The organism is Arthrobacter sp. Hb9-2, assembly GCF_059091165.1.
The window spans coordinates 55,260-157,512 of record NZ_JBNHGJ010000004.1; the positions used below are offsets into that span (position 1 = coordinate 55,260).

The 102,253-nt window shown below is 62.3% G+C and carries 85 protein-coding genes, 2 pseudogenes and 2 riboswitches (1 of these 89 running past the window's edge); of the genes and pseudogenes, 46 read left to right on the top strand and 41 right to left on the bottom strand.

Going from position 1 to position 102,253, the window contains the following annotated elements:
* Positions 1-882, top strand: partial view of a tripartite tricarboxylate transporter permease gene (locus AC5RV1_RS04215; RefSeq protein ID WP_493993656.1) — the 3' portion only. It extends 639 nt beyond the left edge of the window; 882 of the gene's 1,521 nt are visible here — the last part of the coding sequence; its start codon lies off the left edge, out of view; it ends in the stop codon at positions 880-882.
* Positions 883-893: 11 nt separating this feature from the next.
* Here AC5RV1_RS04215 and AC5RV1_RS04220 read toward each other — a convergent pair whose 3' ends face one another.
* Positions 894-1,799, bottom strand: coding sequence for a LysR family transcriptional regulator (locus AC5RV1_RS04220; protein ID WP_493993657.1), 906 nt, complete (start codon positions 1,797-1,799; stop codon positions 894-896).
* Positions 1,800-2,017: 218 nt separating this feature from the next.
* Between AC5RV1_RS04220 and AC5RV1_RS04225 the strand changes: the two genes are divergently transcribed.
* On the top strand, positions 2,018-2,365 hold the full coding sequence (locus AC5RV1_RS04225; protein WP_493993658.1) for a hypothetical protein: 348 nt from the start codon (positions 2,018-2,020) through the stop codon (positions 2,363-2,365).
* Between the two features lie 713 nt (positions 2,366-3,078).
* On the opposite strand, the gene AC5RV1_RS04230 is transcribed toward AC5RV1_RS04225, so the two are convergent.
* The 5 genes from AC5RV1_RS04230 to AC5RV1_RS04250 all read right to left on the bottom strand — a co-directional run bounded on the left by AC5RV1_RS04230 (position 3,079) and on the right by AC5RV1_RS04250 (position 8,132).
* Positions 3,079-4,353, bottom strand: a complete 1,275-nt coding sequence (locus AC5RV1_RS04230; protein WP_493993659.1) for an endo-1,4-beta-xylanase — start codon at positions 4,351-4,353, stop codon at positions 3,079-3,081.
* 647 nt (positions 4,354-5,000) lie between these two features.
* Complete coding sequence (locus AC5RV1_RS04235) at positions 5,001-5,657, bottom strand: TetR/AcrR family transcriptional regulator (protein ID WP_493993660.1); 657 nt, start codon at positions 5,655-5,657, stop codon at positions 5,001-5,003.
* 195 nt (positions 5,658-5,852) lie between these two features.
* A complete protein-coding gene (locus AC5RV1_RS04240) occupies positions 5,853-6,299 on the bottom strand; it encodes an aldose epimerase family protein (protein WP_493993661.1) in 447 nt (148 codons plus the stop codon).
* Positions 6,281-6,742 (bottom strand): aldose epimerase family protein, encoded by a 462-nt coding sequence (locus AC5RV1_RS04245; RefSeq protein ID WP_493993662.1) that lies wholly within the window; start codon positions 6,740-6,742, stop codon positions 6,281-6,283. Before AC5RV1_RS04245 ends, AC5RV1_RS04240 begins: the two co-directional genes overlap by 19 nt.
* 217 nt (positions 6,743-6,959) lie before the next feature.
* Positions 6,960-8,132: an endo-1,4-beta-xylanase gene (locus AC5RV1_RS04250; protein ID WP_493993663.1), complete on the bottom strand. Its 1,173-nt coding sequence runs from the start codon at positions 8,130-8,132 to the stop codon at positions 6,960-6,962.
* Positions 8,133-8,331: 199 nt separating this feature from the next.
* Here AC5RV1_RS04250 and AC5RV1_RS04255 point away from each other — a divergent pair, with 199 nt between their 5' ends.
* A complete protein-coding gene (locus AC5RV1_RS04255; protein ID WP_493993664.1) occupies positions 8,332-9,201 on the top strand; it encodes an SDR family NAD(P)-dependent oxidoreductase in 870 nt (289 codons plus the stop codon).
* Between the two features lie 510 nt (positions 9,202-9,711).
* Here the strand turns inward: AC5RV1_RS04255 and AC5RV1_RS04260 are convergent.
* From AC5RV1_RS04260 to AC5RV1_RS04275, 4 genes are all read right to left on the bottom strand, one after another.
* The gene (locus tag AC5RV1_RS04260; RefSeq protein ID WP_493974066.1) at positions 9,712-9,942 is read right to left on the bottom strand and encodes a hypothetical protein; all 231 of its coding nucleotides are present in this window, start codon (positions 9,940-9,942) and stop codon (positions 9,712-9,714) included.
* Between the two features lie 97 nt (positions 9,943-10,039).
* Positions 10,040-11,884 carry a glycoside hydrolase family 3 protein gene (locus tag AC5RV1_RS04265; protein ID WP_493993665.1) on the bottom strand — a complete coding sequence of 615 codons (1,845 nt, stop codon included), beginning with the start codon at positions 11,882-11,884 and terminating at the stop codon, positions 10,040-10,042.
* 66 nt (positions 11,885-11,950) lie between these two features.
* The gene (locus AC5RV1_RS04270) at positions 11,951-12,865 is read right to left on the bottom strand and encodes an aldo/keto reductase (protein WP_493993666.1); all 915 of its coding nucleotides are present in this window, start codon (positions 12,863-12,865) and stop codon (positions 11,951-11,953) included.
* 268 nt (positions 12,866-13,133) lie between these two features.
* Positions 13,134-13,790 carry a TetR/AcrR family transcriptional regulator gene (locus AC5RV1_RS04275; RefSeq protein ID WP_493993667.1) on the bottom strand — a complete coding sequence of 219 codons (657 nt, stop codon included), beginning with the start codon at positions 13,788-13,790 and terminating at the stop codon, positions 13,134-13,136.
* Between the two features lie 159 nt (positions 13,791-13,949).
* Between AC5RV1_RS04275 and AC5RV1_RS04280 the strand changes: the two genes are divergently transcribed.
* The 7 genes from AC5RV1_RS04280 (at position 13,950) to AC5RV1_RS04310 (ending at position 24,840) form a co-directional block, all read left to right on the top strand.
* Positions 13,950-15,281 carry an ABC transporter substrate-binding protein gene (locus tag AC5RV1_RS04280; protein WP_493993668.1) on the top strand — a complete coding sequence of 444 codons (1,332 nt, stop codon included), beginning with the start codon at positions 13,950-13,952 and terminating at the stop codon, positions 15,279-15,281.
* Positions 15,282-15,286: 5 nt separating this feature from the next.
* The gene (locus AC5RV1_RS04285; protein ID WP_493974061.1) at positions 15,287-16,222 is read left to right on the top strand and encodes a carbohydrate ABC transporter permease; all 936 of its coding nucleotides are present in this window, start codon (positions 15,287-15,289) and stop codon (positions 16,220-16,222) included.
* Positions 16,219-17,127, top strand: a complete 909-nt coding sequence (locus AC5RV1_RS04290) for a carbohydrate ABC transporter permease (protein ID WP_493993669.1) — start codon at positions 16,219-16,221, stop codon at positions 17,125-17,127. Before AC5RV1_RS04285 ends, AC5RV1_RS04290 begins: the two co-directional genes overlap by 4 nt.
* Before the next feature lie 207 nt (positions 17,128-17,334).
* Positions 17,335-19,707, top strand: coding sequence for a glycoside hydrolase family 3 N-terminal domain-containing protein (locus AC5RV1_RS04295; RefSeq protein ID WP_493993670.1), 2,373 nt, complete (start codon positions 17,335-17,337; stop codon positions 19,705-19,707).
* A 53-nt stretch (positions 19,708-19,760) separates the two neighbouring features.
* Positions 19,761-21,275, top strand: a complete 1,515-nt coding sequence (locus tag AC5RV1_RS04300) for a GH1 family beta-glucosidase (RefSeq protein ID WP_493993671.1) — start codon at positions 19,761-19,763, stop codon at positions 21,273-21,275.
* Between the two features lie 50 nt (positions 21,276-21,325).
* On the top strand, positions 21,326-23,128 hold the full coding sequence (locus tag AC5RV1_RS04305; RefSeq protein ID WP_493993672.1) for an ABC transporter ATP-binding protein: 1,803 nt from the start codon (positions 21,326-21,328) through the stop codon (positions 23,126-23,128).
* A gap of 110 nt (positions 23,129-23,238) precedes the next feature.
* Positions 23,239-24,840: a DUF5597 domain-containing protein gene (locus AC5RV1_RS04310; protein WP_493993673.1), complete on the top strand. Its 1,602-nt coding sequence runs from the start codon at positions 23,239-23,241 to the stop codon at positions 24,838-24,840.
* A 424-nt stretch (positions 24,841-25,264) separates the two neighbouring features.
* On the opposite strand, the gene AC5RV1_RS04315 is transcribed toward AC5RV1_RS04310, so the two are convergent.
* Both AC5RV1_RS04315 and AC5RV1_RS04320 read right to left on the bottom strand, forming a co-directional pair.
* The gene (locus tag AC5RV1_RS04315; RefSeq protein ID WP_493993674.1) at positions 25,265-25,462 is read right to left on the bottom strand and encodes a hypothetical protein; all 198 of its coding nucleotides are present in this window, start codon (positions 25,460-25,462) and stop codon (positions 25,265-25,267) included.
* Positions 25,463-25,568: 106 nt separating this feature from the next.
* Positions 25,569-25,808: a histidine kinase gene (locus AC5RV1_RS04320; RefSeq protein WP_493993723.1), complete on the bottom strand. Its 240-nt coding sequence runs from the start codon at positions 25,806-25,808 to the stop codon at positions 25,569-25,571.
* On the opposite strand from AC5RV1_RS04320, the gene AC5RV1_RS04325 reads away from it, so the two are divergent.
* Positions 25,776-26,252: a hypothetical protein gene (locus tag AC5RV1_RS04325; RefSeq protein WP_493993724.1), complete on the top strand. Its 477-nt coding sequence runs from the start codon at positions 25,776-25,778 to the stop codon at positions 26,250-26,252. The two genes, AC5RV1_RS04320 and AC5RV1_RS04325, sit on opposite strands and share 33 nt — an antisense overlap.
* 517 nt (positions 26,253-26,769) lie before the next feature.
* Here AC5RV1_RS04325 and galE read toward each other — a convergent pair.
* Both galE and AC5RV1_RS04335 read right to left on the bottom strand, forming a co-directional pair.
* Positions 26,770-27,773: pseudogene (gene galE / locus AC5RV1_RS04330) on the bottom strand (UDP-glucose 4-epimerase GalE).
* Positions 27,774-28,115: 342 nt separating this feature from the next.
* Positions 28,116-28,880: an SDR family NAD(P)-dependent oxidoreductase gene (locus AC5RV1_RS04335; protein ID WP_493993675.1), complete on the bottom strand. Its 765-nt coding sequence runs from the start codon at positions 28,878-28,880 to the stop codon at positions 28,116-28,118.
* A gap of 226 nt (positions 28,881-29,106) precedes the next feature.
* Here AC5RV1_RS04335 and AC5RV1_RS04340 point away from each other — a divergent pair.
* Positions 29,107-29,650: pseudogene (locus AC5RV1_RS04340) on the top strand (TetR/AcrR family transcriptional regulator C-terminal domain-containing protein); the annotation flags it as partial.
* Between the two features lie 328 nt (positions 29,651-29,978).
* Here AC5RV1_RS04340 and AC5RV1_RS04345 read toward each other — a convergent pair.
* From AC5RV1_RS04345 to AC5RV1_RS04365, 5 genes are all read right to left on the bottom strand, one after another.
* Positions 29,979-30,233, bottom strand: coding sequence for a hypothetical protein (locus tag AC5RV1_RS04345; RefSeq protein ID WP_493993676.1), 255 nt, complete (start codon positions 30,231-30,233; stop codon positions 29,979-29,981).
* Between the two features lie 74 nt (positions 30,234-30,307).
* Positions 30,308-30,565, bottom strand: coding sequence for a hypothetical protein (locus AC5RV1_RS04350; RefSeq protein WP_493993677.1), 258 nt, complete (start codon positions 30,563-30,565; stop codon positions 30,308-30,310).
* Between the two features lie 746 nt (positions 30,566-31,311).
* Positions 31,312-32,685 carry a protein kinase domain-containing protein gene (locus AC5RV1_RS04355; RefSeq protein ID WP_493993678.1) on the bottom strand — a complete coding sequence of 458 codons (1,374 nt, stop codon included), beginning with the start codon at positions 32,683-32,685 and terminating at the stop codon, positions 31,312-31,314.
* A gap of 283 nt (positions 32,686-32,968) precedes the next feature.
* On the bottom strand, positions 32,969-33,586 hold the full coding sequence (locus tag AC5RV1_RS04360) for an RBBP9/YdeN family alpha/beta hydrolase (protein ID WP_493993679.1): 618 nt from the start codon (positions 33,584-33,586) through the stop codon (positions 32,969-32,971).
* Between the two features lie 160 nt (positions 33,587-33,746).
* Positions 33,747-34,244, bottom strand: a complete 498-nt coding sequence (locus AC5RV1_RS04365; protein ID WP_493993680.1) for an HAD domain-containing protein — start codon at positions 34,242-34,244, stop codon at positions 33,747-33,749.
* Between the two features lie 433 nt (positions 34,245-34,677).
* Between AC5RV1_RS04365 and AC5RV1_RS04370 the strand changes: the two genes are divergently transcribed.
* The gene (locus tag AC5RV1_RS04370) at positions 34,678-35,910 is read left to right on the top strand and encodes a saccharopine dehydrogenase family protein (protein ID WP_493993681.1); all 1,233 of its coding nucleotides are present in this window, start codon (positions 34,678-34,680) and stop codon (positions 35,908-35,910) included.
* A 62-nt stretch (positions 35,911-35,972) separates the two neighbouring features.
* Here AC5RV1_RS04370 and AC5RV1_RS04375 read toward each other — a convergent pair whose 3' ends face one another.
* The 5 genes from AC5RV1_RS04375 to AC5RV1_RS04395 all read right to left on the bottom strand — a co-directional run bounded on the left by AC5RV1_RS04375 (position 35,973) and on the right by AC5RV1_RS04395 (position 41,186).
* The gene (locus AC5RV1_RS04375; protein ID WP_493947863.1) at positions 35,973-36,797 is read right to left on the bottom strand and encodes an alpha/beta fold hydrolase; all 825 of its coding nucleotides are present in this window, start codon (positions 36,795-36,797) and stop codon (positions 35,973-35,975) included.
* A 497-nt stretch (positions 36,798-37,294) separates the two neighbouring features.
* Positions 37,295-39,589 (bottom strand): catalase/peroxidase HPI, encoded by a 2,295-nt coding sequence (gene katG, locus AC5RV1_RS04380; RefSeq protein WP_493993682.1) that lies wholly within the window; start codon positions 39,587-39,589, stop codon positions 37,295-37,297.
* Positions 39,590-39,755: 166 nt separating this feature from the next.
* Positions 39,756-40,076 (bottom strand): DMT family transporter, encoded by a 321-nt coding sequence (locus tag AC5RV1_RS04385; RefSeq protein ID WP_493947861.1) that lies wholly within the window; start codon positions 40,074-40,076, stop codon positions 39,756-39,758.
* Positions 40,073-40,429, bottom strand: a complete 357-nt coding sequence (locus tag AC5RV1_RS04390; protein WP_493947860.1) for a DMT family transporter — start codon at positions 40,427-40,429, stop codon at positions 40,073-40,075. The genes AC5RV1_RS04385 and AC5RV1_RS04390 overlap by 4 nt, the downstream gene beginning before the upstream one ends.
* Positions 40,430-40,547: 118 nt before the next feature.
* Positions 40,548-41,186, bottom strand: coding sequence for an isochorismatase family protein (locus AC5RV1_RS04395; protein ID WP_493993683.1), 639 nt, complete (start codon positions 41,184-41,186; stop codon positions 40,548-40,550).
* Here AC5RV1_RS04395 and AC5RV1_RS04400 point away from each other — a divergent pair.
* From AC5RV1_RS04400 to AC5RV1_RS04425, 6 genes are all read left to right on the top strand, one after another.
* Positions 41,179-42,270 carry a GlxA family transcriptional regulator gene (locus tag AC5RV1_RS04400; protein ID WP_493993684.1) on the top strand — a complete coding sequence of 364 codons (1,092 nt, stop codon included), beginning with the start codon at positions 41,179-41,181 and terminating at the stop codon, positions 42,268-42,270. The two genes, AC5RV1_RS04395 and AC5RV1_RS04400, sit on opposite strands and share 8 nt — an antisense overlap.
* A 376-nt stretch (positions 42,271-42,646) precedes the next feature.
* On the top strand, positions 42,647-43,753 hold the full coding sequence (locus tag AC5RV1_RS04405; protein ID WP_493993685.1) for an ice-binding family protein: 1,107 nt from the start codon (positions 42,647-42,649) through the stop codon (positions 43,751-43,753).
* Between the two features lie 10 nt (positions 43,754-43,763).
* Positions 43,764-44,576, top strand: a complete 813-nt coding sequence (locus AC5RV1_RS04410) for a class F sortase (protein ID WP_493993686.1) — start codon at positions 43,764-43,766, stop codon at positions 44,574-44,576.
* A 39-nt stretch (positions 44,577-44,615) separates the two neighbouring features.
* A complete protein-coding gene (locus AC5RV1_RS04415; protein ID WP_493993687.1) occupies positions 44,616-45,215 on the top strand; it encodes an LURP-one-related family protein in 600 nt (199 codons plus the stop codon).
* A 174-nt stretch (positions 45,216-45,389) separates the two neighbouring features.
* Positions 45,390-47,123, top strand: a complete 1,734-nt coding sequence (locus AC5RV1_RS04420) for an ABC transporter ATP-binding protein (protein ID WP_493993688.1) — start codon at positions 45,390-45,392, stop codon at positions 47,121-47,123.
* Complete coding sequence (locus AC5RV1_RS04425; RefSeq protein ID WP_493993689.1) at positions 47,120-49,138, top strand: ABC transporter ATP-binding protein; 2,019 nt, start codon at positions 47,120-47,122, stop codon at positions 49,136-49,138. The genes AC5RV1_RS04420 and AC5RV1_RS04425 overlap by 4 nt, the downstream gene beginning before the upstream one ends.
* A 57-nt stretch (positions 49,139-49,195) precedes the next feature.
* On the opposite strand, the gene AC5RV1_RS04430 is transcribed toward AC5RV1_RS04425, so the two are convergent.
* The 4 genes from AC5RV1_RS04430 to AC5RV1_RS04445 all read right to left on the bottom strand — a co-directional run bounded on the left by AC5RV1_RS04430 (position 49,196) and on the right by AC5RV1_RS04445 (position 55,556).
* Positions 49,196-50,137 (bottom strand): RES family NAD+ phosphorylase, encoded by a 942-nt coding sequence (locus AC5RV1_RS04430; protein WP_493993690.1) that lies wholly within the window; start codon positions 50,135-50,137, stop codon positions 49,196-49,198.
* Positions 50,138-50,241: 104 nt separating this feature from the next.
* Entirely contained in the window at positions 50,242-51,228 is a 987-nt protein-coding gene (locus AC5RV1_RS04435) for a sce7725 family protein (RefSeq protein ID WP_493993691.1), read from the bottom strand.
* Entirely contained in the window at positions 51,186-52,100 is a 915-nt protein-coding gene (locus AC5RV1_RS04440) for a sce7726 family protein (protein WP_493993692.1), read from the bottom strand. The genes AC5RV1_RS04435 and AC5RV1_RS04440 overlap by 43 nt, the downstream gene beginning before the upstream one ends.
* Positions 52,101-52,481: 381 nt before the next feature.
* Positions 52,482-55,556: a hypothetical protein gene (locus tag AC5RV1_RS04445; protein ID WP_493993693.1), complete on the bottom strand. Its 3,075-nt coding sequence runs from the start codon at positions 55,554-55,556 to the stop codon at positions 52,482-52,484.
* Between the two features lie 487 nt (positions 55,557-56,043).
* Here AC5RV1_RS04445 and metH point away from each other — a divergent pair, with 487 nt between their 5' ends.
* The 6 genes from metH (at position 56,044) to AC5RV1_RS04475 (ending at position 65,737) form a co-directional block, all read left to right on the top strand.
* Positions 56,044-59,685 carry a methionine synthase gene (metH, locus tag AC5RV1_RS04450; RefSeq protein ID WP_493993694.1) on the top strand — a complete coding sequence of 1,214 codons (3,642 nt, stop codon included), beginning with the start codon at positions 56,044-56,046 and terminating at the stop codon, positions 59,683-59,685.
* A gap of 366 nt (positions 59,686-60,051) precedes the next feature.
* Positions 60,052-61,281, top strand: coding sequence for a phytase (locus AC5RV1_RS04455; protein WP_493993695.1), 1,230 nt, complete (start codon positions 60,052-60,054; stop codon positions 61,279-61,281).
* A gap of 452 nt (positions 61,282-61,733) precedes the next feature.
* Positions 61,734-62,207, top strand: a complete 474-nt coding sequence (locus AC5RV1_RS04460) for a glycoside hydrolase family 25 domain-containing protein (protein ID WP_493993696.1) — start codon at positions 61,734-61,736, stop codon at positions 62,205-62,207.
* An 849-nt stretch (positions 62,208-63,056) separates the two neighbouring features.
* The gene (locus AC5RV1_RS04465; protein ID WP_493993697.1) at positions 63,057-64,184 is read left to right on the top strand and encodes a GTP-binding protein; all 1,128 of its coding nucleotides are present in this window, start codon (positions 63,057-63,059) and stop codon (positions 64,182-64,184) included.
* Positions 64,181-64,303, top strand: a complete 123-nt coding sequence (gene ykgO / locus AC5RV1_RS04470; RefSeq protein WP_011693081.1) for a type B 50S ribosomal protein L36 — start codon at positions 64,181-64,183, stop codon at positions 64,301-64,303. Before AC5RV1_RS04465 ends, ykgO begins: the two co-directional genes overlap by 4 nt.
* Before the next feature lie 357 nt (positions 64,304-64,660).
* On the top strand, positions 64,661-65,737 hold the full coding sequence (locus tag AC5RV1_RS04475; RefSeq protein ID WP_493993698.1) for a TerC family protein: 1,077 nt from the start codon (positions 64,661-64,663) through the stop codon (positions 65,735-65,737).
* Positions 65,738-66,216: 479 nt separating this feature from the next.
* Here AC5RV1_RS04475 and fdhA read toward each other — a convergent pair whose 3' ends face one another.
* The 7 genes from fdhA to AC5RV1_RS04510 all read right to left on the bottom strand — a co-directional run bounded on the left by fdhA (position 66,217) and on the right by AC5RV1_RS04510 (position 77,495).
* Positions 66,217-67,434 (bottom strand): formaldehyde dehydrogenase, glutathione-independent, encoded by a 1,218-nt coding sequence (fdhA, locus tag AC5RV1_RS04480; protein WP_493993699.1) that lies wholly within the window; start codon positions 67,432-67,434, stop codon positions 66,217-66,219.
* Positions 67,435-67,970: 536 nt separating this feature from the next.
* Positions 67,971-69,572, bottom strand: a complete 1,602-nt coding sequence (locus AC5RV1_RS04485) for an APC family permease (RefSeq protein ID WP_493993700.1) — start codon at positions 69,570-69,572, stop codon at positions 67,971-67,973.
* Positions 69,573-69,692: 120 nt separating this feature from the next.
* Positions 69,693-71,246 (bottom strand): aldehyde dehydrogenase family protein, encoded by a 1,554-nt coding sequence (locus AC5RV1_RS04490; protein ID WP_493993701.1) that lies wholly within the window; start codon positions 71,244-71,246, stop codon positions 69,693-69,695.
* A 31-nt stretch (positions 71,247-71,277) separates the two neighbouring features.
* On the bottom strand, positions 71,278-72,990 hold the full coding sequence (gene betA, locus AC5RV1_RS04495; RefSeq protein WP_493947843.1) for a choline dehydrogenase: 1,713 nt from the start codon (positions 72,988-72,990) through the stop codon (positions 71,278-71,280).
* A gap of 422 nt (positions 72,991-73,412) precedes the next feature.
* Positions 73,413-73,997 carry a TetR/AcrR family transcriptional regulator gene (locus AC5RV1_RS04500; protein ID WP_493947842.1) on the bottom strand — a complete coding sequence of 195 codons (585 nt, stop codon included), beginning with the start codon at positions 73,995-73,997 and terminating at the stop codon, positions 73,413-73,415.
* A 55-nt stretch (positions 73,998-74,052) separates the two neighbouring features.
* The gene (locus AC5RV1_RS04505) at positions 74,053-76,932 is read right to left on the bottom strand and encodes an ATP-binding cassette domain-containing protein (protein ID WP_493993702.1); all 2,880 of its coding nucleotides are present in this window, start codon (positions 76,930-76,932) and stop codon (positions 74,053-74,055) included.
* The gene (locus AC5RV1_RS04510; protein WP_493993703.1) at positions 76,929-77,495 is read right to left on the bottom strand and encodes a hypothetical protein; all 567 of its coding nucleotides are present in this window, start codon (positions 77,493-77,495) and stop codon (positions 76,929-76,931) included. Before AC5RV1_RS04510 ends, AC5RV1_RS04505 begins: the two co-directional genes overlap by 4 nt.
* A 170-nt stretch (positions 77,496-77,665) precedes the next feature.
* Here AC5RV1_RS04510 and AC5RV1_RS04515 point away from each other — a divergent pair, with 170 nt between their 5' ends.
* Positions 77,666-79,114, top strand: a complete 1,449-nt coding sequence (locus tag AC5RV1_RS04515; protein WP_493993704.1) for an HNH endonuclease signature motif containing protein — start codon at positions 77,666-77,668, stop codon at positions 79,112-79,114.
* A 77-nt stretch (positions 79,115-79,191) separates the two neighbouring features.
* Here AC5RV1_RS04515 and AC5RV1_RS04520 read toward each other — a convergent pair whose 3' ends face one another.
* On the bottom strand, positions 79,192-79,665 hold the full coding sequence (locus AC5RV1_RS04520) for a GNAT family N-acetyltransferase (protein ID WP_493993705.1): 474 nt from the start codon (positions 79,663-79,665) through the stop codon (positions 79,192-79,194).
* 109 nt (positions 79,666-79,774) lie between these two features.
* On the bottom strand, positions 79,775-80,566 hold the full coding sequence (locus tag AC5RV1_RS04525; RefSeq protein ID WP_493948134.1) for an IclR family transcriptional regulator: 792 nt from the start codon (positions 80,564-80,566) through the stop codon (positions 79,775-79,777).
* A gap of 139 nt (positions 80,567-80,705) precedes the next feature.
* Between AC5RV1_RS04525 and AC5RV1_RS04530 the strand changes: the two genes are divergently transcribed.
* The 11 genes from AC5RV1_RS04530 to AC5RV1_RS04580 all read left to right on the top strand — a co-directional run bounded on the left by AC5RV1_RS04530 (position 80,706) and on the right by AC5RV1_RS04580 (position 90,744).
* Positions 80,706-81,209: a tripartite tricarboxylate transporter TctB family protein gene (locus tag AC5RV1_RS04530; protein WP_493947837.1), complete on the top strand. Its 504-nt coding sequence runs from the start codon at positions 80,706-80,708 to the stop codon at positions 81,207-81,209.
* A 2-nt stretch (positions 81,210-81,211) separates the two neighbouring features.
* A complete protein-coding gene (locus tag AC5RV1_RS04535) occupies positions 81,212-82,714 on the top strand; it encodes a tripartite tricarboxylate transporter permease (protein WP_493993706.1) in 1,503 nt (500 codons plus the stop codon).
* Between the two features lie 57 nt (positions 82,715-82,771).
* Positions 82,772-83,776 carry a tripartite tricarboxylate transporter substrate binding protein gene (locus AC5RV1_RS04540; RefSeq protein WP_493947835.1) on the top strand — a complete coding sequence of 335 codons (1,005 nt, stop codon included), beginning with the start codon at positions 82,772-82,774 and terminating at the stop codon, positions 83,774-83,776.
* 33 nt (positions 83,777-83,809) lie between these two features.
* Positions 83,810-84,439 carry an RraA family protein gene (locus AC5RV1_RS04545; RefSeq protein WP_493947834.1) on the top strand — a complete coding sequence of 210 codons (630 nt, stop codon included), beginning with the start codon at positions 83,810-83,812 and terminating at the stop codon, positions 84,437-84,439.
* Between the two features lie 37 nt (positions 84,440-84,476).
* Complete coding sequence (locus tag AC5RV1_RS04550) at positions 84,477-85,256, top strand: NAD(P)-dependent oxidoreductase (protein WP_493993707.1); 780 nt, start codon at positions 84,477-84,479, stop codon at positions 85,254-85,256.
* A gap of 79 nt (positions 85,257-85,335) precedes the next feature.
* Entirely contained in the window at positions 85,336-86,673 is a 1,338-nt protein-coding gene (locus tag AC5RV1_RS04555; RefSeq protein WP_493947832.1) for a TRAP transporter large permease subunit, read from the top strand.
* Positions 86,674-86,684: 11 nt separating this feature from the next.
* A complete protein-coding gene (locus AC5RV1_RS04560) occupies positions 86,685-86,939 on the top strand; it encodes a hypothetical protein (RefSeq protein ID WP_493993708.1) in 255 nt (84 codons plus the stop codon).
* A complete protein-coding gene (locus tag AC5RV1_RS04565) occupies positions 86,936-87,919 on the top strand; it encodes a cyclase family protein (RefSeq protein ID WP_493993709.1) in 984 nt (327 codons plus the stop codon). The genes AC5RV1_RS04560 and AC5RV1_RS04565 overlap by 4 nt, the downstream gene beginning before the upstream one ends.
* A gap of 196 nt (positions 87,920-88,115) precedes the next feature.
* Positions 88,116-88,562, top strand: coding sequence for an SRPBCC family protein (locus tag AC5RV1_RS04570; protein WP_493993710.1), 447 nt, complete (start codon positions 88,116-88,118; stop codon positions 88,560-88,562).
* 260 nt (positions 88,563-88,822) lie between these two features.
* Positions 88,823-89,683, top strand: coding sequence for a phosphatidylinositol-specific phospholipase C/glycerophosphodiester phosphodiesterase family protein (locus tag AC5RV1_RS04575; protein WP_493993711.1), 861 nt, complete (start codon positions 88,823-88,825; stop codon positions 89,681-89,683).
* A gap of 29 nt (positions 89,684-89,712) precedes the next feature.
* The gene (locus tag AC5RV1_RS04580) at positions 89,713-90,744 is read left to right on the top strand and encodes a hypothetical protein (RefSeq protein ID WP_493993712.1); all 1,032 of its coding nucleotides are present in this window, start codon (positions 89,713-89,715) and stop codon (positions 90,742-90,744) included.
* A 78-nt stretch (positions 90,745-90,822) separates the two neighbouring features.
* Here AC5RV1_RS04580 and AC5RV1_RS04585 read toward each other — a convergent pair whose 3' ends face one another.
* Positions 90,823-91,140: a hypothetical protein gene (locus AC5RV1_RS04585; RefSeq protein WP_493993713.1), complete on the bottom strand. Its 318-nt coding sequence runs from the start codon at positions 91,138-91,140 to the stop codon at positions 90,823-90,825.
* Between the two features lie 260 nt (positions 91,141-91,400).
* Here AC5RV1_RS04585 and AC5RV1_RS04590 point away from each other — a divergent pair, with 260 nt between their 5' ends.
* The 3 genes from AC5RV1_RS04590 (at position 91,401) to AC5RV1_RS04600 (ending at position 93,103) form a co-directional block, all read left to right on the top strand.
* Positions 91,401-92,171, top strand: a complete 771-nt coding sequence (locus tag AC5RV1_RS04590) for a GOLPH3/VPS74 family protein (protein WP_493993714.1) — start codon at positions 91,401-91,403, stop codon at positions 92,169-92,171.
* A gap of 339 nt (positions 92,172-92,510) precedes the next feature.
* Entirely contained in the window at positions 92,511-92,654 is a 144-nt protein-coding gene (locus AC5RV1_RS04595) for a hypothetical protein (RefSeq protein WP_493948151.1), read from the top strand.
* A 104-nt stretch (positions 92,655-92,758) separates the two neighbouring features.
* Positions 92,759-93,103, top strand: coding sequence for a hypothetical protein (locus tag AC5RV1_RS04600; RefSeq protein WP_493993715.1), 345 nt, complete (start codon positions 92,759-92,761; stop codon positions 93,101-93,103).
* 91 nt (positions 93,104-93,194) lie between these two features.
* On the opposite strand, the gene AC5RV1_RS04605 is transcribed toward AC5RV1_RS04600, so the two are convergent.
* Together AC5RV1_RS04605 and AC5RV1_RS04610 are read right to left on the bottom strand one after the other, a co-directional pair.
* Positions 93,195-93,479, bottom strand: a complete 285-nt coding sequence (locus tag AC5RV1_RS04605) for a DUF427 domain-containing protein (RefSeq protein WP_256247098.1) — start codon at positions 93,477-93,479, stop codon at positions 93,195-93,197.
* Positions 93,480-93,617: 138 nt separating this feature from the next.
* Positions 93,618-93,977, bottom strand: a complete 360-nt coding sequence (locus AC5RV1_RS04610; RefSeq protein ID WP_493993716.1) for a VOC family protein — start codon at positions 93,975-93,977, stop codon at positions 93,618-93,620.
* A gap of 79 nt (positions 93,978-94,056) precedes the next feature.
* On the opposite strand from AC5RV1_RS04610, the gene AC5RV1_RS04615 reads away from it, so the two are divergent.
* Positions 94,057-94,377, top strand: coding sequence for a hypothetical protein (locus AC5RV1_RS04615; protein ID WP_493993717.1), 321 nt, complete (start codon positions 94,057-94,059; stop codon positions 94,375-94,377).
* A gap of 7 nt (positions 94,378-94,384) precedes the next feature.
* On the opposite strand, the gene AC5RV1_RS04620 is transcribed toward AC5RV1_RS04615, so the two are convergent.
* Positions 94,385-94,741, bottom strand: coding sequence for a hypothetical protein (locus AC5RV1_RS04620; protein ID WP_493993718.1), 357 nt, complete (start codon positions 94,739-94,741; stop codon positions 94,385-94,387).
* Between the two features lie 149 nt (positions 94,742-94,890).
* Positions 94,891-94,988: riboswitch (glycine riboswitch) on the top strand.
* Position 94,989: 1 nt separating this feature from the next.
* Positions 94,990-95,097: riboswitch (glycine riboswitch) on the top strand.
* 52 nt (positions 95,098-95,149) lie between these two features.
* Between AC5RV1_RS04620 and gcvP the strand changes: the two genes are divergently transcribed.
* The 5 genes from gcvP to AC5RV1_RS04645 form a co-directional block, all read left to right on the top strand.
* Positions 95,150-98,014 carry an aminomethyl-transferring glycine dehydrogenase gene (gene gcvP, locus AC5RV1_RS04625; protein ID WP_493993719.1) on the top strand — a complete coding sequence of 955 codons (2,865 nt, stop codon included), beginning with the start codon at positions 95,150-95,152 and terminating at the stop codon, positions 98,012-98,014.
* A 10-nt stretch (positions 98,015-98,024) separates the two neighbouring features.
* On the top strand, positions 98,025-99,191 hold the full coding sequence (gene gcvT, locus AC5RV1_RS04630) for a glycine cleavage system aminomethyltransferase GcvT (RefSeq protein ID WP_493947819.1): 1,167 nt from the start codon (positions 98,025-98,027) through the stop codon (positions 99,189-99,191).
* Positions 99,192-99,295: 104 nt separating this feature from the next.
* Entirely contained in the window at positions 99,296-99,679 is a 384-nt protein-coding gene (gene gcvH / locus AC5RV1_RS04635) for a glycine cleavage system protein GcvH (protein WP_387547167.1), read from the top strand.
* Between the two features lie 11 nt (positions 99,680-99,690).
* Positions 99,691-101,004 carry a serine hydroxymethyltransferase gene (gene glyA / locus AC5RV1_RS04640; RefSeq protein ID WP_493993720.1) on the top strand — a complete coding sequence of 438 codons (1,314 nt, stop codon included), beginning with the start codon at positions 99,691-99,693 and terminating at the stop codon, positions 101,002-101,004.
* Between the two features lie 83 nt (positions 101,005-101,087).
* Positions 101,088-102,253: L-serine ammonia-lyase (locus AC5RV1_RS04645; RefSeq protein WP_493993721.1), on the top strand; the 1,166-nt coding region annotated here is incomplete at its 3' end.

The following is a 102,253-nucleotide window of genomic DNA, read 5'->3' on the forward strand; positions in this document are numbered from 1 at the left end:
ATTGGCGAAGTCCTATACTCACTCAGGGAACGCGACACCGAAGCCGAGCTCGTCAGCAAAAAGGTCGGCAGAGTCTGGCCCACCCAAAAGGACCTGCGCGACAGCGCCGCACCAATCGCCCGCGGTTCAGTCATCGGAACACTGGTCGGGCTCGTCCCGGGAGGCGGGGGCCTCCTCTCGTCCCTCCTGAGCTACGGAGCCGAACGCCGCTTCGCCAAGAATCCTCAGGAATTCGGCAAGGGAGCCATCCAAGGAGTAGCCGGGCCGGAGACAGCTAACAACGCTTCCTCCACCTCATCCTTCATTCCGCTACTGAGTTTGGGCATCCCCTTCAACGTCACCATATCGCTGCTCTTTAGCGTGCTCCTCATCAACGGCATCACACCAGGACCAAGGTTGGTTACCGAAAACCCGGATCTTTTCTGGGGGGTCATCGCCTCGATGTATCTGGGCAACGTGGTCCTCCTGATTCTCAGCCTTCCCTTGGTGGGGCTGCTGATTCAGATCCTGCGAGTCGATGTGGCCGTGCTGAGTCCGTTCATCATTGTCTTGAGCCTCGTCGGCGTCTACACAATCGATAACAACACGTGGAACATGTGGGTGGCACTCTTCTTCGGCGTCGTCGGCTACTTCATGCGCATCTGGGGCTTCCCCCCAGGTCCGCTGGTCTTGGCCTTCATTCTGGGAGGACTTCTGGAGACCTCACTCCGTCAGTCGCTTCTCCTCGGAGACGACGGATTCCTGGTCTTCCTTCAGCGCCCCGGCTCCCTCGCGCTGATCGCCGTGTCCGTACTGCTGATCGGGGCCTCGACCTTCTCGGCGGTGCGAAAGCGCAGAGTCCAGACCGGGGCAGCAGAAGAGAGCATTCACGTCGGGTCCTAAACCGGCCGGTCCTATTCCTGCGCATCCGCCACGAGTGCCTGGGTGCAAGCACGGGCACTCGTGAGGAAGGCCCGGGTTATCTCCGTTTCATCAGAAGCCGGCCGAAGCAGCTGAAGCGGAATCCGCAGTTCCTCATTGACAGGCCGGAAGACAATATCACTCCGGTCCCGATCAACAAACAAGAGCGGTTGCACGGCCACCCCAACACCAGCCCCCACCAAAGCCAGCTGGGCATGCATATTGTCAGCTTCCGTAATGGTCGCAGGCGAACAGTTACGGCGGGTATACAGACTGATCAGCTCATCGTAAAACTCCGGGTTGCGGTCGCGGGGCGCCATAACGAAGTCCAAACCATTCAGCTGCTCCAGGTCCACACTCGACTGACCTGCAAGTGCGTGGTCCGAGGGAAGAACAGCGAAGAGAGGTTCATGCATCAAAATTTCACTGACAAACCCTGGAAGAGACTCCGCGGTCCGCACAATGGCTATATCAATCCTCGACTCCCGCAAAGCCCGCAGCTGCTGATGTGAAGCCATCGGATGCAGACTGATACGCAAGTCCGGGTACTGCGTATGCACATCGTGAAGTACGTTGGGCACCATGCGGCGCAGTGCCGGATTAACTGCACCCAAACGCAACTGACGCCGTCGGCCGGCCGCCACATGTCTGACATCTCGTGCCAGAGTTTCAGCGTCCCGAAGTAGCAGCCGTGCCCCTCGTGCCAGCGTTTGGCCGGCCTCCGTTAAGCGGCTTTGACGGGTCGTACGCTCGATAAGAGAGGAACCCACAAACCGTTCAAGCCGCTGAATTGTCTGAGTCAACGTTGGCTGCGAGACGTGAAGCCGCGCAGCAGCATGCCTGAAGTTCAGTTCGTCCGCGAGAACTACGAACTGCTCAAGATCACGAAGTACCAGCATCTGACTCCAAAAGTAGGTAACTCCAGCGCCAGTGTTCCGGCGCGAAACCTGCGCCTAATAGCCCTTACATCCGGGACGTTTGCCAACTTGCGAAGTAGGCCTTTGAGCGCACCCAATCTTCCCACGCCAGAGTTGCCACCACCGGAACTCAGACCCACCCCGTCCTGAATATTGTCGGTTTATAGCAGGTCTTCATTGTCTGCCCTACTAAAGGAAACATGTTGTCCAACGACTTGCACCGCCATAAGAAGGTTGTCCGTCTCGGGAGGGATCAGGTCCGTAGCCCGCTCCCGCCCAATCCGTCTCAGCCGAAAAACATGGTCCCGCCTTTGGAGCCAATGCCCGACTGGGCCAAGCTCTTCCGTAACGACGAGATCACCCTCCAGGTCGACGGCAAAGAAGTCACCTCAGGATACGTCGACATGCTGGCATTGGATGGCAGCGTCCTATGGCTGTTCCAAAACGACGGCAAAGGACGCGCAATGTTCCACCACGATGATGGACTGTTCGTCTTTCGCAAAAGAAAGATGCATAAATTTGACCTGCCCAACTTCTACAAGGCCTAGCGCGGACTTTGGGCCGTTGTTCCCGTGTCAGGGGAACTGGATAGGCTCACCGCAAGGTCGACCCGGCCAGCGTCGGCCGCAGATCGCCGCCCCGGACGCTAGGGCATGCTCCGCTTGGCAATCCCCCCGCGAATTCGCAATAGGCCAGGCCGATAGTGGTATTCCGTTCAAGCTGTCTCGGTCGGCAAACCCGTGCTTACTAATCATGCGGCGAAACTGGTGGCAACTCTGATCCGTCCATCGTTGGGGTCAATTCAGGTTATCCACGGCTGGAAGTAGGAGCCGCTGGGGTAGCTCCCTTGTAGCAGTCGCGGTGGAAACCCTATGAGAATTGTCCGCGGCTGTGAGCGGCCGGACCGGACTTCTCGTTCAAACGTAGACTAATTCCGGTTGTACCGAGGGCCAGGCAAGGAGCCGTGAGTCAGCTTGGGGTGTAGTCCAGCTAGCAGTTCGTGCTTCCCTGTTACTGCCGCTTCACCGCTACGGATGGAGTCTGCGAGGTCGCCCACATCGTGCACCTAAGCGAGTTGTGGTGGAACCTGCCTTCCTTGGAGGCGGAACCCGCAGCGATAATCACTGGGCTCCGTCTTTTGGGCTGTCATTTGTTCGATGGCACGCTTTTGGGCGATGGGCACCTCCTCGAGTGGTGAGTGTCTGCCGCGGGGCCCCGCTGATCTCGGGGCCCCGCGGCAGGTTCGCAAGGAGCGGTGAAATTACTTGTTGTCCGGCTTTCCCGGGGCTGTGTCCTTGACCTTGACCTTTGTGGTGGTGGTCTGGGTCACCCCTTCGGAGTTGATGAGTTCGGCACGGTAGGTGTATGTTCCCACCGGTTTCTCGGTGAAGGACGTTTCTACTGACTGCGTCTTCACGTCGACAGCGTTCAGCTGCTGAGCGGCGACAAGAACATCGTTCTCGTACAGGCGGTAGTAGCTGCCCGGTGTTCCATTCGCCAGGTTCATCGTCACGGTGTAGTTGCCGTCGTGAAGCCCATTGCTGGATCCGCTCGTGCTCGACAATTTCCCCTTGCCCGGTGCCCTGTCGTTGTACACGAAGGACTGCAGTGCGTCTCTTACCGCGAAGTAGGCCGGCTTCGGGTTGAACTCTTCATCGAAGATTGTCGGCTTCGCGCCGGGTAGCCAGGTGTAGAGGTGCTTGTCGGTGAAACCCCAGGTGCTGATGTCGGTGATGCCGGCAGCGAGGGCTTCGGCGACAACGTCACCGTAGATCTGCGCCTGCGAGATCGGGTCGTATGTGTGGACGTCCAGTTCGGCGATTGTCACCTCGAGTCCGAGGGCCCTGTAGTCGTTCACAATGTCGGTGATCACGCCGGGGGCCGGACCGACGAATGTTTCGTGCATCTGCAAGGCAACACCGTGGATAGGAACTCCGTCGGCTACCATTCCGGAAACCAGGTCATAGAGCTCCTGCCGCTTCGCGGGGTAGTACTCGACCATGTTCTCGTTGATGAAGAGTTTCGCGGTCGGGTCTGCGGCGTGGGCGATCCTGAAGGCCTCGGCGACATAGTCGGGGCCGAGGCGCTCGTAAAACAGATTGTGCTCGAGCCCTTCCCCCCCGAAGGTCGTGAACATCTCCGTGACGACGTCCCAGCGGTCCATTTTGCCGGTGTAACGCTGCATGGTGGTGTTGAAGTGGTCGACGACCGCCTCTCGGAACTCGGCCGGATCGGTTTTTGCCACGAGGTAGTCAGGGTTGAACGAGCGGGAAATCCCGCTGTGGGCCTTGACCTCCATGTCGTGTTCTTCCGCGAACGCAACCATCCGGTCGAGACCTTCGAAATCAAAGACTCCTTCGCGTGGCTGCACCATGTTCCACTTGAACTCGTTTTCCGGCGACAAGCTGTTGAACTGCTCTGCCAGGACCTGCCCGTACCGGGGGTCCGAGAAGTAGTTCGCCGGCCGGTCGTCAGCCGTGGACTCGGACGCCTTAACCGAGCCGGACCCGAAAAGGATGCCAGCTTGCTCAGCCAACTGGCGGATTGTTGGTTCCGTATCAGGGGAAGCCATAGCTGGCGCGGTGGCCCCAAATGCCAGCGTAAGGGTGACTGCTGATGCGAGTGCGACTTTGCTTATCGCTTTCATAAGTTCCTGTTTCATTCGTAGGTGTGCTTGGTGAGGTGCCACTCCCTGACTTTCATCTTCATCTAGCGGACGTAGCACGACCCGGTCCAGTGATCTGATGTCGAGAGGGGCCGCTGGGAGTCAAGAGCGTGCTCGGCTCCGCAAGATGACGGCTCGAAATACGAAGCATTTACTCATACGCTCATGGACGCTGACCCGGGGGTTGGGGGCAGCGGTGCCAGCCCCGCCGTGGCCGGGTAAGGCGACGACGCCGAGATTTGCTTCGGTGTTCAAAGGGTAGAGCGAAATTGTGACGCATGCAACAATTTCTTTTCCTGTCCGGCTCAGGGGGAAGGAGGGGTGATCGATTCGTTCTACACTTGCCGCACTTTCTGCTGGCCGGACCAGGCAATGCATGCACTGCCAAGTCTGTCGGCTTTGGGGTCCTGGGCCATGCACGGAAACGGGAGGAACTGGAATCGTGGCGCCTCTGGCGGCGTCAGCAGAAGTGACGGCGCCAGGTGGACATAGCAATGTCAGGTGCAGCTTGGGTTGAACTACTCGGTGGCAGACCGGCCCGGGATGCTCTGGGGATTCTGGAATGCTTCCGGAAGGGCCCATTCGAAGAACGCTGTCATGGATTTGGTCATGTCGGCGGTTGGGTCGATTAGCCATTGCAGCTGTATCCCGTCCCAGGTGCCGATGAGCAGTCGGCTGAGAGTGTGTGGGTCGCGGTGCGGGCTGATTCTGCCCACGGCCTGGTCGTGGGCGAAGGCGGCCGCGAGTTCTTTCGCCTTGCGCCGGTACCGGGCCACAAACCAGTCATGCGCAGGATGTGTGGGGGCGGAGGATTCGGCAGCCAGAATGGCAAACAGACGCAACAGTTCAGGTCGCTCAAGGCTCGACTGAACCCGCTCCAGGGTGGCAGGCATGACCCCCCGGTCAGCACAGGCGGCATCAAAGTCGAACTCCTCGTAGCCAGGAGTGGTCCTGTCCGCTCGCTCAAGCACCGCCTCAAGGAGCTCGTACTTGGATCCGAAATGGTGGGCGATGCTGGTAAGGCTCAGGCCAAGTTGCCGTGAGATGTCACGCAACGAGCCACCGTGGTAGCCATGCGTGGCGAACACAGTAGCGGCAACATCGAGGATGTCACTGGCCCGCTGAGCCGACTTTGCATACGGGCCACGCACGCCGGCGTTCTTCTGTTCCCTCATGCTAGAGACCTTACTAAGCGCCACCCTGCGCCTGAACCATCACCTGACCTGCCTGCTCACGAGGATACTTAGTGGAACTTCGGCCCGTGCGTTACAAAGCCCCGCTGCTTTTACACAATCTTTCCCTCCATGATTTTTGAAACCGCGGGTGCCCTGGCTCGGTTTCCAACGACCAGGGCGTGCCTTGAGAAGCGCTCATATCGCCGTCAAGTTCCATTCAAGCTCGTGGGCTTCCCTGCCCTGCAGAACGACCAAGTCGGCGCCTGAATTGAATGCGTCTGGAGCGCAGTCCATTGGCTCTACAGCTAACCCTGCACGAGGTTCTCGGTCGGCAAAATCTGCGGTGCAAATTTGAACCCACTTGATGAAAGGGTTCCAGGACATAAGAACGCCGTGACCGTCTGGAGCTGTTAGTCGAACTTCGCAGAGACCGTTGTTGCCGGCGACGCCAGTAAAGGCGTTATCGATGACAGTGCTTCCGATTTTTCGTCCTGAGCGGAAATCAAAGGGACCTGCGCTGGCTTCGGTGAGCCCCGTGGGCAGCAGACGTTCAGGTGAGACCGTCATGTATTGTTCTGCATCAAGTTGGAGAGTCCAGTCATCCACTTTTCCTTCCCCCGCAACTAAGTAGGGGTGGGGCAAGATCCAAAAGGAGCTGGTGTATCGCCTGTATTGATGGCTCGGATATGGCTGCTTAGGCCAGTTGGTGAGAGGCTATAGCGTGCTTCGACGCTCACCTGAAATGGGTAGCCGGGGTCTGTGCCAAGTTGGAGTGACAGCACCACTTCAGCAGCACTTACGGTTTGCACTTGCCATTCGCGGGCGTAAGCAAGTCCGTGAAGTGCGGTGGAGCGTGCTGGTTCCGTAACGGGAACGTTATAGCGGGTTCCCTCGAATAGGTAGCTGCCGTCGGCCAGTCTGTTGGGCCATGGCACGCAGACAACACCCCGGTAATCAACTGTTTCGCTTCCGGGTGTTTGAGTCAGAATTAAGTGCCTGGACTGGTGAGTTACCGAGCAAAGGGTGGCTCCCAGTGTGTCGACAACTGCGGTGTAATCACCGGCTGTCAGTTCAATTGAGGTCACGACTGATCCTTACCCGGGGCCTCAGCCCTCTTATAAGTAGTGATGAACAGGTTGCTTGGCTTGGTAGCGCCGCAGCACTGAGCGCCCGGAGCGATGATTGCTCCGGACGCTCAATGCGAGTGCCGTTGTCCTATGGGGTGTCAAGCCGCGGTGTGCGTGTAAGTCCGCTCCTGTTAGAAGCAGGACAGAGGGGCTTTATGTCGTTTCGCTGACAGTTCTACTGCGTTGCCGAGTACAGGACCGAGTCAGTGGTGTTTTGTACTGTTCCTACAGGCTGCGCGGGTGGCGTCTTCTTCGCAATGAAGTTACGCAGAGCGTCGCGGAAGGCGAAGTACGCCGGCTTCGGGTTGTAATTCTCGTCAAAGATGCACGGCTTCGCTCCCGGAAGCCAGGTGTAGAGGTGCTTGTCCGTGAAGCCCCAGACACTGATCTCGGTGATCCCGGCGTTGAGCGCCTCCGTGACCACATCGCCGTAAATTTGCGCCTGCGTTACGGGGTCAAGTGTGTGCACGTCCAGTTCCGCGATGGAGACTTCAAGTCCCAAACCGGTGAAGAAGTTGAACATTTCGGTGATGACCCCAGGAGGAGGCCCCTGAATCGTCTGGTGCATCTGCAAGGCGATTCCGTGGACAGGGACACCTTCAGCGACGAGACCCGAGACGAGGTCGTACAGTTCCTGCCGCTTCCCGGGGTTTGTCTCCACCAGGTTTTCGTTGAGGTACAGCTTCGCCTTCGGGTCCGCGCGGTGCGCGATCCTGAATGCTTCTGCGATGTAGTCAGGGCCGAGGGCGTTATAGAAATCGTTTTGCTGAAGGCCACCGCCGTTCGTCATCAGCGCCTCGCTTACGACATCCCATCGGTCCATCTTGCCCTTATAGCGCTTCATGATTGCGTTGAAGTGCTTGACCATAGCGGCACGGAACGCGACCGGATCATTGGTCTTCGCGACAAGGTAATCGGGGTTACAGCAAGACGAGATTAGGCCGTGTCCCTTGACCTCCATGTCGTTTTCTTCGGCGAAGGCGACCAACCGGTCAAGCCCCTCGAACTCAAAGACACCCTCCTGCGGCTGGACGAATCTCCACTTCATGTCGTTTTCGGGGGACAGGCTGTTGAACTGCTCAGCCAGCACCTCCCTGTACTTAGGGTCAGAGAGATAGTTAGAGGGCCGGTCGTCAGCCGTTGACGTCATACCCTTCACAGAACCGGATCCGATGATGAGCCCGGCTTTCGCTGCCTCCTCGCGAAGAGAGCCGATACCCTCCTCCCCGAGATGCACATCCGAGGTTGGGCTCGGTGTTGTGGCGGTTGCGCTTTGGGTAGAGAATGCCGACATTGTCAGTCCAAGACTGACTGCCGCGAGCATGGCTAGTGTTTTTTTCGTCTTCATTCGGGGGAATTCCTTCGAGTAGTTGACTGCCGAAGGCGCTCTCGGCCGCTTAGACGACTGCTCGAAGTACGAGCCAGCTACTGATGCGCTCGATGGCTGCCGACCCGGGGGTGGGGGCAGCGGTGCCATTTCCGTCGTGGTCCCAGGTGGGGCGACGACGCCGAGACTGCTTCGGTACTCAAAAGGTTATCTCGAAATTGTGACGCATGCAACAATTTCGTTCTATCCTTGGGACAGCTTCAAAGCACTAGGAACTCATCTTCAAAAGAAGGAAATGGACATGCAGATTCAAGGCAAGACCTTCGTAGTCACAGGCGGCGGCAATGGTATCGGCCGCCAGGTGGTTCTAGGGCTCCTTCGTCGCGGAGCAAAAATCGCAGCCGTTGACCTGAGCGCTGATGCTCTAGCTGGGACGAAGGCGCTGGCCGCTTCTGATGGCGAACTGAGTACTCACGTAACAAACGTGACGGACCGTCATGCGGTTGCGGCACTACTAGATGACGTGATCAGCGTTCACGGACAGGTCGATGGCCTTATCAACGTGGCGGGTATCATCCACCGCTTCGTGCCGGTGGCTGATCTGACATTCGATGATTTTGAGCGGGTTATGAACGTGAACCTTTGGGGCACGGTGAACATGTGTAAGACTCTCCTGCCTGCTTTGCTGGAGCGGCCGGCGGCAGCAATCGTGAACATCTCCAGCCTCTCCGCGTTGTTGCCTTTTGCAGGCCAGACTTTTTATGGAGCAACAAAGGCAGCAGTCAAGCAGTTCAGTGAGGGCCTTTACCAGGAGCTGAGCGGCACATCTGTTGCCGTTACGACTGTTTTCCCGGGAAACATCAGCACCGACATCAGCGGCAACTCTGGGGTCAAAGCAATTGATCCCAAAGGAAGGAAGGCACCTGCCACCACACCCGAAGCAACTGCCGCCAAAATTATCCAGGGCCTGGAGAAGGGCAGCTTTCGAGTCTTGGTGGGAAAGGACGCCAAGGTGCTGGATGCTGCCTCGCGCATTTCATCCCGCACAGTCACCGATTTTATCGGCCGACAAATGAAGTCTGTTTTGTGATGCCGTCGAGGGCAGCATGGAAGCCGGTCGACGACTGGACTGTGGTCACGGGTCTGAAGGTGGAAGTTTGGGACAGAGACCGCCTCATGGACCAAGGAATCGTGGATGCCGTCACCGCGGACGGCGCGATTCTGTGGTTGAAGCACCACGGCGTCTTGCATAGGAGGGTGGTTGAAAAAGTCGATGACCGGCACATAAGAGTTGTCTTGCCAGCTCACAATGTCCCTCCTCCACCACAGGACGGGAAACCCGGTTTCCAGCCCGTGTCACCAAATGCAATGCCATCAGCGGCCGAGGACAAAGCTGCGGGCAGCCTTTCAGCCGGGCAAATCCCCGTCCCTGACGATTCATGTGGAACGGTGCGAACATTTTTATCCCAGTGATCACGCCCGGACCTGGCTCCGGCGGGATTCGGTTTACGCCGATTTCCCCAGCACGGTTCGGCACGCAACCCGAGAAAGAACCTGCCTGGGACCGTCACAGGGGTGTTCCAAAACTGCTTCTTGGGGGTTACTTACCTGATGCTTCATGGCGCTGGCGGATCAGCCCGAAGGGGACGGCGGGGTGAGCCCGTACGATGTATCTGCCGGCCTCGATCCGCGTCACAAGGATCCCTGTACGGTGTTGGAGCGCGGCCTTCAATACGACTGCTATGGCTTCTTCGAGGGCGATGTCAACCTCTGATGCTTCCTTGACATGCACCTCCAGCATGCCGGGTACTGCCACCTCTGAAATTTTCATGCGGGTGTTCCTTTCGCTGCACCTCACTGCACCGGATTGCGGCCGTTCAAGGCGACGCGAATGGTGCAACGGTGGACGGTGGTTGTAAGAGAAACGCTTACTGAGGCGCCTTGTGTCCGGTCGGATAAAGGCATGCCTCGGCAGCTATGCCGGCGTCCGCAGCGACAGTGCGGACGTCATCCATGGATATTGGTAGGGCGATTGGTAAGCGTCCGACTGGTGTGATTTCGCCGCTGAGCGTCCGCAGTAGTGCACGGTCGGATACCCCGAAGGTAGCGGTGAGTGCTGTTGCGATGGTTGCGATAGGAGTAAGGATTGCGGCGCGGTCCAAAGCGACATCGACGATAAGCGGTAGGCGGGAGGCGATTGCACCCAGTCGATAGATGAGGCCGGGGCGGAACTCGAGCCCTCCCTGGTGAAAGAATGACTCGAGGAAAAGGTCGTCTCGCGCGTCGAATGGTGCGTCGACTCGGATGACTGCAAGGTCTGCTTCATCTGGTGTGGACACGACGGTACCGAACATGCTGGCTACTGCGGGATCGATTCCTTCAATGTAGAGGCGTTGGTTCGGTGCAACTGGAAGGACCGGCTCAGTGCCGCGGAGCTTGTTCTCGAGGACGCAAACGGAGCGTGATTGAGCAAGCTCACCTGCGGCACGGTGTTCCGGACTGCCGACGATGCGGTCGGCTAGATCTTCGTCGACGAAAGGGTTGTCGAAAAGTCCGAGCCGGAACTTCACCAGTAGCAGGCGTCGAGCCGAGGCGTCGATTCGGGATTCCGCGACGAGACCTTCATCGACTAGGCCGCGGAGGATTTCGACGCATTCTTCGCCACCGAACTGGTCCGCTCCTGCTTCAAGAATTTTCAACATTCGACCTCGTGCGTCGAGGTGTTCTACCCCCCACGCCCGGGCGGGTAGGACCTGGTCGCCGATCACGTTGTCGTTAACGAGTTCCCAGTCAGTGACGATGACGCCTTTAAAGCCAAGTTCCTCGCGCAGGAGCTCCTGGAGTATCTGGCGGTTGTAGCCAAAACCTACCTCTTCGACCGGCTGCCCATGTATTTCAAGACCGACCGGCATGCCGTAGTACGGCATGATGGCCGCGGTGTCGTGCTCAATGGCAGTCCTGAACGGGGCAAGGTGGTCTTCGAACCGGCCGGCGGGGTACACCTGTTCGCGACCGTAGGGGAAGTGAGCATCCTCGCCGTCCTTTTGGGGGCCCCCACCAGGGAAGTGTTTGGTCGTGCAGGAAACACTTCCCGGGCCAAGCGTGGCGCCTTGGAAGCCGTCCACATACGCGGCGGTATGGGCTACAACGCGATCCACGCAGGATCCGAAAGTTTGAAGCTGACGTCCCCACCGAGGCTCGGTTGCCAGGTCGATTTGCGGATGAAGCGCCGAACGGATTCCGACCGCAGTGTATTCAGTGCGGGCTATTTCCGCGAAGAGACGGGTAGTTTCCGGCTCATCGATGGCGGCCAGCCCCAACCCTTCTGGCCATTGCGAAAACGGACCTGCCGAAAACCCGACGCCGACATTCTCGGCGAACGCATGGCGGGGGTCGGTAGAGATTGTCACAGGAATTCCGTGCGGCGTTTGGGCAGCGAGTCTCTGCAGGGCGTTGTTCCACTGGGCGGCTTTACGCGCGTCCTCTAGTCCGTGCACGTTGAAATGGTTCATATTCTTGCGTAGAACCACTACCGACGTCGGTGACTTGCTGATGTGGCCAGCTTCCTCAAGCAACGAGCCATCAGGTCCAGATTCAATGACGGTCTGGAACATGAGGCCAATTTTTTCCTCCAGCGAAAGCCGACGGAGAAGGTCCTCCGTGCGCTCTTCGGGTGTTTTCCGTGGGTCCTCAAAGGGGTCCATAATCCCGTTCTTGTTCAGATCACGGTACGGAACCCCGTCAGGTGTGGTTGACAGAACCAGATCGGTCATATGGATTCTCTCCTGGGTAGGCAACCTGAGTTACCAAGGCTTATTGGCGATGCAGCCCCTAGGGGGCTATCGGACGGCCGGGTCCTGGATGGGCGAAGGAGCAGGACCCAACGCCGCGAGTTCGTCCCAAAATTGATCCGGGATGACCTCTTCACGCAGCCGGGCCAACTCGAGGATTCGTTCGGGCGAGGAAACGCCGATCACGGTGGAATCAATTAGCGGGGACCTTAGTGAGAAGGCAAGGGATACAGCGGGCAGTGACACCTGGAGTTCGCGGCAAAGCTCTTCAACTCGTCGAACCCACGACGTGAGGTGCTCACCTGCCGGCTGATACGCGTACCGTGCTCCGGGTTGCGCCCCGGTTGCCAGGATGCCGGCGCCGAAAGGCGCCGCATTGAACACGGTCATGTCGCGGTCTCGTGCTGCTTGGAATAGGGTCTCGGCGCTCTGGTCGATTAGCGTGTACCGGTTGTGACAGAGGACGGCGTCGAATTCTCCAGTCTCGAGATAGGCGGTCATCATGGGTATGGGCCCACCTGCGATGCCAATGGCATCAACGACGCCGGACGCCCGCAGCTCGATCAGTCCCTCGACAGCGCCTCGAGGTCCAAGGGCTTCTGCCATGGTGAGCATGTCAGGATCGTGAAGGTGCAGCAGTGGTATCCGGTCAACCCCGAGTCTGGACATACTTTCCTCAAACGAGGCCAGGACCCTGTCCCGATCGAAGCGGCCGGTGTCTGGGTCAGCATCGACCTTGGTAATCAACCCGGTGGAGCAGCGATTTCCGAGTCGGGCCATTGCTATCCCCAGGACTTCTTCTGACCGTCCCCCGGAATAGTTGTTCGAGGTGTCCACGTACGCATGACCTGCGCTGAGGGCGGTCTCGGCTAAACGCACGGCCTGCGCTTCACTGGCGGAATCGCGGCGGGTGCCCCGACCAAAACTTGAAGTGCCGATTGTCAGAATGGATGGTGCCTTCACGCCCGTGCCATTCTGCTGCCCTTGGTAGGCCGCACGGGGCCTTCCACAGGTTTCCCAACTCTGGCGTGATTCCTTTTGGAGCCGTTCATGTGGGGGATCTCCTCATTGAAATATGTGCAGTCGTCGCGACTGGAGAAGCGACAGCGCCCACCCTACGACGAAATCAGAACAACTGCTACATTTTTCTGGTCAACGGTGTACCTGGGGGCCAGCCGGACCGGGCGCCGGCTAGACGGCATTGAACTCGGAGGCCTGAAAGTTGGCGAGTTCACCTGACTGCGGATGCGCCAGAAACGCCCGGGAGATCCTGGATCGCTTCTGGAAGGGCCCATTCGAAGAACGCTGTCATGGATTTGGTCATGTCGGCGGTTGGGTCGATTAGCCATTGCAGCTGTATTCCGTCCCAGGTGCCGATGAGCAGCCGGCTGAGAGTGTGCGGGTCCCGGTGCGGGCTGATTCGGCCCACGGCCTGGTCGTGGGCGAAGGCGGCCGCGAGTTCTTTCGCCTTGCGCCGGTACCGGGCGACAAACCAGTCATGGGCAGGATGTGTGGGGGCGGAGGATTCGGCAGCCAGAATGGCAAACAGGCGCAACAGTTCAGGTCGCTCGAGGCTTGACTGGACCCGTTCCAGGGTGGCGGACGCGACCCCCCGCTCAGCGCAAGCTGCATCAAAGTCGAACTCTTCATTGCCAGGAGTGGTCCTGTCGGCCCGTTCGAGCACCGCCTCAAGAAGCTCGTACTTGGTCCCGAAATGGTGAACGACGCTGGTAAGGCTCAGGTCCAGTGCACGGGCGATGTCACGCAGCGAGCCGCCATGGTAGCCGTGCGTGGCGAACACAGTAGCGGCAGCATCGAGGATGTCACTGGCCCGCTGAGCCGACTTTGCATACGGACCACGAACGCCGGCGTTCTTCTGTTCACTCATGCTAGAGACCTTACTCAGCTGCCGCGGCGCCTGAACAACGCCTGACCCAATTCAATTGCCTAAACAAAATTGTAGCAACTGTTCCGTTTTCGTGTAATGATGATCACGAACACCCAAGGTGACCCGCAGCCGGGCACCCCATGTCACAAGGAGGTAGACATGCCTATACAGACAGCAACATTCAAGCGGCGTACTTTTGTCGCAGGCACATTCATCGCCGCAACGGCGCTACTGGCGGGGTGCAACGCCGGTGGTGGCGGGAGCCAGGCAGGGGAGACCACTTTGACCGTAATGGTCGGAGCTCAGGATCTTACTCCCGAGCAAGTGGCTGAGTTTGAGCAGAACAACCCCGGCATCAAGATTAACCAGGTTCTGTTCGACGCGACCCGACTGAACACCATGCTTGCTTCGGGTAACCCACCGGACATCGCGGTGGGCGGTGCCGTCGGCAGCGCCAACTTTAACGCACGAGGATTGGCTACGGACCTCACACCGTATCTGGAGAAAAGTGAGACGCTGAAGGAAGACGACCTTCAGCCGGTCAACGACAGCTTCCGCTGGGACGGTACCAAGAGCGGCGAAGGTCCTCTCTACGGCATCGTCAAAGACTGGAGCCAGGACTCGACTCTCTGGTACAACACCGCCCTCTTTGACAAGGCGGGGGTCCCATACCTCAGCGACACAGAGGCAACCAGCTACCACGAGCTCCTGGAGACCGCCAAAAAGCTCACCGTAAAGGAAGGCACCACAACCACCACCTTTGGGCTTGGCGTGGAATGGGACTGGTCCCTTTACGGCCCAATATCGGCAATGGTCATGCAGCAGGGTGAAAACCTCTACAACGAGGACCTGACCAAAATCGACTTCACCTCCGCGGCGGCCAAGCGCGCCTTTCAGTGGTACGTCGACTTCGGGAAGTCCGGGGTAGGACCAACATCCCTGAACCCGCTTCCGGACGGCTCTGATTACTCGACCTTCGCGGCGGAACGCATGGCGATCAGCCAGGACGGCTATTGGTACGGCGGCAACTTCGCAGCACCTGATGCCTTGAAGACAGTTCGGATGGCTCCTTCACCGGTAATGGGAGATACCCGGGTCGCGCCCACCTACTCCGGTCAGGGCTGGTGGATCCCGGAGAAGGCGAAGAACAAGGACGCCGCGTTCAAGCTCATGGAGTACTACATGGCAGGCGCGCCCGCTGAGAAGCGCGCTGCGAGTGGCTGGGGCCTTCCGGGGCTAAAGTCGCTGAGCGAGAAATTGCCCCAGGATCTTCCGCATCAGAAGCAGGCATACACTGTCGCGCAGAACGAACTGCAGTACGCCAAGCCCCTGCCCGATTCGCCCTACATCTCCGGGGACCTGATGCAGAGCACGATCCAGACGTACCTCGAAAAAGCCATCAAGGGTGAACTGAGCGTTGATCAGGCATGCGAAGCGCTCACTGATGAACTGAATAAGGCCCTCGCACAGGGCAAAGAGCAGATCGGCTAAGGAATATGGCACGCAAGTGGTCCCGCTACCCGAAGAAGGCCTTTTACGCCTTCGTCGGGCCCTGGGTAATAGGTTTCGTGCTGCTGACGGCGTTGCCCATGGTGTTCGGGTTGCTTGTGAGCCTCACCAACTTCGACGGCAGTTCTCCCCGCTTCAAATGGGTTGGTCTTAGTAACTACGTCGAGCTGTTCAGCGACGGCGAGGCATGGATGGCGCTCCTTAGGACGTTGCTGTTCACCGCTATCGTTGTACCAATCACCATCGGCGGATCTCTTGGTCTGGCGATGATTATCAACCGGCGGCTGAGGGCGTTGGGACTGTGGAGGACATTGTTCTTCCTGCCCTCAGTCGTACCGGTGGTAGCCATGGCGATCATGTGGAAACTTGTTTTCAACAGGGACTCCGGCATCCTTAACGCTCTTTTGGGTGCCGCAGGAATCCAGCCGATCGCGTGGCTTCTGGACCCGACCGCCTTTTTCGCCCTGATTATCCTTATGCTCTGGGGTCTGGGCGCAGGCATGATCATCATGCTCGCCGCTCTTCAGGGAGTTCCGGCTGAGCTGGAGGAAGCGGCCACCATCGACGGTGCCGGCCGCTGGTCCGTCTTCCGGCACGTGACAGTACCGATGATTTCACCGATCCTTTTCTTTCAGGTGATCACTGGCGTTATCGCCGCATTGCAGGTCTTCATTCAGCCCCTGCTCCTGACAAGCTCGGCGGGGATCTCGAAGGTCAGCGGTGTACCGGACAGCAACACCTTGTACATGGTGCAGGTGTACCAGGAGTTCTTCCTCAGCAACCGTTTCGGCTACGGATCGGCAATGCTATGGGTGTTCTTCCTCATCATCCTCGGTCTGACGTTGCTCTTCCTGCGGTCGAGCCAGTCCTGGGTCTACTACGAAGTCGACACGGAAGCCGAGAAAGAAGGAGCAACCCGATGACTACGACTGAGCGTGAAACGGCCGTGGGGTCGACACCTGCGGTACCTCGAACGCGAACTCCGAAGGCTGAAAAAGCCCGGAAGGATAAGCGGCCACCGGCGGTACTCTACATTTTGATTCTGCTCCTGTCGGTGTTCTTCATCGGCCCGTTCCTGTGGCTGGTACTTGCGGCGTTGAAGACGCCCGCTGAATGGGCTTCGTTTCCGATCCAGGTTCTGCCTGATAAGGCGCAATGGAACAACTTCGTCGACGCCGTCACCCAGATGGACTTCTTCGGCTACACGGTCAACTCTCTGTTCCTCGCCACGACGTATTCGGTTCTGATCACCATATCGAGCGCCACGGTGGGCTTCGGTTTCGCCCGGCTCAGGGCCCCAGGGAAAAAAGCATTGTTCCTGGTTCTGCTCTCGACCATGATGATCCCGCAGATTCTGACGCTGCTGCCCACGTACGTTCTCTTCTCGCAGATCGGGCTGGTAAACACCTACTGGCCCTGGATCCTGTGGGGTCTGGCAGCATCACCGTACATGGTGTTCCTGTTCCGGCAGTTCTTTTCTTCGCTCCCGCGTGAACTGGAGGACGCGGCCATCATGGATGGTGCCGGCTGGTTCAGAATTTTCGTCCAGATCTTCCTTCCCCTCTCCCGCCCGGTCCTGATCACATCATTCCTGTTGTCGTTCACGTGGACATGGGGTGATTACATCGCCCCCGCGCTGTTGCTGGACATTGACCACACGACCCTCTCGGTGGCCATCACCGCCTGGTACCAGGACCCTAACGGAAACACCATTCCCACCGTGCAGGCCGCTGCTGCCGTGCTGTACATCCTGCCTGTGCTGTCCATCTTCTTCTTCGCCCAGCGGTACTTCATCCGTTCCACCGTCTCCTCGGGTGTCAAGGGCTGAAATTCCCTAGCAGCTTTGTCAGCGGCCGGTAGGCGACTCATCTCGGATGCTGTCTGCCGGCCCGGCACCACCATGAACAGTCGCCGAGCGGACGATGCGCTGATCACGATCAGTGTGGAGGCAACGCTGGGTGCACCACGCAACAAAGAACTTTAGGAGCAAAACGTGGAGGAAGCGCGCTCTCGAGCCGTTGATCTGCTTACACAGATGACCATCTCGGAGAAGGTCGCACAGCTGACCTCGCTGGTGCCGACGATGCTGTTTGACGCAGACGGCATTCGTCCCGCGATCGCCGCCGGCAAGCTTGGCGATGGCATCGGATATGTGGAACCTCATATGGGGGGATTCCCCAGGACTGCTGCCGAGGTCGCTCGACTCAACAATGCGGTTCAACGGTATCTGGTGGAGAACACCCGCTTGGGTATTCCTGCCATCATGCACGTGGAGGCCTTGAACGGTGTGAACGCACCCACGTTCACCTCCTTCCCCACAGCCATCGGCCTGGCAGCGACCTGGGATCCAGAAGCAGTCAGTGAGATGGCTGCGCTGACCCGCCGGCAGATGCGTGCTGTCGGTCTCCACCATGCGCTGTCTCCGGTGCTTGACGTTGCAAGAGATGCAAGGTGGGGGCGGGTACATGAGACATACGGTGAGGATCCCTACCTCGTGAGCGCTTTTGGGGTTTCGTTCGTCCGGAACCTGCGGGGAGCGTCGTTGCGGGACGGTGTGATCGCCACCGGCAAGCATTTCCTTGGGTACGCCATGAGTGAGGCAGGGTTGAACATGGCGTCTGTGAACCTGGGCGAGCGTGAGCTCCGGGAGGTCTATGCCCGTCCGTTCGCTGCCGCCATTAGTCTCGCCGGCCTGGATTCAGTCATGAATTCCCTGTCCGATTGGGATGGGGTACCCGCAGCGGCTGATCCTCGGATCTTCCGGCACCTGCTGCGGGACGAATTAGGCTTTGAAGGAACCGTGGTCTCCGACTGGGGGTCGATTGAGAACCTGGTCATCCATCACCGGGCCGCGAGCAACGCACGCGAAGCCGCAGTGCTTGGGCTGCGCGCGGGCATCGACGTTGAGTTACCGGCTCCGTTCGGCTACGGCGAGGCCCTTGTCTCTGCCGTTCATGATGGCGAGATCAGTGAGGCGCTCATCGATGAGGCGGTATTACGGGTCCTTACTCACAAGTTCGAGCTCGGGCTGTTCGAGAACCCCTATGTGGCTGCTGATCCGATCACAGTGACGTCACTTGCCAAGGAAGGCAGCGAACTTTCGTCGCGGCTCGCGCACGAGTCAATCACTTTGTTGAAGAACGACGGCGCCCTGCCCCTCGGGGACGCGCCCCGCATCGCGATCATCGGTCCTCACGCTAATGCGCCAGGTGCAGCATTCGCTCCTTATACGTTCCCCGCTTTCATTGCCCTGACTCGCGCTCTGCGCAGTGGCATGGCGAGCTCCATGGTCGGAGTGGATGAGACGACCTTCCAGCCGGACGTGGCATACGTGGAAAGCGAGATCGGCGATCTCCTGGCAATGGGCGAGGATGAGTACGCACAAACCCAGTACGGCGCAGTGCCACTTAGCGACGCCCTGAAAGCCGCGTTGCCGAACGCGACGATAGTGGTTTCTGAAGGCTGTGACGTTGACGGCGGCACCGAGAAAATCCCCGCCGCGCTGGAAGCGGCGCGCGGCGCGGACGTCATTGTCCTCGCTCTCGGCGGGCTGGCCCGGTGGTTCTTCTCCGAACGTACCGAAGGTGAAGGCGCAGACGCCTCCGATGTGCGGCTTCCGGCATCACAACGCGCACTCGTTGATGCGGTCGCCACCCTGGACATCCCGCTTGTGGGCGTACTCTTCTCGGGCCGGCCTGTCGCACTAGGTGATATCGAACCTAAGCTGAACGCGCTCGTACTCGGCTACTTCGGTTCCGAATACGGGACCCGCGCTGTCGCGGATGTTCTCACCGGCGCCAGCGAGCCGCAAGGGCGCCTCCCGTACACCATTCCACGATCCAACGGTCAGGTACCCATCCATGCAGGCCAGCGGTTCGGCAGCGGCTACCGGCGCCGCGAAGGCGACGACCACGGCGGATACGTTGATGAGTCCGCATCGCCGCTGTATCCGTTTGGACACGGTCTTACCTACACCCAGTTCACCTACTCGGCGCTGGAGCTCAGCACGCCATCCGTCGCCACGGACGGCGAGGTCGAGGTAACGGTGACGGTGACCAACACCGGCGGACGCACCGGCACTGAAGTGGTTCAACTCTACGTCGAAGACGACGCTCTCGGTGTCTCACGACCTGCGCTGCAACTTGCCGGCTTCCAGCGAATCACGCTTGAGCCCGGCCAGGAGGCAACTGTGGTTTTCACGCTACAGCTTGCGCTCCTGGCCTACCTGTCGCTCGAGGGCAGGTGGATCGTGGAGCCGGGCCCGATGTCGATCTCAGTCGGTTCATCTTCGGACCAACGTCCACTGAGCACGCTCCTGGACGTCACAGGCGGGACAGCGGACGTGACGGACAGCAGGGCATACCTGACTGATGCAACGTCACTGATACCCACCGCAGATTTGTCATAAACCAGCCGCTGCAGCGGACACAACGCCGTCAAACCGACGCGAAAGGACTGGCCATGTACAACGGTCTCCTCGATGCTGGACACATCGATCTACCACCTTCATTCATCCTCGGTGCCGCGACCGCCGCCTACCAAATTGAAGGTGGCGTAAACGAAGGGGGGCGTGGCCCCTCTATCTGGGATACCTTCAGCCACACGCCGGGAAAGACCGAGGGGGGCGCCACCGGAGACGTCGCCGCCGATCACTATCACCGTGTCGAGGAGGATCTCGGGCTGATGGACGCCCTCAACCTTGATGCCTACCGCTTTTCGATCTCGTGGTCCCGCGTGATGCCGACCGGTGAGGGCGAGGTGAACGCCGAAGGCCTGGGCTTCTATTCACGCTTGGTAGACAATCTGCTGGCGCGCGGTATCCAGCCAATCGTGACCCTCAACCACTGGGACCTGCCTCAGGCACTGGAGGACAAGTACGGCGGATGGCGTGGACGCGATACTGCTTTCGCCTTCGAAAAGTACGCAGAGGTCATGGGCGAGGCGCTCGGTGACCGCGTCTTCATCTGGTCGACCCATAACGAGCCCTGGAATAACTCCTTCTCCGGATACGGCAGCGGAGCTTTCGCGCCTGGTGGAACAAGCCACGAGGATGCGCTCATCGCGGCGCATCACCTCAACCTTTCCCATGGGCTTGCCGTCAAAGCCCTCCGGCGGACCATAACCCGAATCGACGCCCATATCTCGGTGGCACTCAACATCTTCCGTGTCAACGCTGAAACCCCCGAAGACGCAGAAGCTGCTCGCCTGTTCGACGCCGTGGCCAACCGTGTATTCACCGGGCCAATGCTCAACGGCGAATACCCCGCCGACCTTCTCGCCGACACCCGAAAATTTACGGACTGGAGCTTCGTCCAGCCCGGAGATTTGGAAATCAGCCACCAACCTATCGACCTCCTGGGCGTGAACTACTACGAAGTCATGCATGTGCGCTTGAACCCCATGTATGACCCCGCAACCGAAAAGGACGGCGGCACCGCATTCCCGGGTTCGGAAAGAATCGAATTCGTCCGACGCGGCGATCTTGAGCGGACCGGCATGGACTGGGGGATCGAACCCCAAGGCCTGGAAGACCACCTCGTCGCCCTTTCCGCTGAATATCCCAAGTTGCCGATCATGGTGATGGAAAATGGAGCGGCGTTTCCTGATGACGTTGTCTCGCTACATGGCAGCCAAGCTGTCATTGACCTTGCCCGCACACGCTTCCTCATCGAACACCTCACGGCGACGGACCGCGCCCGCCAGCGCGGAGCCAACGTTGTGGGATACCTGGTTTGGTCGCTCTTGGACAACTTCGAATGGGCCGCCGGATACGGACCCCGGTTCGGGATTATCCATGTCGACTATGACACCCTCGAGCGGACCCCGAAACTCAGCTTCCACTGGTTCGCTAAACTCTGCGCATCAAAAACCATCCCAACCCTGCGCGAGACGTCAGCCGACAGTCAGCACAATCAAAACCAGGTGCCGGCTCTGCAGTCTAGGGAATCACTCATAACCGGCGCGAGTTTGGACTAAGGCGGCGTGACCTACCACGGCGGCAACCCACATTCCCGAAAAGTAGCCCGGTGACGTTCAACAGGCGGTCACACGCCTCATCCAGCAGACCGAGCACCCAAGACGCTGCACAGTCTTCCATAACGGTCGACGCTCCCTTGACGGGACTGGCACGGGAACTCAAACCAGCGCGGCTCAAGCTGTCGCTTGCAGCCGTCGCCTACCTCGTGAAAGACAGCCCGGTATGGGTGCTGCCCGTGATCACATCGGCCGTAATCGACACGGTGATCGCAGGGGGCCCCGCCAAGGATCTCGTACTACTGGGCCTCATCGCAGTGGCATTGGTCGCTTTGAACTACCCCGCCAGCCAGACGTTCGTTCGGTTGGTCAGCGCTACCGTCCGCGACCTCGGCGTCTCCCTGCGGAACCAGCTGGCGCACCGGCTCCAGGCTCTGTCCATCGGATTCCATACAAGGTCCAGCTCTTCCGTCATGCAAACCAAGGTCGTGCGCGACGTCGAGAACGTCGAACTGATGCTTCAACAGGGCGCCAACCCACTACTCTCAGGTCTCGGCGTAATCTTGGGGGCAATAACAGTCCTCGCCCTCCAGGTGCCAGCCTTCCTGCTGTTGTTCGCGTTTGTCGTGCCGCTATCCGCCGTGCTCGTTCGCGGAGTGCGCAGCCGCTCAGACCAGAGGAATGAACTATTCCGCCGGGACATCGAAAGGTTCTCCTCGCAAGTAGGGGAGATGGCAACACTGCTGCCAATAACCCGGGCACATGGCCTCGAAAGGGTCGCCACCCGACGGGTTCTCACCACAGCAAAGGCAGTGCGTGATTCGGGGTTCAGCCTTGACGTCCTAAACGGCCGATTCAGCGCGCTTGCCTGGGGTTGGTTTCAAATGCTGTCCATAGCCTGCCTGATCGGTGCGGCACTGCTCTCCGTCAGCGGCATCCTACCGATCACCCCAGGACAAGTAGTACTGCTCAGTACCTACTTCATGATGCTCATCAATTCAGTCGTTAACCTCCTCAACCTCGCCCCCCTACTCACAAAAGGGCGCGAGTCACTCCGGTCAATCGCCGAGGTGCTCCAGGACCCCGACATCGAGCGAAGCAGCGGCAAGCACCAGGTACGTCATGTAGAGGGGCGCCTAACATTCGAACAGGTCGACTTCCGTTACCCGGAAGGAGAAGACCTCGCGATCAAAGGCCTCGACTTAGACATCAAGCCCGGAGAGACAATCGCTTTCGTTGGGAAGTCTGGATCCGGCAAATCTACGGTGCTGAACCTGACCCTCGGCTTTCTCCGACCAACCGGCGGGCGTCTCCTGCTGGATGGCACCGACATGGAAACACTCGACCTGCGCACCGTGCGTCGCCATATCTCCGTGGTTCCCCAGGAGTCCGTGCTGTTCTCCGGATCAATCAGAGACAACATCGCCTACGGGCTTGAACACGTCGATGACACATCAATCCGGCAAGCGCTTCAGGACGCGAACGCCCTGGACTTCGTTCAAGCGCTTCCGGACGGACTCGACACCTTGCTGGGACAACGTGGAGCCCGGCTATCGGGCGGACAGCGACAGCGAATTTCCATCGCGCGTGCCCTCATCAGGGATCCGCGGATTCTCCTGCTCGACGAAGCAACTAGCGCTCTCGACGGCGAGTCGGAGCGACTCGTCCAGAACGCGCTTGCTAACTTGCGACACGGACGGACCACGTTGATTGTTGCCCACCGACTCTCAACCATTCGCTCCGCGGACCGAATAGTTGTTCTCGACGGCGGCCGCATAGTCGAAACGGGGACTCACGAGGACCTTCTCGCAGCCCATGGCGCCTACGCGAAACTTCACTTCCTTCAAGTGAAGTGAAGGGGCAGCATATCGGGGTCTTTAATCGCACCTGCTCAGCGCGACGCGGGTAGACATCATCATCCCGGCGCCGCATCGGGTTTTACGCCCATCTAGACTAGGAGACAGAAATGATTGACAGCACTGCAACGACTGGCTGGAGCGGACCATATATGTCGGTCGATGGTGCCCCGTTTCCCATCGTGGGGGCCGAAGTCCATAACTCGAGCTCCAGCACGGTCGATGCTATCAATGAATCATTTACAACGGTTCAGCGGCTGGGCGCCAATACCGTTCTTGCACCGGTAGCCTGGGACCTCTTCGAACCTGAGGAAGGCGTTTTCGACTTCGTGCTGATCGACGCCATGATCAATACCGCGTCGGCCCTCGGAATGCGGCTGATTCCGCTGTGGTTCGGTTCTTGGAAAAATGCCGTGTCAACCTACGTACCTCGTTGGGTCAAGACGAACCTTGATCGATTCCCCCGGGCCGTCATAAGCAACGGACGTAGGGTCGAGCATCTTTCGGCTTTCGGGCTCGAATCCTGCCAAGCCGACGCACGCGCTTTCGCCCAGCTGATGCGTCATATCGCGGCAGTGGACACCAATAACGTTGTCCTGGCAGTGCAGGTAGAGAACGAAATCGGACTCCTGGGAGACACACGCGACCGAGGACAGCTTGCAGAAGCAGCCTTTGCTTCAGCCGTTCCCGCAAAGGTGGTGGAGGCTGTCGCCAGCGACCCGTCAATGCCGCTGCATCAAGAATGGCTGGATCACGGATCCTGCCGGAGCGGAACGTGGTCAGAGGTGTTCCCCGAGGGTGACCGCCGTGACGAAGCCTTCATGGCCGCCGCATTCGCGGCGTACGTTGGAAAGGTTGCAGCAGCCGGCGCCGCCGAGCACGATATACCGCTTTTCGTGAACGCATGGTTAGATGCCGACAGTGTCCTCGACGGCCCCATAGCCGTGGCGGGCGGAAAGCGGCCGGGGGACTATCCCAGCGGTGGTCCTGTCATGCCGGTGGCAGCCATCTGGGAAAGCCTTGCACCCCAACTGCACTTCCTTGCTGTTGACATGTACGTTGATGAAAGCGAGGAAGTCTTTGAGGCGTACCGGAGCCGCCGAGGTCGTCTTTTTATCCCGGAGTTGCGCGCGGACACCATAGGCATCGCCCAGATGTTCTCCGCCCTAGGAACACACCGGGCGCTCGGAGTCTCCCTGTTTGGGGTAGACAGCCTCGACCCCTCCGATCCGGACAACCTTCAGCTTGTGGACGCATATCACCTGCTCAAAGCTGCCGCACTCCTCATCCGTGAGAACCCCAAGGCCGCCGTCGAAGCATTCGTGCTCTCCGCGGCTCAGCCCGGAGCCCAGCTGCAACTCAGCAACGCCACAATCATGATCCATTCCAAAGATGAGTTGGGCACTGTCACCCCTGTTTACCCCGCGTACGGTATCGCCATTGAAGACGGGGATGGGCTCTTTATAATTGGGCGAGGTTTTTGGATCACCCTGGCCGCAAGTGAGCCCGAACAAGTCTCCTTCGCATCTGCCACCCAATACCGTCTCGACAACGGAAAACTGCGGCCGCTGCGGCACCTTAATGGCGACGAGACAGGCGGCGGAACGCTGATTTCCTTCCCGTTCGCCGGGGCGCCGTTGCTTCCGGGACGTGTCATCCCGACCCGGATACCGGACGCAGGTATCACCCGGGTTTCCGTCTACAAATATTGACCGACAGCCGGGTGTCCCCTCCGGTGAAGACCAGGCCCGCTTTGCGGATTCGGACGTCTCCGGGACCGACCGAAAACCACGGTGACATAATCCCATTCGATCTGATTTCATCACTTTTGGAGGGCACGTTGCCTTACTCCCGCCCCTTGCATTTGGACATCAGCGTCAGCGACGCCAGAACCAGAGACGCAGCCTTGAATAGGGCCGTTCAAGGACTGATACCTGAGGCGCTCAGGAGAAGAACGGGTATTTCCGTCACCAGGCACAGCGAAACGGCGTACCAGGTGGCGGTCGACCAATCTGTGCCGTGCGGAGAAATCTACGAACGCCGCAGCTAGCGGCCCATGCTTAGGTTTTTGCCTGTCTAGTCAGTGGCCTACGACGTGCAGGCTAGCCTCCAACTGCCGGGCCAAGGACGAATTGGTCAGGCGACCTTGAAATACTCAGTTGTCCGCCTGCTGCGGTCACACGTTCCTCCATACCCAATCAGACCAAACCCTCGTTCGTCTGCGTTTCTTTCGCGTTTCCCGGCTGCCGCGGGTTTGTTGACCAGCCGCACCGTGATCCTGTCCGGGCCGGCCTTCACATCGAGGACGGCCTTGCCGTCATCATGCTTGGGCATTGGTGAGTCCCTCTTGCAGGACGCGATACAGTGCAAGATCAATCGCTGCCGGCATCGCTGGCGGAAGCTCCGGAAATGCGCCACCGGCGTGCTGAAGTTCCAGGTTTCAGCGAACGAAATGAGTTATAGAGCGAGTCCAGCTGCCGGCTGTCCGGGACGGGGGAACGGTCCCGGACACAGTGTCGGTGGTCCGCAGGACCTTTAGGATCGCCTGCAGTTCCCGCAGGGCTTCACCGCTGGCGCTGCGAATGCGCTGCAGAGACTGCAGTGAACTGGGTTGGTTCCCGGGCAGGTTGGCTTCAGCGGAGCCGGCATGAACGTTGATGGCTGCGATGTGATGAGCCATGACATCGTGCAGTTCGCGCGCGATGCGAAGACGTTCCTCGACCAGCTCGCGCTCCACGATGGCACGCCGGGTCGCGGCGGCACGCCGTGCCTGGCCCTCCAGGGCCTGAACGTAGCCACGCTGGGAATGAACGGCCGATCCGACACCTCCTGCGGCAGCCGTCCACGCAACAAGGGCCAAGGACATCGGATCCACCACTGGAATCTGCAACCACACGCCGGAATTGAGCAAAAGGACCACTGCGACAAGAACCGTCACAACACTCGCCTGGTTCCGCGGCTTGATGATGGCGAACGACAAAAGACAAATCTGAAGCATGCACCAGGCCAGGAGGTGCTGGCCCGTAAACAACGGGTAGACGAAAACCAGGACCGCAGACAGGCTCAGCGCGGACAGGGGGAATCGCCGCCGGGCGCCGGCAATAGCCACAGCTACGCCAAGTAGGGCTACTTCCCCCGATTTCAGCGGAGCCCGCTGCAGCACCTCGGTGGCACGACAAGAAGGATTACGATATCCAGGGCAAGTTGCCACACGTCCCACGGGAAGCGAGGCCGGACCGCCGGTCCTTCCTTCTTAGATGACACTAACGGCGGCACTCAGAGTCCTTCTCATCAGGGGCCGGCAGGGATCCGCATGGTAGAAGTGTCCGGGCCGCCACTACTTCTGGAGACCGTAGTGGACATTTATTCTACTAGCGCGCGGTTATCGCACGAATGCGGGGCCTGGTGCCCGGCGGAGCGCCTGGTGTACACAGCCGGGGATGCCGGAAAGTGGATAAGCCGCGGTTCGATGCACCGCGCGGTGAGTACCGCACCAACGCGATCGAGCATGCCCCGCATGTAGAGAGAATCATGACAGCGGGGCCGTAAGCGTGGGTGCCCTACTTCTTGTCCTACCAGTACTGAGCTCTAGCCGCCGGCACACGGCTACCTCGGCGACCGATTTTGCACGCGGTTCTCGATCAGTAGCCAGCCGGGTTATTTTTCTGCCAGCGCCAGTGGTCCTTGCACATTTGGTCAACGGTTTTGGTGGCGGACCAGCTCAGATCGCCCAGTGCGGACGTGGCGTCGGCCCAAAAGGCGGGCAAGTCGCCCGCGCGGCGGCCGGTGATTTAATAGGGGATGGGCTTGCCAACGGCCTTCTCGAAAGAATGCAGGACCTCGAGGACCGTACCCTTCGCCGGAGCCGAGGTTCCAGCGGAACACGCCGGTGCGGTCCGCGATGTAGTTCAGGGCAGCGACGTGCCCTTCCGCGAGATCCACCACGTGGATGTAGTCGCGCAGGCAGGTGCCGTCCGGGGTGTCGTAGTCACCGCCGAAGACCATCAGCTTCTCGCGCCGGCCCACGGCCACCTGCGCCATGAACGGCACCAGGTTGTTCGGGATGCCCTGCGGGTCCTCGCCAATCCGGCCTGAGGGGTGTGCACCCACCGGGTTAAAGTAGCGGAGCAGTGCTATGTGCCAGCGGGAGTCAGCCGAGCCGAGGTCGGAGAGGACGTCCTCAATCTGTTCCTTGGTGCGCCCGTAGGGGTTGTTGGCGCCGATCTCCATCTTCTCCACGTAGGGAATGGGGTTGTGCTCCCCGTAGACCGTAGCGGAGGAGCTGAAGACGACGGACCGGACGTCATGCCTGTCCATGACGCGGATCAGATTCAAGGTGCCTACCAGGTTGTTGTAGTAGTACTTCAGGGGCTCCTGCACTGATTCCCCCACGGCCTTGAGGCCGGCGAAGTGAATGACGGCGTCGATACCTGCGCCGGCAAACACCTGCTCAACGGCGGCCTCGTCCACCAGGTCCACCTCATGGAACTCCGCGGCTTTGCCGCTCAGCTCGGCCACGCGGCGCAGCGATTCCTCGCTGGAGGTCACGAGGTTGTCGATGACGACCACGTCATGGCCGGCTTCCTGCCGAAAGAACAGCGTGGGAACCGATGTACCCGGCGCCGCCCGTTACCAAAATTTTCAAGAAGTTCCTGCCTCGATCGGCACCAGTACCAGAAGATCACATTATCTAACAAAATAGATCAAGGATTCGTATTGTTGCCCCGAAAGTTGTAGCGCTTCAGGCAACTCTTCGCGCAGCAGGTCTTGGGTCCTCATCAGTTATGACCTGGCGGCCGACATCACGCCCACATGGGAGTAGCCACGACAAATCCCCGAACTTCGACAACCGAAGCCAAATGACCTGTTGGGGCACTCCCCCTGCCCGATTCAAGCGCCGATAATGGATATTCCGTCAAGCTGTTCTCACTGTCGTCGTGTCTAAGCCCAGTGAGTGAACTGGTCAGGGCGAGGGGTCTTATGGCTCTTAGTGCTCCTGCTCCCTGGATGCGTTGGCAAAGGACTTGTCCTCTTGCTTCATGTAGTAGTCGACGCCGGTGTATCCGCCGTCGACCACAATTGATGCCCCGTTTATGAAGGCAGCTTCGGAGCTTAGGAGGAAGGCGACGATCTTTGAGATGTCTTCAGGACGTCCGTTGCGTCCCAGGGGAGTGAGGGCCGCCGCTTCGTAAGACTCGGACAGAATTCCGGAATCCACCCAGCCCGGGGTAACAGCGTTGACCCTTACACCGCGGGCTCCGAGCACGTTGGCCAGGCTTCGGGTCACCGACAGCAGTGCCGCTTTGCTGGCTGAGTAGGCGATGCTTCGGAAGGAGCCGACGTGCGCGTCTGTGCTGGCAATGTTTACGATGCTGCCGCCGGAGGACATGCTGGAGCCGATTGCTTGGGCAAGGAAGAGCGGGGCAGTGACGTTGACTTGTAACGTCCTGTCCCAGGAATCGAGAGTCATGTCCTCCAAGGGCTGTTTCTCAAGGATCCCGGCGTTATTGACCAAGGCATTGAAGGTGAATTCTTCCCGGATCTGATGCGCGAATTCAATTGTTCTCGCCCTGTCGGCAAGATCAATCCGGCGTATGTGGACCCCGTGTGTGCGCGCCAACTCCTGCGCTTCATCGAGGGCGGTGTTGTAGGTAGCAACAACAGTCCAGCCTTTCCTTGCCTGCGTCTCCGCAATGGCCCTGCCAATTCCTCGCGCGCCTCCGGTCACGAGCACGGTATGTTCGCCTGCCATTGATGCCTCCGTCGAACCCTTGTGAAGGTATAGACATAGATTGGGCCTGCTGGACGGCAAAATACCAGCCCCATTTTCTGCGCGCTACCGCTGAATCGCCCTGGTGGACTCGGCCAGCTTCTTGCTACGTCCTTAGTGACCGGGCTACTGAGTGTGTTTGGGTTCCGGTCTTGCCCGAGCGCCCACGGCGTCCATCTTCAGGGTCGGGCCGTTGTCAGCTTTCGGTGTGCTTGAACTGGGCGCGGCAGGAAATGTGGAAAATGGTGCCTGTCGCCTCAAACCGGGCCAGGAACTGCACCGGGACCCCATGAGCCTGTACCGCTACGCGGCCAAACGGGCAGCCCTGCTGGACGGCGTTGCCGAAATGGTCTTCGACGAACTGGCCATCTTTCCGGACGACCCGGACTGGCAGGCCCAACTGCGCAAGATCGCCCATGAACTCCGGCTCCTGGCCCTGTGGCACCCCAACGTGGTGCCACTACTGGTCACCCGGCCTCTTTCGACACCTTTAGGAATGCGTCCCTTGGGGACGCTGCGGCCACCGGAGCAGATCCTGGCGCTGCTGATAGGGGCCGGCTTCACCCCCACCAATGCCCTCACGTCTACCGCGCGTACTACGGATTCCTCTACGGCCACACCCTGAACGAACTGCAGGAGTACATCGCGGACCCCGACGAAAACGAAGCCATCCTGCGGCTGGGCCTGCACCGCCTGCCAGCAAAAACTTCCCGCACCTGCGGAGGCTGGGTCCGGTCCTCACGGAATATGATCGTTCCTGAAACAGGGCGGCACCAGGTTCAGGGTGTCCCCGCAATGCCTGTCCCCGCCGGTCCAGTGTGTGTGGGTCCCGCCTCGCCTCAAGTACGCTGGCGCATGGTCAATCTTTCGTGCTTCAGCCGTACCGAAAGTTGGCCCGTCGAACTTTGGCGGCCTTCCCCAAGTGGTCGGGCTTGTGCCCATCTCGCAACTCCGTCAAGGCCGACGGCGGCGGGGGAGGGTTGCGGGGGCAAACTTCCTTTATTGGGAGGAGCAGATCCTGACAGATCAGGAAGCGATAAGGCGGGGGTGTACCTGTACTTCCGCTGGTGGTGGAAGTAGTCAGACGGTTGCCGGATAGCTGGCCAGGATGTAGTCGGTGGCTGCCGGTCCTGTCATGCGCCGTTGGTTTTGGCCCGGGTTGACCCCGCAGCGTCTCATGGCGGAACGGAAGGCGATGTCCTCGACAGGGGAGATGTCGTTCAACAGGCACCAGCTTATGTACAGGCCATAGAAGCAATCCCCTTCCATGGCGCGATAAGTGGTATCGGCGACTGTCGCCTCGAGAAGGAACCGGTCAAAATGCGTGATCTCCATCGAGGTCTCATTTCGTGAGGACGCTGCGACAAAAATATCTGTAGCCGGCCGTCGCGCGGTTCCCTCAGCAGATGTCATTCGGAGCGGCGATCGGAATAGGTGAGGGAGTCGGTGGCATCGAGGACTTCGAGCGATGTCATGCGTGCCGCATTCGCGACGTCTTTGATGCGGGCTCCGTGCGTTATGGCGCTTGCCACCGCTGCCTGAAGTTCGGGCGCGGAATGTTCGTGTTCGAAGTCTGGCGAGAAGTTAAGCGCAGCTGCTTCTTCGACCGCCCGAAGCGGATCAGTAGCCAGGTCGTGCGCTGATGTCGGCAGGGAAGTATCTGGCATGCCTGGGTGGTTTCGTTGCATCAGGGCCCCTCTGGGAGTCGCACTCATATGGAGCGCTGCCGGGGTCCGGGGCAACATACGTAATCTTAGGGGCAACGGCAGTGTCTGAAAAGGCCGCGGTGGGAAGTGCTGTCTGACCGCCCAGCGGCCCAAGGTGGTCTAAAGGCGAAGAGTCTGTTCGATGACTTGGGTAGCCGTGCCATTCAAAGTTTGGTTGTTTGACCGGGCAAAACTCTGTAATCGCTGGAACGCCTCGTCCATGTGTCATGGCGCGCAAGGCGCCCCCTGCCGGCAGCGGTGCGCAGCGCTACACATGAAACGGACGCTGAAGGGTTCCGTCACCCCCTCTGGTCGCCCTGGATAGAGCCGATAATTTATCTTCCGCAATCCGCATGTTCTTGCAGGCGCTTCACGCGAGTGGGGCCGCCACGCACCCTAAGGTTCCCTGATGGTCCGAGTAGCGGAACCCCGGCCAAGAGCGGTAGGCCGGAGTTCCGTGTCCAAAACGTACAGCCCCACCGTTGCAGTTCGCTAGGGATGCCACCGACAACACAAGCAGGCCAACGAAACTAGGGGCAGCAAGGGGGCGTTGTCGGCCCTTCCAGTAGGCCAAACCGGAGAGCCACTAATGTACCTTCGGTCAAGCTGCGGCCGAGGCTGCTACTGCACAACAAAGGTGCCAGCGGGGGAGCTACGTTCAGGAGCTCGCCAGGCGGAGGTTCGAAGTCGACTAAGTCAGCTGCCTATTAGTGCAGGTTGAGGCTTCGTCTGGTCTGCAGCCGGAGTTCCAGGTCGTTCATGACAATAGCTGCCAGGTTTTCGAGCGTCTGGGTGTCTTCACTGCTGAATTCTCTTGGCTTCTGGTCCAGTACGCAGAGGGTGCCGAGGTTGTAGCCATCAGGCGTGCGGAGCGGCACGCCAGCATAAAATCGCATGCCCGATTCCCCCGCGACCAGAGGGTTAGCCAAGGTGCGTGGATCGGTGGCAGCGCTTTCTATAACCCATGCATGATCCTGGAGGATTGCTGAGGCACAGAGTCCGGGATCTCGGCCGATCTGCTCAACGTCGGTGCCGTACCGCGCCTTGAACCAGATACGGTCGTGGTCAACGATGCTGACGATGGCGACCGGGACCGAAAACAAACGCGCGGCGACGGCTACAACCTTGTCAAAGGTCCCATCGGGGAGGGTGTCCAGGATTCGGTACCGGTGAACGGCCCTCATCCTGGCCTCTTCGTTCTCTACAGATTCCAAGGATCCCGTACGGCGCCTGCCTGAACTGCTAGCGATTTCTTGTCGTAATGCCAATGACACTTCCAAGGCCGCCGGGCGGGCGGCAGGATCGCGGGCAAGCATAAAGGTCAGCAGTCTGACCCACTTGGGTGCGATGTCTGCCGGGATCTGGGGATCGCGCAGCAACCGTGCCAGCGCTGACTGGATAGGTGCGCCCGGGTAAGTCACCTTCCCGGTCAGTCCTTCCAACAGCACGAGGCCAAGTGCATAGACATCGCCGGCCGCGCCTGAGGGTTCACCGGCCGCCTGTTCCGGACTGAGGTAATGGGGAGTGCCGGACGAATCCCCTTCGAAGGTTTCGTGACCTTCTCCCAGCAGCAGGGCGACACCAAAGTCGCTGAGCTTTGCTCGGTTTCGGCTCTCGCCGCCGGTGCCTTCGACGAGCAGAACATTCGCGGGTTTGACGTCCCGGTGCACGATGCCGTGGTGGTGGATGTAAGCCAAGCCATCAGCCAGATCATGCCCGATGCTAGCCATCCGTGCGGCCGACATCGGACCGGCAGCACCCCTGCTCCGGAGGTCAGGGCCCCGAACGAGTTCCATCACTAGGTAGCTGCGCGGATCCTGCGGGTCACTTAGATCTGCACCGGCGTCGAGAAGGGTCACAAGCGCCGGGTGGCTCATCCCAGCCAGGATGCGCACCTCGGCTTCCTGCCGGCGGACCTGCTCCAAGTCACCGTGGTGCCGGCGGAACACTTTCACCGCAACGTCCCGTCGAAGTAACTCATCAACGGCACGGTAGACGCTTGACTGCGCTCCCACACCAATCAATTCGTCGATCCGGTACCGGCCGCTGAGCAGGTACCCGCTCTGTATCGTACCTGCCATCATCATCCTTACGTCCTGGATTCATCACCGGGCGTGCAGACGTCCTCGGCTCTCCGCCTCAGCGGTCCGCGGGAGACCGACCATGGCCGGTAGGGACTGATAAAGCAGCTTGGGCTACATCGTAAACGAGTTCCGCCACCCTTGGCAGACCATCCATCTGTACCCTACAAGGGCACGCCAGAAGAACAAACCGTTGGGCCGCTTGAGGATGATCTCAGATCCGCCGCCTCAACGCCCCATCATGACCACAAGTGCGGTTTAGGGGCTTCTTTACCGGAAGCCCCTATTTGGACCGAATCAGGTCAAGCAGAGCCGGCAGCTTTGTAACGCCATCCTCTGCCATGAAGTGTCTTGCTCCCGGGTAGACCTGCAGACGTGCCCTTAGACGTCGGGCCAGGTCATCGGATGCTTCCGGCGGCACGAAAGGATCCGTGTCGGAGCGAAGTACTGTTCGTTCCCGAATGCTCGTTGCCACCCGCTCAACGGCAACGTCAGTTGCGAGGAAACCATTGAGTTCCGGCAAGGCTTCCAGTGGTTCAGTGAACCCGGCGACCAAGACGAGACCACCCAGCTCCCAGGGTTCCGGCTGTGTCTCGAGTACCCGTAGGACGGTGACCACGCCGAGGGAATGTGCTACAACCACTGTTGTCGCATCCGGCACTCCTAGTGCCGTGCTGACTGCGTTCTCCCAAGCTGCTTTGCCAGGATCGTCCGGGTCGGGGAGTGGAACGACTGTGACTCCTATGCCCTCAGCTTCAAGGGCGCTTTGAAGCCAAGGGAACCAGTTTGCATCCGGAGACGATTGATATCCGTGAACGATGACGACGCGCTGGACGGGTCGAACCGGGACATTATTGGCTGGGGCCTTCATAGGCAAAGACTCTAGAGGTTCAGCTGGCATCCCAGTTATCCGCGGGCGAGTACCGCCACCGTACGCCCGCGTCGCGTAAGGCCCCGGGCCTTAAATTGCGCTGTTTTTCATTCGGACGCTGACGGTACACGCCCTTACCCCTCAGGCCGTGACCGTACTGCGCTTGGCGGGTGGCCGAATGCATCTGCTGTCAGGGCGCATGGTCCCGGTCCTCGTCGTTAATGAAAACCTGCACCGCCACGACGTGGGCTTCTGTCAGGCCCTCCTCAGGGTTAGGCTTCTCCAGCAGGACGGGTTGGTGGTGCTGGTGAGCCCAGTCGTGCACGTCAGCCTCCAGTGCATCGTCGATCCACACAATGGCGTCCCAGTCAGCGCCGCCTTCGGCCTCCATCTTGTTCAACCACCTGGATACTGACCCCAGCTTTGGCGTCTGCTGGTCCTCATCGTCCGGCTCCGGCATGATCTCCACGCGCAGCGGTTTCACCTCAAGCTGCAGCTGCGCTTCGAGGCTGTCCACAAGATCCTCATTTGACGTCGATACCCACGCGAGCCTCCCTTTGGTGGCGAGCCGACGCACCAGGGCAACCTTTAAATCCGAGAGCTGCACATTCTTCCCATCAGACTCGTCACCCGGCTGAAGCTTGGGGTTGAGCACGCCGTTGATGTCGAGGAGGATGATCGGCTTCATGACCGAGACCATAGCCGCTCCGCAGACAGGAGGGTAGTCTTTTACGTTCTACTTTGCCCGCTCTCTGGGGCGGATGCCGCCACTACGGGGTTTTACGCCGGTCACTCACCTAACCATTTAATCGCTGATAACGGATCTTTCGTAAAGCTAGGCTGTATATTCCTGCAAAGGAGCGCCCGGCCATTAGGAACGCCACCAACCACAGCACGACCACTGATGCCGTCGGACCCCGCTCCAAACGATTCCCTGATCTGGAGCGGTAGAAACGACAGAGGCTGCACCATCCAGCTTGCCCGCTTGTCGCTGTCGCACAGGCATTGGTTGCATCTATGGAATCACCCATACCCGATGTACGGCGATTACGGATATTCCGTCAGCCTGCCTCGGCAAGGAGCCGTGTCAGCTTGGAGGTGCCGCTGTGAAAGGCTGCAGTATGGACAACTCATCTCGGGAACATGACCTCGTTCTCTACGGAGCGACGGGTTTCGTTGGTCGACTGATCGCCAGCTACGTCGCGGAGCATGCACCGGCCGGTATGCGAGTCGGACTCGCGGGCCGGTCCAGGTCCCGACTCGAGGCGGTTCGGTCGCAGTTGCCGGTCGAGGCGCACGGATGGGCCCTCATCGAAGCCGACACGGAGGACGCGGACTCGATCGCCGCCATGGCCGCGAACACACGCGTGCTCTTTACAACCGTCGGTCCATACGCGAAACATGGACTCCCCGTCGTCGAGGCCTGCGCGTGGGCCGGTACCCACTACGCCGACCTCACGGGTGAGGTGTCCTTCATCCGGGAGGCAATCGATCGCTACGACGCTTTGGCCAGGACGAGCGGGGCCAGGATCGTGCACTCCTGCGGCTACGACTCTGTGCCGTCCGACCTCGCCGTTCTGCTGCTTCATCAGGCGGCAGAAGCCGACGGCGCTGGCGGTTTGGTCGAGGTCCAACTCGTTGCTACGGCCAAGGCTGGCATCAGCGGAGGCACGCTCGAATCGATGCGCGGGCAGCTCGACGCGATGCGATCAAGCACCGCCCTGAGGGCATTAGCCGCGGACCCCTACGCTCTGAGCCCTGACCGCACACGGGAGCCGACGACACAACAGCCTCCTGACGCCGGTCCTGTGCGCCGTTCCGATGACGGCACCTGGACCGCGCCATTCATCATGGCCCCGGTCAACACTCGGATAGTGCGCCGCAGCAACGCATTGCAGGGCTGGGCCTACGGCCGCTCCCTTCAGTACGGCGAGGTGATGGGGGTTGCCCGCGGACCGGCAGGAGCGGTTATCGCCAGGGCAACGGCGCTCGGAATACGGGCATTCACTGGCGCTATGGCGTTCCCGCCGACCCGGCGGGTGCTCGACCGCTGTCTTCCGGCACCAGGTACGGGTCCGAGCACCAGCACGCAGCGCGCAGGCTGGTTCCACTCCCAGGTCACCGCCCACACCGAGGCCGGGCACCGATACCAGGCGATTGCTGCTGGCCACGGTGATCCCGGCTATGCCGCCACTGCCGTGATGGCAGGCGAGACTGCACTCGCTCTTGCCCTCGACGGCGACCGGCTGCCGACCGCGAAAGGGTCGCTGACACCGGCCACTGCACTCGGCAACGTGCTCATACAGCGACTCCGCGCCGCCGGCCACACTTACCACGTAACCAAACTCGCCTGAACCCAGGTCCTGCAGGTCAGCTGATAGAGGGGCAATCAGTGACTGGACCTAGCTAACGAGCGTCACGAGCGGGTGTCGAGGTAGTGCAAAATCGCCCGGGCCGTTTCCTCCGGAGCGCTGACGTGGGGGCAGTGCCCGGTGGCCTGAAGCTGCACCAGGGTGCTGTGTTCCAGATTCTTGTGCAGGTAGGCGCCCACTTCCGGCGGGGCAAGCCGGTCGTTGGAGCACTGCAGTATCAGGCAGTTGGTGCGCACCTTTTTCAGTTCAGGGCGGGTGTCGGAAAAGAAGGTTACCCCGGCGAAGTGCCGTGCGATGGACGGGGTTGTCCGGCAGAAGCTGACACGCAGGTCCTCCGCTAATTCCGGCTCCTGCGGGTTGCCCATAACCAAGGGCGCCACGGCCGCGGCCCACGCGAAATAGTTGCTGTCCAGAGATGCCAGCAGGCCCTCGATGTCTTCCCGCGAAAACCCACCCACGTAGCCGTCGTACGGGTCATCTGTATGACGGGGTGAAGGAGCAAGCAGGACCAGTTGGGAGAAACGGTCGGGGTCCTGCACCGCGGCGATCACGGCGATCATCGTGCTGACACTGTGGCCCACCAGGATGACGTCCTCAAGTTCAAGGGCGGCGCAAATCTCCAGCAGGTCCGACGCATAGCCATCCAGGGACCCGTACTTCTCCCAGTCATAGGCGCTGATGTCGGAGTGGCCTGCACCAACATGATCAAAAAGCACCAGCCGATAATCATCAACGAAATAAGGCAGCAGCTTCCGCCACATAGCCTGATCGCAGCCAAAACCGTGGGCAAACATCATTACAGGCCCATCACCCCGGCCTGTTATGGTGACATTGTTCCGGCGGATTACCGCAGCAGCTGCTTCGATCACGTTCTCACTTACCCTCGCGTAGGGTGTTGTCCTCCCCAGACTATCCACGGGAGATAGTGAATCCTAGAATCCTCCCGCTATCGCCTTCAAGGTGACGTCGATTCCGCCCACGCCTGCCGAAGCTTCCGGCAACCTGATTAGGCTCGGACAAGCTGACCGTGGTGGATTATGGATCCAATCTGAATCACCACCTCATCCACCACCTGTGGTGATGTTGTGTCACCACGCATCCGTAGCTTTGGAAGTATCCCCGGCACCCAGGCCAGGGCAAACCAGAATAACGGAGCCCGAGATAGCCATCACCCGGTCCAAACTCAGCGGAGCTGCAGGCACTGTCGCCACAGCCACCGGACTCAGCCAATGCCGCCTAGTGCCCAACTCTTGGCTCAGAAGGAAACACAATTCCTACAGGACACTGACGGAAACGGCCAGCCGGAGGACAAGGTGTGCGGGTCCGGGCCGGCCGCGGCTGCAGCCGGCCCGGAACCATCAATCAATCAGCGCAGGTCGAAGCGGTCCAGCTCCATCACCTTCACCCAGGCCGCCACGAAGTCGTTCACGAACTTCTCCCTGCCGTCGTCGCTCGCGTAGACCTCGGCGATCGCCCGGAGCTGCGAGTTGGAGCCGAACACCAGGTCCACCGGCGTGGCTGTCCACTTCAGTTCGCCGGTGGCGACGTCGCTGATTTCGTAAACGTTCTCCTCCGCCTCCGACGCCTTCCACTTGGTGCCCGGTGAGAGCAGGTTGGAGAAGAAGTCGTTCGTCAGGACCTGGGGCCTGTCCGTGAAGACCCCATGGCTGGAACCGCCCAGGTTGGTGCCGAGGGCGCGCATGCCACCGACGAGCGCCGTCATCTCCGGGGCGGAGAGGTCCAGCAGATACGCCTTGTCCAGCAGGAGGGTCTCCGGCTGGAGCTTCTCGCCGGGGCGCACGTAGTTACGGAACCCGTCCGCCCGCGGCTTCAGGTACTGGAACTGCTCGACGTCGGTCTGCTCCTGGGCGGCGTCGGTGCGGCCTGGCCGGAACGGCACAGTGACGGCGAAACCTGCGTCCCGCGCAGCCTTTTCCACCGCGGCGCAGCCGCCGAGGACGATCAGGTCCGCCAGCGAGACCTTCTTGCCCCCGGCCTGGGCTGCGTTGAATTGCTGCTGGACCGTCTCAAGCGCCTGCAACGCCGTCGAAAGCTGCTCCGGCTCGTTGACCTCCCACCCGCGCTGGGGCTCCAGCCGGATCCGTGCCCCGTTAGCGCCGCCGCGCCGGTCGGTCTTGCGGAAGGTGGACGCCGCGGCCCATGCCGTAGTGGCGAGCTGAGAGACGGACAGGCCCGAGTCCAGCAGCCGGGCCTTGAGCGAGGCGATGTCCTGCTCATCGATCAGCTCGTGGTCCACTGCCGGCACCGGGTCCTGCCAGAGCTGGGCCTCCGGGACCCACGGCCCGAGCATGTGCGGGCCAACAGGGCCCATGTCGCGGTGCAGCAGCTTGTACCAGGCCTTGGCGAAGGCGAGCGCGAACTCGTCTGGGTTCTGCAGGAAGCGCCGGCCAATTTCCTCGTAGACCGGGTCGAAGCGCAGCGACAGGTCCGTGGTCAGCATGGTGGGGCGGTGCTTCTTGTTGGGGTCGTGGGCGTCCGGTATGATCTCCGGCGCATCCTTGGCAACCCACTGGTGGGCGCCGGCAGGGCTCTTGACCAGCTCCCACTCGTATTCGAACAGGATTTCCAGGAAGCGGTTGCTCCACTGCGTGGGCCGGTCGGTCCAGGTGACTTCCAAACCGGACGTGATCGTGTCCGCCCCCTTCCCGCTGCCGTAGGTGCTGAGCCAGCCCAGGCCCTGCGTCTCGAGGTTTGCGCCCTCCGGCTCGGGACCTACGTGCGCGTCGGCGTCACCGGCGCCGTGGGTCTTGCCGAACGTGTGCCCGCCGGCGATCAGCGCGAAGGTTTCTTCGTCGTTCATCGCCATCCGCTTAAACGTCTCGCGGATGAAAGCTGCCGCCAGTTTGGGATCCGGGTTGCCCATCGGCCCCTCGGGATTGACGTAGATCAGGCCCATCTCCGTGGAGCCGACCTCCTCCGACATCTGCCCCTCGCCGATGTACCGTTCGTCGCCGAGCCAGGTGTCCTCCGGTCCCCAGAAAATCTCCTCGGGCTCCCACACGTCCTCACGGCCGAAGGCGAAGCCGAACGTCTTGAATCCCATGGACTCGAGGGAGACGTTGCCGGCCAGGACCAGCAGGTCCGCCCACGAGAGCTTCTGGCCGTATTTCTGCTTCACCGGCCACAGCAGCCGCCGGGCCTTGTCCAGGTTGGCGTTGTCCGGCCAGCTGTTCAGCGGCGCGAACCGCTGGCTGCCGTCACCTGCACCGCCGCGGCCGTCGTGGACGCGGTAGGTGCCGGCGGCATGCCAGCTCAACCGGATCATCAGGCCGCCGTAGTGGCCAAAGTCCGCCGGCCACCAGTCCTGGGAGGTGGTGAGGACCTGGATGATGTCCTGCTTGAGCGCCTCGACGTCGAGCTTCTGGAACTCTTCGCGGTAGCTGAAGCCAGTGCCGAGCGGGTTGCCCTTGGGGTTATGGCTGTGGAGCACCGAGAGGTCCAGCTGGTTGGGCCACCAATCGGCGACGGTCCGCGGCCGGTGCCCCTTGGGCTGCGGCGAATCGATGGCCGGGTTTTCACTCTCGCTGCCGTGCGAGGTGACGCTGCCATGCGCCACCGGGCATCCGCCTTCAACCTTGCTGTCCAGGCCTTGGGCACTTCCGGGGGTGGGGATCGGGGGGTGTTCCGGGCGATCGGTCATGTGCTTCCTTCCATATGGCCGAGGCCGTGGAGCGGACTCGGGCGGCCGGTTCAACCTTCCCATTTGAACATGGACGGCGTGTAGGTGGGAGAACCCGTCCGCCATGAGAGAAATGACGGTCTTGCCGTTGCACTTTATGTAATTTCCAGCTCCCGTCACGGGGCCGCTAGTGCGCTGCGCCGAGCTCGATGAGAAGGACACCGCCGATAATGAGCGCCAGCCCGAGCATCATGATGGGCGTGATCGCCTCCTTAAAGAAGACCCGGCTGGCAAGGGCCGTCAGTGCGACGCCGGCCGCGGCCCAGATGCCGTAGGCAACTCCGAGGCTCATTCCCTGGTCCAAAGTCAGGGTGAGGAGCGTGAACGCCAGGAAGTACCCGACGCCGACAGGTATGTACCAGCGCCGCTTACCGGTGGATGCGACGCGCAGGAACAGGGTGGCCGTTACCTCGGTGAGGATTGCCGCCGACAGCAACAGCCACATCATGAGCGTGCCATTTCTTTTGCCGGTTCTTTTGCAGGCTCTTCATGCGATCCGAGTTCCACGCAGAGCACGCCGGCGATGACCATGGCGACGCCGATCATCATCACCGGCGTCAGCGCTTCACCAAAGATGAGGGCAGCCAGCAGCACCGTGAGCGTCACTCCCAGTGCAGCCCAGATGCCGTAGGCGACGCCGAGTCCCAGGCCTTTGCGGAGGACCGCCGCGAGGAAAGCAAAGGAAGCGGAATAACCGAGAACAACCACGATGAAGAAGGCAGGATTATCCAACGCCGCTTTCAAGGAGAGGGACGCCGTCACCTCACTCAGAATCGCGCCGGCGAGGAGAATCCACTTCATGAAATTAGTCCTTGAGATTTCGTTGGGGCTTGGTCCCCGTGTGTGCAACGGCGCGAATGCTTCCAGTGTTCCCGGGCATCCCACCGGTCAAGGCAGGCGGGACGCCCGGGACGGTTGGTTAAGCCTTGGGGAGCAGCTCCAGCCCCGCGACAGCTGAGCTGCCGAGGTCACTCCTGGTGAGGGCCTGCCGTGCGGCCAGGGCATCGGTCCAGGTATCAGTATCGGCCACCGCTGCCCAGTTCGAGTTCAGCAGCGCGAGCAGTGTCGTGTGCACGGTCTTCGCGTCGGCGGAACCGGCATCGTTGGCGAGGTTGATGGCGCCGGTGGCGTCTGAGAGGACCTCGGTGGTGAAGCCAAGGAACTCTGCCTCCACGGCGGAGGCGAGCACGCAGTTGTTGGTCATGTAGCCCACCAAGGTGACCGTATCGACGTCGTGCTTCCGGAGCCAATCGGAAAGTTCAGTACCGGCGTAAACGGAGCCGTACCGCTTGACGAGCGACTTCCACTCACCGGTTTTGCGACGTTCAATCTCGGGGTGCAGCTCGAAAGTGGGTGTGCTGGGTGCAAAGACAGGTGCGCCTTCGCCCGCGGAGTGCTGGATGACGGCAATCGGAATGCCGGCGGCGGTGGCGGCGTCAACTGCCTTCGCGATGGTGGGCAGGGATTCCTGGTGCGGCGGGTACTGGATTTCGAGGGGGCCGCTGAAGTACTGCTGCTGCACGTCGATGAGGATGAGGGCGCGGCGGGGGGTGCTCATATTCTTGGTTCTCCCTGATGGTTGCTGGGCTGCCTTTTGCTACTTTCCAGTCTTCCCGCTGCCGGTGGTCACCAACAGTGGCACGAAGGCAGATGTACGATGGATTCAGGCCAATGTAGCGGAAGGGGCCACAATGAGGATCGCGGTCTATGCATTCGATGGGGCGACGATGTTTCACTTGGCCGTCCCGCAAATGGTTTTTGATGAAGTGGCCCGTCAAGGCCTTGCCGGGTGGAAGACCTTTCTTTTCTCTGATCAGGAAGGCGAGGTTACAACCGCTGAGGGCTATCGGCTGGGGGAGGTGAAAGGGCCCGGGGCAGCGGAAGAGGCCGACGTCGTGGTGGTGCCTTCATGGTTCGACGACGGGCGTGTCCTGAGCGATTCGCTGCGGCAGGTGCTTCAAGGGGCACATGGGCGGGCGGTGCCGATTCTAGGGTTGTGCCTTGGTGCGATTCCCGTTGCAGATGCGGGGTTGCTAGCAGGGCGTCGGGCAGTTACGCATTGGCAGGCCTTTGATTCCCTTGCCGGACGGCACCCGGATATCGCCCTTGATCAGTCGGTGCTCTACATCGACCACGGCGATGTCCTGACCTCCGCCGGCACGGCCTCTGCATTGGATGCCTGCCTGCACCTTGTGCGTACGAAGCTTGGAGCGGAGGCCGCGAACCAAGTGGCACGCAGCCTTGTCATCGCTCCACACCGGGAGGGTGGACAGGCGCAATATATTGAGCGTCCTGTTCCTTCCCGCTCCACCGACGATCCAATCTCGCGCCTGCTCGAATGGGCCCTGGGCCGCCTGGGTGAACCACTGACCATTGACCTGCTTGCCGCGCAGGCACACCTAAGCCGACGCACCTTTGTCCGCGCGTTCCGGGCAGCAACGGGGACGACGCCGGCCGCCTGGATCCGCGCCCGCCGCCTTGACGCAGCCCGGCGGCTACTCGAAACCACAGACCTGTCGATCGACCAGATCTCTGCCGACTGCGGATTCGGCAACGCCGTCACCCTCCGGCAGAACTTTGCAGCGGCTTTTTCCACAACGCCGACGGAGTACAGGCGCCATTTTGACGCCCGGACTGGCTGACGCCCCGGCGTGTCCCTGCGCTCGCTGTGGTCTTACCAGTACGGCTCACCGGATAAGCCCTAATTTTTTTGGGCAGTTGATGACGCTCCCGTCGGGGCCCGCCACAGCTCTCAGGGCCTTTGACCAGCCAAGATACGAACTGGAGCCCGGGAGGGCAACTACGGCAGCCGGGCGCGGCCTCGTTGCGGCTGTCGGAAGTCCTAGGTGCGCCACCATTTCAGGCGTACAGTCCGCAGTATCGCACCCTCACAACTTGTCAGGCAGTGCTTTGGGCGTTTGCCCGCTGGGGGAAGGAACTGCCATGCAACACAAGTCTGCGCAACAACAGGGGTCACGTCAGCACAGATCGGGAGCGTCACGCCGTCGAAAAGCAGCAATGGCAGGGGGTGCCGCAGGCGCAGTTCTCCTGGCCGTGGCCTTCGTGGCGCAGCAGTCGCCGGCGTTCGCTGCCACTGCGGTAGGTCTGGGCACTGCCACCTCCTACTCGGTCCTTGCCGGCTCCGCTGTGACCAACACCGGCCCGTCCACGCTCCAAGGTGACCTGGGCGTCAGTCCAGGGACTGCCATCACAGGATTTCCGCCCGGCATTGCTGTAGGAGCCAAACACGCAGCAGATGCGGTGGCACTGCAGGCACAGGCAGATGTGACCACTGCCTACAACGCCGCGGCGGGACAACAGTCAACCACCAGCGTTTCCGGGGACCTGGTAGGACTGACTCTCACAGAGGGTGTGTACAGGTCCACCAGTTCGCTGGCCCTCGGCGGTCAGCTCACGCTGAACGGTCAGGGCAATCCCAACGCCGTATTTGTCTTCCAGGTTGCTTCGACACTGATCACCTCTTCCGCCAGCAGCATCATCCTGACCAATGGCGCCTTGGCCTGCAATGTGTTTTGGCAGGTAGGCAGTTCAGCCACCCTGGGGACGGCATCAAGCTTCAAAGGGACCATTCTTGCGCTCACCTCCATAACAGCGGAGATCAACGCGAGGGTGGAAGGGCGGTTACTTGCCCGCAACGGGCAGGTATCACTGGATACGAACGTGATCACCAGCCCCGGCTGTGCGCCAACGTCGACAACGCCGCCGCCCACCACGGACACCCCGACGGCGACAGTCACCCCGACGGCGTCAGCCACAGATACAGCGACGTCGACGGAAACAACCTCGGCAAGCGCCACGGCGACCGGGACCGCAACCGGCTCCCCCACAGCGACGCCGACCTCAACAACCACGGACGGCCCGACGGCGACTGCCACCACAGACGCACCGGGAGCCAACGTCACTGAATCTTCTGCTGCTACAGCGGCAGCGCCACTGGCGGGAACTGGAGGCGGGGGCAGGAACCAGGGCACGAACGTTGATACGGCGGCAAGCCTTTCAAACGGAGGCCCCGGGGCTCTCGGCGCACTGGTTGCCGGCCTTGCCGTAACCGCTGCAATCGTCTTCGGGGTCCGGTTGATGGCAGGCAGGCGCCGGAGCAGCTAGGAGCAGGGGAATGCGGCGGGGATCTGTTCAGGGAGGCCGGCACCGCCGCTTGCCCGGCCCCGTGCACCTGGCGGAGGGGCCGTCGTCGGCCGGGCGCCTTGGTTCTCTAAGGCGAAAGGCGGGGAACCCGGGCAGGGTTGCTGCCATCCTTTCCCTCGCTGGCGCGGTAGCCCTGGCTGCAGTGCTCCTGGGCGGCGGCGGGTCCTCACCGCCAAGAGGTCCTGAGGCCCTGCCGCCGTCCACGCTGCCTGCGGGTCCGCATACTTCCGGACCAGCAGTTGTTCCAAAACCGGCCCAGCCTGCCAACCCCTCGGAAACCCCGCCGCTCGCCGCAAGCCCGCCACTATCATTGGAGGAAAGTGCGTCGCGGGAGGCTGCAAGCTCGCCACCACTGCACATCACCTATGCCGCCGTCGGGATGGATCAGACCGTCCTGCCCCTGTCACCGACGGACGAGGAGATGACGTCCAGTTCCATCGTTCCCCCCCACACCGCAGACGCCTACTGGCTCGCCCCTTACGGCGTCCCCGGCGCGGGATCCACCAACACGACGTACATCGTCGGGCACAGCTGGGAGGGACGCCCTTCCCCCTTCAACGAGATCAGTTCCCGCGCAACGCCCGGCGATCAACTGACTGTCACCACAAGTCAGGGACCCCTGGTTTTTGTCATCGACCAGATCACTACCGAGTACAAGGACACGCTCAAGGACAGTGCCATCTGGGACAAGGTCCCTGGCCGGATTGTCCTCATCACCTGCTACACAGAGGATCTTTGGGGTAAGAACATCATCGTCCAGGCCAGCCCGCTACCTGCTGGTTAGGTCAAACTATCCGAGACCGCTCTAACCACGAGGACCGACATGACCGCAGAACTTTTACAGGGCATTGAGCGCTTCACCGTGACACAGAAGCTCACCCTGATGGTGAACCGCTATGAAATACGTTCCGCGACCGGAGACGGGCAGGCCGGGCACCTGCTCGCCGTCGCCCAGCAGAAGCGGGCAGCTTTCAAGGAGCAGGTGACCTTTTACCAGGACGAGTCAAGGACCACGCCGCTGTTCTCCTTCAAGGCCCGGCAACGCCTCGACCTCGGCGCCACGTACGACGTGCTGGACGCCACTGGACAACCGATCGGCAGCTTCCGAAAGGACTTTGCCAAGTCCTTGCTGCGATCGACGTGGCACCTCGAAGCGCACGGGCTCAAACTCACCGGAAGTGAACGCAACGTTGGTGTCGCCATCGGCCAGCGCATATGGGAAGCGACGCCGATTGGCGATGCGGTCCCTTCGCCCTTCCGTTTCCACTTCGACTTTGTGGACTCGAACGGAGAAGTGCTCATGACATCAGAACGGGGAAAGTCCCTGCGCGATCGATACCTCATCACCCTTCCAGGCGCACGACTCGATGGCCGGGTTGCGGCGGCGATGGCAGTCGCACTGGATGCTTTGCAGTCGCGATAGACCGGCCAAAGCGATAGGACGAAAGCGGCGCAGCCCAGGAGCGGCTGCGCCCTCGGTGAACCCGCCCAACTTCTCCTGCGCATCCACGGTCCCACGGCAGCCCCCGGACGTAAACTGACCTTCGCATCACGTCCCATGAGCCTTCGGGCCAGTGCCAAGGACCAGGAGCCGCGCATGCTCTGGAAGCTGCTTGTTGAATACGTCCGGCCGCACCGGAAGCTGCTGGCCGCCGTCGTCATTTTCCAGCTGGCGCAGTCCATCGCGTCCCTGTACCTGCCCACCCTGAACGCGGACATCATCGACGAAGGCGTGGCCAAGGCGAACATCGGCTACATTCTGAGCCTGGGCGGGGTGATGCTGGGGATCACCCTGCTGCAGATCGTGTGCGCGGTGATCGCGGTGTACTTCGCGGCGAAGGCGGCCATGGGCGTGGGACGGGATCTCCGCGGAGCGATCTTCAAACGCGTGGGGGAGTTCTCCGAGCAGGAGGTCACCAAGTTCGGCGCGCCCAGCCTCATCACAAGGTCCACCAATGACGTCCAGCAGGTGCAGCAGCTGGTGCTTACGTCCGCCACCATGCTGGTCACCGCGCCCATGCTCAGCATCGGCGGCGTGATCATGGCCATCAGGCAGGACGTGCAGCTGTCCTGGTTGATCGCCGTCGCGGTCCCGGTGCTGCTCATCGCCGTCGGCCTGATCACTGCCCGGATGGTGCCGCTGTTCCGCAAGATGCAGAAGCGGATCGACACCGTGAACCGGGTCCTCCGCGAGCAGCTCACCGGCATCCGCGTGGTCCGCGCCTTCGTCCGCGAGGACATCGAGACTGAACGCTTCGCCCGCGCCAACGAGGATGTCACGGACACCGCCCTCCGCGCCGGCCGGCTGATGGCTCTCGCGTTCCCGGTGGTGATGCTGGTGCTGAACGTCTCGTCCGTGGCGGTGATCTGGTTCGGCTCGTTCCGGATCCAGGACGGCTCCATGCAGGTGGGCACGCTCATCGCGTTCCTGAGCTACCTGATCCAGATCCTGATGTCCGTCATGATGGCCACGTTCATGGCCGTGATGATCCCGCGCGCCGCCGTCTCCGCGGACCGGATCGGCGAGGTGCTGCGCACCGAGTCGAGCGTCCGCCCGCCCCAGAACCCCCTGAGTAGCGAGGTGCGCCGCGGTGAGCTGGAAATGCGCGACGTCGGATTCGCCTACCCGGGTGCCGATCAGCCCGTCCTCTCCGGCATCAGCTTCACCGCCAGGGCGGGGCAGACGACGGCGATCATCGGCAGCACCGGATCCGGCAAGACCACCCTGGTGAACCTCATGCCCCGGCTGTTCGACGCCACCAGCGGGGCCGTTAAGATGGACGGCGTGGACGTGCGCGAGCTGCATCCGGACCTGCTCTGGGGGCACATCGGCCTGGTCCCGCAGCGGCCCTACCTGTTCAGCGGCACCGTGCGCAGCAACCTGCTCTACGGCAAGCCGGACGCCACCGAGGACGAGCTCTGGGAAGCACTCCGCATCGCCCAGGCCCGGGACTTCGTGGAGCGGATGGAGGAGGGCCTGGACGCGCCCATCAGCCAGGGCGGCACCAACGTCTCCGGCGGGCAGCGGCAGCGGCTGGCCATCGCCCGGGCCCTGGTGAAGCGGCCCGAGCTGTACATCTTCGACGATTCGTTCTCCTCGCTGGATACCGGCACCGACGCCCGCCTCCGCCAGGCCCTCAAGCGCAGCACCGCCGGCGCCACGCTGGTGATCATCGCCCAGCGCGTCTCCAGCATCGTGGACGCGGACCAGATCCTAGTGCTCGACGACGGCAGGATCGTGGGGCGCGGAACGCACAGTGAGCTGCTGGAGACCTCGGAGACGTACCGCGAAATCGTCTCCTCCCAGCTGGCGGCGGAGGAGACGGTATGAGCCGGCAGCCCTCTCCCGCACCCGGCACCAAAGCCGCACCCGCCTCCACAACCGGAAGCGCCGACGTCGTACGCATTCCCCGTCCGGCGGGCGGACCGGGGAGGGGCGGGCCGTTCGCGGGGATGAACGTCCCGGCGGAGAAGGCGATGAACTTCTGGCCGTCCGCCAAACGGCTGCTGGGGAGGCTGCGGCCGGAACGGGCGTGGTTACTGCTGGTGTTCGTCACGGCGGTGGCCGGGGTGGCGCTCTCGGTGATCGGGCCGCGGCTGCTAGGGGAGGGCACCAACCTGATCTTCGCCGGGGTGGTGTCCCGGAAGCTGCCCGCCGGGGTGAGCAAGGAGCAGCTGATCGCGCAGCTGCGGGCGTCCGGCGAGGGGCAGCGCGCGGACATGCTCAGCGCCATGGACCTGGTGCCGGGGCAGGGGATCGACTTCACCGCGCTGGGGAACGTGCTGACGTGGGCGCTGGTGCTGTATGTGCTGTCGTCGGCGTTTATGTGGGTGCAGGCGTATGTGCTGAACGGGGTGGTGCAGCGGACGGTGTTCGGGCTGCGCGGGGAGATCGAGGCGAAGATCCACCGGCTGCCGCTGCGGTATTTCGACTCGATCCAACGCGGCGAGCTGCTCAGCCGGGTGACCAACGACGTGGACAACATTTCCCAGAGCCTGCAGCAGACCATCAGCCAGGCGGTCACGTCGGTGCTGACGGTGCTGGGCGTGCTGGTGATGATGTTCATCCTCTCGCCCACGCTGGCGCTGATCGCGCTGGTGACCATTCCGCTGACGCTGGGGATTACGGCGCTGATTGCCAAGCGCTCGCAGAAGTTGTTTGTGGCGCAGTGGAAGAACACAGGTGAGTTAAATGGGCAGATCGAGGAGACGTACACCGGGCATGCGCTGGTGAAGGTGTTCGGCCGGCAGCGCGAGGTGGAGGAGCGGTTCCGGCAGAAGAACGCGGAGCTGTATGAGGCGAGTTTCGGGGCGCAGTTCATTTCCGGGCTGATCATGCCGGCCATGACGTTCATCGGGAACCTGGTGTACGTGGGGATCGCCGTGGTGGGTGGGCTGCAGGTGGCGTCCGGTGTGATGCAGCTGGGCGATGTGCAGGCGTTCATCCAGTACTCGCGGCAGTTCACCATGCCGCTGGCGCAGCTGGGGTCGATGGCGAACGTGCTGCAGTCCGGGGTGGCGTCTGCGGAGCGGGTGTTCTCCCTGCTGGATGAGGATGAGGAGTCTGTGGAGCCTGCCCCGTCTACCGGTCCTGTGTTTGGGCGGGGGCGGCTGGTGTTCCAGGATGTGTCCTTCTCGTATTCGCCGGACAAGCCGCTGATTTCCGGGCTGTCGCTGGTGGCGGAGCCGGGGCAGACCGTGGCGATTGTGGGGCCCACCGGGGCTGGCAAGACGACGCTGGTGAACCTGATGATGCGGTTCTACGAGCTGGACGCCGGTCGGATAACGCTCGACGGCGTGGACCTCACCTCGGTGCCCCGGCGCGAGCTGCGCTCGCGGCTGGGGATGGTGCTGCAGGATACGTGGCTGTTCGGCGGGACCATCCGGGACAACATTGCTTATGGGCGGCCGTCGGCTTCGGAGGACGAGATTCTGGAGGCTGCAAGGGCGACGTATGTTGACCGGTTCGTGCGGTCGCTGCCTGACGGGTACGACACCGTACTGGACGACGAGGGCGCCAACGTGTCCGCGGGGGAGAAGCAGCTGCTGACGATTGCCCGGGCGTTCCTGGCCCGGCCGTCGGTGCTGATTCTGGACGAGGCGACGTCTTCTGTGGATACGCGGACCGAGGTGCTGGTGCAGAAGGCGATGAGTGCGCTGCGCTCCGACCGGACTTCCTTCGTAATCGCGCACCGCCTGTCCACCATCCGCGATGCCGACCTCATCCTGGTGATGGAGGCCGGCCAGATCGTGGAGCAGGGGACGCATGCTTCTTTGCTGGCTGCGGGCGGCGCTTATGCGCGGCTGTATGAGGCGCAGTTCACGGCTCCGGCGGCGGAGGTTTAGGATAATCGACAGCAGTTGGGTGACTGGAAGGCAGTGGCAGGTGAGGAGCGTCGTGCCCTACTGCTCTACCTGCAATAGCCGAAACTGGTCACGAACTACCTGATAGGACTTTACATCGTCGTCCGGGACAACTCTTTCAGTGCCGAATAAGACAAGATTCGTGCCGCCGTCATTCAGAGTACTTGGATACATCACCCCATGCAGTCCAAGATGCTTTGCGTACTCACAAAGGAACTGGGTGGCAATATAATCCATTTGAACATCAGCGCTCCTCGCGGGTATAGATATAGCGCCACTTAGTCGCTGCAAAAAGGATCGCGCCTGAAGGTAATTGGTCACATCACCATCCGTTGCAAAGGGATTCATCGCGTCGACGACAGCGAGGTCCAATACGTTCAACTCGGACTCCACCCGAAATGTAGCTATGGATATGTATCCATTCAAACCGATGCGGCACTCCGCTGCACAAGTTTCCACGTCGGAAGCTACATAGAGATGCGGTATGCCAATTGGGTTGCCCCGCCCTCCGGATGCAACACGTGCGGGGGGCATACCCATTTCGCTCATCTTCAAAGGTAGGCTGTTATCCGTCTGGCGACCGCGGTAATAGCACTTGCCAGCTTCGACGATGCGGCTATTCTTCAATATGACTTCGCCAAGAAATTCTAATGCATCCCCCGGGAGGTCACGGGGAGGGAAAAATCTGTTAGTGGTAGTTAAGTGGTGAACGTATCGATCCCATGTGTCGAGATGATCAATTTGATTCGGGATGCTCCTGCGCCGGGCTAAGACTCCGCCCGCTAGAAGTGCGTGCGGCGTGCTGAACGCAGACTCAAGGAACATTCGTATCTGGCGGAGATCGTTGAAGCTAAAAATGTCCCAATCGTTGTTGATGAGGACCTCGATGCACTGACCCTCACCGGAATCCGCCGAAGCAACTTCATATTTGTCTAGCAGACTTGCAAACTGGTTTTCCCACTTTAGGATGTCCCAGACCATGCCGTCTGAAGCGCCGGGCGCACAAAAATCGCAAACGCCGTGATTTGGTCTTATTCCGGCAACGTCGATGGGGCCTGAACCTTTGAAACATGCGCGACAAGCCTTCATCGCAGTTCCAATGCCTTCTGCATCACGTATATGTGGTTCTGTATAGAAATTTTCTTCAGAGTTCCGAGCCCTGGGAAGCCGCCCGTGGATTCGTAAAACCTGAACTTGTCGAGGGCTGGGTTTTGAAGCTTGCGTTCATCTGCAAATCGAACGAGCTTCCTTACAGCCTCCGCAAATTTGCCTGCGGTATCTGCAGCGTCAAGGTTTGAGTCGGAGGCAAAGTGGCGAATGTAGATAGGGCCGGTTTCTTCCCTTTGGTAGGTAAGGTGTAATACCACCGCCCGGGGGAGCCGACCGCCGTCCTGATATCCATCACCAATTGTTTGATAGTCTGAGATTCCGGCGAAGCCATCCTCGTTGAAATAGAGGTGGTCGTCAGAGAAAAGTTGTTCTGGCAAATCGACGTAATCTATATTACGCAATTGCTTCGGAAAATGGTCCTGCCATTTGATTAAAGGGACGCCGCTCCAAGCATCCCTATAGCGTTCGAAGTTTGGAAGGGTCCTGTAGCGACGCTTGGCATCCTGAGAGACGACAAACTGAGTTGTTATTGGGTGCTGGTCAAAAACCTGAAACAGATCGGCTGCATCGTCGGGAAAATCGCGGTGTAGTAGTGTGGCTGGAGAGTTTTTAACAACCAGATCGGCCAAATCTGCAAGTACCTGTTTTATTGGCACACCTGCAGTTATTAATATCCCCAGATTAATATAGGCAAAGAGGTGAGGACGCTCATTGAGAAATGCGACCATGTCACGCGTCGAACCTGGTTCAGTCGATAGATGACCCACTTGTGGGTTCACAACGACGGTGCATTCCAGCCCGCGCCTATGTAACTCCAGAACGCATCGCTCTAGCGCACCTCCTCCAAGTTCGCGGACTGGTTCTATGACTGGATGGACGAGTCGGGTCAGAGACTCGTCTTGCGCCATCTCCTTGATTGCTAGGAGCTCAAACTGTTTGCCTCGTAAGTACGGGTAATACATGACTCAACGGTGCCTCTCAGCCAACGATTAATCCGCTCATAATGAGAGCGTGCGGGGTCCAACTGCAAATAAACATACCTCAGCGGCTGACAAGGAGTGTTCAATGCGAGTTCTGGCTCACGGGGTTTTCTTGCTCGAAGGGCGTCTTCAAAGTATTTCTGGTAGATCTGCGGATCGATGGAGAGGGCCATCTGTAAACAGCGCGAAAAATGTGCCGCAGGTGGAACGTTGGGATGTTTTCCAAAGTGGCGGACCAAGATTTCGGTGTACTCCTGCTTTCGGAGAGACTTCATCATCGCAGTGACATCAAGGTCTGCCGAACTGGGCATCGCAACCTTCTTCACCGAAAGATTTTGTCTCGAGGTAAGCGCCAGCAGCCCAACGTCCGTCCCTGCTAGTAGGGAATAGTAAGCCGGAACCATGGACTCGTGGACGACGACGTTGATCTTGCGAAACACCTTCCGGTAGTCGGCAATCTGTTTCAGGAGCTTCGCGTTCGAATCGAGTTCTGTTTTGATCTCGTAGGCCGTTGCCTCGCCATTTATAATGACTGTATCCGCACAGGAACTTCCAACAGAAAATTCGTTTAGCATTGTTGCCGTTCGCAAATTGTGCCGCCCTAGCAGTATCTTGTTTGCGATCGTAGACTTATATACGTGTTCGTTTCTATAAGTCTTGCGAAGAATTTCGTCAAGTATTCCTAGAGCTTCGTTTCGTGTGACTCCCGCCGGAATTACTCCCTCATCCACGAACGAGAGAAGTAGGGCTTCAGCTTGCTTTGGAGTCTGTCCGTTTATGACTTGGCGTAAAATGGCGGACGAAAATATGGAGCTCGCTCTGCGGGCTAGGCGCTCATCGATCATGGCTGTCATGACCCCTCGCTCCCAGCCTCGTCCATGCACCTAGTCTATGCGGGTGCGGCCTGCTCTCGCGTGCTGAGTCGGCCCCTGCTGAAGCCTTTACAATCTGGCAGTTGATGTCTGTTCGTGCTGTACCAATACTTTGCTGTAATAGCGCGAACGTGGCGAACCTTGCAGCTTGGGAACTGGTGTCGTAGAAGAGTGACGAGCCTTTGGTAAGCACCGCACACTCAGTACTAGTAGCACCCGGCGTCGAGCCCGCAGCGCTACTCCTGGAGACACTTTGCGGCTCGTTCCTGGTGCCGGCCCACGGTGACTAGCGCAGCGGTAGTGAACTGGAAGCCTGGGAGCATCCGTTTCCGTGTGTATTCGGTGCGGACACACGGAAAAAGCTTAGGCAGGTTTTCCATCCAGTGGCTGAATCGGAGCAGCGAGGGCCGTTCTGACACTGTGGGCAGGGTCGGCAGCCACTTGCTCACGAACGACGAGGTGGGACGCATCAGGTTGCTGGGCAAGTGCCTGGGCGAGTGCTCGACGAACGCGTACATCGGGGTCAGCGGCCAGGCGGTTGCCTAAGTGTGCTGGTTCCCCATGCTCGACCCAAAAATGGGCAGCAAGGCTGCGCATGGCCCATCCTTGACTCGCGAGGAAGGCAAGGTCATCCTTGACCGTGTCGCCAAGTTGCTGCAGCGCCCGCGCCGGCCAGTAGTCAGAGTCCTGCCCAAGAAGGGAATACGCGAGACGCCTCACGTCATTTTGTTGCGCCGGGTCCTTAGCCAAAGTGGCGGCAAGCAGGACCGCCTGCCCTCGACTGTCGCGTTCCCCATTTAGGCGAACACTACCGAGTTTGTGTCTGAACTGCTCGTTAAACTTGTCATGGTCAGACGGTGTAGGGGAAGTGGCTAGCCGCAAGGCAGCGACGAAGAACTCGTCCCGCTTGGACTGTCCGACGTAGGGACTGAGGTTTGAGGCGGCGATCAGATACTGGCCTCGGTCGCCGGAACTGATGCGGGAGTCGTCGGCTCGAGCAAGGAGCTCGGTCAGCGCTGGCTCGATGTCCGCAGGAGATAGATTACGCACGAGTAAGGAGTCACCGACCGCGTTGGTTCCAATGGAATATACGCCCTCCGTGTGCTCGAGAGGCGTAACTAATCGTGTCAGCGCCTCTGTTGCTGTTGCGGCGTCGGCATTTTCGGGATCCTCAAACGAGAGCATCTCTCGTGCCCACTGGTTTCCGTCTCCGGCGAGGGCAGTAAATGCATCATGGGACAGGGGCCCATACTTGTCGATTGCGTCGTGCGTCGTGTTGTTGCGCGCGCCCTGAGAACGTCCTAGAAGAGCTACCAGGTGAGGAATGGCGCGATCGGCAAGAGGCGCGTGGGTTATTGCGATTTTTGCCACCACGACGGCTTCGTCCTCATCGTGGAAGCGGTAGTGGTTGGCCTGGACGGGCGGTTGCTTTTCGAAATGCCTAAGCACGGTGTCAGAGTGAGCGGCATCGAGACGGTCAGCTATCCCTGCAAGCGCTTTCACCGCGTTGTTGTACCTCGAGGTGGAAGAGCTCCGTAGATCCGGCCGACTGCTTTCGTCTGCAGCTGACAATTCACCGACGATGTGCGCTGATACATCCCCGATGAGATCATCTGGTACGAGGTCTGCCTGTACGGCGAGCAGGCGGTAACTTGCGCCGACTGTCCAATAGTTCGGTGCGTCCAAATCACTGATGATGTCGATAAAGTCGACGGGAAGGGACTTACCCAGCGCCTCTATAGCTTTAGTTGCGCCAGCCCGCACAAGGTGGTGAGCCGCAAGCGCTGGCTCGTCAGATTCGATAAGGATCGCGGCTAGAACCCGCCGCGACCGATCTTCCCTTACCCAGTCACTAGAGGTCACAGCATCGCGCAGTGCTCGTTGAGCCGATATAGCTGCGGATCTGAGGCGTTGCTCGCGGAGCGCTGTCAGCGCGTCCTCGTATGCATCATTCGCTGTCGGTATTAGAGGGGACGAGGTTCCCATTTCCCGGAGCGCCGTTTGAAGAGGAAGGAGCTCGTTGCTGGTGAAGGGGTTCCAATGGGTCCGGAAGGCGCGACGGCTGAATACCCATGTCGATGCTTCCCCCCATTGCTTCGCGAGTGAGGCAGAGCCTGAAGCTTCGTCCCACGCGAAATCAGCTTCCTGAAACTTTTGATGCAATGCACAGTCTCGTGCATAGCGTGCAGTCACTAAGCCGAGTAGGTCATGTCCGAGATGCAGCTTCCGTGCGTCGGCAAGTAGCTCCACCCAGTCTGAAGTGGTCTCAGCGATTAGTAGCCGTAGCCGCGAACGTAGGATTAAGTCGACTGAAGAAATCTTTGAAAGCTCAGTCAAGTATGGGACAGCTTCCTTCAACCACTCCGCGTGGTCGTTGGCCAGTGCCGTTTCGCCCGCCAGCAAAGCGAGCCGGACTTGGTCAGGGATTTCTCCCATTCGCAGGTAGTCGAGGTCGGGTACATGGCCGAGAGGATTAAGGTAAAGGTTCATGGCGGCTTCCGCCACACGCTGAGAAAGTTTGACACTTTCATTTCCCGGGGCCAGTCTTGACAGCTCGTCCAGCTGCGACTGCGCGAGTTGGGCATTTGCAGAAAGACCTTGATCCAAAGCAGTCCAACATTTGTCGAGTACGTAGCGCGCCGCTTCGTCAGCCCGGTCGACACGCGCGAGCAGTCGGATGCGGTCTTTGTCATGTTGAGCAGCGTGGGGCCCGAATCCTGCATCACGTAGTTTCTGTTGCCCGGTTTCAATAAGGGCAAGCCCTTCTGAAGGGTCTGACCGTGTGTGTGCATCTTCGAAGAGTTGTTGTGCGCCGGTGGTGACTTCAGGTGTCCTGGCGATTGCCTCTCGAACAGCGACAACCTCCGCACTGGGCACGGTCTTCACATCTATCTTGAAGGGTAGGCAGAAGGCCTCGGCGGTTGGCGTTCCAAAAAACTCGATGACAATCTCCGGACGTCCCCTCAGGAGTAAGGACAACTCCTGGGCATCCCACATCTCCAACCTGATCGGATGAAGGGCTTTGACCTGCTTCGCGAGTTCCTCGACAGCTTTAGTATCTTGGACCGTGGTAGCCACGCCTATGATGAGACGGTTGACTGCAAAGGGACGTACTGTCGCGCGGAATTTCTCTACAGCCGCCTCTATGTCGGACGCACCGAAGCTCTTATATCTCTTGCTCTGGAGCGCAACTCCGTTGCCATCCGGCGCCAGAGCAACGATGTCAAGGCCGTACTGCGCTTGTCCTCGAACCCCGTACACCTGGGCATGGCGTAGACCTTCCACGTCGCGCATGACCCGCCACTGGAGACGCTCGAAGTCCTCCCATGAGAGGGCGTTGAAAGGAAGGGATTCGAGCTTGCCGATAACCGGCGCGGGTGCTGGCGCTGACGGCCTGCTTTCCAGCGATGATCCGAGCGGCAGTGAGTGCCAGTCCATGTCTGTTCCCTTCAACTTCTTTCCCACTCTCGGCACGGCTAGTGCCGGAATCTTCGACCCCATATCCACGCATGCTCATTTGAGTGCGAGGAGACGACCCTTCCTATCAAACAACAATTCCTTCGCGTGTACGGGTGACGTCCGTGCCTGACTGATGCAGTGAGAGAAGCGGCAAGCTGATCCCATAGTTAGTTCTGCAGGGTACGCCCGCTGGGGCGACTACACATTCGGATTTCCGGACAGGCAGCAGCGCGCCTGCGCTCCCCATATAACGCGTGCCTTTTTCCGCGGACGTGGAAGTCTGGGCTCACCCTTGACTTGTCGTTGCTTCGGAGAGGATTTGGCCATACAGTCGAGGTCCATTGGAACGCAGGTACTCCTTCAGGCGTCACCCCCCGGTGAGCCATTGACCTCCCAGCGCTCACCCCCGTCGTAGCACACTGACATACGAAGCAATGTTTCGGCGTGTCGCCCGTAACCTGTTTAGATGCCTCGTTTTGCGCTTGATATTGAGTCCGTGCCCCGCCCTGCCCGTTCGCAGGAGCTTCTGGACGCCGTAAACCACAGTGTGGTCATTGCCGACGGCGCCATGGGCACCATGCTGCAGGGCCGGGAACTCTCGCTCGAGAAGGACTTCCTGGGCCTCGAAGGCTGCAACGAGATCCTCAACGACACACGGCCGGACGTCCTCGCAGACATCCACGACGCGTACTTCGCTACCGGCATCGACGCGGTCGAAACCAACACCTTCGGCGCCAACTGGTCCAACCTCTCCGACTACGGCATTGACGACCGGATCGAGGAGCTCGCGCGCAAGGGCGCCCAGATCGCCCGCGAACGCGCCGAAGCCGCCGAAAAAACAGACGGCCGCATGCGCTGGGTCCTCGGCTCCATGGGTCCGGGCACCAAGCTCCCCAGCCTCGGCCACACCAGCTACGACTACCTCAAGCAGACCTTCGCCCTGCAGGCCGAGGGCCTCATCGACGGCGGCGCGGATGCCTTCCTCATCGAAACCAGCCAGGACCTCCTGCAGACCAAAGCCGCCGTCAACGGCTGCAAGCAGGCCATCGTCACACGCGGCATCCGCCTCCCCATCTTCGTCGAGGTGACGGTCGAAACCACCGGAACCATGCTCATGGGCTCCGAAATCGGCGCCGCACTCACGGCCTTGGAACCGCTCGGCGTCGACGCCATCGGCCTGAACTGCGCCACCGGCCCGGACGAGATGAGCGAGCACCTGCGCCACCTCTCCAAGCAGTCCTCCGTGGCCATCGCCTGCATGCCCAACGCCGGCCTGCCCATCCTCGGCGCCAACGGCGCGCACTACCCGCTCACCCCCACCGAACTCGCCACCGCGCACGAGCAGTTCGTGCGTGAATTCGGCCTGGGCCTGGTGGGCGGCTGCTGCGGTACGACGCCGGAACACATGGCCGCCGTCGTCGAACGCCTTGCCCCCTTCCGCACCAAAGCCGTGGCAACCAACAGCGGAAAACCAGCCCGCGTTCCCACCGAGCGGGAAGCCGGCGTCGCCTCCCTCTACCAGCACGTGAACTTCGACCAAGACGCGTCCTACCTCGCCATCGGCGAACGCACCAATGCGAACGGCTCCAAGGCGTTCCGCCAGGCGATGCTCGAAGAGCGCTGGGACGACTGCGTGGATATCGCCCGCGAGCAGATCCGCGTCGGGGCGCACCTGCTGGACGTCTGCATCGACTACGTGGGCCGCGACGGCGTGGCCGACATGAAGGAGATCGTCTCGCGTTTCGCGTCGGCCTCCACGCTCCCGCTGGTCATGGACTCCACCGAACCTGCCGTACTTCAAGCCGGGCTCGAACACATCGGCGGCCGCCCGGTGGTCAACTCCGTCAACTATGAGGACGGCGACGGCCCGGAAAGCCGCTTCGCGCGCATCATGCCGCTCGTGAAGGAACACGGCACCGCCGTGATCGCCCTGACCATCAACGAAGAGGGCCAGGCACGCACCACCGAGGGCAAGGTGGCCATCGCTTCACGCCTCGTCGACGCCCTGGTGGGCGAATGGGGGATGCGCGTCGAGGACATCATCGTCGACTGCCTGACCTTCCCCGTCGCCACCGGCCAGGAAGAAACCCGCCGGGACGGCATCGAAACCATCGAGGCCATCCGCCAGATCACCGCGAAGTACCCCGGCATCAACACAACGCTCGGCGTCTCCAACGTGTCCTTCGGCCTGAACCCTGCAGCGCGCGTGGTCCTGAACTCCGTGTTCCTGCACGAGGCCGTCCAGGCGGGCCTGACCAGCGGCATCATCGACGCCGCCAAGATCGTGCCGCTCGCCTCACTGCCGGAGGAACAGCGCAAGGTGGCCCTGGACCTCGTCTGGGACCGCCGCGAATACGACGCCGACGGCAACACCACCTACGACCCCCTGGCCATCATGCTGGACATGTTCGCCGGCGTCGACACCGCAGCCCTCAAGGACCAGCGCGCCGCTGAACTCGCGGCGCTGCCCACGGGCGCGCGCCTGGAACGGCGCATCATTGACGGCGAGGGCAAGGGCCTCGAAGCGGACCTCGACCTGGCACGCAGCGAGGGCATGACCCCGCTCGGCATCATCAACGACCACCTGCTCGAGGGCATGAAGGTGGTTGGTGAGCGCTTCGGCGCCGGCGAGATGCAGTTGCCGTTCGTGCTGCAGTCCGCCGAGGTGATGAAGAACGCCGTCGCGTTGCTCGAACCGCACATGGAGAAGTCGGACTCCTCGGGCAAGGGCACCATGGTGATCGCCACCGTGCGCGGCGACGTGCACGACATCGGCAAGAACCTGGTGGACATCATCCTCACCAACAACGGCTACAAAGTGGTCAACATCGGCATCAAGCAGGGCATCGCCGAGATCATGGCCGCCGCGGAGGAACACAATGCGGACGTCATCGGCATGTCCGGGCTGCTGGTGAAATCCACCGTGGTGATGAAGGAGAACCTCGCGGAGCTGCAGTCCCGTGGCCTGGCGAAGAAGTGGCCGGTGATTTTGGGCGGCGCCGCCCTGACCCGCGCCTACGTGGAGCAGGACCTGGCGGAGCAGTTCGATGGCGTGGTCAGGTACGCCAAGGACGCCTTCGAGGGGCTTGCCCTCATGGAACCGCTGGTCCGCGTCGCCCGCGGGGAGTCGCCGGACGACGTCGGCCTGCCGCCGCTGAAGAAGCGCATCCACAAGGGCGGCGCGAAGTTCACGGTGACCGAGCCCGAGGCAATGCCCGGCCGGTCCGACGTCGCCACCGACAACCCCGTGCCCGCCCCGCCGTTCTGGGGCACCCGCATCGTCCGTGGCGTCTCGCTCCACGACTACTCTGCGTTCCTCGACGAGCGCGCCACCTTCATGGGGCAGTGGGGGCTCAAGCCCGGCCGCGGCGAGGACGGCGCCTCCTACGAGGAACTGGTGGAACGCGAGGGACGGCCGCGCCTGCGCTACTGGCTGGACCGCATCCTCGGCGAGGGAATGCTGGACGCGTCCGTCGCCTACGGCTACTTCCCGGTGGTCTCCGAAGGGGAACAGGTGGTGGTGCTCCACCACGGGGAGGATCGCGACGGCGTCCTCGGCACCGCGGGACTGCTCGCCCCCGACGGCGGTTCAGGCGGTCCGATCGGCACCGATCGGCTGCGCTTCGACTTCCCGCGCCAGCGCCGAGACCGGCACCTGTGCCTGGCCGACTTCGTGAAGTCGCGCGAATCCGGCCAGATTGACGTGCTGCCGGTGCAGCTGGTCACCGCCGGCTCGAAGATCGAGGAGTTCACCTCCAAGATGTTCGCCGCCAACCAGTACCGCGACTACTACGAGCTCAACGGCCTGGTCATGCAGCTCACCGAGGCGCTTGCCGAGTTCTGGCATGCCCGCATCCGCAAAGAGCTGGGTTTCGCGGCCGAGGAACCGAAGGACACCGCAGGGTATTTCAAGCTCGACTACCGCGGTGCGCGGTTCTCGCTTGGCTACCCCGCGTGCCCGGACATGGAGGACCGCCGCAAGGTGACGGAACTGCTGAAGCCGGAGCGGATGGGCGTGATCCTGAGCGACGAGCTGATGCTGCACCCCGAGCAGTCCACCGACGCGTTCGTGTTCCACCACCCGGAGGCCAAGTACTTCAAGGTGTGAGCTGGGGGCGGTCTTCGGCCTGCGCGTATGGAGGCCAAAACCCCTGGGCGGCAGCCGGACCGCCAATTCTTCTGCCGGGATGGTTTCACTGCTGAGTGCCTGAAGCGACGCGCTATCGCGCGATGGCGATGAGCAGAAAGTACCGGTGGTAGGAATCGGGTAGTGCCAGCCGATAGTAGGGTATCTTGCCCTATTCCGGGCTGGTCTGGCCGCGGGTACGATCCATCTACGACGCTGAATATTGCTGGGTCTGGGGGCGTCCGAATCGGATGTCCGGTGCGCTTTCGTGCAGCGCGCCGGCCAACGGATGGGAAAGCCATGGCTCGCAATGTTAGTGCTCGACTCACGCAAGCGCCTGGGAGATCCTTGCGCCACGCCCTCAAGCTGCTTCGGCTCCTGCTTGTCACGGTTTTAGCTATCGCCCTCGCAAGCCTCACCGTACTCACAGCCCCGCAAGCGCATGCGGCGGACGTCTTGGTGGCTCCATCGACGGAGACAGCACCCGTTCCGAGCTCCAGTGACGCGGCGGACGACACCGCGATCTGGATACACCCGACAGACCCGTCGCAGAGCGTGGTGATCGGTACGGACAAGTTGAGTACCGGAGGCGTGGGGGTCTACGACCTGTCGGGGCGCCAGTTACATTTCTACCTGCACGGCAGTATGAATAACGTCGATCTCCGGTACAACTTTCCGCTGGGCAGTGAACGCATCGCCCTCGTTGGTGTGACGGAGAGGAATGTGGAGTCGACCGGCGTCCGGTTTTACAAGGTAAACGTGTCGGATCGATCGCTGACAGAGGTAGGGCGCATCAGTACCCCGGGCAGGCCTCGCGGCTTCGGGATGTATCACTCCCCAGTCTCGGGGAAGTATTACGCCTTTGTGCATGACTTCAACACGAACGTGATAACTCAGTTCGAGCTTGACAGCTCCAAGGGATCGGTTCGAGGGACTTCCGTACGTTCCTTCGACAACGGCGACAGCTCCGAAGGCATTTCGGCAGATGATGAGCTGCAACGTCTCTATGTATCCGAGGAGGAAGTCGGCGTGTGGCGGTACGGAGCTGAGCCGGGGGACGGGTCAACCCGGACACTCGTGGATCGAACCGTGGCAACCGGCGGACGAATAGTGGACAACATTAAGAACACCGCCATCTATTATGGCCGGCAGGGGACCGGTTATCTGATTGTCTCAAGCCAGGGCGGATCCAACTTCGTCATCTACAACCGCAATGACAACGCCTTCGTCGGCTCCTTCAAAATCAGCGATGGCGGCGGCGTCGACGGTGTGAATGGCCAAGACGGCATTGATGTCACCAATTTTGCACTTGGCCCTTCCTATCCCGCTGGATTATTTACAAGCCAGGACCATAACAACACCAATGCGGGCAACGGCAACAGCGGTAACCAAAACCACAAGCTCGTCTCCTGGCAGCGAATTGCCGATGCTTTCAGCCCAAAGCTGCTTGTGGACACCACTTTTGACCCGCGTCAAATAGGAGCAGAGGGCGGAGGAAGAGACCCCGGACCGGATACCGCACCGCCCGATACGTCGATTACGGGTGGCCCATCAGGGACCAGTGGCGGCAGGGACTGAAATAGGGGGCCGCCGCCCTTTTGCGCCTTGTCGTCCAAGCGTAAAGTCTTACCACTTCGTAGGTAACAGACAGACGCCCGGGGCAGGACATGCATGACACCAGAGGTGGGGTCGTGCCGGGCCCCACCTCATGCAAAGGAAGCAATCATGAGAGATTTCAGCGCACGGGCCGTTACGGGATGAAGACGGCATGCACGGTCCTGGTACTCCTTGGGCTAGTGGTAGCAGGAATGACCCCGGTGGCGGCAGCTCCGCCAAACTCAGATAAGGACCGTCTGGGCAACGACGTTTCCTGGCCGCAGTGCGGTGAGGACCTTCCCACCGCTCAAGCATTCGCGATCATAGGCGTGACCGGCGGACTAGCCAATAACACCAACCCTTGCCTCGGTGACCAACTTGCCTGGGCCGCTACCGCTACAGGGAGGTCTTCGCAGCCCAAAGTTGCTTTATACGTGAACACTGCCAACCCAGGCCATGAGGGCTCTTGGTGGCCGTCGTCCAACATCTACAAAAATGTGAACGTCCCGAATCCCTACGGAGCATGCCGGGCGCCCGATGGCGAACCTGAAGGCCCCGTCAACCTTCCCTGCTCATACATGTACGGCTACGCAAAGGCTTATGACGACGCAATTGAACGAGGTGTGAGCAACCCCGGCACCTATTTCTGGTGGCTAGATGTGGAGACAGGCAATAGCTGGCAAACCGGCGCAGCCGACAGCACAGCCCTGAACCGGGCGACCCTTGAGGGAATGGTCAACTACTTCAAGAACACCACTGTCGGTGTCGGGATCTACTCGACTAGCTATCAATGGGGAATCATCGCCGGGACCGTCCGTCCGGCAGCTCCCTCACAGGGCTGCCAAGCTGGCTTGCAGGGGCTAAGACCCTGCGGGGAGCGAAGTCGAATTGTTCTTTGCCTGGTCTGACGCCCGGCAGCCCCGTAACAGTGACCCAGTATGTGTCGGCCGGCCTCGATTACGACTACTCCTGCAAATAGACATCACCTCTCCTCCCGGCACCGCGGCGGTGCCACCCGTTCTGCCGTATTGGGAATTGGTAGCCGGTCGCCGGGGTGACAGATGAGCTGAAGTTGGTTGCGTGGCTTGGTGTCAGATGTCTGTTATTCCGAATCCGGCGTCGTCCAGGCAGGGGGCTCGCTTACCCGATGGTTTACCCACTGACCGGAGGCAAGTGCACCGGGGACCTTTGACCGTTGGAAGGCTTGTCCATACAAAACGCTCCATGTGGTTGTACTTGCCGAAGTCCAGGACCGCTCCGTTGAGCCGGGCCGCGAGGTCGTGACTCACCGTGATGGTTATGGTCTGAGCGGTATCGGCTGGTGATTCCAGGGTGCAGGTCAGGAATTTTATTGCCCGAGTGCGGGAAAAGTAGAGTCCTTGGGACCGGCAGCCGCCGGCTCCTTGATAGCAGTGCAGAGTACCGCCGAAGGCGGTGATCATCTCCAGTGCTTCAGCCGTTATGGAGAAATACGCATGGCCGGGCACTGTTACTGTCTGCCCGTCCCTTGGTTTTCTGTCTTTCATGGGCGGCATGCCCCGCAATTTCCCACGAGTTCCAGGGTACGGGAGACGGCTCTGAAGCCGTCTGTGGGCTGGTTGTCCTGTTGGCCCAGCGCGGCGGTCCTAATCAGGGTTTGCTCGTCGGCATCTCAATATAAACATGTGTTGATTGGTTTGCAGGGTAAAGGCCTCATCCTCCACTCATTTCAGTGCTGGCTTTGCAATTGAGAATGATTCTCATGTAGTGTGCCGGTTATGTCTGTGACTCTTGTCAGTTCCCTGGATGTTTTCAGCCGCCAGGCGGCGTGCGCCGCACTGGCCGCGGAGTCCCAGGGCGCCCTTGTCGTGTTCCATGACCTGCTCGAGGACGGGCTGGTGGTCCGGCGGATTTGTCAGGAGGGCCGGCGTCTTGAGCATGGGGAAACGACCCTGGAACACCCCTGCCTGGGCTGCACGGTCCGCCTTGATGTTGTGCCCACGGTGCGGCGGCTGCTGGCGTCCGATTCCGGTATCATTGTCGGCCTGCCGCCGGCCGCGGCGTCAGAAACAGCCGTGCATATCCTGCTGCGGGGCCTGGGGGAAAAGGTGAATATTGATTCAGTCGTTCTCGCTTGCGCCCCGGACGCGCTCGAGGACCAGATCTGGGACCACCACACCCTGTTCGAGTCCGGCTTCACGCCGGTTCCGGCGGACGACCGGACGGCCGGTGAATTCCTGGTGCGCGAACTGTGCTTCGCAGATACGGTCATGCTGGCGGACCCTGCGCTGGTCCCGGTGGATCCCGCTGCGCGTCTTCGAGGGGTCCAACTGATTCGGGAACTGGCCCCGCATGCCGTACTGACCGATGGCGCGGGCGATATCCGCACCGGCGCGCACAGCCTGGCCGACGCTACGGCACGGACTGTACCCGGCATGGTGCGGGCCGCAGTTGAACCATCGGGACCGTTCACCACGGTGGTGCAGCGCATTGAGCGGCCCCTTCACCCGGAACGCTTCCGCCACGCCCTGGCGACCCTGGCCCAGGCCTGCTGCTGGCTCCGCGGAAGACTGTGGGTGGCATCAGCCCCGGGCTGCAGAATCGCCGTGCAGGGAATCGGTCCCCGGCTGTGGCTGGAAAACACCGGACCCTGGCAAGCCGAACGAAAATCCCTGCCCTTCATCGCTCAAATGACCGGTCCGGACCTGGGTGAATGGCACCCCGAATACGGGGACCGCGGCACAGTCCTGGCCTTCACCGGCGATGACATCGACGCTTCAGAAATTGCCGAACTGCTCGGCGCCTGCGAACTGTCACAAGCGGAAATGGCCGCCGCCGCTGACTCATTCCCCGACCCTTTTCACCTCAATGTAACAACCGACACCTCACAAAGGAGCAACTCATGAAAGTACGGAACTCGCTGCGGGCACTGAAGAAAATACCGGGCGCCCAGATCGTCCGCCGCCGCGGACGGACCTTCGTCATCAACAAGAAAAACCCCCGGATGAAGGCCCGCCAAGGCTAAACAACTGATCCGCTCTCAAGAGGGCCGGGCCGGCGCCTACAGACTTTTGGGGCCGGACGCCGTGCCTGGTCCCACCGCCCGTCCACAATTGGGATCAATTCTGGTCATACACAGCTGAAAGTCGGGGCTGGAGCGTTCCAGGTGTATTGACCTGAGAGGGTGCCGACGGCGGCCGGATCTTTCGGTTCGGACGACGTTTAGGTCGGTTATGATTTTCTTATCAAGGGGAGTACTCCCGTCTGTGTTCGGCCCGTCAATACGGATGCATTGAGCATCTCGGGTCGACGGTTCCGGTGTCGTCCGGGCGGAGGAGACCTTGGCGTATCTGTCCAACGCCGACCCTTTGGGAGCATCCTCATGCAGGTCACACCTCTGATCTGGCTCGTCACGATTGCCGTGACGATCCTGTTCTTTGTCTACGAGTTCTTCGCCCACGTGCGCAAACCCCACGAGCCATCCATTGCAGAATCGGCGCGCTGGTCCGCGTTCTACATCGGACTCGCTCTGCTGTTCGGGGTGGGGATCGGCACTGTGTCGGGATGGACGTTCGGCGGTGAATACTTCGCCGGCTACCTGACTGAAAAGGCACTGTCGATCGACAACCTGTTCGTGTTCCTCATCGTGATGGCCGGATTCGCAGTACCGAAGAAGTACCAGCAGAAGGTGCTGATGATCGGGATCATCATCGCCCTGATCCTGCGCGGCGGGTTCATCGCCATCGGAGCGGCCCTGATCGAAAACTTCTCCTGGATCTTCTACATCTTCGGTGCCCTGCTCCTCGTCCTGGCCTACCGGCAAGCGTTCAGCAATCACGAGTCGAACCCCGCGGACGGTAAGTTCATGACACTTGTCCGCCGCGTCCTGCCTGTCGCTAACGAGTACCACCAGGACAAGGTCACGGTCCTGCAGGGCGGGAAGCGTTTCGCCACGCCGATGCTGCTCACCATCATTGCGATCGGCTTCGTGGACCTCATCTTCGCCGTCGACTCAATCCCGGCAATCTACGGCCTGACCAACGAGGCGTACATCGTCTTCACCGCCAACGCATTCGCGCTGATGGGTCTGCGGCAGTTGTTCTTCCTCATCGGCGGACTGCTCGAGCGCCTGGTCTACCTCGCCCAAGGGCTGGCCGTTATCCTCGCCTTCATAGGCGTGAAGCTCGTCTTCCATGCCCTGCACGTCAACGAGCTCCCCTTCGTCAACGGCGGGAAACCGCTCCTCTGGGTGCCGGAGATCCCCATCTGGCTCTCGCTGCTCTTCATCGCCGCAACCATCGTCGCAGCGACCGTCGCGAGTCTGCTGAAGACCAAGGCCGCCGAGAACGAGGACGGCCGCGGACTGATTCACAACGAACCAGTGGTGATCACCGCCGACTCCCCGCACAAGGAATCCGAGGTCGACAAGAAGGCGGCGCCGACTGCCAAGTCCAAGTAGCTCCCGACCGGCAGGCGAGCCGGGGACAGGAGGCGCGTGCTGCAGCAGGATGCTGTTCCCATAATGGAACGAGGTGGCCATGAGGACCCACTTGGCAGCCAGCTGTGGGTGTAGGTGATGCCGGTGCTCATCCCTATGCTGGCGAAGGCCGGGACCAGGCTAGGAGCCGTGTGTCAGCCTGTACAGCCACTGTCAGCGGACGCCGAGGTCGCTGTCAACATACGAACCCGGGCGGTTTTCAGTGCCATGTTGGCAATTGCAGCCACCATCCAGCTGAAGCCGAACGGTCACCGGACTCGACGATTCGAGCCGGATGTCAACATGCTCCTTCCCGTTGCTGCTAAGGCGGAGAATCGATTCTTGGTCGGTGCGATGGGTCATGTGATTACCTTTGCTGATCCGGGGAGAGTGGATGCGCACCGGTGGCATGGGCCAGGAAGGCCCATGCCACTGGGGCGGGTTGCTACTTACGTGAGGTTCTACGCCTTGACGTATCCGTTCGGATTCAGCACGAATTTCGTTGCCGAACCGGCGTCGAATTCGGCGTAGCCGCGCGGTGCATCCTCAAGTGGGATCGCTGTGGCGTTTACTGCCTTGGCGATCTGGACCTTGTCGTGCAGGATCGCCATCATCAGCTGGCGGTTGTACGACATGACGGGGCACTGTCCAGTGGTGAACGACAGGGACTTTGCCCAGCCGGTGCCCAAGGACAGCGACAGGGAGCCGTGCTTCGCTGCCTCGTCGATTCCACCAGGGTCGCCGGTGACATACAGGCCGGGAATGCCAAGGGCCCCGCCTGCAGCGGTGATGTCCATGAGCGAGTTCAGTACGGTGGCGGGGGCCTCGTGGGAGGCGTCCTTGCCGTGACCGCGGGCTTCGAACCCTACGGCGTCGACGCCGCAATCCACTTCGGGGACGCCAAGGATTTGCTCGATCTGGTCCTTCGGATCGCCCTTGGTGACGTTCACCGTTTCGCAGCCGATGGAGCGGGCCTGAGCCAGGCGGTCTTCGTTCATGTCACCGACAATCACAACGGCTGCGCCAAGCAGCTGCGCTCCGACGGCGGCCGCGAGACCCACCGGGCCGGCACCGGCAATGTAAACGGTGGATCCGACGCCCACTCCGGCGGTGACGGCACCGTGAAAGCCTGTAGGGAAGATATCGGAGAGCATGGTCAGGTCCATGATCTTTTCCAGGGCCTGGTCGCGATCCGGGAACCTGAGCAGGTTCCAGTCAGCATAAGGGACCAGCACGTATTCGGCCTGGCCGCCCACCCAGCCGCCCATATCCACATAACCATAGGCGCTGCCCGGTCGGTCAGGGTTGACGTTCAGGCAGATGCCCGTCTTGCGCTCCTTGCAGTTCCGGCAACGGCCGCAGGAAATGTTGAAAGGTACAGAGACAATGTCTCCCACCTTGATGAACTCCACGTCCGGACCGACCTCCACCACCTCGCCGGTGATTTCATGGCCAAGGACGAGGTCCTTTGGGGCCGTGGTCCGGCCCCTAACCATGTGCTGGTCCGAGCCGCAGATATTGGTGGTCACCGTGCGCAGGATCGCGCCGTGGGGTACTTTTCGGCCCACATTGGCGGGATTGACGCCAGGCCCATCCTTGAGTTCGAACGTCGGGTAGTCGGTGTTGATGATTTCGACGACACCGGGTTCTTTGTAGGCAACGGCTCTGTTTCCTGACATGGACACTCCTTTTGGTGGGGGTATGGTGCCAGGCCCTCCATTCGGATGGCCTTGCACTGGTCCGGCAAAGTTGCAGGCGCTGCCCCAGGCCCGAAAGCGGTGCTTCGATGAGGATACCTCCCCAGGTTTCAGGCCACCGAAGCACCCTTCACGGGCACGGGACAGCTCTTCCTTCGGGAGGGTGAAGGCTGTCAGTGGGATGCCGTGTCCAGTGGCACAGCATCCCGATGCTGCCTGCCCGGCGCTGAACCGGACAAGTAAGAGTCCGATGGTCGAAGAGCCTGTAATGATGAGATTAGGGTCACAAGAGCTGCAATAAAAGCGCAAAATCTTGGAGATAATCATGCGGAACAGGTGCATGATCGATGCCCCGCTCATCTCGCACCACGTGCACCCGGACGGACTCCGGAACCGGCCGTAAACAGCACGGACGGACATCCCCTTGCACGTACTGCAAAGGGATGCCCGTCAGGACCGGGCAACGCGTCCGGGGTTGGACCGTGCCACGGATAGGTATTGCTACTGGTTGATAAGGGCTAAGGGTTGGAAACGGGTGCAGTCACCAGCTGAGGCGCAGCTGGAGCATCAGGCCCGCTGACAACCACAGCCGGCTGGGCGGTTGCGGCGTGTTCGGCCAGGACGCCTGTCTGGTGCCTGATCTTCAGGCGGTACAGCAGGGCACCGCCGCCGGCGACGGCGGCCACGAAGATCACGCCGCCCCACTGCAGGTACCACTCAAACGGGGGCACCGAGTTGTAGATCTCCGGGCGCGGCCAGATGAGGTTCAGGGTCATGGCGCCGCCCCACAGTACCGCGAGGATGTTCACGGGCAGTCCCCACTTGCCGAGGCTGAAGCCTGGCTCGGTGCCGTCATCCGCAAGCGGCCACTTTTTCTGGAACCTCTTGCGAAGCAGCGGAACGGTGACCAGCAGGTAGGACAGGTAGATCAGGACGATGCTGATGCTGGAAAGGATGGTGAAGATGGCAGGCTGGGAGACGTTGACGATCAGCGGCATGATGGCAATGACGCCGATGACGATGGCCGCTACCGTGGGAGTCTTCCGCTCGGGATGCACCTTGCTGAGCTGGCGGCTGAAGGGCAGGTTGTTGTCCCTGGCCATGGCGAACATCATGCGGATGGCGGCAGCGTGAACGGCCAGGGTGCAGACGGTCACGGCCACCACAATGCACACCAGGAACGCCTTGCCGAAGGGGCCTCCCAGGACGGAGAGCACGATGTACTGCAGGCCGCCGTCGGCAGCGCCGAGCTTGGGGTCGTTGAGGTCGGGAGCGGCCAGGAGTCCGCCAAGGAGAATCAGGCCGCCGAGGATGAAGGACGCCGTGATGGCGCGGAGGATGGCCTTGGGGGCGGTCTTTTTCGGGTCCTTCGTCTCCTCGCCGAGGGAACTGGCCGTGTCAAAGCCATACATCACGTAACCGGAGGCCATGGCCCCGATGAGGAACACCCCGAAGAAGCCAAGGTCGTGGTCCATGCCGTAGCCTTCGGTGCTGAAAAGGACTTCCGGCCCCCGCACCACATGCCAGCCAAGGGCCAGGATGAGGAGCACGGCGGCGGCGAGCTCCACAAAGACGCCGATGCTGTTGATCTTGGTCATCAGCTTCACGCCGAAGGCGTTGATGAGGGTGGAGATGGAGATCATGATGCTGGCAAGCAGCACGCCGTTCAGGGCGAAATCGTAGGTGCCGGTGCCGTCGCCGATGATCTGGAAACCGGACCAGATCTGGGGCAGGCTGAGCTGCAGTGCAAGGGCCACGGCGCCGAGCGCCACGATCGAGGAGATGAGCAGCAGCCAGCCCGCCAGCCAGGCGAACGTCCCTGACGAGAGCCGCTTGGCCCAGTTGTACACCGAGCCGGCCACCGGATACCTTCCGGCAAGCTCGGCGAAGCAGAGCGCCACCATGAGCTGGCCGGCGAAAACGAGGGGCCAGGACCACGCGTAGGCGGGGCCGGCCATGGAAAAACCAAAGTAGAACAGCTGGAAAACGCCGGTGAGGATGGAAATGTAGCTGACGCCTGCGGCGAAACTGGCGAACTTGCCGATGCTCCGGTCCAGGGTCTGGGCATAGCCGAACTCGTCCATGCCGCTTGAATCAGTACTCTTGCTGGGTTCGAACATCTGAACTCCTAAGTCAGAAAAGCACGATGGTGATGACCCATGGCCGCCATTGGACACGGGTTATATCGGCGGCCGGGCACCGCGCCTGCGGCGCCCGGCCATGTCCCCCAAATGCTGGTGCTAGCCGGCGGCCCCCATGCCGGCGTCATCGGCAGGTGAGCCAAACCAGCCGCTGGGCGCGGGCTGGATGTTCTGCCAGATGTGTTTTGCCTCGCGGTATTCGTTGAGGCCGGCGCTGCCAAGTTCACGGCCAATGCCGGACTTCCCAAAACCGCCCCACTCCGCCTGCGGGACGTAGGGGTGATAGTCATTGATCCATACTGTTCCGTGCCGCAGGGCTCCCGCAACGCGTTGCGCCTTCGACGCATCCGACGTCCAGACAGCACCTGCCAGGCCGTACTCCGTGTCATTGGCGATGGCGACGGCCTCTTCCTCGGTCCGGAACGTCTCGATGGTCAGTACCGGGCCGAAGGATTCTTCCTGCAGCACGCTCATGCCGGAGCGGCAGTTGCCAAGCACCGTGGGCGGGTAGAAGAAGCCGTCCGCAAGGTGCCCGTCGTCGGGAATGTAGCCGCCGCACAAAAGCTCGGCGCCCTCCGCGATGCCGGCCTGGACGTAGGCGTGGACCTGGTCGCGGTGCTTTGCGGAAATGAGTGGGCCCGTTTCCGCGTTGGGGTCAAAAGGCCCGCCCATCCGGATCTTTTTGGCGCGTTCCACCACCTCGGCCACGAAGCGCTCCGCGATGGTCTCCTCGATGACGAGCCGCGCCCCTGCCGAGCAGACCTGGCCGGAGTGCAGGAACACGGCGGTCAGGGCATTGTCGACGGCGGCGTCCCAGTCGGCGTCAGCGAACACGACATTGGGGTTCTTCCCGCCAAGCTCGAAGGCGACCCGCTTCACGGTCTCTGCGGCCGCCGCCATGATGGTTTGGCCCGTGGCCAGGCTGCCGGTCAGGGAGACGAGGTCCACCCGAGGATCGGAGCTTAGGAGGGGGCCCACCCTCGACCCGCTACCCGTGACCAGGTTCGCGACGCCGGCCGGAACGCCGGCCTCCGCCAGGGTTTCCATGAGCAGGATGGAGGTGGACGGCGTGAGCTCGCTGGGCTTGAGCACGAAGGAATTTCCCGCAACGAGTGCCGGCGCCACTTTCCAGGCCGCCTGCAGGAGGGGATAGTTCCAGGGTGCGATGAGGGCGCAGACGCCGAGCGGTTCGTAGACCACACGGCTGATGGCGTTCGGCCGTCCGGTATCGATGACCCGGCCGGCATCGAGGCCCGCTATTTTGCCGTAGTAGCGGAAGCAGGAGGCGATGTCGTCAATGTCGTATTCGGCCTCGACGAGGCGCTTGCCCGTATCCAGTGCTTCGGCGCGGGCATAAGCTGCCTTGTCCCGCTCCAGCAGCGCGGCGATGCGAAGCAGGACCTCCCCGCGTTCAATGTCGGTCAGCCGGCGCCACGCACCGCCGTCGAACGCTGCCCGTGCACTGGCAATCGCCCGCTCCGCGTCCTCCGGGGTGGACGAGGCGACTACCGCCACTTCTCGCCCGTCCGCCGGGCAGCGCACAACGGTTGTGCCGCCGTCGGATGCCTGGTGCCAGGCGCCGTCAATGTACAAGCCCTTGATGGCGTCCTGCGCTTGTCCGGCGTCGCGGACCTGCTCAGCGGTGGCGGTCATCGTTTCTCCTTTTCGAGTCCATCAATCATGCCTATGCCTTTGCCGCGGGGGCAGCTGCAGTGCCGGAACCATTACGCTCCAACGGGCTGATCCCGTGCCGGTAGAACTCGGCATGCTGCGGCGCCAGCGGGGCTTTACCTGCGATGAGGTCGGCGGCTTTTTCGGCGAGCATCATGACGGGCGCGTAAATGTTGCCGTTGGTCACGTAGGGCATGGCGGAGGCGTCCACAACCCGAAGGCCTTGCGTTCCGTGCACGGACATGTCGAGCGGGTTAACCACCGCCATCGGATCGGACTCCGGCCCCATCTTGGCGGTGCAGGAGGGGTGCAGGGCGGTTTCGGCGTCGCGGGCCACCCAGTCCAGGATCTCGGCGTCGGTGCGGACGCTCTGCCCGGGCGAAAGCTCCCCGCCGTTGAAGGGCATCATGGCGGACTGGCCCAGGATGTCGCGGGCCACGTGGATGGCCTCCACCCATTCGCGCCGGTCCTGCTCCGTGGAGAGGTAGTTGAAAAGCATGGACGGGTGGACGGTGGGGTCCGTGGACTTGATCTTCAGGGTGCCACGGGCGTCGGAGTACATGGGGCCGATGTGCACCTGGTAGCCGTGCTTGGCGTCCGCCTTCTGCCCGTCGTAGCGCACTGCCACGGGCAGGAAGTGGAACATTAGGTTGGGGTAGGCCACGTCCTCGTTGGAGCGGACGAACCCGCCGCCTTCGAAGTGGTTGGTGGCCGCGGGGCCCTTGCGTCCCAGGAGCCACTGCAGGCCGATAAGAGGGTAGCGCCACAGGTCCAGGTTGGGCTGCATGGATACCGGCTGGGTGCAGGCGTGCTGGATGTAGACCTCCAGGTGGTCCTGCAGGTTCTCGCCGACGCCGGGCAGGTTGACCACGGGGTTGATTCCGAGGGAGTTGAGGTGCCCGGCTTCACCCACGCCGGAGAGCTGCAGCAGCTGGGGAGTGTTGATGGCGCCGCCGGACAGGATGACCTCGCCGGCATTGACCACGTGCGTCTGCCCGTTGCGGCGGTAGGTGACGCCGGTGGCCATCGTGCCCTTGAAGTTGACTTTGGTGACCATCGCCCGGGTGAGGACGGTGAGGTTCGGACGGCCGGCGTTGGGGCGGATGTGTGCTCGGGATGCCGAGAGGCGCTGGCCCTTGTGGACGTTGCGGTCGAAGGCCGCGAAGCCTTCCTGGCGGTAGCCGTTGACGTCGTCGGTCAGGGGGTAGCCGGCTTCCTGGGCTGCCTTGAAGAACGCCTGGAAGAGCGGGTTGGTGGCCGGGCCACGTTCCAGGACCAGCGGGCCGTCGTGGCCGCGCAGTTCGTCATCCGGGTCCGCCGCCAGGGCGTTTTCCATCTTGTTGAAGTAGGGCAGGCAGTGTGCGAAATCCCAGGTGTCCATGCCGGCGTCGGCTCCCCAGCGCTCGTAATCGAGGGGGTTGCCGCGCTGGAAGATCATGCCGTTGATGGAGCTGGAGCCGCCCAGGACCTTGCCGCGGGCGTGTGCCACGCGGCGGCCGCCCATGAACGGCTCCGGGTCCGATTCGTAGCGCCAGTCATACAGCGGGTTGCCGCTGGGGAAGGTCAGCGCGGCAGGCATCTGGATGAACAGGTCCCAGGGGTAGTCGCTGCGTCCGGCCTCGAGAACCAGGACGCTGCTGTTGCCCCCTTCGCTCAAGCGGTTGGCGAGCACGGAGCCCGCGCTTCCGCCGCCGACAATGACATAGTCGTAGTGGGTTTTAGTCATGCTGGAAACTCTCTTTCTACCTGGTGCAGGCCAGCCGCTGAGGGCTGGTGGTCCTTCTTCCGGAGGCGGGCGATGCGCCGCGATGCCGGACGAGTGTTGGAAATCCATGAAGTTGTGGATGCGGACTGCTGAAGCGTCAGCGCTGACTCAACGCGGTACCTGAAATCCCTGAGGTGTGGTGTACGTCATACCCATGCACAGTAATGGACGTTGAACGAGTGTTCAATAGTTCGACTGGACAAACGTTCAATATTTAACGCCGCTGAAACATCGCGCCGTGACGCGGAGGGGAAAAGGCGCCCGCGGCCATCGAATATGACGGGCGGCTGTCATGAACGCGGGAACCCCACGGAAGGGCGTAGCGATGGAAGTGGGGATGGCTTTCAACCGCATTCCATTAGCGAAAAGGGTGAAGCAGCCTGCTAAGCGGCGAAGGCGATCTCTTCGGTCCGGGCGATGCTCCGCCGGATGGAGTCCTTGTCAACACCAAGGAGCGCGGTGAGCCACATCCCGTTTTGCACGACGACGATGTCTGCTGCCCGCTCCCTGCATTCGTCATTGGAAAGCTCGGGCCGGGCATTGCAGATCAACGTCGCGAGCCCTTGGAGGTAGCGTTCAAACGCTGCGGCGTTAATGGAGGCGAAGTCTTCATGGGCTTGTGCCAAGGCCCATAGGTGAAGCCGCAGGGACAGGTACTGCAAGGTAAGGAATTCCGGGGCCGCCACCCGCTGCAGGGCCTTCTTCAGCTGCTCGCCGGGAGGCGAGTCGGGGTCGGGCGTGACCAGCATCAGGTCATGCTGGTCTACCCGGTGCAGAGCTGCACGGATCAGGCTCAGCTTGTCTTCGTAGTAGTAGTTCACCAGCCCGAGAGCCACGCCGGCCTCGCGGGCCACGGCCCGCATACTGACTCCCGCAATACCGTGGCGCGACAGCAGATCCAAGGCCGCTTCGAGGATGCGCGACTGCCTGTCGACCTGTTCCCCGGGTTTCACAGTCTTTGTATCCACTTGGCCAGACTATGGGCAATACAGTGGTGGCGCACCCTGCAGCATGATGGATGGCTTATACCCCGAGATCAACCCGGTCCCTGGACTGATCGGAGGGCGCCCGCGCGGACTGACCGCCGGCGATTCTGCCCGCACTGGAGACCGGCTTCACCCGCCGGAACGCGGCGAGAACGGCCCTGCCCACCACAACGATGCCAATGATAGTGGTGACGGCACGCAGGGTATCCCAGCCCGCCGTCGACGTCACCAGTGAGTACAGCAGGAAGCTGCTCAGGTTGGTGGCCAGCGGCGCGCCGGGCTCATACGAGATGCCGGTGCCGGCGCCCACCGCGAAGGGCCAGAACCACAGGTTGGTCAGCAGGCCGAACAGGTAGGACGCCACCGCGCCGTATCCGCACAGCATCCAGAGTTCGGCCTTGCCGCGCACCCGGCGGGGGAGCAGGCCGGCCCCCGCGCCCACCCACGCACAAGCGAAGATCTGGAACGGCGTCCAGGGCCCGATCCCACCCCACACCGCGCTGGAGACGGCGATCGTGGCGGCGCCGAGGAGCAGGCCGAAACGGGCACCGAACGCCCGGCCGGCCAGGATCAGCAGGATAAAGACCGCCTCCACGCCCCCGACGCCGGTGCTCACCACCCGCACCGCCGAACCTACCGCTGCCAGGACGCCGAGCAGCGCCACCATGTGTGCGGAACGGACCGAGCCGTCCAAGGAAACGACGACGGCGACCGCGGCGACGGGCGCGATGGCCAGTGCAGCGTAGGGGAGGGCAGCGGCGGCATCCTGAGGGAGGGCCGCGGCGAGCAACGGCCAGCAGAATGCGGCGAGGGCCAGGAGGTTTGCGGCTGAGAGGACGGCGAGTTCGACCCCGCGGGGCAGCCGGAGGCGGTGTGGCTTCGTCGCCCTGTGAGAGTCTGCTGATTCGTCGACGGGTTGTGGTGTTGGGGCCCGCGGCGCTGTGGCGGACGGTGCTGTAGCGGTAACAGCCGGCGGGTTGTCCTCCACAGTAGAGGGCACGACGCCGTCCCGCATCGGGAGGATCCGGGCGCCGAGGCCGTGGGCAAAGTCGTGGTCGTGGGTGGCAATCAGGACGGCTGTGCCGGCGCCCGCTGCCGCCAGTAGCGCCGCTGAGACTGCTGCGCGCGCTGCAGGATCGAGTCCGCGGGTGGGCTCGTCGATCAGGAGGATCGGGGGATCGTCCATGGTCTGCAGCGTGATGGTAAGGATCCGGCGCTCGCCCGCGGAGAGGTCGCGGGGATGCTCATGGCCGATGGGAATCGTGACGTCGCCCCGCAACCGGGCAAGGTGTGCAGTTGCGGCTCCAGGCGCAGGCTGTCCGCCGTTCTTTCGGCGCGCAAGGCGCCGCTCCGCGGCGCGGAGCTCTCCCTCGACGGTGTCCCTCGTGAAGAGGTCGTCCGAGGCGTCCGGCACGAGGGCGACGCGACCGCCGTCGACCATGCCGCCGTCGTACGTGTTTATAACGCCCGTGCCTTCAGTGCCCGTGCCCTCACCCAGGGCGAGCGCCACCAGGAGGGACGACTTCCCGGCCCCGTTCGGCCCCACCAGGGCCACCACTTCACCGCGGTGCAAGGTCAGGGATGCTTCGCGCACCAGCGGGGTGCCCTTGCGGTGCACCGCAAGGTTTGTCGCCGTCAGCACGGGCGCGAGGTCCGTCGGCTGGGCCTGGGCCGGAAGGGCCCGGACGGGGGCGGAAGGCGCGGATGGCGCGGTACCCGGCACGAGGGCGCCATCGCTGATGGTCCACCAGGAATCGGCCACCGGCACGAGCGCTTCCGCCCGGTGCTCCGCCACAATGACGCAGACATCGGCGTCGCGGGCGAGGGCGTGAAGCACGGCGGTGACGCGTCTGCGGGCCGTGGTGTCCAGGTCTGCCAGGGGCTCATCCACCAGGAGCAGGGCCGGATGGTCCACCACCGCGGCGGCGATGGCGACGAGTGTTGCCTCACCGGCGGAGAGGGTGCTGAGATTCCGGTCCAGCAGCGCCGACACGCCCACATGTTCGGCAACCTCCAGCACACGGGCCTTGGTGGAAGCGGATGGCATACCGCGCAGCTCAAGGGCGAGGGCGATTTCGTCCCGGACCCGGGTGCTGGCGAAGGCGGCGCGCGGGTTCTGCAGGACGACGCCTACGGTGCGGGCGGTTTCGCGCGGGGGAGTGGTGGCACGGTCGGCTCCGGCGACGCGCACGGTGCCGGAAAGTTCGCCACCGTCCACATGCGAGAGGAGGCCGGCGATGCCGCGCAGGATGGTGGACTTCCCGGAGCCCGTCGGTCCGGTGATAACGGATACTGAACCGCTCGACGGCCTGAAACCGGCAACCCGCACCGTCGCGTCACCGATGCGGAATTGTGCGTCCCGGATGAGGACCGGGGCTTCGCCATGTTGGTTGGGTTGGTGTCCTGCCCTGCTCCCGAAGCCGCGCAACTCCAGGGCCGCGGCAACCCGGCTCGCGTGCTCAAGGGTGCGCTCGAGGATGGGCACCAGGGCGCGGGGTCCAAACTTTTCTCCCCGCAACCGGAACGCCAGGCGGACGGAGGCAACGGCGTCGGCCAGCGCCGGCAGCGCAGCCCACGCCACTACGAGAGTCCTGGCCACGCCCTGCATGGGGCCGCGGCGGGCCAGGTGCACGAAGCCCCGGGCCACGTCCACGAACGCGTTGAGCAGGCCGAAGCCGAGGAACATCGCGGCAATCGGCAGGGCCGAGAGGACCGCCTCCCAGAGGCCTTGCCCCGTGACCGGCCCAAGGAAGACCACGTGGGCAAACGGGGCAGGGAGCCGCATAGCCGGCAGGTCGAGCAGGACCGGCCCGCCAAGGCCCGCGCCGTTGAAAAGGACGCGGTAGATGACCCGCGCCGCGACGAAGACGACGGCGAGGGCCGCCGCTGCACGTAACGGCGCGGGTCGGAAGGTCATGCCCTGGGGGTGGCCGGTTCGCCGTCGACCGTGTAGAGCAGTTCCAGGCTCTCGCCGGGGCTCACCTTCAGGGTGGCGAGGCCTTCCTGGGCGTAAGCCCAGTCACCGGTAGCTGGCTTGACCCAGAGGGACCAGTACGCGAAGGCGGCGGGCATGCCCTTGCATTCTTCCCGGTACGTGCCGGCCTTGTGGGTGATGTCGAAGTCCGCGGCTGGCACACCGTTCACGCGGCACACCAGTTCCGTGGGGTACTGCTCGGTGCCCTCGGTCTTGATGTTGGCCTCCTTGAGCACATCGGCAGCGACAGTGGGCTCGTCCACATCCACGCAAACGGAGGTGTCGGCGGCTGCCTGCTCCAGGGCGCCCGAATCAACGATGACCTTTACGCCGTCGCAGGGCCCATCGGAGGTGCTGGGTGCGGCGCTGGACGAAGTTGCTGCCGAGGAAGCCGGTGCAGAGGCGGCCGGCTGGGTGGCAGGCACCGAACAGGCGGCGAGGGAAAACAGGAGACCGGCGGCGGCGAGGGAGCTCGCGGCGGCGGTGCGCATCATAGTCAAAGTCACCAGTTAAGGGTAGGGCGTTGGTTGCCCGGAACCGGAGGCTGTCGACTTTTGTGACGTCAGGCTTCACCCCAGGCGGCGGACGGTGCCCGCTTGAAGGGAAAGCGGACGACGGCGGGAGGTCCCGCCGTCGTCCGTCCAGAATGTCACACCCCTCTGCCATGCTTTTGGTTATGGAGACCGGTGTGGTTGTCGATGCGGAAGGCAGGGCGGCGTTGACGGCTGCCCTCGCGTCGGTGACCCGGCTGGTTGATGAGTTTGCCGGTGTTGTTGCCTGCCCCATCGCTGCGGATGGAGCTGACCGTCTTCCCGATGCTGATTCTGATCCGTTGCAGGAGTTTTCCCAGGCATGCCTGGATGGCTTAGGGGCGCTGTCACGGGTCGAGGCGGCGACGGCGGCGGCGAAGGTCCGGCTCCTGGCCGCCTACGCGGAGGCCGCAGCCGAGTTGGAGGGCCCGCCGGCCAGCGCGTCTGAGGCATCGGCGCGGGAGATGAGCCTGGTAGCCGAAGTCGCGTGCGTGCTTACCATCGGCGAACGGGCCGCATCCGCCCTCCTTGGAGAAGCCCACGCGCTGACCACGTCGTTGCCAGCGGCACTCGATGCGCTGCAATCCGGCACCATCGCCTGGCAGCACGCCCGCATCGTGGTCGAGGAAACGGTTGGTCTTACCGCCGCAGCCGCCTCTGCCCTGGAGGCACACTTCTTCGACCCGGACGCACCGAACCCGGCCCGCGGTGCCGCGCCCGGAGATCTGGTGCCCGCCCGGTTCCGGCGGAAGGTCCGGACCTGGCGAGAACGCCACCACCCTGAGTCCCTTGAAAAGCGCCACGCGGAGAAAGTGGCGGACCGGCGGATGGAGTACAGCCCGGACCGGGACGGCATGGCCTGGATCTCGCTCTACCTTCCCGCGGACACAGTCTGCGCCATCTTGAACAAAACCACCGCTCTTGCCCGCGGCCTCCAAGGCCCCCACGAATCACGCACCCTCACCGAGCTGCGCGCCGACATCGCCGCAGGGCTGCTGCTGGGCACTGCGAACCAGAACGCCGGAGAAGTGCCCTCTCCAAAAGTTGAGGTGCTCGTCACCGTCCCGGTCTTCTCCCTCCTCGACCTCACCGACGAACCCGCCGAGATCGATGGAATGGGACCGATCCCGCCATCTATGGCACGCCGGCTCGTTGCCAATGGTGCCAACTCGTTCTACCGGGTCTTGATCGACCCCCGCAACGGAGCACCGCTGGAAATCAGCCGTACCAACTACCGGCTCCCTGAAACACTGAAGCGGTGGCTCAAAATGCGGGACGGCAGGTGCACTTTTCCGGGCTGCAGCAACCACAGCCTGGACAATGAGGCGGATCATCTCACCGCCTGGCAGCACGGCGGAACCACCGGGATCAGCAACCTGGGACAGTTATGCCCAAAGCACCACCGGCTCAAACACCGGCGGCCATGGAGACCAACGCAGGCAACGAAGGACCGGCCACCTGGCTGGGTGTCGCCAACCGGCCGATACTATCCTGCCGAACACCCGGACCGGGAACCGCCGCTCTGGCCACCAGGCTGCCTGCCTGGTTCTGTTAGCCCCTTGGAACAGGTCATAGAGACGCGCCTCGCATCCTGACGCGCCCGGTGTTGGCTGATGCTGCGGGCTGAGTTGAAGTGTCCGAGGGGCGGTCCTCCACCACAAGCGGGTCCTCCCTACAGGCGGAGCTCCATAAAAACGCTGTGGGGGTCCAGGGCATAGTCAGCGAACGGCGGGCACTCGACGAAGCCGTTTCGGGCGTACAGCCGGCGCGCGGGAGCGAAGTAGTCCTCGGCGCCGGTCTCAAGGTAGACACGCTCGAGGTTCCGGGCGCGGGCGTCATCGAGAATGTGGCGGAGCATCAAGGTAGCTACGCCCCGTCCCCGTGCGCTTGCCGCAGTGCGCATCGACTTGATCTCGCCATGCATCGAGGAGCCGGATGGCGCATCCAGGAGCTTGAGCGCGCCGCACCCCAGCAGATCGCCGCCCTCACGGGCAGTCCAAAACGTGATTGACGGCGCGGACAGGGCGGAGTGGTCCATCGCATGGACGCTTTCGGCCGGTGAGGTGGCGTACATGTCCGCGAGGTGTTCGCTGAGGAGCTGATGGACGTCGCCGCGTGCTGGGTCGTCCCGGTCAATGGAAATCATCGGCTCAAATCTACCGGCTGTGGCTGCAGACGCCGGGACGCCACGAACTACGTCAGCGCTCGCCACGCACAACAGGCGAGTGTCCTGTCCAGACTCGTGGGTGGAACCGCTAGTAGACGGAGCCCTCGAGCAGTTCCGAAAGTCTCCCGGCGGCGCGGCGGAGTTCCGGCACCCCGGCTTTTAGCGTCGCTTCGCTGGCGGCCTCAACAGGGCTGGTGAGCGAGATGGACTCACTGGGCCGCCCCAGCCTGTTTGGCACGGCGACGGCCACCGAGACAACTCCTGTGGCCCGCTCGTCCGCTGAGTACGCGTAGTCAGCGGATGGCTCAGGCAGCCGGGAGCGCAGCGACTCGACAGTAAACGCGGCGCTCTCCTGGCCCCCTGCGACTGCCGCAGCCACCACCTGCTGGAGCTCGTCGTCGGACGCGGACGCGAGCAGGATCTTGCCAGCAGCCCCCAGCGTGAGGGGGAGCCGCTTACCGAGGGGCAGGTCATACCGGAGCGGAGCCTCGCCGTCGACCCGCGCCACAAGGATGCGCTCGAAACCGAGCCGCGTATAGAGCGACGCCGTAAGTCCGGTCTGTGAGGCCACCTGCTGAAGGACGGGGCGGGCGGAGACGACGAGCGGGTCATTCTCGAGAAAGCTGCGGGCAGCGGGCAGGACAGCTGGGCCGATCCGGTAGGACTTGTCCGTCTGGCTGACCATGCCGAAATCCTGAAGCACCCGCAGGATTCTCAGGGTGGTAGGCAGGCTCATCCCACAGGCCTTGGCAAGATCGCTGAGCCGCTGCGGGCGCTCGGCCCGCTGAAGTTCCGCGAAGACCTCGAGGGCCCTGGAGAGGGAGCGCATGTTGGAGGCCTTGGGGCCCTCCTCCGTCGAAGGTTCCGTGGATGTCGTCATCGCCATTCTTTCATTCTATGTAAGTCCTTGCGCTTGACAGTAGGTGTGTCTGCTGTCACTATTTCTCTGTACGCAACATAGTTTCATTCTGTGAAATAACACAACACGGAGTGAAAGCAACCAGAGTTAGAAGGAACCGATGACAACGGAGTCACTTACGACGAAACCCGAGAGCGCCGCACGAGTGGCTCCCTCCGTGCTGGTGGGTATCGGTGCCTTCGCAGCAGTCGGCGTTTACGTTCTGGTCAGTTCGATCGAGCTTGGCCTTTGGACTTCCCTGGGACCCGGCCCTGGCCTTTTCCCGTTTGCTATGGGCGCGGTCCTCGTTGCCATGGCCTTTCTTTGGCTGCTCCAGGAACTCCGCCGGCCCAGCGACACAGCGGGAGGCGTTGACCGCGGCCTGGTGATCGCCGTCGTCCTGAGCCTGACGATCCTCGCAGCAGTCATGGACCTGCTCGGCTTTCAGCTGAGCATGTTCCTGTTCCTGATGTACCACCTGAAGCTGCGCGGCGGCAGGGCCTGGATCTCCTCGCTGATCACGGCCCTCGCCGGCAGCGTGGGCGCGTTCTACGCCTTCAACTACGGCCTGAACGTGGCACTGCCCGTCTCAGCCTTCCCCCTGCTGAACACGATCGGACTCTGAACGTGGATATCTTCAACGAACTTATGGGCGGCTTTGCGTCCGCCATGACCTGGCAAAACCTGCTCTTCGCCTTCCTGGGCTGCCTCCTGGGCACGATCATCGGCGTCCTGCCTGGCATCGGGCCGGTGGCAGGTGTCGCTCTTCTGATCCCCCTCACGCTGAACCTGGACGCTACCGGCGCGATCATCATGCTCTGCGCCATTTTCTACGGCACTGCCTACGGGGGAACCATCACCAGCGTGCTACTGAACACCCCCGGTGAAGCAGCCTCAGCCATCACCACCATTGACGGCTACGCGATGACCAAAATCGGCAAGGCCGGAGCCGCGCTGACCATCGCCGCCGTCGGATCCTTTGTTGGCGGCACGATCGCCACCCTTGGCCTGGTGGCCGCCGCCAAACCGCTCGGTGAACTGGGCCTGCTCGTAGGCCCGCCGGAATTCTTCGCCCTCATGGTCGTGGGCATATCGCTCCTTGTCGCGCTGGCCGGAAAATCCATGGTGAAGGCAGTCATCTCCGGGGCATTGGGCCTGCTGATTGCCATGGTGGGAATCGACCCCGTAGCCGGGGCACCCCGGTTCACGTTCGGCATGGACCGGCTCCTGGACGGCGTCAGCTTCGTGGCCGTAATCGTCGGTGTTTTCGGCCTCTCGGAACTCCTGTCCTACCGCAAGGGCGACCAGCCGGCTGCGGTGCACGCGCCCAACTTCCGTTCTCTGCTCCCTACCGGCAAGGAATGGCGCCGGAGCGCCCCGGCCATGGCCCGCGGCACCGGCATCGGTTTCGGCCTGGGACTCATCCCCGGTATGACTGGCTCGGTATCCTCCTTGCTGGCCTACGGCGCCGAGAAGAAGTTCTCCCGCCACCGCAACGAACTCGGCAAGGGCGCCATCGAAGGCGTTGCCGGTCCGGAAACGGCCAACAACTCCCACGCCAACGCCGCGCTGATCCCGCTGTTTACCCTCGGTATCCCGGCGTCACCCACCATCGCCGTGCTGATGGGAGCATTCCTCCAGCAGGGCCTCACCCCGGGACCCACCCTCTTCACCGAACACTCCGAAATCGCCTGGGCCATCATCGCCAGCCTCTTCATCGGGAACCTGTTGCTGCTGGTTTTGAATGTTCCGCTCGTCGGGCTCTGGACCTCCATCCTCCGCGTACCGTCGTCGATCCTGACCGCACTCATCCTGCTCTTTATGGTCATCGGCGCCTACACCATCAACTTCAGCGTCTTCGATGTCTTCGTGATGATCGGGTTCGGTCTCCTGGGCCTGGCCCTCCGGCACCTGGACATCCCCTTGGCCCCCATGGTGCTGACCCTCGTGCTCGGACCCCTGATGGAACGCTCCCTCCGGGAAACCCTCGAGATCTCCCAAGGCGACTTCGGCATCTTCACCAGCCGCCCCTTTTCCGCCGTCCTGATCGGACTCGGCCTCCTGATCGTCTTCAGCCCGCTGCTCAAGCTGCGCAAGCCCAAGGCACTGAACGAAGACCCCGAAACCTAAACCCCACCCGCTCACACGTACCACCCCCAAACACCCCTTCAAAGGAGAAGAACCACAATGTCCCGTTCACGCATCGCCGCTGCCTTCGCTGCAGCAACCCTCATCGCCCTCACCGGTTGCGGCGCCAACGCCAGCTCCGGCAACACCGCCGCCGCTGACGATTTCCCGAAAAAGGGCAAGACCATCGACCTCGTCGTCGCCTTCTCCTCGGGAGGCGCCGTCGACACTGCCGCCCGGCTCATCCAGCCGATCCTGGAAAAGGAACTCGGCACGAACGTCGAGGTCATCAACAAGCCCGGTGCAGGCGGCCAGATCGGCTACACCCAGCTGACCAGCGCCGCACCCGACGGCTACACCATCGGTGCCACCGGCTCGCCGTCCGTCGTCGTTTCACCGCTCGATCCGTCCCGTGGGGCCAAATACACCCGCGACAGCTTCCAGCCCCTCGGCCGGCAGGTCATCGACCCCACCGTCATCGCCGTCCAGCCGGATAGCCCGTACCAGACGCTGAAGGACCTCCTGGACGCTGCAAAGGCAAACCCGAAGTCCATGACCGCCAGCACCACCGGCCTGCAGACCGGCGAACACTTCGCGCTGGCGCAGGTCCAGGAGACCACCGGGGCAGAGTTCGCCCCTGTCCACTTCTCCGAAGGTGCTTCGCAGGCAACCACAGCCTTCCTGGGCAAGCACGTTGACATCCTCGTGGCCAACGTCAGCGACGTGACCGACCTGACCAAGCAGGGCAAGGCCCGCGTCCTGGGCGTCATGACGTCGGAGCGGGCACCCTCGCTTCCTGACGTTCCCACGTTCAAGGAATCAGGCTACGAACTAGAAGCCGGCACAGCACGCGGCTATTCGGCCCCCGCCGGCCTCCCGGACGGCGTGGCAAAGAAGCTCGAAGCCGCCATCAAGACGGCCGTCGAAGATCCGACAGTGGTGCAGAAGATGAACGACCTTGGCCTGCAGACCAGCTACCTCCCCGCCGAAGACTACAAGCAGTTCTGGGCCGGACAGGAAGAGGACTTCAAGAAGGCCCTCCCGCTGGTCCAGAAAACCGATTAGCCCTCCCGCATCGACCTGACGGAAGAACCCATCATGACAACCCCAGCACTTGACACCCTCGACGCTGACTTTCCCCGCCCCGACAGGGACGTGGTGGAACGGCTCGCCAAGCTTCCCGCCGCCAACATCGGTGACGCCATGGACCGGCTCGGCGTCGCAAATTCCTCAATCCAGGCCATCTGGCCCGGTGCCCTCCTCGCCGGTCCCGCCTTCACCGTATGGACACGGCCCGGAGATAACCAGGGCATCCACAAGGCCCTTGAGTCCGCCCGGCCCGGAGACGTCATCGTTGTCGCTGGCGGCGGGGATGAGTCCCGCGCACTTCTGGGAGAACTCATTGGTGAGCGTGCCATCAACCTCGGCATCGCAGGTTTCGCACTGGACGGAGCAGCGCGCGACGCCGAAGCGCTGGCGGAGATCGGCATGCCCGTCTTCGCCCGGGCTACTACCCCCGCCGGTCCTTACAAGAACGGCCCGTTCCGCCTCGGAACGCCGCTCGCCTTCGGCGGCGTGCCCGTTCTGCCGGGCGATGTCATCATCGGCGACTCGGACGGCGTCGTGGTCATTCCCCGTGAACAGGCAGCCGCTGTAGCCGAAGCTGCGGAAGCCGTTTTTGCCGACGAGACCAACCGCCGGCAAGCCATCGTCGCGGCCCGCCACTAAGCAGCCCGCCACTAATACGAGAAAGACAGGCGACATCATGACAGCGGTCACCATCATCGGTCTCGGCGAAGCCGGCGCCACCTATGCTGCGGCACTTACAGCCGCCGGCCACGAGGTCACCGGGTTCGATCCGGTTGCCCCGTCCACGCCTGCCGGCGTCACCCGTGCTGCAACTGCGGCCGAGGCCTGTACAGGGGCTGACATCGTCCTGGTCCTCACAGGAGCTGCGGCGGCGCGAAGCGTAGCCAGGGAATGCCTTCCGGTCCTGGAGGCAGGCAGCTGCTACGCGGACTTCACCTCGTCCTCGCCCGGCGTCATGCAGGAGCTCGGACGGCTGCCCAGCAAGGCCGATTTTGCCGATGTCGCCATTCTTGGTCCGGTATCCGCACTGGGTGAGAAGACGCCCCTGATGGTCAGCGGCCCCGGTGCCCAGGCAGTCGTGGATCTGCTTGGCCCGCTTGGTGTGGACGTTGAAATCGCGGAAGGGGAGCCCGGTGCAGCCATGGCCCACAAACTCCTGCGCAGCGTCCTGATGAAGGGCCTGGCCTCAGTGGTCGTCGAAGCCGTCAACGCCGGTAAGGCAGCCGGACTCGAAGAGTGGATCCGTGCCCAGATCGCTAGCCAGCTGGCCGGGGACGGCCAGGCAGTCATCGACCGCTTCCTGACCGGTACAGTCAAGCATGCCCTCCGCCGCTCCAAGGAAATGCAGGACACCGCGAGTTACCTCTCCGACCTCGAAGTGCCTGCAGAAATGACTACTGCCTCCGCGGCCGCCCTCAGCCGCATGGCTGCGGCAACAGTATCGGCCTTGCGCTGACCCCGGTGCCGGGCACAATCATGAACAGGGAACCTTTGACTAACCACACCACCGGCACTTCGCCGTCAGGAGCAGCAGCATGATCGGCATCTGGGCACTCGGGGCCTACTTGACCGTCATCCTGCTGTGGACGACCGTCATCAAGCGCAGCGTGGGGGAGGCGATGATCCTCGGGTTCCTGGTTGTGCTCCCGTTCACGGGTGCAGCGGCTGGCCAGATCGGATGGACGGCGCTGTCTTCGGCCGTCACCGACGAAATCGTGTATGCCACCATGGCATTCGTCTTTATGGGATACCTGCTAGACAAAACCGGGGTGCTCGACAAGCTGATCGACCTGCTGAACTCCCTCATCGGGGGAGTCAAAGGCGGACCGGCATGGGTATCCACCGTGGCATCAGCAGGCCTGGGCGGGGTAGTCCACAACCAGGCCGCCATCGCCGCGACAGTGGGGTCAGTGACCATCCCCTGGATGGAAAAATCCAAGCTGGACAAGCCCTCGGCAGCGACGCTCGTGGCCGGCAACGCCGGAATGGGGATCACCTTCCCGTTCAGCGCCTCGATGTTCGTTTTGGTCGGGTCCGCCACAGTGGGTCCGCTGCTGGACATCAACGCGCTCGTCCTGCCGCTGCTGTTCGGCGGTCTGTGGTGCTTCCTGCACCGGCTGATCGTCACCTGGCTGCTGGTCCGGAAGAGCGGAATGACCCCGCTTGACGCCGCCCACAGGCCTTCTGTCGGTTCAGCGTTCAACCGTGGCTGGGCCACCCTGCTGCTGTTCGTCGTGGTAGCCATTCCGCTGGTCATCACTTCCGGCGCCATCGCTGACGCCCTGTCGGACTGGACCGGGGGAGATGTCACCAAGACAGTGAGCGTCATCGTCTGGATCCCGGTGGTCCTCATCATCACCGGCTTTCTTCTAGGCAGGAAGAAGCTTCCCCGCGAGGGGCGTGCGTGGTGGGCGCTGCTGCAGAATTCCGCACCACGGTTCGGGATTGTCGGCGTCACGGTTGTCTTCGCTTTCGCCGGAGCAAACGCCCTCGCCGCAACCGGGCTGCCGAAGCAAATGACGGAGCTGCTGAACGGGATGAACCTGCCCCTGTGGCTCCTGGCGATCCTGATTGGGCTGATCATCATCGCCGTCGCAGCACCGCTCTCCGCGACGGCGACGATGGCGGCCGTCGGGACGGTCGGCGTCGCAACCCTTGTCGCTGCGGGGGTGCCGGCAACCACCGCAGCCGTTGCCGTCCTGGTTTTCTCCTCCTGTGAGGCGGCGGTTCCGCCGGGAGGTGCTCCCTTGTATGTGGCGTGCGGGATCGCTGACGTGGACCCCATCAAGACCTTCGCCCGGCTGCTGACCCACTACGCCCTGCCGCTGCTCGGCATCGGCGTGCTGATCATCCTTGGCGTCCTGCCGATCTAAAGGAACACCACATGCATAAGATCCGAAGGGCCGTTGAAGTCCTCTTCGTCCTCACCCTGGTAGCGCTGCTCATGGGCGGGGTCGTGTTCGTGACCGGCCAGGCCGTTGCACTGATCGCCGGGCAGGGCGCATGGCTGACGCTGCTGAACGAGACCATCAAGACGCCAATGTGTATCGCCGCCTCCACCTGCGCCATCGCCGGGTTCCTCCTCAGCTACAAACGCCACCAGAACCAGGAACAGCCGCAGAAAGCAGGGGCACGATGACCTCCCTTGCCGACAACTATCCCTCATTCGCCGGGCTAATGCGGCGGGAGGGCGTGTTGGCGGGGACCTCCTGGGGATTGTTTCCGGAACCAACGCGCGGAACGCCGTCGTTCATTACACCGGACGCAATACTGCAAGCCCGGAACTGCATTCGAACCGGCACCGCGTTTGGTCTGGACTATCCGGGGGATGCCTTCGACCCCGGAATGTCCCTCAAGCGCGGCGCTCCCCGGCACACCATCTACTCCTCCCACCCCGCCCACCGGGACGATTACCTTGACGGTTACTACCTGCAGGGATCGACCCAGATCGACGGACTGCGGCATCGAAGGGCCGACGACGTCGGCTTCTACAACAACACCCCCGATGACCGCATCCGGGAAGGTACGCCGGATCTCGGCATCCAGGAATGGGCGGACACTCCCATCGTCGGCAGGGGAGTGGTGGTGGATATTGAGGGATACCGCAATGGCCAGGGCCACCCCATCGACCATGCCGGTGGTGAGCCCCTGGGCCTCGACCTGATCGAGGCCGCACTCAAGAAGCAGTCAGTCAGCCTCCTGGCGGGGGACATTTTGATGCTCCACACCGGTTGGTGCGAATGGTTCCTGGCCCTGTCGCCGGACGGAAAACAACAGACGCGGGACAGTCGCCGGGCCACTGGCATTGCCCAGTCCGAAGACTTCGTCGCCTGGGCATGGGACCACCAACTGTCCCTCCTTGCTGCTGACAATTTCGCCCTCGAATGCCTGCCAGCCGTCCCGGGCAGCCCCTACCGGAACTCGGCACCGAACGACCATGGAATGATGCACCAGCAACTCCTCGCCAAACTCGGTATGCCCCTTGGCGAACTATGGCGGCTCGGCCCCCTCACCCGGCACATGCGAAGCACCGGCAATTGGGACGCCTTCCTCAGCATCAAACCGTTGAACATCACTGGCGGAACGGGCTCACCCGCGAACGCCATCGCGTTGACGTGATCCCGCGCTGGTGAGCCGATCATCGCGGGCTGGCCCCGGCACCCTGCCGCCGCGTACGGCGGCGTCCTGGGAGTTCCGAAGGTCTGGACACTGGTAGCCGCCGGAATTATCGTGCAAATATGGCGGCTGCCGGACTGGCAGGAAGGCAAAGGCTGCCAATCCGCCCTTGCTGCCGCCCGTCATGAGGAGGAAGCAAATGGAACACATTGAAGAGACTGTGGAAGTCGCAGTCCCTGTGCGGACCGCGTACAACCAGTGGACCCAGTTCGAATCCTTTCCGCAGTTCATGTCCGGTGTGGAATCCGTAACCCAACTGACCGACACCACCAACCATTGGGTTACCAAGGTGGGCGGTGTTCAGCGGGAATTCGATACCGAAATCGTCGACCAGGAGCCTGACGACCGGATCGCCTGGCGCAGCACCGACGGCAAGTCCCATGCGGGCATCATCAGGTTCACGCCGCTGGATGCCAATCACACGAAGGTCAAAGTCCATTTCGAATGGGCACCCGAAACCGTCGCTGAGAAAGCAGGTGCGGCACTGAAGATCGACGAGATGCAGGTGAAGGCCGACATGCGGAAGTTCAAGGACTTCATCGAATCACGCGGCAGCGAAACCGGTGGCTGGCGAGGCGAGGTCTAGGAGAGCGGGCCGACGGACTGGAGATGCCGGGACCGGCTGAGCAATCAACGACTCAAAACAGAAAGCGGACGACGGCGGGATGCCTCCCGCCGTCGTTCTTTATGACCTGCGTGCGGCGCGCACTGTCACGCCGGGTTCACCCTCCAGCAACCCGCTGGCCCCGAACCGTTCTCCCGCGGCAAGCACTCTTTTCACGCACCCCTTTCTGCCCGGCACACCCCACAGCCGGGCAGATGTCCCCGAGGTACCAGGAGTACTCCGTGTTCGTGAAAAGCACCCTTGCCGCCGTCGCCGTCCTTGCCTCCCTGGCAGGGACGGCCGCAGCCCCCGCCCAAGCTGAGGCAACCCAGCCGGCGCCTGTCGTCGTCGGCCAGCCGCTGGCCCAGGCGCATGCGCACAACGACTATGAGCATGACCGCCCCCTGTTCGACGCACTGGAGCACGGCTTCACCAGCGTCGAAGCGGACGTCTGGCTGGTGGACGGCGAGCTGCTGGTGGCCCACGACCTGGAGGATGTCCAGCCCGGAGTCACCCTCGAAAGCCTCTACCTCGACCCGCTGCAGGACCTGGTCCGCAGCCAGCAGGGCCACAGCGTCTACCCGAAGTGGGACGGCAGCCTGCAGCTCCTGATCGACATCAAGAGCGATGGCGAAGCCACGTACGCCGCCATCGAGCAGGAACTGGCCGAACACCGCGACATTATGAGCCGCTACACCAACGGCACCACCAAGACCGGCCCGGTCACTGCCGTCATCAGCGGCAACCGTCCGCTCGCCACAATGCAGGCGCAGGAGAAGCGGTTCAGCTTCTACGACGGCCGCTCCGCCGACCTCACCTCCGGCAAGCCCGCCGAACTGATGCCGCTGGTCAGCGACAACTGGACCAAACTGTTCACCTGGCAAGGTGTCGGTCCGATGCCCGAGGCCCAGCGCGCCAAACTGCACGCCTACGTTGTCCAGGCCCACGCCAACGGCTACCGCGTCCGCTTCTGGGCTACCCCGGACATGCCCGGCGCCGCACGCGAAGCTGTGTGGAACGAGCTCTTCGACTCCGGTGTGGACCACATCAACACCGACGATCTCGCCGGCCTGCAGCAGTTCCTCACCGCCCGCGCGTCCTAAACCCTTCCCAGCAGAAACAGGAGCATCCCATGCCTACAAAGACCATGAAAACCACGACGGCGGCCGCCGTCCTGGCGCTCGGCCTCCTTGCGTCCCAGCCCGCCACCGCCGCTGACAGCACCAGCGATGCCTTCACCTTCGGCGTTATTGGCGACATCCCCTACGGCGACGCCGAAATCGCCAAGTTCCCTGCCCGCATCCAGGACATCAACGCCGACAAGGAACTGAAGTTCGTCACCCACGTGGGCGACATCAAGAACGGCTCCTCGGTCTGCTCGGACGAGTACTTCGCCAACATCCGCACCCAGTTCGACACCTTCGAGCACCCGCTGGTCTTCACCCCGGGCGACAACGAGTGGGTGGACTGCCACCGCACCAACAACGGCGCGTACAACCCGCTGGAGCGGCTGGACAAGCTGCGGGAAGTCTTCTTCAACGAGCCCGGCAAGACCCTTGGCGCCACCATGCCAGTGAAGAGCCAGGAGGCCCTCGGATTGCCCGAAAACGTCCGCTTCAACCAGAACCGGGTGGCCTTCTCCGTGCTGAACATCCAGGGCAGCAACAACTCGCTGCAGCCGTGGAGCGGGTTGGGTGAAACTACCGCCACCCCCGAGCAGCTGGCCGAAGTTGAGCACCGGACGGAGGCCGTCCTGGACCAGATCCGTGACACCTTCGCGGACGCGGAACGCCGCAACGACCGCGCCGTGGTGCTGATGACGCAGGCCGACATGTTCGATCCGTCGCTGCTCAACGCGGCCGCCCTCAACCCGGAAATCCTCTCCGGGTTCCGCGGGATCGTGCAGGCCATCGTCGAGGAGACCAACAGCTTCGACCGCCCGGTCTACCTGATCAACGGCGACAGCCACGTCTTCGCCGAGAACCAGCCCCTGGCCGAGGGCTCACCCTGGCTGGATATTTACGGCCAGCACGCCGCGGACGACCTGCAGCGCATCACCGTGGACGGTTCCGCCAACGCCACCAACTACGTCCGGTTCACGGTGGCCGGCAACAGCTCCGACGCTGGCGTCCTGAGCTGGGAAAAGGTCCCCTTCAGCAAGTAGGCACCAAACCGAAGCGGACGACGGCGGGAGGTCCCGGCGTCGTCCGCTTCCCTTTGCTGTGGGTCTCGTCGCCTGCCTTTACGGGCTGAGGTCCCAGTGGACTTGGATTGCCTCTGCGACGGGGCCTGTGGTGACGTCCACCCGGAAAGCGACGGGCGCTGTGCCTGTCTCCTCGATAACGGCGTCGCGGTACACGCGGCCGCATCGAGGGCACAGGGTGTAGAGGTCCTCGTCCGCCGGCCAGGCCGCCAGTCCTTCAGGGACAGGGGATTCGGCATAAACAGGTATGCCCTCTGAGTTCGCCTGAATCAAACCATCCTGGCTGACAGTGTTGCCGCAGACGCAGGTGATGGTGGTGACATCATGGCCCACCACATCGGCGGTTTCAGCGTCCACGATGACCTCCCGGGTGCTGGAAGGGAACTGGTGGTACCAGCTTATGCCCGCTGATGGTAAAGGCGCCCGGGCCTACCCAACTTCCGCGGGGGGAAAACGGCGGCTCCTCACCCTGCGTCACCCTGGACTTCTACAACAGAACGGGGCTGGGGACCTTACACGGGCCGTGTATGGCCATAATTGGCACGACGGCGGGAGGCCCGGCGTCGTGGGCATAAGTCCTCATTGTGGTGGCTGCCCAACTGGTCCACCATGATGCTATGGATGCTGAAACACCTAAAACTGTGGACCTGAGCCTTCCCCAAGCTTTCCTGCTTTTGGCCACAAATGACCAGAACGGCAAACCTGAAGTGCCGCTGTTCGCGCTTAGGACAACGGTGGCAGGGGCAATACTGGCCGAGCTGGACCTGCTCGGCGCAATCGAGCTGCAGGGGAAGCGCGTCAGGGCCACGGGCACCGCCCCGGTAACGGACTACCAGCACGAGCTTGAACTCATCCGCAGCAAATCCCGGCCCCACACTCCCAAGTGGTGGGTGTCGGTACTGGAAAGCCGCGCTGAAGTGCTGCGCGTTTACGACGGGCTGGTGTCACTCGGCATCGTGGAACACGTGGGTGAAAAGCACTTGGGCCGCTTCCGGGCCGTGCGGTACCCGGAGAAGGACCACGCTCCGGAGGAGGCGCTGCTGAAAAAAATCCAGGCCGCGCTCAGTGCGCCGTCCAACCTCGAGGTGCCGGATACCACGCCAACCGTAGACGGGGGACCTGGTGCGGGGACCACGGATGGCGGGGCAACCGCGTCCGGGGAGCCTGGCCCCAACCCGCCCGGCGCCAAGCCCGTTCCCAAGGCACCCGATGCCAGGACCATCGTGCTGATCGCACTGCTTCAGGCGTCCGGACTGCTCCCGAAGCTCTTCCCGGAGGCAGACAGAATCCGGGCAAGTGAGCTGTCGAAAGACTATTGGCCGTCGCGCGCGGTCGAGGACGAGCTGCGCATGGTCAGGCTGGCTGAGGAAGAAGCGGCAAATCTTTGACCCCACGGAACTCTGGCCGATGATGGTCCCGGGGCTCCGTTCTACCTACCTCGCCAGGATAGGACCAAACGTAGTAAAGCTGCTTTGGTGTCGTGATTTTTATGCTTCAGCAGAAAGCGACGACGCAAATTCAGTGTATTTCCGGCTTTGATTGCGACGTTGACAGAAAAAGACGAACAAAAGCTCTTCTGTCATGAAACGGAAAAGGAGCTAACCGTGCTGGTCACACGGCTCACCGAGCGCTGGGGCGGTCAGATCGCCGCTGGATCAGGTTTTTCGAGGACTGGCATAAAAAATAAAAGTAGGTATGGTATCGGGTAACGCAAAGCATAGAAAGGCGTGATTCCGATGTCCGGAAAATCCCCGAAAAGCGGCGCCGCTAAAAAAGCCGGCAAGTCGATCCTCGAAAAAAGAGCCGACAAAAGAGCCAAAAGTGAAAACAGCGAAATCAACTTCATAAAGCCGCGCAAAAACCAGCGCTAAACAGGCCAGCGGGCAGCCGAATCGGGACTCCTAGCCCACTCGGCTGCCCGCGCCATTCCGCCATCGGCGCCTAACCTCCGTTTTTCAGCTACAAGGACACCACCATGAACACTTCCGTTAATGCCTTAGTGGTCCCTGCCCGCCTGGTCCATCCGGTCCACATCAGGCCAGTGGAGCTGGACCTGACAGCACTTCAGCGGGTAGCCGCAGGGGAGGTAGGCCGCATCGCCGGCACCGACTGGCACGTCTACCTGGATAGCGAGGGCATCAGGTACACCGAGAACGTCCGCGCCGAAGTCCTCATTCGTGAAGCAGGCATCGATCTCGAAGAAACCATCCACGGAACCGCCATGTTCCTTGGCCACACAAACCCCATCGAAGAGACCGACGCTCCCCGCCACCTCATCCAGCTCGCCGAGCAACTGTTCGATATGCCGCTGGCCGCTTAGCCGGAGCGCTGTACAGGGCGCGATGGTGGGCCCTGGCAAAAAGCAACGGGCGGCGGCGGGAAGTCCCGCCGTCGCCCGTTGCTTTCCGCTGCTACGCCTCGATGGTTACGCCGCGCCAGAACGCGATGCGGTCCTCGATCTGCTTGGCGCGTGCCTTCGGCTCCGGGTAGTACCAGGCCGCGTCCACGTTCAGCTTTCCGTCCACTTCCAGCGAGTGGTAGCTGGCTTTGCCCTTCCAGGGGCAGACCGAATAAAGGTCACTGTCCCGGAGGTAGCCCGCATTCACTGCATCGCGCGGGAAGTAATGGTTGCCCTCCACCACCACGGTGTCCGTGGATTCGGCGATGACTTTTCCGTTCCAGATAGCCCTGACCATGTGGTTCCATTCTGTTGGCTGCCGACGCATGGGAATGCCGCTCGTAGGTATCCCAACGGCATAGTGTGGGCACTTGTTCCCGCAGGGTGGGTTTCAGCGCCGGAATCTGAACTACCGGCGGAACGATCGATGGCGGCGCTACCGCGGGCCTTGGTCGATGACGCAGAAACGGTTCCCGTCGGGGTCGGCGAGCACCACAAAGTCGGAGTCCTCCGGATACAGGTCCCAGTCGATGCTCCGGGCGCCGAGCGAGATCAGCCGCTCCACCTCGGCTGATTGGTGGTCAGCATACAAATCCAGGTGGATGCGCGGGTGGTCCTGCACGGGCGTCTCGCTCAGCATGAGTGCCAGCTGCGCTCCCGGTCCCGACGCCGGCACGAGGATCACCCAGGTCTCATCCCCGGGCTCACGGGGAACGTAGCCCAGGGCGGCGTGCCAAAAAGCTGTGGCGCGGGCGACGTCATTGACGCCAAAGACGGTGCTGCCAATGGTCAACATCCGCCCAGCCTAGCCACAGCCCCCGCCGCCTGTCCCGGGCGGCGGGGTAACGATCAACAGCACCACTAGACTCGCCTGCATGGGGGAAAACAACACACCTGACGCACAGAAAACGCCAAAACCTGCCCGCTTCTTCGGAGCCGCGCTGCCGGTAGCCGCCCTCGCCGTGGTGCTGGTGGGGTGCTTCGTCGCGTGGAGCAACAGCCAGAATGTCAGCTTTGGCTGGTTCGCGTACGCGCCGCTGAGCAACGAGCCCTTCAGTGGAAGCGGCTTGGCGTTCGTTACGCCAGGGACGCAGGCAGGCCTGGCAATCGCCGTCGCGGGTTTGCTTGTCCTGGCATTCTGGGCCGGGTACCGCATCGGCACAACAGCCGGCCCCAGGAAGCGGCAGCTGCTCTAAGCAGCTTTTACAGCCGGTCCACTCCGCTGATCCCGAGCGTGCGCGCCAGGCTGTTGGCGATATCCCTCAGTGCAGCCACTTCAGCATCGTCGTAGCCGGCTTCGCGGTGGGCCAGTGCGACTTCCAGTTGGGCCGCCAGATGCCTCCTGTCGCGCGCGGATACGGCCACCACATCAGCGGCCGTCTTCACCTTGCGGACATTCAGGGTTTCGGCGCCGCCCCAGCGCTGTCCGCCCAACATGAATTCGGCACGTGTGACCTCTTTGAAGCGGGACGACAACTCACTGAGCAATTCGGAGACAGCAGCGGGATGGGACTGGTCATCTACCGTGATGTGGACGGCAATAGTGTGGCTTGTCATCATGGCTCATCCCGCCTTTAGGGGCTATTAATCATCCCGTAGTCCCTTCCACTTGTCAGCCTCCTTCCGCCCCAGAATGCCCCCCCGTTTTGCATCCAGCCCCGCAACCCGGTATGGTGTGAGCCGTGTCACCCACCAGTGGCACGTGCTGATGATCTGCGGCGGGAGAGTCCTGCCGGTACGTTCTGCAGGCGCCGTAGGAGCAAATCCTCCCCAGGAATCTCTCAGGCCCACGTACCGCCGCGGCAAGGCAACTCTGGAAAGCAGTCCGGGCAACCGGGCTCACCGACGGTGCAAGTGGCGCTCTGCTGAACAGCAAAGCAACGCAAAACTCTCAGGTTCAATACAGAGCGGGGAGGAACCCGAATCAACGTGGTGTTTCGGCACCACCTGAATTATGGAGTTCCTCTCATGACGGTTCAATCGTCCCCAACCACCTTCGCAGACCGCCATATCGGCGCGCGCCGCCAGTCCGACATCGACACCATGCTCAAGGCCGTCGGCTACGACAGCGTCGATGGCCTCGTCGACAGCGCGGTCCCCGATTCCATCCGCCAGGACAAGCCCCTCACCCTCGAGAGTGCCCTCAGCGAAGTCCAGGTCCTCGCCGAGCTCCGCAAGCTTGCCGGCAAAAACAAGACGGCCGTGCAGATGATCGGCCAGGGCTACTACGACACCGTGACCCCGCCGGTGATCCGCCGCAACATCCTCGAAGCCCCCGCCTGGTACACCGCCTACACCCCGTACCAGCCGGAAATCTCCCAGGGCCGGCTCGAAGCACTGCTGAACTTCCAGACCATGGTGCAGGACCTCACCGCGCTCCCGGTAGCCAACGCCTCCCTCCTGGACGAAGCCACCGCCGTCGCTGAAGCCGTGCTGCTGATGCGCCGCGCGAATAGGGCCAAAGGCCAGAACGCAGGCGCCAAGGACGGCAAGACCGTCCTGGACGCCGACCTGCTCCCGCAGACCATCGCCATCGTGCTGGGCCGCGCCGAAGCCCTCGGCTTCGAGGTGGAGATCGCCGACCTCACGGCCGGCCTGCCCGACGGCGACATCAACGGCGTTGTTCTCCAGCAGCCCGGCGTCTCCGGCCGTGTGTGGGACCAGTCCGCCGTCATCGCCGAGGCCAAAGACCGCGGCGCCCTGGTCACCGTCGCCGCCGACCTCCTGGCCCTCACCCTCATCACCCCGCCGGGTGAGCAGGGCGCGGACATCGCCGTCGGCTCCACCCAGCGCTTTGGCGTGCCGTTGTTCTTTGGGGGACCGCACGCCGCCTACATGGCTGTCCGCCAGGGCATGGAGCGCACCCTCCCCGGCCGGATCGTGGGTGTTTCCAAGGACGACGCCGGTGTCCCCGCCTACCGCCTGGCCCTGCAGACCCGCGAGCAGCACATCCGCCGCGAGAAGGCCACCTCCAACATCTGCACCGCGCAGGCACTGCTCGCTATCGTCTCGTCCTTCTACGCCGTCTATCACGGCCCCGACGGACTGAAGGCGATTGCCGAAACCGTCCACAACAACGCCCGCGCCCTGGCCACCACGCTGAAGACCGCCGGACGCGATCTGGTGTCCGACACGTTCTTCGACACCCTCACCGTCCGCGTGCCCGGCAAGGCAGCGAAGGTGATCACCGCCGCCGAAGCCCACGGCATCAACCTGCGCCTCATCGATGCGGACACAGTTGGCGTGTCAGTCGATGAAACCACGACGCCGGAGGTTCTCTCCTCGGTTGCCGTCGCCTTTGGCGCCGGTCCCGTTGCGGAAGCTGCCGGGTTCGAGTTGCCCAAGTCGGTGCTGCGCACCTCCACGTACCTGCAGCACCCGGTGTTCAACACCCACCGTTCCGAGACTCAGCTGCTGCGATACATCCGCCGCCTCTCCGACCGGGACCTGGCGCTGGACCGCACCATGATCCCGTTGGGTTCCTGCACCATGAAGCTGAACGCCACGGCCGAGATGGAAGCCATCTCCTGGCCCGAGTTCGCCTCGATCCACCCGTTCGCCCCGGACTCGCAGACCGAAGGCTGGCGCGAACTGATCGCGGACCTCGAAGCGCAGCTCACGGAGATCACGGGCTACGACCAGGTGTCCATCCAGCCCAACGCCGGTTCCCAGGGCGAGCTCGCCGGCTTGCTGGCGATCCGCGGCTACCACCACTCGCGCGGCGACCAGCAGCGCAACGTGTGCCTGATCCCGGCGTCGGCGCACGGCACCAACGCCGCTTCCGCCGTCCTCGCGGGCATGAAGGTGGTTGTGGTGGCCACCGCCGCCGACGGCACCATCGACCACACCGACCTCGCAGCTAAGATTGAGGCCCACAAGGACGCCCTCTCGGCGATCATGATCACCTACCCGTCAACGCACGGGGTGTATGACTCGGACGTGCGCGAGGTGTGCGATGCCATCCACGCCGCCGGTGGCCAGGTGTATGTGGACGGTGCCAACCTGAACGCCCTCGTTGGTTTGGCCCAACCGGGCAAGTTCGGTGGCGACGTGTCGCACCTGAACCTGCACAAGACGTTCTGCATCCCGCACGGCGGCGGCGGACCCGGCGTCGGACCTGTCGCTGCCAAGGCGCACCTCGCACCGTTTATGCCGGGCGACGCCAACAAAGCAGCCCACGAAGACGGGCACGGGGTTGCGATTTCTGCTTCGCGCTTCGGTTCGGCCGGCGTGCTGCCGATTTCCTGGGCGTACGTGAAGCTGATGGGCGGGCAGGGGCTCACCGAGGCCACCAAGTCCGCCCTGCTCGCAGCGAACTACATTGCCGCGCGGCTCGACGAGCACTTCCCGGTTCTTTACACGGGGGAGAGCGGCCTGGTGGCGCACGAGTGCATCCTTGACCTGCGGGACCTAACGGCCAGGACCGGCGTCACCGCTGAGGATGTGGCCAAGCGCCTTATCGACTTCGGCTTCCACGCCCCCACGCTGTCCTTCCCGGTGGCGGGCACGCTGATGGTGGAGCCCACCGAGTCCGAGGACCTTGCGGAGATCGACCGCTTCATCGAGGCCATGATCGCCATCCGCCAGGAAATCGACCAGGTGGCCAACGGCGACTTCCCGGTGGAGAAGTCACCGCTGCGCAACGCACCCCACACGGCAGCCGCCGTCGTCACCTCTGAATGGAACCGTTCCTACCCGCGTGAGCAGGCAGCCTTCCCGGTGGCCTCGCTCCGGCAGGACAAGTACTTCCCGCCGGTGGGCCGCATCGACGGTGCGGCAGGTGACCGCAACCTGGTGTGCTCCTGCCCGCCGCTTTCCGAATTTGAGAACTAAGGACTTTTCGATGACTGAGAACTACACCGCGCCTGAGAACTACACAGCGCTGTACGAGCAGCACAAGATCGCCGGCGCCTCCTTCACCGACTTCGGCGGCTGGCAGATGCCCCTGAAGTACAGCTCCGAGCTGGCCGAGCACCACGCGGTGCGTAACGCCGCCGGCCTGTTCGACCTCTCCCACATGGGCGAAGTCTGGGTTACCGGTCCCGACGCCGGGGCTTTCCTGGACTACGCCCTGGCCGGCAAGCTGTCCGCGGTGGCCGTAGGCAAAGCGAAGTACTCGCTGATCTGCCAGGAAGACGGCGGCATCATCGACGACCTCATCACGTACCGCCTTCCCGCGGCTGCGGATGGAACTGCCAGGTACCTGGTAGTGCCCAACGCCGGCAACGCTGCGGTAGTTGCCGCAGCACTGGCCGAGCGGGCTGCCGCCTTCGACGTCGTTGTGGATGACGTCTCCGCCGGAACCTCCCTCATCGCAGTGCAGGGGCCGAACGCCGAGGCCATCCTGCTCCAGCTGGTCCCTGCTGAACAGCACTCGCTGGTGACGGAGCTGAAGTACTACGCCGCTGTGGAGGTAGGGATCACCGTCAACGGCACAGTACAGGAGCTGTTGCTCGCCCGCACCGGGTACACCGGCGAGGACGGCTTCGAAATCTACATCCCGAACGAGGACGCAGCCGGCCTGTGGGACGCGCTGCTGGAAGTTGGCGCGGGCCACGGGCTCATCCCCGCCGGGCTGGCCTGCCGCGACTCGCTCCGCCTCGAAGCCGGCATGCCGCTCTACGGCAACGAACTTTCCCGCGAGGGCAACCCGTACGCCGCAGGCCTGGGCCCCGTGGTTTCACTCAAGAAGGAGTCGGACTTCGTGGGCAGGGCTGTGCTGGCCGAGCTCAAGGAACTGGGCGCCGGCTCCACCTCCGGCCGCAAGCTGGTGGGCCTCAAGGGCCTGGGCCGCCGCGCCGGCCGCAGCCACTACCCGGTCCTCAAAAACGGCAACGTCGTGGGCGAGGTGACCTCCGGCCAGCCGAGTCCCACCCTTGGTTATCCGATCGCCCTGGCCTATGTCGACGTCGAACACGCCGCACCCGGCACCGCCCTGGACATCGACCTTCGCGGCAAGCCAGAACCCTTCGAAGTAGTGGAACTCCCGTTCTACAAGCGCCAGAAGTAACGCTCTCTCACTTAATGCGCGTTTTGTCCCAACGCTCTCGCATTTGATGCCGGGTTTGGCCTAACGCTCTCTCACGTTTGAAACACGAACCTAAGGAAATACACATGGCAAAAGTTGTTGCTGAACTGAAGTACTCCGCCGAGCACGAGTGGGTTGCTGCTGACGGATCCGGCCCCACCAACATTGGTATCTCGGCCGTGGCCGCCGAGGCGCTGGGCGACATCGTGTACGTGGACCTGCCGGAGGTCGGCTCCACGGTCACCGCGGGGGAGACCTGCGGCGAGGTCGAATCCACCAAGTCCGTCTCGGACCTCTACGCGCCGGTCACGGGCGAGGTTGTGGAGATCAACGACGAAGTGGTCTCCGATCCCGCCCTGATCAACAACGATCCCTACGGCGCAGGCTGGCTGTTCAAGGTGGCCGTCACCGAAGAAGGCCCCCTGATGTCCGCCGAAGAGTACGCGGCAGCCAACGGCGGCGAGCTGTGAGCGGCGCGGGCATGACCACAACAGCAGCCTTCGAGCAGGTCATCTCCCCGTCCCTGGACGCAGACCTGTCCGCGCTGGATCCCGAAATCGCCGCAAAAATCGACGACGAACTCACCCGCCAGCGTGACGGCCTGGAGATGATCGCCTCCGAGAACCACACCGCCGTTGCCGTGATGCAGGCGCAGGGCTCGGTGCTGACTAACAAGTACGCCGAGGGCTACCCGGGCAAGCGCTACTACGGCGGCTGCGAGCACGTGGACGTTGTGGAGCAGCTCGCCATTGACCGCATCAAGGCACTGTTCGGCGCGGAGTTCGCCAACGTTCAGCCGCACTCCGGCGCGCAGGCGAACGCTTCGGTGATGCACGCGCTGATCAAGCCGGGCGACACCATCATGGGCCTGAACCTGGCACACGGCGGCCACCTCACCCACGGCATGAAGATCAATTTCTCGGGCAAGCTCTACAACGTGGTGCCGTACGGCGTCCGCGAGGACACCCACACCGTGGACATGGCCGAGGTGGAGCGACTGGCGGAGGAGACCAAGCCCGCGCTGATCGTGGCCGGTTGGTCTGCCTACGCCCGCCAGTTGGACTTCGCCGAGTTCCGCCGCATCGCCGACTCCGTGGGCGCCTACCTCATGGTGGACATGGCGCACTTCGCCGGGCTAGTGGCCGCCGGGCTGCACCCGTCGCCGGTGCCGCACGCGCACGTCACCACGTCCACCACGCACAAGACCCTCGCCGGTCCGCGGGGAGGCATCATCCTGACGAACGACGCCGACATCGCCAAGAAGATCAACTCGGCTGTGTTTCCCGGCCAGCAGGGCGGGCCGCTGGAGCACGTCATTGCGGGCAAGGCCGTCGCGTTCAAGATCGCGGCCTCGGCCGAGTTCAAGGAGCGCCAGGAGCGCGTCCTCGCCGGCGCCCGGATCCTGGCCGAGCGCCTGGTCCAGCCCGACGTCACCGCCAAGGGCATCAGCGTGATCTCCGGCGGCACCGACGTGCACCTGGTCCTCGTTGACCTGCGCAACTGCGAGCTCAACGGGCAACAGGCCGAGGACCGCCTCGCGGCCATCGACATCACGGTTAACCGCAACGCAGTCCCGTTCGACCCCCGCCCGCCGATGGTCACCTCCGGCCTCCGGATCGGCACGCCGGCGCTCGCCACGCGTGGGTTCGGCGAAGCTGCCTTCCGCGAGGTTGCCGACATCATCGCCGAAGCTTTGACGGCCGACGCCGACGCGGACCTTTCGGGGCTGCGTCACCGCGTCGAGGCCCTCGCCAAAGCCCACCCGCTCTACCCGGGCGTCGCACCACTGTCCTGAGGCTGGCTCCGCCGTCCCCTCGTGCCCACGTCGCCTTGGTGACGCTCTATCCGCCCGCTACACGTCAAGTAAGGAACCCCACCATGGCCGTTGGCGTATTCGACCTTTTCTCTATTGGTATTGGCCCCTCGAGTTCGCATACCGTGGGGCCGATGCGGGCTGCTGCTGTGTTCGCGGAGGAGCTGAAATCCTTCGGTGCCCTGGACCGTGTGGCCTCGCTTCGGGTGGATCTGTATGGGTCGCTCGCGGCGACGGGACACGGTCACGGGACCATGACGGCGATCCTGCTGGGGCTGGAGGGGTTTCATCCGGAGTTGATCCTGCCGGACGAGGTGGAGGAACGCCTGGCCGCGATCGCCGACACCGGGACGCTGCAGCTGGCCGGTGCCGTGCCGCTGCCGTATGGGGTGAAGGACATGGTGTTGCGGCCGCTGACCATCCTGCCGCGGCACACCAACGGGATGACGTTCACCGTCTTTGATGCGGAGGACGAGATCCTCCACACTGCCACGTTCTTCTCTGTGGGCGGCGGGTTCATTGTGCGTGAGGGGGAGGAGGACGCGGCCCAGCAGGAGCTGGAGGAATCCAAGAAGGAGCTGCCGCTGCCGTTCCGGACCGCCGCCGAGCTGCTGGAGCACTGCCGGGAGACCGGGCTGGGCATCAGCGAGGTGATGCGGGTCAATGAGGAAGAGAGCCGCACTGTGGAGGAAATCCGGGCGGGCCTGCTGCATATCTACTCCGTTATGGAGGGCTGCGTTGCCACATCCCTGAAGCGTGAAGGCGTGCTGCCGGGCGGGCTGAAGGTTCGCCGCCGTGCCCCTGACTGGTATGAGCGGCTCCAGAAGGAAAGCTCCCGGCCTGACGGTGAAGGCCAGGATGAGGACTTCCACGACCCGAAGTATTGGCAGGAGTGGGTTAACTTGATCGCCCTTGCCGTGAACGAGGAGAACGCCTCCGGCGGGCGCGTTGTCACCGCGCCCACGAACGGGGCTGCCGGGATCATCCCGGCGGTGCTGTATTACGCGCTGCATTTTGCGCCGGGCATGGAAAACGCGACGCAGGAGGACCGCGAGGACGTGGTGGTGAAGTTCCTGCTCGCCGCCGCCGCCGTCGGGGTGCTGTACAAGGAGCAGGCGTCGATCTCGGGGGCCGAGGTGGGCTGCCAGGGCGAGGTCGGGTCGGCGTCGTCGATGGCTGCCGCGGGGCTGGCCGAGGTGATGGGCGGGACCCCTGCGCAGGTGGAAAACGC

What these genes read in the sequence shown, in the direction of transcription:
- AC5RV1_RS04505 (WP_493993702.1), bottom strand. Translation starts at nt 76,932, where the DNA reads ATGACCTTCCGACCCGCGCCGTTACGTGCAGCGGCGGCCCTCGCCGTC.
- AC5RV1_RS04610 (WP_493993716.1), bottom strand. Translation starts at nt 93,977, where the DNA reads ATGTTGACCATTGGCAGCACCGTCTTTGGCGTCAATGACGTCGCCCGC.
- AC5RV1_RS04540 (WP_493947835.1), top strand. Translation starts at nt 82,772, where the DNA reads ATGTCCCGTTCACGCATCGCCGCTGCCTTCGCTGCAGCAACCCTCATC.
- AC5RV1_RS04615 (WP_493993717.1), top strand. Translation starts at nt 94,057, where the DNA reads ATGGGGGAAAACAACACACCTGACGCACAGAAAACGCCAAAACCTGCC.
- AC5RV1_RS04280 (WP_493993668.1), top strand. Translation starts at nt 13,950, where the DNA reads ATGCCTATACAGACAGCAACATTCAAGCGGCGTACTTTTGTCGCAGGC.
- AC5RV1_RS04410 (WP_493993686.1), top strand. Translation starts at nt 43,764, where the DNA reads ATGCGGCGGGGATCTGTTCAGGGAGGCCGGCACCGCCGCTTGCCCGGC.
- AC5RV1_RS04490 (WP_493993701.1), bottom strand. Translation starts at nt 71,246, where the DNA reads ATGACCGCCACCGCTGAGCAGGTCCGCGACGCCGGACAAGCGCAGGAC.
- AC5RV1_RS04335 (WP_493993675.1), bottom strand. Translation starts at nt 28,880, where the DNA reads ATGGCAGGCGAACATACCGTGCTCGTGACCGGAGGCGCGCGAGGAATT.
- AC5RV1_RS04475 (WP_493993698.1), top strand. Translation starts at nt 64,661, where the DNA reads ATGCAGGTCACACCTCTGATCTGGCTCGTCACGATTGCCGTGACGATC.
- katG (WP_493993682.1), bottom strand. Translation starts at nt 39,589, where the DNA reads ATGACCGATCGCCCGGAACACCCCCCGATCCCCACCCCCGGAAGTGCC.
- AC5RV1_RS04220 (WP_493993657.1), bottom strand. Translation starts at nt 1,799, where the DNA reads ATGCTGGTACTTCGTGATCTTGAGCAGTTCGTAGTTCTCGCGGACGAA.
- AC5RV1_RS04225 (WP_493993658.1), top strand. Translation starts at nt 2,018, where the DNA reads ATGTTGTCCAACGACTTGCACCGCCATAAGAAGGTTGTCCGTCTCGGG.
- glyA (WP_493993720.1), top strand. Translation starts at nt 99,691, where the DNA reads ATGACCACAACAGCAGCCTTCGAGCAGGTCATCTCCCCGTCCCTGGAC.
- AC5RV1_RS04570 (WP_493993710.1), top strand. Translation starts at nt 88,116, where the DNA reads ATGGAACACATTGAAGAGACTGTGGAAGTCGCAGTCCCTGTGCGGACC.
- AC5RV1_RS04310 (WP_493993673.1), top strand. Translation starts at nt 23,239, where the DNA reads ATGATTGACAGCACTGCAACGACTGGCTGGAGCGGACCATATATGTCG.
- AC5RV1_RS04425 (WP_493993689.1), top strand. Translation starts at nt 47,120, where the DNA reads ATGAGCCGGCAGCCCTCTCCCGCACCCGGCACCAAAGCCGCACCCGCC.
- AC5RV1_RS04345 (WP_493993676.1), bottom strand. Translation starts at nt 30,233, where the DNA reads ATGGAGATCACGCATTTTGACCGGTTCCTTCTCGAGGCGACAGTCGCC.
- AC5RV1_RS04560 (WP_493993708.1), top strand. Translation starts at nt 86,685, where the DNA reads ATGCATAAGATCCGAAGGGCCGTTGAAGTCCTCTTCGTCCTCACCCTG.
- AC5RV1_RS04440 (WP_493993692.1), bottom strand. Translation starts at nt 52,100, where the DNA reads ATGACAGCCATGATCGATGAGCGCCTAGCCCGCAGAGCGAGCTCCATA.
- AC5RV1_RS04395 (WP_493993683.1), bottom strand. Translation starts at nt 41,186, where the DNA reads ATGAGCACCCCCCGCCGCGCCCTCATCCTCATCGACGTGCAGCAGCAG.
- AC5RV1_RS04415 (WP_493993687.1), top strand. Translation starts at nt 44,616, where the DNA reads ATGACCGCAGAACTTTTACAGGGCATTGAGCGCTTCACCGTGACACAG.
- AC5RV1_RS04360 (WP_493993679.1), bottom strand. Translation starts at nt 33,586, where the DNA reads ATGCCAGCTGAACCTCTAGAGTCTTTGCCTATGAAGGCCCCAGCCAAT.
- AC5RV1_RS04420 (WP_493993688.1), top strand. Translation starts at nt 45,390, where the DNA reads ATGCTCTGGAAGCTGCTTGTTGAATACGTCCGGCCGCACCGGAAGCTG.
- AC5RV1_RS04590 (WP_493993714.1), top strand. Translation starts at nt 91,401, where the DNA reads ATGGATGCTGAAACACCTAAAACTGTGGACCTGAGCCTTCCCCAAGCT.
- AC5RV1_RS04350 (WP_493993677.1), bottom strand. Translation starts at nt 30,565, where the DNA reads ATGCCAGATACTTCCCTGCCGACATCAGCGCACGACCTGGCTACTGAT.
- fdhA (WP_493993699.1), bottom strand. Translation starts at nt 67,434, where the DNA reads ATGTCAGGAAACAGAGCCGTTGCCTACAAAGAACCCGGTGTCGTCGAA.
- AC5RV1_RS04320 (WP_493993723.1), bottom strand. Translation starts at nt 25,808, where the DNA reads ATGGCTCATCACATCGCAGCCATCAACGTTCATGCCGGCTCCGCTGAA.
- AC5RV1_RS04520 (WP_493993705.1), bottom strand. Translation starts at nt 79,665, where the DNA reads ATGATTTCCATTGACCGGGACGACCCAGCACGCGGCGACGTCCATCAG.
- AC5RV1_RS04465 (WP_493993697.1), top strand. Translation starts at nt 63,057, where the DNA reads ATGTCTGTGACTCTTGTCAGTTCCCTGGATGTTTTCAGCCGCCAGGCG.
- AC5RV1_RS04385 (WP_493947861.1), bottom strand. Translation starts at nt 40,076, where the DNA reads ATGATGTGGCTGTTGCTGTCGGCGGCAATCCTCACCGAGGTAACGGCC.
- AC5RV1_RS04300 (WP_493993671.1), top strand. Translation starts at nt 19,761, where the DNA reads ATGTACAACGGTCTCCTCGATGCTGGACACATCGATCTACCACCTTCA.
- AC5RV1_RS04530 (WP_493947837.1), top strand. Translation starts at nt 80,706, where the DNA reads ATGACAACGGAGTCACTTACGACGAAACCCGAGAGCGCCGCACGAGTG.
- AC5RV1_RS04355 (WP_493993678.1), bottom strand. Translation starts at nt 32,685, where the DNA reads ATGGCAGGTACGATACAGAGCGGGTACCTGCTCAGCGGCCGGTACCGG.
- AC5RV1_RS04260 (WP_493974066.1), bottom strand. Translation starts at nt 9,942, where the DNA reads ATGAAAATTTCAGAGGTGGCAGTACCCGGCATGCTGGAGGTGCATGTC.
- AC5RV1_RS04430 (WP_493993690.1), bottom strand. Translation starts at nt 50,137, where the DNA reads ATGGTCTGGGACATCCTAAAGTGGGAAAACCAGTTTGCAAGTCTGCTA.
- AC5RV1_RS04250 (WP_493993663.1), bottom strand. Translation starts at nt 8,132, where the DNA reads ATGAAGACGAAAAAAACACTAGCCATGCTCGCGGCAGTCAGTCTTGGA.
- AC5RV1_RS04555 (WP_493947832.1), top strand. Translation starts at nt 85,336, where the DNA reads ATGATCGGCATCTGGGCACTCGGGGCCTACTTGACCGTCATCCTGCTG.
- AC5RV1_RS04275 (WP_493993667.1), bottom strand. Translation starts at nt 13,790, where the DNA reads ATGAGTGAACAGAAGAACGCCGGCGTTCGTGGTCCGTATGCAAAGTCG.
- AC5RV1_RS04545 (WP_493947834.1), top strand. Translation starts at nt 83,810, where the DNA reads ATGACAACCCCAGCACTTGACACCCTCGACGCTGACTTTCCCCGCCCC.
- AC5RV1_RS04295 (WP_493993670.1), top strand. Translation starts at nt 17,335, where the DNA reads ATGACCATCTCGGAGAAGGTCGCACAGCTGACCTCGCTGGTGCCGACG.
- AC5RV1_RS04315 (WP_493993674.1), bottom strand. Translation starts at nt 25,462, where the DNA reads ATGCCCAAGCATGATGACGGCAAGGCCGTCCTCGATGTGAAGGCCGGC.
- AC5RV1_RS04445 (WP_493993693.1), bottom strand. Translation starts at nt 55,556, where the DNA reads ATGGACTGGCACTCACTGCCGCTCGGATCATCGCTGGAAAGCAGGCCG.
- AC5RV1_RS04485 (WP_493993700.1), bottom strand. Translation starts at nt 69,572, where the DNA reads ATGTTCGAACCCAGCAAGAGTACTGATTCAAGCGGCATGGACGAGTTC.
- AC5RV1_RS04525 (WP_493948134.1), bottom strand. Translation starts at nt 80,566, where the DNA reads ATGACGACATCCACGGAACCTTCGACGGAGGAGGGCCCCAAGGCCTCC.
- AC5RV1_RS04235 (WP_493993660.1), bottom strand. Translation starts at nt 5,657, where the DNA reads ATGAGGGAACAGAAGAACGCCGGCGTGCGTGGCCCGTATGCAAAGTCG.
- AC5RV1_RS04565 (WP_493993709.1), top strand. Translation starts at nt 86,936, where the DNA reads ATGACCTCCCTTGCCGACAACTATCCCTCATTCGCCGGGCTAATGCGG.
- metH (WP_493993694.1), top strand. Translation starts at nt 56,044, where the DNA reads ATGCCTCGTTTTGCGCTTGATATTGAGTCCGTGCCCCGCCCTGCCCGT.
- betA (WP_493947843.1), bottom strand. Translation starts at nt 72,990, where the DNA reads ATGACTAAAACCCACTACGACTATGTCATTGTCGGCGGCGGAAGCGCG.
- AC5RV1_RS04605 (WP_256247098.1), bottom strand. Translation starts at nt 93,479, where the DNA reads ATGGTCAGGGCTATCTGGAACGGAAAAGTCATCGCCGAATCCACGGAC.
- AC5RV1_RS04365 (WP_493993680.1), bottom strand. Translation starts at nt 34,244, where the DNA reads ATGAAGCCGATCATCCTCCTCGACATCAACGGCGTGCTCAACCCCAAG.
- ykgO (WP_011693081.1), top strand. Translation starts at nt 64,181, where the DNA reads ATGAAAGTACGGAACTCGCTGCGGGCACTGAAGAAAATACCGGGCGCC.
- AC5RV1_RS04435 (WP_493993691.1), bottom strand. Translation starts at nt 51,228, where the DNA reads ATGTATTACCCGTACTTACGAGGCAAACAGTTTGAGCTCCTAGCAATC.
- gcvP (WP_493993719.1), top strand. Translation starts at nt 95,150, where the DNA reads ATGACGGTTCAATCGTCCCCAACCACCTTCGCAGACCGCCATATCGGC.
- AC5RV1_RS04580 (WP_493993712.1), top strand. Translation starts at nt 89,713, where the DNA reads ATGCCTACAAAGACCATGAAAACCACGACGGCGGCCGCCGTCCTGGCG.
- AC5RV1_RS04265 (WP_493993665.1), bottom strand. Translation starts at nt 11,884, where the DNA reads ATGACCGATCTGGTTCTGTCAACCACACCTGACGGGGTTCCGTACCGT.
- gcvH (WP_387547167.1), top strand. Translation starts at nt 99,296, where the DNA reads ATGGCAAAAGTTGTTGCTGAACTGAAGTACTCCGCCGAGCACGAGTGG.
- AC5RV1_RS04600 (WP_493993715.1), top strand. Translation starts at nt 92,759, where the DNA reads ATGAACACTTCCGTTAATGCCTTAGTGGTCCCTGCCCGCCTGGTCCAT.
- AC5RV1_RS04405 (WP_493993685.1), top strand. Translation starts at nt 42,647, where the DNA reads ATGGCAGGGGGTGCCGCAGGCGCAGTTCTCCTGGCCGTGGCCTTCGTG.
- AC5RV1_RS04515 (WP_493993704.1), top strand. Translation starts at nt 77,666, where the DNA reads ATGGAGACCGGTGTGGTTGTCGATGCGGAAGGCAGGGCGGCGTTGACG.
- AC5RV1_RS04550 (WP_493993707.1), top strand. Translation starts at nt 84,477, where the DNA reads ATGACAGCGGTCACCATCATCGGTCTCGGCGAAGCCGGCGCCACCTAT.
- AC5RV1_RS04325 (WP_493993724.1), top strand. Translation starts at nt 25,776, where the DNA reads ATGAACGTTGATGGCTGCGATGTGATGAGCCATGACATCGTGCAGTTC.
- AC5RV1_RS04620 (WP_493993718.1), bottom strand. Translation starts at nt 94,741, where the DNA reads ATGATGACAAGCCACACTATTGCCGTCCACATCACGGTAGATGACCAG.
- AC5RV1_RS04285 (WP_493974061.1), top strand. Translation starts at nt 15,287, where the DNA reads ATGGCACGCAAGTGGTCCCGCTACCCGAAGAAGGCCTTTTACGCCTTC.
- gcvT (WP_493947819.1), top strand. Translation starts at nt 98,025, where the DNA reads ATGACTGAGAACTACACCGCGCCTGAGAACTACACAGCGCTGTACGAG.
- AC5RV1_RS04370 (WP_493993681.1), top strand. Translation starts at nt 34,678, where the DNA reads ATGGACAACTCATCTCGGGAACATGACCTCGTTCTCTACGGAGCGACG.
- AC5RV1_RS04290 (WP_493993669.1), top strand. Translation starts at nt 16,219, where the DNA reads ATGACTACGACTGAGCGTGAAACGGCCGTGGGGTCGACACCTGCGGTA.
- AC5RV1_RS04390 (WP_493947860.1), bottom strand. Translation starts at nt 40,429, where the DNA reads ATGAAGTGGATTCTCCTCGCCGGCGCGATTCTGAGTGAGGTGACGGCG.